Origin of the sequence: Helicobacter pylori (assembly GCF_009689985.1) — a bacterium.
GTDB lineage: Bacteria > Campylobacterota > Campylobacteria > Campylobacterales > Helicobacteraceae > Helicobacter > Helicobacter pylori_CG.
On record NZ_QBAW01000006.1, the window covers coordinates 1 to 95001 of the forward strand.

The 95001-nt window shown below is 39.4% G+C and carries 87 protein-coding genes and 2 tRNA genes; 25 read left to right on the forward strand and 64 right to left on the reverse strand.

Going from position 1 to position 95001, the window contains the following annotated elements:
* Positions 1-941: 941 nt before the first annotated feature.
* The 3 genes from DBU79_RS05425 to DBU79_RS05435 all read left to right on the forward strand — a co-directional run bounded on the left by DBU79_RS05425 (position 942) and on the right by DBU79_RS05435 (position 3097).
* Positions 942-1307 carry a hypothetical protein gene (locus tag DBU79_RS05425; RefSeq protein WP_134890263.1) on the forward strand — a complete coding sequence of 122 codons (366 nt, stop codon included), beginning with the start codon at positions 942-944 and terminating at the stop codon, positions 1305-1307.
* Positions 1288-1593, forward strand: coding sequence for a type II toxin-antitoxin system RelE/ParE family toxin (locus tag DBU79_RS05430; protein WP_154411788.1), 306 nt, complete (start codon positions 1288-1290; stop codon positions 1591-1593). Before DBU79_RS05425 ends, DBU79_RS05430 begins: the two co-directional genes overlap by 20 nt.
* Before the next feature lie 358 nt (positions 1594-1951).
* Complete coding sequence (locus tag DBU79_RS05435) at positions 1952-3097, forward strand: YbfB/YjiJ family MFS transporter (protein WP_154411789.1); 1146 nt, start codon at positions 1952-1954, stop codon at positions 3095-3097.
* A 5-nt stretch (positions 3098-3102) separates the two neighbouring features.
* Here the strand turns inward: DBU79_RS05435 and DBU79_RS05440 are convergent, their stop codons facing one another.
* The 17 genes from DBU79_RS05440 to rplU all read right to left on the reverse strand — a co-directional run bounded on the left by DBU79_RS05440 (position 3103) and on the right by rplU (position 17172).
* Entirely contained in the window at positions 3103-4068 is a 966-nt protein-coding gene (locus tag DBU79_RS05440; RefSeq protein WP_134890260.1) for a CobW family GTP-binding protein, read from the reverse strand.
* A complete protein-coding gene (locus DBU79_RS05445) occupies positions 4068-4439 on the reverse strand; it encodes a hypothetical protein (RefSeq protein WP_134890259.1) in 372 nt (123 codons plus the stop codon). Before DBU79_RS05445 ends, DBU79_RS05440 begins: the two co-directional genes overlap by 1 nt.
* Positions 4440-4484: 45 nt before the next feature.
* A complete protein-coding gene (locus DBU79_RS05450) occupies positions 4485-5366 on the reverse strand; it encodes a polysaccharide deacetylase family protein (protein WP_154411790.1) in 882 nt (293 codons plus the stop codon).
* 12 nt (positions 5367-5378) lie between these two features.
* Positions 5379-6257, reverse strand: coding sequence for a carbon-nitrogen hydrolase family protein (locus DBU79_RS05455; RefSeq protein ID WP_154411791.1), 879 nt, complete (start codon positions 6255-6257; stop codon positions 5379-5381).
* 83 nt (positions 6258-6340) lie between these two features.
* Complete coding sequence (locus tag DBU79_RS05460; protein ID WP_134890257.1) at positions 6341-6742, reverse strand: hypothetical protein; 402 nt, start codon at positions 6740-6742, stop codon at positions 6341-6343.
* 15 nt (positions 6743-6757) lie between these two features.
* The gene (locus DBU79_RS05465) at positions 6758-7021 is read right to left on the reverse strand and encodes an AtpZ/AtpI family protein (protein WP_025451585.1); all 264 of its coding nucleotides are present in this window, start codon (positions 7019-7021) and stop codon (positions 6758-6760) included.
* Between the two features lie 5 nt (positions 7022-7026).
* Positions 7027-8319 (reverse strand): glutamate-1-semialdehyde 2,1-aminomutase, encoded by a 1293-nt coding sequence (gene hemL, locus DBU79_RS05470; protein WP_154411792.1) that lies wholly within the window; start codon positions 8317-8319, stop codon positions 7027-7029.
* 9 nt (positions 8320-8328) lie between these two features.
* The gene (locus tag DBU79_RS05475) at positions 8329-8883 is read right to left on the reverse strand and encodes a YceI family protein (RefSeq protein WP_000738960.1); all 555 of its coding nucleotides are present in this window, start codon (positions 8881-8883) and stop codon (positions 8329-8331) included.
* A 239-nt stretch (positions 8884-9122) separates the two neighbouring features.
* On the reverse strand, positions 9123-10118 hold the full coding sequence (locus DBU79_RS05480) for an alginate lyase family protein (RefSeq protein ID WP_154411793.1): 996 nt from the start codon (positions 10116-10118) through the stop codon (positions 9123-9125).
* Positions 10119-10159: 41 nt separating this feature from the next.
* Complete coding sequence (gene obgE / locus DBU79_RS05485) at positions 10160-11242, reverse strand: GTPase ObgE (protein WP_134890252.1); 1083 nt, start codon at positions 11240-11242, stop codon at positions 10160-10162.
* Between the two features lie 18 nt (positions 11243-11260).
* Entirely contained in the window at positions 11261-12067 is an 807-nt protein-coding gene (locus tag DBU79_RS05490) for an ABC transporter ATP-binding protein (protein WP_000770446.1), read from the reverse strand.
* Entirely contained in the window at positions 12064-12927 is an 864-nt protein-coding gene (locus tag DBU79_RS05495) for an ABC transporter ATP-binding protein (RefSeq protein WP_000599855.1), read from the reverse strand. Before DBU79_RS05495 ends, DBU79_RS05490 begins: the two co-directional genes overlap by 4 nt.
* An 11-nt stretch (positions 12928-12938) precedes the next feature.
* Positions 12939-13796, reverse strand: a complete 858-nt coding sequence (locus DBU79_RS05500; protein ID WP_154411794.1) for an ABC transporter permease — start codon at positions 13794-13796, stop codon at positions 12939-12941.
* Complete coding sequence (locus tag DBU79_RS05505) at positions 13796-14800, reverse strand: ABC transporter permease (protein ID WP_021308310.1); 1005 nt, start codon at positions 14798-14800, stop codon at positions 13796-13798. Before DBU79_RS05505 ends, DBU79_RS05500 begins: the two co-directional genes overlap by 1 nt.
* Positions 14801-14810: 10 nt before the next feature.
* Positions 14811-16460: an ABC transporter substrate-binding protein gene (locus DBU79_RS05510; RefSeq protein ID WP_021308311.1), complete on the reverse strand. Its 1650-nt coding sequence runs from the start codon at positions 16458-16460 to the stop codon at positions 14811-14813.
* Between the two features lie 116 nt (positions 16461-16576).
* Entirely contained in the window at positions 16577-16843 is a 267-nt protein-coding gene (gene rpmA, locus DBU79_RS05515) for a 50S ribosomal protein L27 (RefSeq protein WP_000940618.1), read from the reverse strand.
* 14 nt (positions 16844-16857) lie between these two features.
* Positions 16858-17172 carry a 50S ribosomal protein L21 gene (rplU, locus tag DBU79_RS05520; RefSeq protein WP_000119326.1) on the reverse strand — a complete coding sequence of 105 codons (315 nt, stop codon included), beginning with the start codon at positions 17170-17172 and terminating at the stop codon, positions 16858-16860.
* Positions 17173-17416: 244 nt separating this feature from the next.
* Between rplU and flgL the strand changes: the two genes are divergently transcribed.
* Positions 17417-19903 (forward strand): flagellar hook-associated protein FlgL, encoded by a 2487-nt coding sequence (flgL, locus tag DBU79_RS05525; RefSeq protein ID WP_154411795.1) that lies wholly within the window; start codon positions 17417-17419, stop codon positions 19901-19903.
* An 81-nt stretch (positions 19904-19984) separates the two neighbouring features.
* Here flgL and DBU79_RS05530 read toward each other — a convergent pair whose 3' ends face one another.
* The 13 genes from DBU79_RS05530 to DBU79_RS05590 form a co-directional block, all read right to left on the reverse strand.
* The gene (locus DBU79_RS05530; RefSeq protein ID WP_308438137.1) at positions 19985-20968 is read right to left on the reverse strand and encodes an aliphatic amidase; all 984 of its coding nucleotides are present in this window, start codon (positions 20966-20968) and stop codon (positions 19985-19987) included.
* A 229-nt stretch (positions 20969-21197) separates the two neighbouring features.
* Positions 21198-22877, reverse strand: a complete 1680-nt coding sequence (locus tag DBU79_RS05535; protein WP_154411796.1) for a bifunctional chorismate-binding protein/class IV aminotransferase — start codon at positions 22875-22877, stop codon at positions 21198-21200.
* Complete coding sequence (locus DBU79_RS05540) at positions 22878-23750, reverse strand: DUF2156 domain-containing protein (RefSeq protein ID WP_134890246.1); 873 nt, start codon at positions 23748-23750, stop codon at positions 22878-22880.
* A gap of 12 nt (positions 23751-23762) precedes the next feature.
* The gene (locus tag DBU79_RS05545) at positions 23763-24053 is read right to left on the reverse strand and encodes a chorismate mutase (protein ID WP_108540218.1); all 291 of its coding nucleotides are present in this window, start codon (positions 24051-24053) and stop codon (positions 23763-23765) included.
* A 4-nt stretch (positions 24054-24057) separates the two neighbouring features.
* Positions 24058-25275 (reverse strand): diaminopimelate decarboxylase, encoded by a 1218-nt coding sequence (gene lysA, locus DBU79_RS05550; RefSeq protein WP_134890245.1) that lies wholly within the window; start codon positions 25273-25275, stop codon positions 24058-24060.
* Between the two features lie 47 nt (positions 25276-25322).
* Positions 25323-34043, reverse strand: coding sequence for an immunomodulatory autotransporter protein ImaA (gene imaA, locus DBU79_RS05555; protein ID WP_154411797.1), 8721 nt, complete (start codon positions 34041-34043; stop codon positions 25323-25325).
* 52 nt (positions 34044-34095) lie between these two features.
* On the reverse strand, positions 34096-34569 hold the full coding sequence (locus DBU79_RS05560; protein ID WP_154411798.1) for a DUF4149 domain-containing protein: 474 nt from the start codon (positions 34567-34569) through the stop codon (positions 34096-34098).
* A gap of 12 nt (positions 34570-34581) precedes the next feature.
* A complete protein-coding gene (bioV, locus tag DBU79_RS05565) occupies positions 34582-35100 on the reverse strand; it encodes a pimelyl-ACP methyl ester esterase BioV (RefSeq protein WP_154411799.1) in 519 nt (172 codons plus the stop codon).
* Between the two features lie 2 nt (positions 35101-35102).
* The gene (locus tag DBU79_RS05570; protein WP_154411800.1) at positions 35103-36755 is read right to left on the reverse strand and encodes an AAA family ATPase; all 1653 of its coding nucleotides are present in this window, start codon (positions 36753-36755) and stop codon (positions 35103-35105) included.
* A complete protein-coding gene (mtaB, locus tag DBU79_RS05575; protein ID WP_154411801.1) occupies positions 36742-37998 on the reverse strand; it encodes a tRNA (N(6)-L-threonylcarbamoyladenosine(37)-C(2))-methylthiotransferase MtaB in 1257 nt (418 codons plus the stop codon). Before mtaB ends, DBU79_RS05570 begins: the two co-directional genes overlap by 14 nt.
* The gene (locus DBU79_RS05580; protein WP_001218151.1) at positions 37995-39566 is read right to left on the reverse strand and encodes a mechanosensitive ion channel family protein; all 1572 of its coding nucleotides are present in this window, start codon (positions 39564-39566) and stop codon (positions 37995-37997) included. The genes mtaB and DBU79_RS05580 overlap by 4 nt, the downstream gene beginning before the upstream one ends.
* A complete protein-coding gene (gene aroB, locus DBU79_RS05585; protein ID WP_154411802.1) occupies positions 39557-40588 on the reverse strand; it encodes a 3-dehydroquinate synthase in 1032 nt (343 codons plus the stop codon). Before aroB ends, DBU79_RS05580 begins: the two co-directional genes overlap by 10 nt.
* 4 nt (positions 40589-40592) lie before the next feature.
* Positions 40593-42029 carry a COG3400 family protein gene (locus tag DBU79_RS05590; protein WP_195834237.1) on the reverse strand — a complete coding sequence of 479 codons (1437 nt, stop codon included), beginning with the start codon at positions 42027-42029 and terminating at the stop codon, positions 40593-40595.
* 56 nt (positions 42030-42085) lie between these two features.
* Here DBU79_RS05590 and tgt point away from each other — a divergent pair, with 56 nt between their 5' ends.
* The gene (tgt, locus tag DBU79_RS05595) at positions 42086-43201 is read left to right on the forward strand and encodes a tRNA guanosine(34) transglycosylase Tgt (RefSeq protein WP_154411804.1); all 1116 of its coding nucleotides are present in this window, start codon (positions 42086-42088) and stop codon (positions 43199-43201) included.
* Between the two features lie 257 nt (positions 43202-43458).
* On the opposite strand, the gene DBU79_RS05600 is transcribed toward tgt, so the two are convergent.
* The 19 genes from DBU79_RS05600 to DBU79_RS05690 all read right to left on the reverse strand — a co-directional run bounded on the left by DBU79_RS05600 (position 43459) and on the right by DBU79_RS05690 (position 61092).
* Positions 43459-44445 carry a lipid A biosynthesis lauroyl acyltransferase gene (locus DBU79_RS05600; RefSeq protein ID WP_154411805.1) on the reverse strand — a complete coding sequence of 329 codons (987 nt, stop codon included), beginning with the start codon at positions 44443-44445 and terminating at the stop codon, positions 43459-43461.
* Positions 44442-45452, reverse strand: a complete 1011-nt coding sequence (gene waaC / locus DBU79_RS05605; RefSeq protein WP_154411806.1) for a lipopolysaccharide heptosyltransferase I — start codon at positions 45450-45452, stop codon at positions 44442-44444. The genes DBU79_RS05600 and waaC overlap by 4 nt, the downstream gene beginning before the upstream one ends.
* Complete coding sequence (locus DBU79_RS05610) at positions 45449-46903, reverse strand: Ppx/GppA family phosphatase (protein ID WP_154411807.1); 1455 nt, start codon at positions 46901-46903, stop codon at positions 45449-45451. Before DBU79_RS05610 ends, waaC begins: the two co-directional genes overlap by 4 nt.
* A gap of 9 nt (positions 46904-46912) precedes the next feature.
* Positions 46913-47167 carry a YfhL family 4Fe-4S dicluster ferredoxin gene (locus DBU79_RS05615; protein ID WP_000055463.1) on the reverse strand — a complete coding sequence of 85 codons (255 nt, stop codon included), beginning with the start codon at positions 47165-47167 and terminating at the stop codon, positions 46913-46915.
* A 55-nt stretch (positions 47168-47222) separates the two neighbouring features.
* Positions 47223-47780 (reverse strand): beta/alpha barrel domain-containing protein, encoded by a 558-nt coding sequence (locus tag DBU79_RS05620; protein WP_154411808.1) that lies wholly within the window; start codon positions 47778-47780, stop codon positions 47223-47225.
* Positions 47768-49063 carry a tetratricopeptide repeat protein gene (locus tag DBU79_RS05625; protein ID WP_154411809.1) on the reverse strand — a complete coding sequence of 432 codons (1296 nt, stop codon included), beginning with the start codon at positions 49061-49063 and terminating at the stop codon, positions 47768-47770. The genes DBU79_RS05620 and DBU79_RS05625 overlap by 13 nt, the downstream gene beginning before the upstream one ends.
* Before the next feature lie 36 nt (positions 49064-49099).
* Positions 49100-49498: a YkgJ family cysteine cluster protein gene (locus DBU79_RS05630; RefSeq protein ID WP_001150505.1), complete on the reverse strand. Its 399-nt coding sequence runs from the start codon at positions 49496-49498 to the stop codon at positions 49100-49102.
* Between the two features lie 16 nt (positions 49499-49514).
* The gene (locus DBU79_RS05635; protein WP_154411810.1) at positions 49515-50054 is read right to left on the reverse strand and encodes a hypothetical protein; all 540 of its coding nucleotides are present in this window, start codon (positions 50052-50054) and stop codon (positions 49515-49517) included.
* Complete coding sequence (locus DBU79_RS05640) at positions 50051-50584, reverse strand: hypothetical protein (protein ID WP_001860438.1); 534 nt, start codon at positions 50582-50584, stop codon at positions 50051-50053. The genes DBU79_RS05635 and DBU79_RS05640 overlap by 4 nt, the downstream gene beginning before the upstream one ends.
* Positions 50574-51554 (reverse strand): hypothetical protein, encoded by a 981-nt coding sequence (locus tag DBU79_RS05645; RefSeq protein WP_154411811.1) that lies wholly within the window; start codon positions 51552-51554, stop codon positions 50574-50576. The genes DBU79_RS05640 and DBU79_RS05645 overlap by 11 nt, the downstream gene beginning before the upstream one ends.
* Complete coding sequence (locus DBU79_RS05650; protein ID WP_000053527.1) at positions 51547-52200, reverse strand: lysophospholipid acyltransferase family protein; 654 nt, start codon at positions 52198-52200, stop codon at positions 51547-51549. Before DBU79_RS05650 ends, DBU79_RS05645 begins: the two co-directional genes overlap by 8 nt.
* 38 nt (positions 52201-52238) lie before the next feature.
* Positions 52239-53552 (reverse strand): tRNA (N6-isopentenyl adenosine(37)-C2)-methylthiotransferase MiaB, encoded by a 1314-nt coding sequence (gene miaB, locus DBU79_RS05655; protein WP_154411812.1) that lies wholly within the window; start codon positions 53550-53552, stop codon positions 52239-52241.
* Positions 53553-53561: 9 nt separating this feature from the next.
* On the reverse strand, positions 53562-53804 hold the full coding sequence (locus tag DBU79_RS05660; RefSeq protein WP_154411813.1) for a nuclease: 243 nt from the start codon (positions 53802-53804) through the stop codon (positions 53562-53564).
* Positions 53805-53864: 60 nt separating this feature from the next.
* A complete protein-coding gene (gene mqnF / locus DBU79_RS05665; RefSeq protein ID WP_154411814.1) occupies positions 53865-55094 on the reverse strand; it encodes an aminofutalosine deaminase family hydrolase in 1230 nt (409 codons plus the stop codon).
* On the reverse strand, positions 55079-56215 hold the full coding sequence (locus DBU79_RS05670) for an amidohydrolase family protein (RefSeq protein WP_154411815.1): 1137 nt from the start codon (positions 56213-56215) through the stop codon (positions 55079-55081). The genes mqnF and DBU79_RS05670 overlap by 16 nt, the downstream gene beginning before the upstream one ends.
* Positions 56216-56224: 9 nt before the next feature.
* The gene (locus DBU79_RS05675; protein WP_017179856.1) at positions 56225-56944 is read right to left on the reverse strand and encodes a cytochrome c biogenesis protein CcdA; all 720 of its coding nucleotides are present in this window, start codon (positions 56942-56944) and stop codon (positions 56225-56227) included.
* Between the two features lie 56 nt (positions 56945-57000).
* Complete coding sequence (locus DBU79_RS05680) at positions 57001-59571, reverse strand: ATP-dependent Clp protease ATP-binding subunit (protein ID WP_154411816.1); 2571 nt, start codon at positions 59569-59571, stop codon at positions 57001-57003.
* A 70-nt stretch (positions 59572-59641) separates the two neighbouring features.
* Positions 59642-60400: a DNA-methyltransferase gene (locus DBU79_RS05685; protein ID WP_154411817.1), complete on the reverse strand. Its 759-nt coding sequence runs from the start codon at positions 60398-60400 to the stop codon at positions 59642-59644.
* Positions 60397-61092, reverse strand: coding sequence for a BsaWI family type II restriction enzyme (locus DBU79_RS05690; RefSeq protein WP_154411818.1), 696 nt, complete (start codon positions 61090-61092; stop codon positions 60397-60399). The genes DBU79_RS05685 and DBU79_RS05690 overlap by 4 nt, the downstream gene beginning before the upstream one ends.
* Before the next feature lie 85 nt (positions 61093-61177).
* Between DBU79_RS05690 and DBU79_RS05695 the strand changes: the two genes are divergently transcribed.
* The gene (locus DBU79_RS05695; protein ID WP_134890023.1) at positions 61178-61420 is read left to right on the forward strand and encodes a hypothetical protein; all 243 of its coding nucleotides are present in this window, start codon (positions 61178-61180) and stop codon (positions 61418-61420) included.
* 10 nt (positions 61421-61430) lie between these two features.
* Positions 61431-62585 carry a DNA methyltransferase gene (locus DBU79_RS05700; RefSeq protein WP_180395346.1) on the forward strand — a complete coding sequence of 385 codons (1155 nt, stop codon included), beginning with the start codon at positions 61431-61433 and terminating at the stop codon, positions 62583-62585.
* An 18-nt stretch (positions 62586-62603) separates the two neighbouring features.
* Here DBU79_RS05700 and xseA read toward each other — a convergent pair whose 3' ends face one another.
* The 7 genes from xseA to hopF all read right to left on the reverse strand — a co-directional run bounded on the left by xseA (position 62604) and on the right by hopF (position 70216).
* Positions 62604-63866, reverse strand: a complete 1263-nt coding sequence (xseA, locus tag DBU79_RS05705) for an exodeoxyribonuclease VII large subunit (RefSeq protein WP_154411820.1) — start codon at positions 63864-63866, stop codon at positions 62604-62606.
* Positions 63867-63878: 12 nt separating this feature from the next.
* A complete protein-coding gene (gene rseP / locus DBU79_RS05710; RefSeq protein ID WP_154411821.1) occupies positions 63879-64931 on the reverse strand; it encodes an RIP metalloprotease RseP in 1053 nt (350 codons plus the stop codon).
* Positions 64931-65590, reverse strand: a complete 660-nt coding sequence (locus DBU79_RS05715; RefSeq protein ID WP_154411822.1) for a MotE family protein — start codon at positions 65588-65590, stop codon at positions 64931-64933. Before DBU79_RS05715 ends, rseP begins: the two co-directional genes overlap by 1 nt.
* A complete protein-coding gene (locus tag DBU79_RS05720; RefSeq protein ID WP_140445899.1) occupies positions 65583-66011 on the reverse strand; it encodes a flagellar export protein FliJ in 429 nt (142 codons plus the stop codon). Before DBU79_RS05720 ends, DBU79_RS05715 begins: the two co-directional genes overlap by 8 nt.
* Positions 66008-67243: an adenylosuccinate synthase gene (gene purA, locus DBU79_RS05725; protein WP_154411823.1), complete on the reverse strand. Its 1236-nt coding sequence runs from the start codon at positions 67241-67243 to the stop codon at positions 66008-66010. Before purA ends, DBU79_RS05720 begins: the two co-directional genes overlap by 4 nt.
* Before the next feature lie 99 nt (positions 67244-67342).
* Positions 67343-68761: a Hop family outer membrane protein HopG gene (gene hopG, locus DBU79_RS05730; RefSeq protein ID WP_154411824.1), complete on the reverse strand. Its 1419-nt coding sequence runs from the start codon at positions 68759-68761 to the stop codon at positions 67343-67345.
* A gap of 12 nt (positions 68762-68773) precedes the next feature.
* Positions 68774-70216, reverse strand: a complete 1443-nt coding sequence (hopF, locus tag DBU79_RS05735) for a Hop family outer membrane protein HopF (protein WP_154411825.1) — start codon at positions 70214-70216, stop codon at positions 68774-68776.
* A gap of 163 nt (positions 70217-70379) precedes the next feature.
* Here hopF and DBU79_RS05740 point away from each other — a divergent pair.
* The 3 genes from DBU79_RS05740 to DBU79_RS05750 all read left to right on the forward strand — a co-directional run bounded on the left by DBU79_RS05740 (position 70380) and on the right by DBU79_RS05750 (position 73142).
* Positions 70380-70455: transfer RNA gene (locus DBU79_RS05740), tRNA-Ala, on the forward strand.
* Between the two features lie 104 nt (positions 70456-70559).
* On the forward strand, positions 70560-71582 hold the full coding sequence (locus tag DBU79_RS05745; RefSeq protein ID WP_000116861.1) for an ABC transporter permease: 1023 nt from the start codon (positions 70560-70562) through the stop codon (positions 71580-71582).
* A gap of 9 nt (positions 71583-71591) precedes the next feature.
* Complete coding sequence (locus DBU79_RS05750) at positions 71592-73142, forward strand: dipeptide ABC transporter ATP-binding protein (RefSeq protein ID WP_154411826.1); 1551 nt, start codon at positions 71592-71594, stop codon at positions 73140-73142.
* 82 nt (positions 73143-73224) lie between these two features.
* Here the strand turns inward: DBU79_RS05750 and DBU79_RS05755 are convergent, their stop codons facing one another.
* Genes DBU79_RS05755 through DBU79_RS05765 form a run of 3 tightly spaced genes read right to left on the reverse strand, consistent with a single transcriptional unit; the run spans position 73225 to position 76358 of the window.
* The gene (locus tag DBU79_RS05755) at positions 73225-73764 is read right to left on the reverse strand and encodes a DUF2393 domain-containing protein (protein ID WP_154411827.1); all 540 of its coding nucleotides are present in this window, start codon (positions 73762-73764) and stop codon (positions 73225-73227) included.
* A gap of 6 nt (positions 73765-73770) precedes the next feature.
* The gene (locus DBU79_RS05760; protein ID WP_001121057.1) at positions 73771-74859 is read right to left on the reverse strand and encodes a prohibitin family protein; all 1089 of its coding nucleotides are present in this window, start codon (positions 74857-74859) and stop codon (positions 73771-73773) included.
* A gap of 20 nt (positions 74860-74879) precedes the next feature.
* Positions 74880-76358 carry a DEAD/DEAH box helicase gene (locus tag DBU79_RS05765; protein ID WP_154411828.1) on the reverse strand — a complete coding sequence of 493 codons (1479 nt, stop codon included), beginning with the start codon at positions 76356-76358 and terminating at the stop codon, positions 74880-74882.
* A gap of 188 nt (positions 76359-76546) precedes the next feature.
* Here DBU79_RS05765 and DBU79_RS05770 point away from each other — a divergent pair, with 188 nt between their 5' ends.
* From DBU79_RS05770 to hcpE, 12 genes are all read left to right on the forward strand, one after another.
* Positions 76547-77575: a flagellar basal body P-ring protein FlgI gene (locus DBU79_RS05770; protein WP_154411829.1), complete on the forward strand. Its 1029-nt coding sequence runs from the start codon at positions 76547-76549 to the stop codon at positions 77573-77575.
* Positions 77572-77889, forward strand: coding sequence for a hypothetical protein (locus DBU79_RS05775; RefSeq protein ID WP_001919476.1), 318 nt, complete (start codon positions 77572-77574; stop codon positions 77887-77889). Before DBU79_RS05770 ends, DBU79_RS05775 begins: the two co-directional genes overlap by 4 nt.
* Positions 77886-79031 carry an acid survival sensor histidine kinase gene (gene flgS / locus DBU79_RS05780; RefSeq protein ID WP_000748841.1) on the forward strand — a complete coding sequence of 382 codons (1146 nt, stop codon included), beginning with the start codon at positions 77886-77888 and terminating at the stop codon, positions 79029-79031. Before DBU79_RS05775 ends, flgS begins: the two co-directional genes overlap by 4 nt.
* Before the next feature lie 204 nt (positions 79032-79235).
* Positions 79236-79670, forward strand: a complete 435-nt coding sequence (dps, locus tag DBU79_RS05785; RefSeq protein WP_021302152.1) for a DNA starvation/stationary phase protection protein — start codon at positions 79236-79238, stop codon at positions 79668-79670.
* Between the two features lie 20 nt (positions 79671-79690).
* Positions 79691-79975: a DUF2018 family protein gene (locus DBU79_RS05790; RefSeq protein ID WP_001206044.1), complete on the forward strand. Its 285-nt coding sequence runs from the start codon at positions 79691-79693 to the stop codon at positions 79973-79975.
* Complete coding sequence (locus DBU79_RS05795; RefSeq protein WP_015645428.1) at positions 79968-80363, forward strand: hypothetical protein; 396 nt, start codon at positions 79968-79970, stop codon at positions 80361-80363. The genes DBU79_RS05790 and DBU79_RS05795 overlap by 8 nt, the downstream gene beginning before the upstream one ends.
* Positions 80364-80372: 9 nt before the next feature.
* Complete coding sequence (locus DBU79_RS05800; RefSeq protein WP_154411830.1) at positions 80373-81296, forward strand: polyprenyl synthetase family protein; 924 nt, start codon at positions 80373-80375, stop codon at positions 81294-81296.
* Positions 81296-82645, forward strand: a complete 1350-nt coding sequence (gene hemA, locus DBU79_RS05805; protein WP_154411831.1) for a glutamyl-tRNA reductase — start codon at positions 81296-81298, stop codon at positions 82643-82645. The genes DBU79_RS05800 and hemA overlap by 1 nt, the downstream gene beginning before the upstream one ends.
* Positions 82646-82648: 3 nt before the next feature.
* Complete coding sequence (gene proS / locus DBU79_RS05810; protein ID WP_154411832.1) at positions 82649-84382, forward strand: proline--tRNA ligase; 1734 nt, start codon at positions 82649-82651, stop codon at positions 84380-84382.
* Between the two features lie 10 nt (positions 84383-84392).
* Positions 84393-85313, forward strand: a complete 921-nt coding sequence (gene hemC, locus DBU79_RS05815) for a hydroxymethylbilane synthase (RefSeq protein ID WP_154411833.1) — start codon at positions 84393-84395, stop codon at positions 85311-85313.
* Positions 85313-85684, forward strand: coding sequence for a c-type cytochrome (locus DBU79_RS05820; protein ID WP_154411834.1), 372 nt, complete (start codon positions 85313-85315; stop codon positions 85682-85684). Before hemC ends, DBU79_RS05820 begins: the two co-directional genes overlap by 1 nt.
* A gap of 94 nt (positions 85685-85778) precedes the next feature.
* Positions 85779-86846 carry a Sel1-like repeat protein HcpE gene (gene hcpE / locus DBU79_RS05825; protein ID WP_154411835.1) on the forward strand — a complete coding sequence of 356 codons (1068 nt, stop codon included), beginning with the start codon at positions 85779-85781 and terminating at the stop codon, positions 86844-86846.
* A 772-nt stretch (positions 86847-87618) separates the two neighbouring features.
* Here hcpE and DBU79_RS05830 read toward each other — a convergent pair.
* Genes DBU79_RS05830 through dsbK form a run of 4 tightly spaced genes read right to left on the reverse strand, consistent with a single transcriptional unit; the run spans position 87619 to position 90810 of the window.
* Positions 87619-88149 carry a membrane protein gene (locus DBU79_RS05830; RefSeq protein WP_021307453.1) on the reverse strand — a complete coding sequence of 177 codons (531 nt, stop codon included), beginning with the start codon at positions 88147-88149 and terminating at the stop codon, positions 87619-87621.
* Positions 88149-89321: a glutathionylspermidine synthase family protein gene (locus DBU79_RS05835; protein WP_154411836.1), complete on the reverse strand. Its 1173-nt coding sequence runs from the start codon at positions 89319-89321 to the stop codon at positions 88149-88151. Before DBU79_RS05835 ends, DBU79_RS05830 begins: the two co-directional genes overlap by 1 nt.
* Positions 89322-89346: 25 nt before the next feature.
* On the reverse strand, positions 89347-89997 hold the full coding sequence (locus tag DBU79_RS05840; protein ID WP_058060406.1) for a UPF0323 family lipoprotein: 651 nt from the start codon (positions 89995-89997) through the stop codon (positions 89347-89349).
* Between the two features lie 15 nt (positions 89998-90012).
* Entirely contained in the window at positions 90013-90810 is a 798-nt protein-coding gene (gene dsbK, locus DBU79_RS05845) for a protein disulfide-isomerase DsbK (RefSeq protein ID WP_000603217.1), read from the reverse strand.
* A 111-nt stretch (positions 90811-90921) separates the two neighbouring features.
* Here dsbK and kdsB point away from each other — a divergent pair, with 111 nt between their 5' ends.
* The 3 genes from kdsB to DBU79_RS05860 all read left to right on the forward strand — a co-directional run bounded on the left by kdsB (position 90922) and on the right by DBU79_RS05860 (position 93504).
* Positions 90922-91647, forward strand: coding sequence for a 3-deoxy-manno-octulosonate cytidylyltransferase (kdsB, locus tag DBU79_RS05850; protein ID WP_154411837.1), 726 nt, complete (start codon positions 90922-90924; stop codon positions 91645-91647).
* A 189-nt stretch (positions 91648-91836) separates the two neighbouring features.
* Positions 91837-93300 carry a porin HopA gene (gene hopA, locus DBU79_RS05855; RefSeq protein WP_154411838.1) on the forward strand — a complete coding sequence of 488 codons (1464 nt, stop codon included), beginning with the start codon at positions 91837-91839 and terminating at the stop codon, positions 93298-93300.
* A 129-nt stretch (positions 93301-93429) separates the two neighbouring features.
* Positions 93430-93504: transfer RNA gene (locus DBU79_RS05860), tRNA-Asn, on the forward strand.
* A gap of 34 nt (positions 93505-93538) precedes the next feature.
* Here the strand turns inward: DBU79_RS05860 and DBU79_RS05865 are convergent.
* Positions 93539-94696 (reverse strand): SulP family inorganic anion transporter, encoded by a 1158-nt coding sequence (locus DBU79_RS05865; RefSeq protein ID WP_195834238.1) that lies wholly within the window; start codon positions 94694-94696, stop codon positions 93539-93541.
* Positions 94697-95001 lie beyond the last annotated feature (305 nt).

The window sequence follows — 95001 nt, forward strand, 5'->3', positions numbered from 1 at the left end:
AATCTTTGTTTTAAATCTTTGTTTTAAATCTTTGTTTTAAATCTTTGTTTTAAATCTTTGTTTTAAATCTTTGTTTTAAATCTTTGTTTTTGAACTCTTTGTTTTAAATTATCTTTTTTTGGGGGTTTCTTTTTAAGAGATTTCTTTTTTGAACCCTTTGTTTTAAAGGGGTTTCTTTTTTAAACTCCCTTGTTAAGGGATTTGTTTTTAAATTCTTTGTTTTTGAACTCTTTATTTTAGGGTGGTTTAATGAAAAATCTTTTTTCTTTTGAACCCTCTTTTTTTGAGCTCTTTCTTTTAAAGTCTTTTTTTTGGGGGGGTTTGATCTTTTTCTTTTTGCCAATCCCCACTGCTTTCGCTTTTTAATCTTTAAGTTTTTATTTTTGGGGTGGTTTGATGAAAAATCCTTTTAGTATTTTTTATAACCAATGATAAAAGAGCTTGCCAAAAGCAAACAATAGTTTTAAAAATGAAAAATCTTTTTTAGCGTTTTTGGTATTATTTAGTGGGAAACTTGACGCTACTTTAAGCGGTAGTTTTTAAAAAGCGCTTCTTTAATATAGGGGGGTTTAAGTTGGAGATTAAAAGGGGGAGAATGGTTTCAAATACTTCCTATCTTTTTAAGAAAATAAAATAAAACTCAATAAAATGCATTTTATTATAAAATCAAATCTAAAACGATTATTTTTCACTCACAGAACTTTTAAATTTTTAATTTTTTAATTTTTTAATTTTTTAATTTTTTCACTGATTTTTCAATCCGCTTCTTTTTAATCTTTTGATCGTTTAATCTTTTGATCTTTAATTTTTTCACTGATTTTTCATCTGTTTTTTTAAGTTTTTTCACAAAACAAAGTTTTTAATTTTCTAACTTTTTAATCCCACTCTATCGCTTGCACTATGCTATAATGAACTGATCTTATATTTTAAAAGGAATAAATATGCCAAACACCACCAACAAAGATTACACAAAATACAGCCAAAGACAGCTTTTTAATCTCATGAATAAAAAAGAACAAGAAATAGAAAAGCTAAAAAGGGATAGGGCGTATCTTGAAAAGAAAATGGCTAAAGAGCTGGAGAAAAAAGATAAAGGTTTTAAAAATAAGTCAGAAGAATTGAATAAAATCTTACAAGAGATCAACAAAAGAGCTAATGATTGCTGTTTTGGGCATGAGATCCCAAATATTGAAACGCAACAAGCCATGAGAGAAGCAGATAACAAAGAAACAGATTTGTTCGTTGAGGATTTTTCTAGTTATAGCAATGAAAGAAAAAAGGCTTTAGGTGTTGAAGCTCAATCTTAAAAAATCTTTTCAAAAAGATTTTGATAAATTGCTTTTGAATGGGTTTGATGATAGCGTTTTGAATGAAGTCATTCTAAGAAAGAAAGAACCGCTACCCCCACCATTTAAAGATCACGCTTTAAAGGGGGTTTGGAAGCCTTATAGAGAATGCCACATTAAGCCTGATGTTTTGCTTGTGTATTTAGTGAAAGATGATGAGCTGATTTTGTTAAGGTTAGGCAGTCATAGCGAGTTGTTTTATAAACTACCCATAACGCTTAAAAAGAACGCAACAATCGCATGTTAACTCTAAACCGCTATAAAAAATAACTTAAGCGTTCAACTCTACTTTTAGTGATGCTCTCCTTTAAGCCTAACCCATAGTTATTAGTCTTTATTTCATCAATTGAAAACCACCGCAAAGAAGCCTTATTCTAGTAGAAGCTTTGTTTTTTTATGAAGCGCTTTAGACACAAGCTCTATAACGCTAATAACCAACTCTTTTTCATTCAATCGTGGGGTCTCTTTAATGATACGCGCGCTCACTAAATAGCATGAACGCTCCTTAAATTTATTCTCATCTTGCTCCCATTATGCGCTATCAATTAACAAGTTTCAATATAATACAAGATCTTTTTATAACTTGTCATGTGTTAAGGATCAAAATGCGCGTGTTTGTTTGCTTTTTAGGGGTTTTTGTGTCTAACGGCTTGGCTCGTTTTGGCTATGTGGTTTTAATCCCCCTACTCATTTTATCAGGGAGTTTAACCCCACACCAAAGCTTCCAACTGGGTATTGCGGTGCTAATGGGCTATGTTTTTGGGAGTTTTTTAATCCAATTTTTAAGCCCGTTAATGTCATTAGAAAGCATCGCTAAAATCAGTTTTTTCTTGATCGCTTTGAGTTTTTTAATCTGTTATTTTGATAGTATCCCTTTCTTTTGGCTTTGGGTCTGGCGTTTTATCGCCGGTGTGGCTAGCAGCGCGTTAATGATTTTAGTCGCTCCTCTCTCTTTGCCCTATGTCAAAGAACATAAAAAAGCCTTAGTGGGAGGGCTTATTTTCAGCGCTGTAGGCATTGGATCTGTCTTTAGCGGGTTTGTTCTGCCTTGGATCAGCTCTTATAATATCAAATGGGCATGGATTTTTTTAGGGGGCAGTTGTTTGATAGCCTTTATCCTTTCCTTAGTGGGGTTAAAAACCCGTTCTTTAAGGAAAAAATCCGTTAAAAAAGAAGAAAGCGCGTTTAAAATCCCCTTTCATTTGTGGTTATTGCTCATTTCTTGCGCGCTCAATGCGATTGGTTTTTTACCGCACACGCTTTTTTGGGTGGATTATTTGATCCGTCATTTAAATATCTCCCCCACTATCGCTGGAACCTCATGGGCGTTTTTTGGCTTTGGAGCCACGCTTGGCTCTTTAATCAGCGGCCCCATGGCTCAAAAGCTAGGAGCTAAAAACACCAACATCTTTATCCTCATTTTAAAATCTATCGCATGCTTTTTGCCCATTTTTTTCCACCAAATCTCTTTACTCAATTTAAGCATCTTTATAATGGGAGCGGCCACAACCGCCAATATCAATTTATTCAGCATGATGGCTTTAAAAATTGCAGGCGCGAAGCATTTCGCTCAAGCGTCTTCGTGGGTGGTGTTTTCTTTTGGCATTTTCCAAGCGCTTTTTTCGTATCTTTTTACGATCTTTTTAGGGGATTTGGGCTATGTTTTGATTTTTATTATTTGTGGGGTGTGTTTGGTTTTAAGTTTCATCGTTCTTTTCCCCATTAAAATACAAACGGCTACCAATAAATAGAAAAATTATGGGGTTTCAAAACCCTTGATGCCGAGAAAATCCTTAAAACCCTTTAAGGAATTTAAGATTTTTTCACGCTCTAAATGACGCATGATAAAAACGAGGTTAGAGCCGTTTTGATCCTTTAAAATATGCTTAGGCGGGTAAATGACATGCATCACGCCATTAATACTCACCAAAAGATCGCTTCCAACATCAATAATCCCCTTTATGCGTAAAATCTGTGTGCCGTATTGATGCAACAACAAACTCAGCCAAATCCCAAACGCACTCCACTCCATCGCGCCTTCAAACCTGATGCTTAAAGTCTCAAAGCCTTGCGAGTGCGAATCTTTTGGCATTCTTGGCATAAAATTTCGTGCCCTATTGTTGCGTGAAAAAAAGCTTTCGTAATCTATATTTTTCTTGTCAAAAATTTCTGCGCTAGGGTTAAGGGATTGTATCCGCTCTTTTAATTTCATTAAAGCCCCGCTGTTATTTTGCAAATCCGTTTTGGTCAATAAAACGCTATCAGCAAAAACGATTTGCTCTTTAGCTTCATTGTTTGTTAAATGCGTTTTAGCATTCAATGCATCCACGCAAGCCACCACGCTTTGAATCTCAAAATGCGCCCCTAAAAAAGTGTCGCTCAAAATCGTCCATAAAATCGGTGCCGGGTTGGCTAAACCGGTGGTTTCAATGATGATGCGCCTTAAAATTTCGCCACGCCATTCATAATTGTTGAGCGTGGCTTTTAGAGACTCCACTAAATCTAAGCGTTTGTTGCAACACACGCACCCTGCGTTAAGATAGAGCATTTTTTCACCGCAATATTGAACGCTTAAGATGCGCTGATCCAAAGCGGCTTGACCGATTTCATTGATAATAAGGGCAACGCCTTGGTGATCTATTTGGTTTAAATATTCGCTTAAAAAACTCGTTTTACCGCTGCCTAAAAAACCTGTGATGAGCGTGATAGGGATTTTGGGCATCAGTGAGTGGCTTGTGTCTGTTGGTTTAAAAACGCTAACAGATTAGAATCTAGAGCGTCCATCTCTTTTTTGGCTAAATTTTGCGCCTTATCCCACAAATCGCCTAAATCATTCACGATCACGCTCTGCCCTTTTTTATCGCACAGCACAAATTTCGCGCCTTGCCAATCATTAATTTTTAGCCCATAAAACGCTAGGATTTGATTGAGTAATCTTACTCGTTTGAGCCGTGCTCTTTTGCGTTCTCTGGCGTTTTCATTCGCGCTAATAAGCACATTTGGCTCTTTCAAATTTTCATCGCTCCCATAATTTTCATCGCTCCCATCGGTCCAATGAAAAGAACTGATAAGCTCCCCGCATAAAACGCACATCTTTCAACCTTTTAATCAAACGCCAAAAACCCTTTGGCGTTATCGCTATTTTTTTCTAGGGTTTCGTTTTAAGAAATCATCAGCGATTTCATTGAATGTTACCCAACGCACGCCCTTATGCTTGTTGATATGCTCAATGATTTTTTCATGCATGAGCAACACTTGCGGACGCCCGCTCACATCAGGGTGGATTGTCATGCTAAACACCGCATAATCCATCTCACGATAAACCCAATCAAATTGATCGATCCACATTTGCCCTATATCGTGCGGGCTTACAAAACCAAAGCTATTGGGGGATTTTTTGATAAACATCATCGGCGGTAAATCGTCTAAATACCAGTTCGCAGGGATTTCCACTAAATTTGTTTCCACCCCACGGATTAAAGGCTTCATCCAATCCTTAGCCTCCAAACTATAATCAATCTTGCTCCAACTATCCCCCACACGCACGAAATAGGGCGTGAAATCATTGTGCATGAGCGAGTGGTCGTATTTGAAGCCGTGTTTTAAAAGCAATTCATTAGTGATATTAGAAAACTCCCACCACGGCGCCACATAGCCTGTGGGGGCTTTGCCGGTGAGATCTTTAATCAATTCAACGCTTTTTAACAAAACGTCTTCTTCTTGCTTGGCCGTCATAGCGATAGGGTTTTCATGCGAATACCCATGTGCACCCACTTCATGCCCTGCATCCACGATCATTTTCATTTGTTCAGGAAAAGTTTCAATAGAATGCCCAGGCACAAACCAAGTCGCAGGGAGATGGTATTTTTGAAACAATTTCAAAAGCCGTGGAATCCCCACTTCACCCGCAAAAAGCCCGCGCGAAATATCATCAGGCGAATCCTCCCCACCATAGCTCCCTAACCAACCAGCCACCGCATCAATATCCACACCATAAGCCACTAAAATTTCTTTTGCCATAATCGCTCCTTTTTAAGTGAGTTTTCCAAACCCCTTTTTGGTGAGTTTGGTGTCAAAATCTTGTAAATAAGGGATTTTTTGGCGTTGCAACGCCACTTCGTTCAAATCCATTTCAGCGATAATGACTTCATTGAGTTTAGTGGCTTGCACGATGATTTTCCCATTGGGTGCGATGATTCTTGAATCACCGGCAAATTCTAGCGTTTGTTTTAATTTAGCGTTAGTTTCTTCCCCACTATGATTGCACGCGCACACAAAACAGCCATTCTCTAACGCTCTAGCTTTGCTCAATAAATCCCAATTATAAGCCCTAGCTTTACCAAACGCACTAGGATAAATTAAAACCTCCGCTCCTTGTAACGCTAACAGATTCGCACCCACGCCAAAGCCGATTTCATAGCAAATTTGCAAACCCACTTTCGCGCTAAAATCCCCAAAATCCAGCGTAAAAACCTCGTATTTTTTACCCCTTTTGAAGCGCGATTTTTCATCGCCCCACAAATAGATTTTACGGTGTTTGCCAACGATTTTACCTTTTGGTGAAACAATATAAGCGCTGTCGTAGAGTTTTTGATTGGTTTTTTCAATGCTACACGCCACCAAATGTGCTTTATTAGATTTTGCAAAATTACTTAACGCTCTCAACGACTCGCTTTTTAGCTCACCATGCTCTATCGCTTTAAGATTTATCCCAAACTCTGCATCCTTATCATTCGTGCAATAACCGCTATCAAACAATTCCGGTAAAACAATGAGATTCGCGCCTTTGTTGTGGGCTTCTTTGGCTAGGTTGAGTGCTAATTGCAGGTTTTCATTTAAGGCGTAGGGTTTGGATTGCATTTGGATCACGGCGGTTTTTAGGATTCTTTTGGCGGGATTTTTTGTTTTCAAGATCCACTCCCATTTTTGTTTTTATTGTATAGGATTAAAAATTAAAAGAAAATTAAAGGGGTTAAAATCCGCATGCGTTTGTGTCAGAACTTACCATTATTGTTTAAGAATCGTAATAACGCGCTAGAGAGTGAGCTCACAAACACGCCGATAAGAAACGACAATCCGTTAAAAAGATGCAAGAATAAAAGCGTTCCTAAAATGCCTAGTAAAACCCCATACCCCCCTAAACGCCACACATTGAAAGACATTTCCAAACCTAGGGTGAATTTTTGGAATCTTTGCTTTTCTTCTTTTTCTCCATTTTGTTTCCTTAAATCCAAACGCTTTTTAACGCCGTAATACGAAGACAACGCCACGATAAAAAACCCTAAAAACCCTCCTTCAAAATTCAAAACCCCTTGAAACGCTTGGAAAAAATAAACGATAATCGCGCTAACTATATTGATAAAAAGTAAAATAAGCAAGCATTGGATTTGGCACATGGGATTTGATTGGATTTATTTTGTTTTATTTTGTGTGTATTTAGGGTCTTTGGCTAGTTCTTCATAGTCTTTTTGCATGTTTTTATAAGCTTTATAGACATTGAGAAAGCTCGCTAACACGCCCCAAACAACCCCAAGCCAAAAAAGCCACGAAATGTGAGTGAGCTTTTTAAGCCCATAGCCTATAGCCACGCCCATAAGGATCGCTACTACCATAGAAAGCCCCAAGCTCAAATAATTCGCCCCCTCTATGAATTTATAATACTTTGGCTTTTTCAAAAAATTCACACACCTTTTATGATTTCATCAAAACTTTCATCGGCTTTTGCGATCGCTAAATCAATCATTTCTTCAGTCATAGGCTCACAAATAAAGCCGGTTTCAAAGCTTGAGCACGCCAAATACACGCCCTTAAAGAGCATTTTTTGGTGGAATTTTGCAAACATTTCTGTATCGCTTTTTAAAGCGTCATCAAAATCACGCACCGCATTTTCGTTAAAGAAAAAGCCAAACATACTCCCCATGTTGAGCGTCTCTAAAGCGATATTATAGCTTTGAGCGCTCTTTTTTAAACCTTGAGTCAAACGAACAGCTAAAGCGTTTAAGCGAGTATAAAGGGTTTTGTCTCTTTTGATTTTATAAAGCGCGCTCAACCCCGCGCACACCGCTAGGGGGTTACCGCTTAAAGTGCCTGCTTGATACACCCCTCCAATAGGTGAAAGCAAGTCCATAATTTCCGCACGCCCCCCAAAACACGCCAAAGGAAGCCCAGCGCCTATCACCTTACCAAAGGTTACCAAATCCGGCACAACACCATAAAATTCTTGCGAACCGCTCAAACTCGCTCTAAACCCGCTCATCACTTCATCTAAGATCAGCACCGCTTGGTATTTTTCACACAAAGCCTTTAAGCCTAGTAAAAACTCTTTTTGAGCCGGCACTAACCCCATATTCCCAGCAATGGGTTCAATGATAACACAACCCACATCGCCTTTTTTAAAGCATTCTTCTGTGGAGTTTAGATCGTTATAACGGGCCACTAGAGTGTGTTGGCTAAAATCGTTCGGCACGCCTAAAGAAGAAGGAGAGCCAAAAGTGGCGCACCCGCTACCCGCTTTCACTAATAACGAATCGCTATGCCCATGGTAGCACCCTTCAAACTTGATCAAATCGTCTTTTTGGCTATAAGCTCTAGCGAGTCGTATCGTGCTCATGGTCGCTTCCGTGCCGCTACTCACTAAACGCACCTTATCTAAGCCTTCATAACAAGAAATGATTTCCTTAGCTAAAGTGGTTTCTAACTCTGTGGGAGCGCCAAAAGAAGTGCCTTTTTTTAATGTATTAATAATATTCTCTTCAATCTCTTCATCAGCATGCCCAAAAATCAAAGGCCCCCAGCTTTGCACAAAATCTATATAATGGTTGTTATCCACATCATAAAGATACGCCCCCTTACCCTTTAAAATAAAGGGGGGAGTGCCTTTAACGCTCTTAAACGCCCTCACAGGTGAATTGACCCCCCCAGCGATCACCTGCTTAGCTTCATTAAAATCATTAATGCTGTGCAACAACTCCATGATTTTACATTATCCCTTAATCATGCTTTCAAATTGGATTTCCACTTGCGACCAAGTCAAGCCCTCATGAAAACTCTCGCATCGTTTGGCCAAGCTCGCTAATTCGTTTTTCAAGCCAAAATTCAACAAATCCAAGACCCCTTTAACCACGAGCTTATCACCAGCAATCGTGTATTGCATAGGCACTTTCACCAGCTTTTCATTCATTCTCACATAAGCCGTAAGAGAACCTTCATGATCGCCTTCTATCACATTTCTAAAAGTTACTTTGATGTTAGTGTTTTTAAAAAGAGCGAAAAAAGCTTCTTTAACGTTTTTGTTTTTAGTGTCATCGCCTAAATTGACTTTCAGGCTATCCATGCTCGCGCTCGCTCCCTCTAAAAGGGTTTTTAAACTATCTTGAGATTTGCCTAGTTTATAAGTGATGCTTTCAAAACTCCCATTTACTGGCGTTTTAGCCTTAGTTTTAAAGGCCGTCCATGTTAGCTTAGCCGAAGATAAATCCAAATTCACCGCTTGCAAAAACCCTGCTAGTAAAACCGATACCAAAACCATTTTTTTCATTCATTATCCTTTAATGTGGTCTTATCAATAACGCTTACTATTTTAGTGTAAACAAGCTTGCTTACAACTAAAACGATTCATTTTGATAATCATTTGCACTCTAAAGACGACTCAAGAGATACAATTGCGTTTATTTTAAACTCTTTTTGTAAATAATGCTGACTGAACCAAACTTTCTGAACCATTCATGAAAAGATTAAAGCGCATGGCTATCGCTATCATCTTGAATGCAGAAAAATTCATGGTGATCGGAGTTTCAGCCTGAAACCATCTTCATGCAAATCACCTTGCTTTAAAAGCTCATCCGCACTAGGGCTAGAATAATGCTTGGCTAAAATAATGAAATAGGCGTTGTTATGCACCCCAATAAGGTTAGGCTGGAAATAAGGGAAAGTTTCAGGGTTTAAAATCCATGTTGCGGCTTTGTTATACGCTATAGAGAGCCTTTGTCCGGCTCCACTATCCCACAAATCATACCCGTTCTCAAAAAGCAATTCGCCTGATATAGTTATCGCAAGAAGCGCGAAATTGGTATAAGCTATCCCCTTAATGCCCTTTGTAGGGCCGCCATGATAATCGCTCGTATCGCTCCTAGTGATCGCGCTAGCAATAACCCCATTCTCATCTATGGCTTTAAATATCCAATCCTGCCACCGATTAGCGCTATTGTGTAAAAGAGCATGATCATCTAACGCTAGCGCAGAACTCACATCAAAGAGAATGCCCCACGCCCCATGGTTAGTGTTAAGAGCGGATTGAGAATACTGGCGCATCCGCTTAACGAAGTCTTCGTATTCTGGACTAGGGAATACCTTTTTGACAAACCAATAAGCCATGTTCATATAAGGCATGTAAAAATTGATATTATCCTCGCTCTGATAAGTATCCACGCTTTGAAGCTCTTTAGCCCAAGCGTTTAAAATTTCTATAGCTTTTAAGCCGTATGGTTTGTTTTGGCTCACTAAATAACCTAGCGCTAAGTCATAGGACATGATAGCAGATTTTTTAAAACTCTTTGTGCAGGCATCAGGCTCTCTAACCCCGGTAGAAGTGTAGTGTTTTGATGCGTTAAGTTGCACGCATGGCTGTATTGTTTGGGAGAGCTTTTTATCAAGATGGAGTTTTTGGGGCAAATCTGTGGATTTAAAATCCCTAAAAAAGTAATCTTGATCGGCGTAAGCTTGAACGCAAACGCAAACACCCATGAGTGATAAAAACAAAACAAATCTTTTCATTTCTCGCCTTTATTTTAATGGATTGGTTTAAAAATAGCGTTTTAGGGTAACGCTTTTAACAACACAAATTTAAGCGCATGCGTATTAAGAGCGCTAATTGCTGAAAGGGGCAAGACAAAAAGCGCTGATTTTTCATTAAGGTTATTTTCAAAATCGCTGGTTAAATTGGGGTGTAAAAACCCCAAATACGGCTCTAAATCAAACGCGTTTAATTTTTGCGCTTCCAAGTTTAAAAAGGCGCAAAAATCCTTAGTCATCTTATCAATGTTTTCTACAACATCGCATTTATTGAGCAACACTCCAAAAGGCTTATTGGCCAAAGCGGGTGAAAATTTTTCCAACTCCAACCTCAAGCGTTGGTATTGCTCTTTAATGCCCAAATCCAGCCTGGAAGCGTCTAAAACAAAGGCTAAAACTTTGGTGCGTTCAATATGCTTTAAAAAACTAATCCCTAAGCCTTTTCCTTGACTAGCCCCTTCAATAATGCCAGGAATATCAGCCATTAGAAATTCGCTTTTCTCATCTACGCTCACAACCCCTAAATTAGGCACTAGAGTCGTGAATTCGTAATTAGCGATTTTAGGCTTAGCGTTAGAGATGGTGGAAATGAGCGTGGATTTACCCGCATTAGGGAAGCCCACCAACCCTATATCAGCGATGAGCTTTAATTCCAAACGCACGCATTTTTCAACCCCCTCTAAGCCTTTTTGCGCGTAAGTGGGTTGTTGCTTGGTTGCGCTTTTAAAATGCGCATTCCCTAACCCTCCCTTGCCTCCTTTTAAGGCTAACACCCTTTCTTTAGGTTCCACTAAATCAAGCCACAACTTATCACCTACAAAAACTTGCGTTCCTGGCGGCACAACAATGATCTTGTCTTCGCCCTTTTTGCCCGCGCAATTTCGTGTGCCTCCTGGAGCCCCGTTTTTAGCCTTATGGTGTTTGGTGCCTCTAAAACTCGCTAAAGTGTCGGTATTGTTATCCACTTCAAAATACACATCGCCCCCATCGCCTCCATCGCCTCCATCAGGGCCTCCTTTGATGACAAACTTTTCTCGCCTAAAACTCACCATTCCAGGCCCCCCCTTACCCGAAGCGATAATGATTTCCACGCTATCTACAAACACAGCTTAATACCCTTTCTTTTATTCAGCAAATCTTTGCATGGATTTTTCCAAATGCGGCACCGCATTGAGTAATTTCTGCGTATAAGGGTGCTTTGGAGCGCTTATCACGCTATCCACATCCCCGGTTTCTACGATTTGCCCTTGATTCATTACGATGATTTTATCGCTAATATGCTCCACCACCCCTAAATCATGGCTGATAAAAATATAAGTCAGCCCCATTTCTTTTTGCAAATCCAAGAGCAAATTCAACACTTGCGCTTGAATGGACACATCTAACGCAGACACAGGCTCATCGCAAATCACCACGCTAGGGTGCAAAATAAGCGCCCTAGCAATGCCGATTCGTTGCCTTTGACCGCCTGAAAATTGGTGAGGGTAACGATCGATCCATTCTAATTTCAAGCCCACTTTTTGCATGATCTCTAGCACTTTGGCTTTGATTTCTTTTTTTGAAAAGTGAGAATTTAACAGCAAGGGTTCAGCGATGATCTCGCCCACTTTCCACCGAGGGTTTAGGCTAGAATAAGGATCTTGAAAAATCATTTGCACCTTTTTGCGGTAATCAAACCAATCCTGTTTGCTAAAATGCAAATGGCGCTTGCCATTGAAATAAATCGCCCCGCTATCTTGCCTTTCAATCCCGGCTAAAATTTTGGCTGTCGTGCTTTTCCCGCAACCGCTCTCCCCCACGATGCTTAAAACTTCATTTTGTTCCACTTCAAAACTAATCCCGTTGAGCGCATGGATGATCCTCTTGGGTTTGAATAACCCCCTGTCTATCGCATAGGATTTTTTCAGTTCTTTAATTTCTAAGAGCTTCATCGTAACTCCTTTTGAAAACTCAAATAATCTATATTTTCATCCACGGTTTCTAAGCGTTTTTTGCGGTATTCTTTGCCCGGTTTAGGGATCGCGCTTAAAAGAGCTTTGGTATAGGGGTGTCTTGGATCAGCAAAAAGCTCTTTGGCACTCGCTTGCTCCACCACATGCCCTTTATACATCACCACCACTTCATCAGCGATTTGTGCCACCACGCCTAAATCATGGGTGATAAACAAAATAGAAGTGCCTTTTTTTTGCTGCAACTCTTTCATCAATTCTAAAATCTGCGCTTGAATGGTTACATCTAACGCTGTCGTAGGCTCATCAGCGATCAAGATTTCAGGCTCACACACCATAGCCATAGCGATCATCACCCTTTGGCGCTGCCCTCCGCTGAGATTGAAAGGGTATTCATGGTATTTATCCCCTGCATGGGGAATGCCCACGCGCTCTAATTCATAGACCACCCTTTCTAAGCGTTCTTTTTTATTGAGGTTAGGGTGGTGGATTTTTAGCACTTCATTGATTTGAAACCCCACCGTGTAGGAAGGGTTTAGGCTCGTCATAGGCTCTTGAAAGATCATGCCAATTTTCTTGCCCCTGATTTCTTTTTGCATCTGCTTTTCTTTGAGTTGCAACAAATCCTGCCCTAAAAATTGAATGCTCCCCCCTACAATTTTCCCGGGTTTTTCAATCAACCCTAGAATAGAAAGCGAAGTGATGCTTTTCCCGCTCCCGCTCTCCCCTACAATGCAGAGCGTTTGAGACTTTTTCAAGCCAAAACTCACGCCATCTACTGCTTTATTCACGCCCTTATCGGTGAAAAAATAAGTTTTTAAATCTTTAACTTCTAAAATCATGCAAGCTCCTTTTAAGAGGCCCGTTTAGGATCTAAAGCGTCCATGATGCCATCGCCTACCAGATTAAAACTCATGACCGTTAAAAAAATCATCAACCCAGGGAAAACAAGCATCCAAGGAGCGGTAGCGATGTATTGCATGGAATTCATCAGCATCGCTCCCCATTCAGGTTTGGGAGGTTGGGCCCCAAGACCTAAGAAGCTCAGCGCGGCCGCTTCTAAAACCGTGGAAGCAAAACCCATTGTCGTTTGCACGATTAAAGGGATAATGCAATTAGGGAAGATCACCTTACACATCAAACGAAGATGCGAAGAACCATTGATTTTAGAAGCGATCACATATTCTTTTTCTTTTTCGCCCAGCACAGAACTGCGCACCAATCTTGCAAATCCAGGAATCCCCACAAACCCAATAGCGAGCATGGCATTAGTGAGTGAAGGTCCTAACACAGCGACCACAATCACGATCAATAAAATAGAGGGCAAAGCGAACATAATGTCCATGATGCGCATGATAACCGCATCGGTTTTCCCTCCAAAATACCCCGCTATTAGCCCTAATATCGTGCCAAAAAAGACCGCAATCCCCATAGAAACAATCCCTATGGTTAAAGAAATCCTAGCCCCATAGATCAAGCGGCTCAAAATATCGCGCCCCAAATCATCGGTGCCTAAAAGGTATTTAACATTCCCCCCATGCTCCCATATAGGCTTTAAAAGACGATCTTGCACATTTTGCACATAAGGATCATGCGGGGCCAAAAGGGGTGCAAAAATCGCACAAACCACCAATAAAAGCACAATCCATGCACCAACTACTGCCGCCTTATTTTTTTTGAATTGTTGGATAAATTCTCTAAAAGACTCCATTATGACAACCTTATTCTAGGATCAATAAAAGCGTATAAAATATCCACTAAGAGATTAGCCCCAATATACATCATGGCAATAATCAAAGACATGGACTGGATAATCGGAAAATCGCGCTGGTTGAGCGCATTAACGATCCACTTACCAATCCCAGGCCATGAGAAAACCGTTTCAGTTATCATGCTCCCCCCTAAAAGCCCGGCCAACATCAAGCCTGCGATAGTCGTTACAGGGATTAAAGCGTTACGCAAAGTGTGCACAAAAATCACCCTAAAAGAGCTGCACCCCTTAGCTTTAGCGGTGCGCACATAATCTTCTTTAGACACTTCTGCCATGCTCGCGCGAGTCATTCTCGCAATAACAGCGGTAGAAACCGTGGCTAACACAATGCTAGGCAAAATCAAGTGCTTGATTGTATCCACAAACGCCCCATAATCCCTTGCGATCAAGCTGTCTATCAAATAAAGACCTGTGGGACCATCTAAATAATACACATCGCTCAAACGCCCAAAAACAGGCAACCACCCCAATTGCACGCTAAAGATATAAATCAGCATAAGCCCTAGCCAAAACACGGGCATAGAAATCCCGGCTAAAGCGAAAGTCATACTGGAATAATCAAACACGCTATAGCGTTTGATTGCGGCTAACACGCCAACGCTAATACCCAAAGCAAGAGCCATAAACAAAGCGATCAAAGCCAATTCCACCGTAGCCGGGAAGCGTTGCCAAAACTCATGCATCACAGGCTCACCAGTCATGATAGAAGTGCCAAAATTGCCATGCAACACATTATTGATAAAGAAAAAATACTGCTCTATCAAGGGCTTATTCAATCCAAATTGCTCCCTTAAAGCGTCAATAGCGGCTTGATTGGCCTTTTCGCCTAAAATCACTAACGCCGGATCTCCTGGCACTAAATGCACCATCATAAACACGATAATGCTCACTCCAAACAGCGTGGGGATCGCCCACAAAATACGCTTGATGATAAAACTCAGCATGCAACCCCTTTCATTTTTCTAAATACACCTTAAAGAAGCGATTCACATTCACTCCAGTCGTCTTATAACCCTTAACTTTAGACAAGTGCGGCACCACCGAATAAGGATAAGCTAAAGGCACATAGGGCGCATCTTTATGGATAATTTCTTGAGCCTTTAAATAAAGGGCTTCTCTCTCCTTTTGATCTGAAACCCGTTTAGCCTTTATGAGCAGATCGGAAAAGGCATCGCTCTTATAAAAAGAACCATTTTGAGTGGGTATGGCTGAAGCGGCTTGCTTGCTCCATAAGGTGTATAAGAAATTATCCGGATCCGCAATGTCTGCCATCCAGCCTGCAAACGCCATTTCATGTTCGCCCAGACCCGTTCTTTTCAAATAAGCCCCCCACTCATACACTTCAATTTTCACATCAATGCCAATTTTAGCCAGGCTCGCTTGTATGAACACCGCTCCTTTTGGGTTACGAGTGGAAGTGGTAAAAATGGTGGTTTTAAAGCCGTTAGGATAACCCGCCTGTTTTAGTAACTCTTTAGCCTTTTTCAAATCGTATTCATAGGGTTTGATGTTGTAGTTATAACCCCATATGGTGGGCGGGAAAGGATTGACCATTTTTTGGGCAAAGCCTTCATAAATCACCTTAATGTAATCATCCACATTAATCGCATGATTGATAGCCAAACGCACCAAAGGGTTGTTAAAATACTTTTTTTGCGTGTTCAATGAAAGCCAATTGGCGATCAATCCGGGGCTTTTATCCACCACGATATTAGGAAGTTTTTCTAATTGCTCCACTTCATTGAGGTTAGGCCCGGTCATGAGCATGATTTCGCCGGTTCTTAACGCCAAGGCGCGAGTGGAAGAATTAGGAATGGTGCGCACTACCACTTTGTCTAAATAAGCTTTAGGCCCCCAATAATCCTGATTTTTTAAAAGGATGATTTTTTCATCTTTATTCCACAAAAAGAATTTGAAAGGCCCCGTCCCAATAGGCTTTTTAGCCAACTCGTCTTTTTTATTATTTTGAGCCAAATAATCAGCGTAATCCTTACTCAAAATGCTTAAAAAGTCCATGCCTAAATTGGCTAAAAACGGGGCTTCTGGCCCATTAAGCGTGAATCTAACGGTATAGTCATCTAAAGCTTCAATGCTCTTAATTATATGAGACATGCCCATGCCTTCCCAATACTTATAGCTTTTAGCCCCCGGACTATAGTATCGTTTAGCCTTATCCATTTGGCGCTCAAACGAAAACAGCACGTCTTTAGCACCAAACTCCACTTTTTTATTCCAATACTTCGTCTGGTGGAAATAAACCCCTTTGCGTAAATGAAAGGTATATACAAGACCATCTGGGGATATTTCCCAACTTGTCGCTAAGGCGGGTTCAATTTCTGTGGTGCCGTATTTGAATTGCACGAGCGTGTCATAAATATTGCCTGTTGCTACATAGCTTTCGCCATCAGTCACTAAAGCCGGATCCATGCTCGAGCCATCAGCGCCTCTAGCAAAAACCAAAACGCCTCCAAAACGCTTTTGCTCTTCAACAGAAATATTTTCTTTAGATGGATTAAGAGTAGCGTTTGGGTTTTCTGAAGCTTTCAAAAAAAACTCAAACAATAAAAGAAAAAAAAACAAACCCTTAACAAAAACATTATTCATAAGCCAGTCTCCACAACAAATTCTATAAAGGATAGAGATCTAAATTATAAATATTTTATAGCATTTATAGGTGTTTCACAAACACCTAAAGGTTTAATTGACCCTTAAAGGTTACCCTATTCCCCAAAATTTTGACTAACCACAGAAACTTTTTTGCGGTTTCTGTCTTTATGCTCAAACTTCACAACGCCATCTATGAGTGCGTATAAGGTATGGTCTTTCCCCATGCCTACATTATTACCGGGGTGCATTTTAGTGCCTCTTTGGCGCACGATGATATTCCCTGCTCTCACAAATTCTGAGCCAAATTTTTTCACGCCTAAGCGTCTTCCTGCAGAATCTCTGTTATTCTGCGTGCTCCCTTGACCTTTCTTGTGTGCCATTGCTTAATACTCCTTTATGCTACAATTTTAGTGATTCTCACACGAGTGAAATCTCTTCTAAAACCACGCTTGGTTTTGCTGTCTTTTCGGCGGCGTTTTTTGAAAGTGATGACTTTTTTGCCGCGCCCTTCATTGATCACTTCCGCTTCAATTTTAGCCCCATTCACAAAGGGTTTCCCACAAGAGAGCTTGCCCTCTTTGGATACGGCTAACACTTCCACTAATTCCACTAAAGCCTTAGGCTCTTTATTCATTTTATCCAGTAAAACAATATCGCCTTCAACGACTTTATATTGCTTACCGCCATGCTTGAATATTGCGTATGACATTTCTATTCCTTAAAAATTGAACGCTCTTTTTAAAATAAACGCTTATTATAGTGAGTATTTGCTAAAATGTAACTTTAAATTGAGATTAAATTCACATTAAAAGAATTTTTTTACTCAAAAACACCCCATTTAACCCGCCATTATTACCCCACAATGGCCCCATTCAAACCATTCATAAATTGTTATTAAGCTTGTTTTGGAATACTTTTAGCTTGTTTGTTAAAAAACCAATAAGGATTTGATCATGCGCGTTACCTTTGGCTCAAAATACAACCAAATGAATCACTACCAAAACGCTTTACAAAATAAAATCAACGACGCTAACACGCAGATCGCTTCAGGGCTAAAAATCCGTTATGGTTATCAAAACAGCGACATTAACAACCAGAATTTAAAATTCCAATACGAAGAAAGCACCTTGGATCAAGGCATTGATGTGGCTCAAAACGCTTACACTTCAACGCTCAATACAGACAAAGCCTTGCAAGAATTTTCTAAAACGATGGAGGCGTTTAAAACCAAACTCATCCAATCCGCTAACGATGTGCATTCAGAAACTTCTCGCGCCGCTATCGCTAACGATTTAGAACGCTTAAAAGAGCATATGATAAATGTCGCTAACACCTCTATAGGGGGGGAATTTTTATTTGGGGGCAGTAAAGTGGATAGACCCCCCATTGATAGTAATGGGAAATACCATGGCAATGGCGAAGATTTAAACGCGCTTATTAGCTCTGATAACCTTGTGCCTTATAATATCAGCGGGCAAGATTTGTTTTTAGGCACGGATAAAGACAAACACAAACTCATTACCACCAACATTAAATTACTCAATCAAAACAAGCTCCACCCTGATGTGATGGACGCTTTAGAGCATTCTTCATTGCCTGAAGAAGTTTTTATTAAACCTAGCGATACCTTGCGAGAACTCATCGGCGATAACGATAAAGACCCCACCAATGACCCTAAAGAGTTTTTTTATTTACAGGGCGTTAGGCCTGATGGCTCTAGTTTTAAAGAAAAATTCGCACTGGATAAAGCCTATCAAAACAAAGAGAGTGCCTCTAAAGTGAGCGATTTGTTGGATAAAATCGGTCATGCTTACGGGAACACTTCGCAAAATAAAGTCGTGGATGTGAGTTTGAACAATTGGGGGCAAATTGAGATTAAAAACCTAACCCCCGGCAGTGAAAATTTGGATTTTCATTTGATTTCTAGCGATGGGGATTTTGATGATTTAGACGCCTTGCGTTCGAGCGGAAAAAGGGTTACTGAATACGTCAAAAGTGCGTTTGTAACGGATAGGAGTTTGAGCCAAGTTAAAGCGGTGCCTAACATGTATAATCCCAAGGTGCTTGAAATCCCTAGCGTGTTTGTCACTAAAGATAATGTTTTAGCCAACAAAAACACTAAATTGAGCGAGATTTTTGGCGATAGCGTGGAAACTTTAGAAATCAATGCCAGCCGTTTGGACGATACAAGCGCTATTAAAATCCCAAATCTCCCTATTGGTTTGGATATTCCCATTCTTTTAGATGTGAAAAATTCTACGATTAAAGATTTGAAAGACGCGATTAAAGAACGCTTTAATAATGAAGTGGGTGTGGAAATTGAAACAAACGGGCGTTTGAGGATTATTGACAATTCTTCTAATCAATCGCCTATTTCTTTTGTTTTAAGCACCCTAGATCAAAAAGGGCTAGAAGTGGCCGGTATCCCTACTAATAATGCGAGCGAATACCAAAAAACCTATTTCAATAAAGAAGGGGCAAAATTAGAAAGCAATGTGGCTCAAATCGCTCAAAATGGTGCGGCTAATGGCTCTACTAAATTGAGTGAAGTGGCTAATGGGAGTTTAGAAAATAGCGTTTTCAACATGAAATTAAACGATGTGAATGGTTCGTTTTTAGAAGCGCAAATGATCTTGGATAATGATGGGGCTTTTTTAAGTTTGCCTAATGGCATTAAAATCCCGCTTTATGACCCCACAAGCGCTGATATTCGAGCTTCTAAACCCAATGAAGTAACTTACAGGCAACTTATGGATGCGATGAGTATCGCGCTCAATTACAGCAATACTGACCCCGCCATCTACCAACAAATCAGCGATAACCCTACTTCAAAAGAAAGCAAGGAGCGCTTTATTGAATTGTTAAAACAAGCTAAAGGCAACCTTTCTGTTAATTTGAATGAAGAAGGAAAAGTCATTATCCAAGACAACATGCATTCAAACACCAAAATGCAGTTCATGCTTTTTGATAAAGACGCGAATGATTTTTCTCAAAACGCCTTGCACAGCGACAAGCCCAGCCTTAAGTTAAACGCTAATAACGCTCTAATTATTGACAAGCCAAGCGTGAATTTTTTTGATCAATTAGAAAATACCATCACTTCGGTAAGAAAAGGGATTTATCGCCCGGACGCTTTAGGGGATACTTATTCTAGTGATATGCGTAATTTAGGTATTCAAAACGGCATCACTCTTATAGATCACTTGAGCGATCACATAGAAAAAATGATCGCTAAAAACGGCGCTCATGGTAAGGCGTTTGAAAACATTATCAGGCGTAATGAAGTTTTAAAAACGCAAGTTCAAAGCATTCGTGGGGAAACGACCGGTGCTGATATGGCAGAAACTTACAATAAATTTTCCAATCTCACTAACAACTATAACGCCGTTCTGGCTTCCACGAACAAAATCAACAATCTGTCTTTAACGAAATATTTGTAGTCTTTTGGTGGTTTTTAAGCGTTCTAAAAAGAGATATTAAAATGCTTTTAAGCTTCTATGAAGCCCCCCTCCTTTTGCCCTTTATTTCGTGGGCAAATCGCCTACAGGACAAGCGGCCACACCCACGCTTGGGCGAGTGAATTTTTCTACATTTTCTTGAGCTTTTTTGGGGTCATTCACCCAAGTTTTATAGAACTCAAAAGGGCATTCCGCCACACCCTTATCCCCATCGCCACTAGCAAAAACCCCACTATAACCTCTGTGTAAGAGTTTGAAGAGTTGGTTTTGGCTTTGGTCGTATTTCCTCGCATCACGGATTTGTTGCACAGAAAGTTGAGCGTATTGAATACCATTTTCTTCTTCCCCACATTCGCCCAAAGTATGCCCGTCAAAACCAATGATGCTAGAATGCCCAAAATAGGAATACACCCCATCAAAGCCGGTCGCATTCGCTACCGCTACATAACACTGATTAGCCCACGCCATAGCTTTCACGATCGCAATTTGTTGCTCCTTAGCCGGATACATGTAACCTTGACAGCGCACAATGAGTTCTGCCCCACGCATCGCGCAATCGCGCCAAATTTCAGGGTAGTTACCATCATCGCAAATAATCAAAGAAACTTTCAAGCCCTTAGGCCCATCAACCACATAAGTTTTATCCCCAGGATACCAGCATTCAATAGGACACCAAGGCAAGATTTTGCGGTATTTTTGCACGATCTCACCCTTATCATTGACAAGAATCAAAGTGTTATAGGGATTCTTTTTAGCTTGCTCGTGTTTTTCCCCCGTCAAAGAGAACACTCCCCAAACCTTGTTTTTCTTACAAGCCTCAGCAAGGATTGCGGTTTCTTCTCCAGGAACGCTTGCAGCTGTGTCAAACATTTCTTGTCTGTCATACATAATCCCATGCGTGCTGTATTCGGGGAAAATAATCAGATCCAACCCGGGCAAACCCTGTTTAACCCCACCAATCACCTTAGCAATATTGCGACAATTTTCCAACACCTCATTCTTAGTGTGGAGTCTGGGCATCTTATAATTAACTACCGCTACACCCACAGTATCTGGGCTGCTACTAATATCTCCATGTCTCATGTTATGTTCCTTGTTTTTTGATTGAGAGTTCCTACAAACCCTCTATTTGAATTTATAAAATAGTTGTGTAAATGGATCTATAATGAATATGAAAACTTTAATCATTATGATTATTCTGGGCGAGTTTTAACTTTTTTGTTCTATTTAGTAGCCTATTTCTAAAAAATGAGGTTTTAGCCGCTCTATTTTATGGTTATTTGATTTTCACCTCCACTAAGCCATATAGCGCATTGATGCAATAGATTTTAGCCGCTCTTTGCAAGTCTTGTAATTTTAAAGGGGCATGCCCAACAAGACCCTTTTTTAACAACCCCATCACACCCGTCCCATTTAACGCACCCGCACTAAAATAAGGGGTTAAAAGCCTGTTGTGGATTTCTAAAATGAGATTGCTCCTAGCGCCTTCAGTGAGTTCTAAATCCTGGTTATAAAAGATTTCATCAAAAATAACGCCTTTTTTAATGAGTGCTCGGGCGTTTTGATAAAAAGGGGCATAAGTGGTCTTATGGTATAAAAAATCATTATGCTTATCAATGGGAGCTTCACTCAAACGAATTTCTAGGCTTTTTAAAGGCTCTAAGGCTTTGTATTCTTTAATGAGCTTGCCCTTTTTATTGAGTAAAACCCTTAAAACCCCTTCTTTTTCTAATTCAAAGTCTAAAAGATTTTCATCATGTTTGAAATTGAAATATTGGGCGCTATTCATTAAGCGTTCTTTATGGGCGTTTTTATTATTAATCTCTAATTTTTGATCCTTTTTGATAATTTTCATCGTCTCCACGATCTCAAATTCTATTTTGGGCATCACAAAAAAGGATTTTAAAAAGCTCTCTTCATATTCTTTTAGCGCTTTACTTTGATAAGTTACCCCACTCCCTACCCCCAAATGCAAAAAATCTTCATGCGTTCTTTTTTCTAAAGTGCGGATAGGCACGCTAAAAAGGGCTTTTTTTCCTCCAACCATGCCTATCGCCCCGCAATACACCCCCCTAGGGCGTTTTTCTAATTCTTCAATGATTTGCATGGTTTTGATTTTAGGGCATCCGGTCACCGATCCGCAAGGGAACAACGCCTTAAAAATCTCAAACAAGCTTGTTTTTAGGGGCAATTGAGCTTCAATCTCGCTTATCATTTGATACACGCTCGGCAAGCTGATGATTTCAAACAATTGATTGACTTTCACGCTATTTTTTAAAGCTAAACGGCTCAAATCGTTACGCAATAAATCCACAATCATCACATTTTCGCTTCTGTTTTTGTCATCATTTTGCAAAAACAATCGGTTTTTTTCATCTATCAAGGGGTTATTTGAGCGAGCGATCGTGCCTTTCATGGGTTTTGTAATAATCTTAATCGCTGTGTCCAAAAACTCTAATTCAAAAAACAATTCCGGCGAAAAGCTTAAAACACTCCCAAACTCATTTTCTATCAAAGCCTTAAAAGGCGTGTTTTGGTTGTGTACCACTTCCTTAAAAACGCGCTTTGGTTTGGCTTTAGTGTCTAAAAATAAATCCATCGTGAGATTCACCTGATAGGTATCGCCGTTTTTTAAATGTTCTTTAACGGCTTTAAACTGCTTGAAATAAGTTTTTTGATCTAAAGAGCTGTGGATTTTAGGGTAAAACGCATGCTCTTTTAAAGGCTCTAAAGAGTATTTTTTTCTTTCTAAAAATTGTTCAAAATACAAAAAAGGGGTTTGGCTTTGAAAAGTTTCATCTAAAAACGCTAAACGCGCTTCATACAAAAGATACCCCACAAAATACCCATTCCCCCTATTTTGAGAGATGAAATCCAGGGCGTTTTTAAGCTCATTAAGATTAGTGGCTGTGAGTTTTTTAACGCTTTTTTGATATTTAAAATCCCCAAAAATCATTTAATTTCTAGCAACCGCTTCGTATTTGTCTATCAAAAACACCGGATTATAGCTCATTTTAGACCTTCTCAAGCCCTCTAACCCTAGATCTTCTTCTCTGTTAGCGTAAGTTAGATGGCTAAATTCATTCAAAAGCAATTGCTGGTTGATGATTTGATACGCGCCTGCAATATCTGTACGGGCTTTTTCAATGTGGATGAGCGCGCTCTCTTCGTTTAAAACTTCTCCAAAACTAAACGAGACTATTTCCCCATTAACCCTAACAAGCCCCCCTTTCACATCCAAGCTTTCATAATTTTCTAACACGCTTTGAATGCCCTTATTTTCGTTGATTAACCCTATATCATCGGTTTGGCTTTCTAAAAACCATGTTTTGGAGGCTTCTAAAACTTCCTTTTTATTTTGAGGAGAAATTTTTTCATAAACAAAATTCGCATAATTGGTTAGAAACTGGTTTAAGTGGTTTTTTTTCTTATGGTATTTTTTCCCTTTGAGCGCGATCAATTCTTCAATAGAATAAATATAATCGCTCCTGTCTCTGTTGTAAGTGAAATCAAACACCCCTACAAAATTGTCTTTCAAATCGTCTTTTTGCTCTAAAGTCAGGGAGTGGAATCTTAAGTTTTTTTCTAATTTCAAAAGCTCTTTTACGCATTCAAACGCATTCTTACCGATAGGATAGAAATAAAAGGGTTTTTGGTTTTCATAAGTGGTTTGAATCACCAAGCAATCCCTAATCACAGCCACTTGAATAAGCCTTGCGTGCTGCCATAAAAAGCAATTGGTAAAACTCACATCCGATAAAACGATTTTTTGAGCGCTTAAAAACCTTGAAAACAAGTCCTTATGCGCTAGGGTAATTTTTTCAAACATAACAACTCTCTTTTATTTTTTTAACTCTTTGAGGGCGTTTTCTTGAAATTTTCTAGAAATCTTAAAAACCTCTGTATAAAAACCCGTAAGAATTTCTCCATTCAAATGTTTGAAATCCCTTTGGCCGAGTCGTTTTAAAATTTCTCGCTCTCTTTTAGGGCAATAAATGGGGCTTTCTTGTTTGATGAGAGCGATTTTTAAAGCGATTTCTAAGCGTTTGTCTAAAAGATCGCTTAATTCATTATCCAACGCATCAATTTCAGCCCTTAAATTTTCTAAAAGACTATCCAAATTCTTTTGCATCTAATCAAACCCCTTTTAAGCCTTCTTCTTCTAGCCGCCATAAATCTTCTAAAGCCTCTCTTTTTCTTATCACTCTGATTTTGTGATCTTCTAGGGCTAACTCTAAGAGTTTGGGGCGCGAATTGTATTGACTGGCCATGCTAGAGCCATAAGCCCCAACCTTTTCTATGACTAATTTATCGCCTGGCTCTAATTCTGGCAAATTGACATCTTTTAAAAAAGTGTCGCTGCTCTCGCACACAGGCCCTACCACATCGCAAGGCAAGATCTCACGCCCTTTAGAGGGCGTTATAACCCTTATGGCATGCTTAGCATGATACAAACTGGGGCGTAAAAAATCATTCATGCCCGCATCCACAATCACAAAGCGCTTGTTTTGAGCCTTTTTTTCATACAAAACCTGCGTGATCAATTCCCCACTCTCAGCCACAATCGAGCGGCCCGGCTCACAAATAATGGTCAAATCCAAGCCTTGAAGCGCGTTTAAAATCCCTTGCGCGTAATCATAAAGCTTAATCGTTTCTTCATTTTCATAGCTCACGCCAATGCCTCCGCCCACATCAAAAAAACGCAAATCTATCCCTAGCGCGATCAAAGATTTAGCGATTTTAGCCACCTTTTGGCTCGCTTCTATAATCGGATCTAAATCTAAGAGCTGTGAGCCGATATGAAAATGCACGCTAACAGGCTCTAAAAACGCGCTTTTTTTAGCCCAAAGAAACATTTCTAAAGCTTCTTTTTCTCCCACGCCAAACTTATTTTCTTTCAAGCCGGTAGAAATATAGGGGTGCGTTTTAGCGTCAATGTTCGGGTTGATTCGAATGGAAATCCTAGCCTTTATCCCTAAAGATTGAGCGATTGTTTCAATCGTTTTTAATTCCATAAAACTTTCTACATTCAAAAATAAAATGTTGAGTTTTAGGGCTTGTTCTATTTCAAACGCGCTCTTACCCACCCCGCTAAACACGATCCTATAAGGCTTGATCCCAGCTTTTAAAGCCCTATATATCTCGCCTATGGAAACGCAATCCGCCCCGCTCTCTAAATGCGCCAATAAAGAGAGGATACTCAAATTAGAATTCGCCTTTAAAGCGTAGCAGATCAAAGATTTACGCCCTTTAAACGCTTCTTTATAATTCAAAAAAGCCTGTTTGATTTTGTCAAAATCATAGAGGTAAAAAGGGGTTTTATAAGTTTGAAACAGCTCTTCATAATTAAACATGGAAAAACCTAACCATAAAATTTGAACGAAGCATTATAGCAAAAAAGCTAAAACGCCACTCGCATGCCCACATTCCCGGTTATATTAATGTCCTGGTATTGCAAGCCCATCTTAAGCCCCACCCCCGCATTCACATACATCAAACGCCACAAATGCATTTCACCTCCTGTAATCACGCTCGCAAAAGTGTTGAAAACTTCCCCCTTGCGATACAATAAAGTGTTCCCGCCCACAAAACGCACCACATTATCGCCTTTAGAGTTGATCAAAAGATCCCTACCCAATCTCGCCGTTACAAAATAATAGGAATTTTGACCAAAATACTTACGACTCTCTAGCCCCATGTTGAGCGTTAAAACCGATTCGTTAGAGGGGTTTGAATGCATGAGAAATTGTTTGTAAGCGGCATCATTCATTTTGCCTTTCATCCCGCTCAAGCCTATAAAATGATAGCTCACGCCCACTTGAGGTTTTAGCACCACGCTTTTTTGTTTGAACATGAAATCATAGCCGTAATTCCCGTTCACGCTCGTTGTCCAGGTGTTGTAGTTGTAGCGTTGGTTCAACACAGAGAGCAAAGGATTAGAAGAATTGATACTAGTTGCATTGCCTCCATAAGTTTCATTCGCGCTCAAAGTGAATTCGTTTCTTTTTAAAAAAGCCCTCGTATACATCCCCACATCCACATTATTACCCAAAGAATGCATGATATTCCCATTAAAGCCGCTATAGCCATAAGCCACATAACCCCCAAGGATCACATTTTTAACTAACCTGTCATAGCCCACATTCAAGCCATAAAGCGTGCCATTGCCTCCAGAAATAAAGCTCGCTCCCCCCACCCCTTGAACCCAAAGGTTATTGGGGTGTTTGCTCAGTTGAGAGTATTTGACAAAGACCTCGCTAGGGTTAGGATCGCTAAAACGCTTGTTTTTAAGCTCTAACAAGCGATTAGAAAAATCAGACTCTCCCTCTCTAGCCCTAAAATCAGAGAGTTTTGTCAAACGGCTGGTTTGTTGGGTGTAACCCGCCAATTCTAAAAGGTTGGTAGCGTTATCCCTAAAATTAGGGTTAGAAATCAAGCTTGCGGTGTTTTGAAGATCTTTTGTTACGCCTAAGATTTCATTCAATGAGTGGTTTTCTAAATAAATCGGTGCAAAAAGCGGGTTTTCTTTAGTTTCCATCATCAATATTGAAAGCCACTTGATAGCGTTATTCCCCCCTATAGCTTCAATTTGATTCAATGCGCTTTGCCCTTGAATGCCCGCAATGTAATCTTGTAAGGTAGGGGGGGTAAAGTCCATGATCTTATTGCCGTAAGACATTTTAATCTGGTCATGAAGAACAGAAAGGCTTAAAATGTTGTTTTGAGAAGCGTTGTTTGAGTTAGGCAACGCTACGCTTAATAATAACCCCTTATCTTGCAATAAAACCCGTTGGCCCAAATAAGTCAATACGCCGTTTTTTTCCTCTATGTGGTTTCCGTTGATATTGATTAAGGTATAGAGCTTCAAATACGATTGCAAGCTGTTAGGGTTGATATTGTAATCAATGTAACGGCTGCTTTTTAATAAAGTGTAAGTCGTATTATCCGCCATGCTGTTATTGACATTTATAAAAGGCGTTTGGGTGGTGTTGAGGTTGATGATCCCCTCTGCTTGAATGAGCGGATTTACAGGCGTTTGAGAATTTTCTAAATTAAAATGGATCGTTCCCAAATTATTCAAAGCCCCCCCTACTTCTAACCCATAAATCCCGGTGCTTAAAGAAGCGTTTGAAGCAATTACTAAATTTTGAAGCACCTCTATTTTTTGCGTGGCGTTGTTGTTAAACGCCCCTTGAATGTTTAAGTTATTCGTTACAAAGCTGGCGTTTTTCTCTAACACCGCTTGGTTGGAAATCGTGAGGTTGTTGGCTTGGAATTGAGCGTTATTGTAAAGATACAGGTTTTTAACATTTGTAGAACCTTTAATTTTTGAAAAATCAACCACCCCGTTAGCGTAAATATTGCCTGAAAAATTGAAATCATTCGCCGTAACCATCAAGCTCTCATCGTTATTATTCAAGGCGATTGGCGCGTTATTTGACGCATTATTAGAAGAAGCACCATTCGCGCTTTGGGTGCTAAGCGCGCAAGGGTTTGTAGCGTTAGCTGTAGTTGGATCGCTTTGTTGCGCGCAACTAGCGTTGATAAACAGATCGCCTTGAGATACAGAAACATTGTTACTACCGGCATTAATCTTAAGACCGTTGCTGGCATCAAGCGTGGTGATGTTAATATTAGAAACTTGATTAGACAATAAATTGAGCGTTCCAAAATGGTTAGTGAAAGCGATATGATTGTTTCCGGCAAAAATGAGCGAATTTCCTGCGTTAAAAGAGAGCGTGCCTCCATTAGCGTTAGAGAAAGTGGAATTTTGCACAAAAACATTGCCTTGTGCGTTGAAATTAAAATCCCCTTTTTGCCACACTTGACTCAAACCATAGGGAGCGAAAAGCCCCTTTTTACCAAGACTAGGGATCAAATCCCCCAAACCTTGTTCATAAATAGACCCTAAGCCTTTAGCCGCTAGGACTTTGTCTAAAACGCTTTTAATCTGCTGGTTTTGCAACAAGCTTTCTAAAGAATTGAGCGTGTCTTGGCCTAAAAATTCGCCAATCATTTGCTTGCCTAAAGCCACTACATCGTTTTGTAAAGCCTCGCTCGGTTTGACAATATCTTGCAACACCACGCTTATGACTTGCCCTATATCGTTAGCGGAAATAAAGCCGGTGATCTGATTGAACAACCCTTTTTTACTCAATAAATCATTGATGGACATGCTCCCTATAAGCTTTTCAGGGTTTTGCAAATCAATGCCCCCTAGTCCGGCTAATCCCCCCACTAGCCCGGTCCAAAAGCCTAATTTTTGCCTGATCAAATCCTTAATCGCCGTGTTCAAACCGCTATCGTTCATGAGATTATCAAAGTTATTCTGCCCCAAAAGCTGGCTTAGGGTTTGATTTTTTTGCTCAGGCGTTAAATACCCCCCAATCACACTACCACTCCCTAGCGTATTTACTATCAAATTCCCTAATCCCCCGGCTTTATTAATGGATTGCACCGCCACTTCGCCCAAAATATTAGCGAGCCCGGCTTGATTGAAAACCTTATTGATGCCCTCTTGGCCTAGCATGCTAAAAATCCCATCGGTTTGCGAGCTTACGATATTAGCCTGGTTGAGAATGAGCGAAGTTTGGCTGTTAAAAGTTACGCTAGCGCTCCCCCCAGTCCCCCATGCGTTCCCACTCCCTAAAGTGCCGGTAAGATAAATTTCTTTAGCGTTAAAAGTCGTGTCAATATAGCCCAAATCAGCCGAGCTGGACTCCAAAAGCTGCCCTAAATAAGTGCCTCTGAATTTTTGGCACACAATATCAGTATAATCGCAAGGTGTTTGATAGCCCAAGCCCCCAAAAACCACCGCACTATTGGTGTCTGTTTGCCCTATTTTAGTCGCTCCTATAATCAAAGCGCCGTTATTGAAATTTTGCACCACCGAATTGTTTGCGTTATCAATAAACTCGTTAATGTTTTTCCAATCGCTAGGCGTGATGAGTTTGGTAAGCTGGTTTAGCGCATCGCCTTTTAAATCGCTCAAACTTGAAAGCGAAAAATCATTCCCTAATATCTTTTTGATTTCAGGGTAGAGTTTGAGCGCCATTTGGCCTAACGCTTTGATATTATTGAAATTATAGCCCTTGTTATAGATATGTAACGCGCTGATAGGGTTGCCTTGCGCGTTATAGGTTTGCGAGATGACAGAATATTCAGAGCTTAGATTGTTATTTTTCGTGGTGTTGTTACTGCCACTGGCTTGATAGGATTGGTTGGGGTTATAATAGCCTTTCACGCTGCTCGTGAGATAAAACACGCCTTGTGCGTCATCGCTATAAGAATACACGCCATTAGCGTTGTTATAGACTTTTTGGTAATTAAAGATTTCAGAGCCAATGTTATAGAGCGTGTTTTTAATGCCTGGGATTTGAGAGAGCGTAACGCTTAGTTGGTTGTCTTTAAAGCTCTCGGTGATTTTTAGGGCGTTATTAAGGGGGTTAGTGAAACTATAAGTTTGGTTTTTAGCGTCATAAATCCCGTCATTGATACGCATGCCAAAGAAGCTGATACGCTCATACCAATTACTATTCATGCCCGCTTGAATGATGTTATACACACGATTTTTATTATCGTTTAGATCGCTTAGTAAATCAATGTTAGCGATATTCAAACTCCCTTGATCGCCAAAAACAAGCTCGCTGTTTTTCAAATTCAGCACGCTACTGTTGTTAGGGTTTAAGAGGTTGCCTCCCAAACTTAAGGGCGCTTTAACATCAAGGGCTTGATGGAAAGTGATGGGGCTTTGAGAAAAAGCGTTATCATAGAAATTAAACGCCGTGTTAGAGGTGATAGCACTAGAGCCTTGAAAATCTAAAGAAGAGTTATTGCTTAAATTAAACTGCCCTCCTAAAGAGACCGCCCCCTTAAACACGATAGAGGAATTACTCAAACTCGTAGTAATATTCGCTGAATTGAAATTAACCGCTCCGTTAAAATTAAGGTGAGAGCCATTACTCGCAATCAAGCTCGCATAATCGTTGATCGTGGCGTTGTTGGAAACATTAATGGCGCTTTGGTTGAGGTTGAGCGAGCTGGTGTCGTTCACATTCAAATCGCCTTGAAGTTCTAAGGTTGAATGGTTGCTCGCATTGATAGAGGCGTTTTGAGAAAGATTGATCGCATTGGCTTGAATACTGCTTGTCCCCACTGAAACGCTTAAATTGGAATTGTCAAACGACACGCTATTAGCTGAAATTTGATACAAACCAGAGCTTAAATTCGTGCTGTTGGTGAAACTGATCGCATTAACGGCATTGAATTTAAAAACAGATTGCGTTGTCCCCACATAGCCTCTAAAAGAGCTGTTAGAAAAATCCAGATTCAAAGCGTTGAAACTAAAATTGGGGTTGCCTTTATTTTGCGCGGTATCGTCTATAAAATAGGAGTTTTGAGCCTGAATGTTCGCGCTGTTAGAGATAAAATTCATAGACGAGCTTTGCGTGCCAGCGGCGCGGTTATACAAAGTCGCGTTCGTTAAAAGAATGCCTTGAAGCCCGTTAAAATTAAGGCTCGCGCCCCCACCGCTAGAAATGCGGTTCCCGCTTTCAATGCTGCCGGTGATGTAAATCTTTTGCGCTTCATAATGCCCTGTGATAAAGCCTATGCATTGCAAATTCCAGCAATGCCCGCTCGCATCATTACTCCCTGCTCCCTTATTGTCCCCAAAGCGAATGATGGTGTTAGATTGCGGCGCATCGCTCGCATTTGTCCATATGCTTTTAGCCCCAAAAACGATCGCGCTGTTTTGCCCGGTGAATGTTTGAGAAAATTCCGCCTTAGTGAATAGAGTTTTCCCGCTCGCATAAAAATCAATGCTGTTGTCATAATAGTAAATGGTGTTGTTTGCATTCCCTAAATTATTGTTATAGCTATTAGGCATGTAGGTCATAAAACCGAGAGCGTTTTGATAATATAAGTGATCCGATTTTTCCATATCCACATAATCAAACACCATGCCAACGCCCAAACGCCGGATAGAAATGCTGTTTTGTGAAAAAATCTCTTGGAAATTGTAGGTTTGGTTATTGAAAGAATACACCACATCATAGACGCCATTACCCGCGCTAGAGACGAGTTTTTCACTGCTAGCCCCATGCCCTTGGTAGTTGATGAGCTGCCATAGATTTTTAGCAAAAGCGTTGTTGTATTCAATTTCTTTAGAAGAGCTTACAAGGGTGATAGGGTTGCCATTTGTGATAGCTTCACCAATATTAATCACCGAATGAGCGTTAAAAGTAATTTTCCCATCGCCAAAAGACAAAGGAGCGTTCAGGTTTTTTAAAGTGATGTTGTTTAAAGTAACCTGCCCTTTCACGCTCGTATTCGTAGGGCTATTAAAAACCACATTATCAAAGGTTGCATTCCCTGAAATATTAACAGAGCCGGTATTATTAAAATTAGCGGTATTTTGAGAGCCATCACTAGAGTTCCCAAAAACAGCGTTCCCGGCGATTTGCAAATTTGAATTAGCGTTAGTGAAATCCCCCACAAACGAAGTGGTTGCGTTAGAATTATTGAAATTAAAAGAAGCACTGTTGTTAAAGTTAGCGTTATTGAACGAAGCGTTTTTTGCGCTAATCTCAAACGAACCGCTATTGAACTGGTTGTTATTTGAAAAATTCAAGCTATCGCCACTGAATTGGTAACTCCCTCCATTAAAGTTGGTGTTTTCAAAAGTCGCTTGCCCTGCATTGAAAATGAATTTCCCGTCTTTGGCTTGGTTAGTGAAAGTTGCGCCATACACGGAAAGTTTGCCGTTAGAATTTAAACCCTTCAAATTCTGCGAATTGTCCATGCTTTGCGTGGAAAAAGTCATAGAGCTTGAATAAATCCCGGCGTTATGTTGCGTGATAGTAGCGTTAGCGATATTGATGCTATCTACCCCATTAAAGACCAGATTGGCTGCCCCACCGGTGCCTATACGATTACCAGAACGCAGATTCGCTGTGATATATACATGATAGGCGCTATAAGTGCCATTAGTCGTGCCTGTGCATTGGTAATAGGGCCAAGGCCCGCAATGCCCATTAAGAGCGCTCCCTGAAGTATCCCCAAAAGACACCGTGCCGCTAGAAGAAACGCTATTTCCAGTCCATGTTGAGTTATACCCAATCACCAAATTACTACCACTAGCGCTAAAAGTTTGTTTAAACGAGTTAGTGTAGCTCCCCCATATTTGAACGCTCGGCAAGTAATAAGTCCCGCTCTCTGTAAAATTTTGGGATTTAGGGATGTAATATTTATGGTCATACCAAGGCATGTTAGAATTAATATAATTTGAAGCGGATAAGTCAAATTTGGAGCCGTTAATGACAGGGGGTGGCGTGTAAGTCCCGCTCTCTAAAGCTTGGATAATAATGGAATTAGGGCCAAAAGTTTCTTGCAGTTTGTAGATAGTATCCCCTATTTTGTAGCCCACTTGATAGACTTGCGTAGAGTTTGTAGAGGATTTAGGGGGCGAAGAGTCAGTATTTTTAGATGTTGCAGCACTTTCACTCAAAAGCTGTCCGGTAACCCCATTGTAAGTGATCATATCCCACAAACCTTGAACGAAACTTTGCGGTTTTGAAGAGCTTTCGTTCGTTTTTAAGGCGTTTGTCAAACCATTGATTGCATGGTTTAAAAGACCGCTATAAGTGATCCCACCGCTAGAATTTAAAATCGTTACACTCTTCTCACTGCCTAAACTTGTGAGGTTGAAAGTCGTCCCTTGAGTGAGAGTGATTGTAGAACTCCCAAAATCAAGGGTTGATCCATTGTTCAAATCATTTTTACCGCTTAAAGTAACGCTACCACTAATGGTCATGTTGTTTGTATTAATAGAAGTATTGAATGTCGTGTTGTTAAAACTCGCACCCTCATTAATGGTGATTTTACCGGTATTGTTAAAATTAGCGTTATCAAAGGAAGCGTTTTGGATCGTTAGTTGGTGGTTTGAATTGTTAAAGGCTTGCTGAAAGTTCACAAAGCCCTTAAGAGTGGTAGTGCTGCCGCTAAAAGAGCTGTTTTGAATTTGGGGGTGCTGAGCGTTATTCGTTGGATTAGTTTGGTTATTAAAAGTAAAAGTCCCCCCATTAAAGGAGCTGTTTTGGAAAGTGGCTTGATTGTTAAAAATATAAGTAGCGTTGTTGAAATTCGCGCCATTAAAAGAGCTTGTGCCTTTAAAATTAAAACTACCGCTATTAAAGGCGGTGTTATTAGTAGCGCTAAATCCTTTATTAAAAGTGAATGCCCCCCCATTCCATTTCGCCCCGCTAAAAGTAGCGTTCTCTTCAAAAGTGAAACTGCCGCTTGCATTGCTAAAGGTCGTGTTAGTAGCGTTAGTCGTCCCTTTAAAAGAATAGCTAGGCCCAGAAGTGGAGCAATTAGCCCCACTGCCAACTTTAGCTAAAGAACTGCAAGTATCCCCACTTAAAGAAACCGAATTAATGGTAATGGTGCTGTTGGCATTGCCTATATTCACTTGCGAAGTTTTATACGCGCTGATATTGGAATTGATAGTAACCTTATTGGCGTTCAAGTTTAAAGTGGCTATTCCCGTGTGCGTGCCAGCTCCCGATCCCACACGATTGCCCACTTCTACGCTGTTATTCACATTGATAGTCCCAGCGCTAAAAGTAACATTAGTATGCCCATTAGGATACCAAGAAGTGAAGCTATTCCCACTACTCGCACCTAGATTAAAGGTAGCGTTACTGCCTAATTCAATATTTAAATTCCCCCCATTATATTCCCCTCCGGTGTAGTTATACAGACCGCTTAAAAAATAAGTGCCGTTATCATTTTTTAAATTGGCTGTGATGTCTTGGTTGTTTTGAGTGTGGTAGTAATTAGCCGCATTACCCCCTGCCCAAGTTTTTGTGATGAGTTGGTTTCCTGTGTATTGTTGTGTTTTTTCCTCCCATTTGTCGCAACTCCATAGAGCATACCATGGATGATGCACGCATACCCTTTGGCTTTTTTCCCCCCAACTAAGCCCCAAAATATCCGTTCCATCTGCATACACCCCACTAGCAAACCCACCGATGAGTAAAGGCATAAGCCATAAAGGACGCTTTAAGATTGTTTTTTGCTTGCGTGTTATCTTTTTTGGTTTCTTTTTAAACTTTTTCATTAAATGCTACTTTCTTTTTCTCTAAATAGTAACTAAAAACTCTCTCCTTTAATCAAACCGCATTTTTTCCAAGCAAACGCCAAAAAAACAAAGCGCACACCAGCACAAACAATTCCTTAAACAGCCATTCGCTTTGAGCGTGCGAGCGGGCAAATTCAGCGCTTTGAAGCGCGGCTTCACCCACTTTTTGAGCGTTTAAAATATAAGGCGTGTAATAAAAAACAAAGAGCAAACACAACGCTCCTATCGCCACGCCAAGGATCAAATACACTAACGATCTTTTATAATAAATAAACGAAATGATTTCATAAAGTAACACCACAAAACCGATCGCGCCTAAAAGATAATTGAAACGCACAAAGATTTGCGCCATGAGTTTCCCGCTTTCAAAGGGAGTTAGATTCAATTCAGGTAAAATGCTTGAAGCTTTGAAAACAATGGGTGCGACTATCGCTCCTAGAATGATCAAAGAGCCGCCCAAAATACCTAAAAGAAGCAAATACACCCCTAAACCAAATTTTTTCATCTTCCACCTTTTTTAAGATTTTTGCAACAAATGGTTGCAATCCTTAAACTGCCACACTTGAACTAAAGGCATAAAAAATTCTAAAAGGGCTTGAATGTCAGTGATCCTATCTTTTAAACCGATAAACACTTCAATCTTCACGCCTTTTTCTAATAAAAATCTAATTATACGATCACTATACTTGTAATCCAATAAAAATTCTAATTCTTCTAAAGAACCCATTTTTTTAAAACGCTCCAATTGGGCGTTCAAGCCCACGGCTTGATAAAAGTTGTCCATGTAATTTTGCGGATCTTTTTGAAATGAAGAAAGTTGTAAGCGTTTGAACGCCAAACTCTTATGCGCTAGCATGCAAGGCGAAAACAATAACAAAGAATTGATGCGCCGCTGTTGTAAGATTTCATTATAGGCGTATTCTATCGCTTTAATCGCTCCCATAGAAAAGCCTGACACATCATAAGCCCCTTTTAAAAGCCACTCTTCAAACAAAACGCTTTCATTAACAAACCCAAAACCACTAAAAAAACGCATTTTCACCCGTTCAATAAATCATACAAATGAGAATGTTCTAAATATTCTTGCTCTAATAACAGAGTGCTCAACCGCTTACAAGCTGCAATTTGAGGCTTTAAAAACTCCAATTGCTCTTCATAAAGAACGCTTAAAGACTCTTTTGTGGGGGTTAAAAGAAGCTCACTAGCCATAAATTCATTCAAAAATTTCGCTTTTTGCAAGTCTTGTTTAGACAAACTATAACGCTCCTTATAGAGCAACTCTAAAACAATCGTCCCGCTCAAATACACTTTAATGCAATTTTTAATCTCGCTCTCGCTATGGATTTTATTTTCATTAAAAGCGATAAATTCCCCTAATAATGGCACTTTATCAAATTCAATTTCTAACCAATACGCGCTTAAGGCTTTCGCGCTTTGATAGAGAGCGACTAATTCTTTTTGGTTTTCGTCTAAGGTTTGGGGCTTTTTCTTGCCGTAAGCGATCTTGTCTTTCACTTCTAAAATGTCGCTCTCAGTGATTTCGTTTCGTTGGTGTTTTAGGGCGTTTAGAGCGCTTTCGTTGACTAAAGTCGCTAACATCGCCCCGCTAAAACCCACGCAAATTTTAGCAATCTTAAGATAGTCTAGTGCATGCTTTTTATTTTCTAAAAGCTTTTCTAAAATGCTCTGCCTTTCTAGTAAATCCGGTAAAGAAATGAAAATACGCCGATCAAATCGTTTGCTCCTTAATAGCGCTTCATCCATCACCTCCATTTGGTTAGTCGCTCCTATCACCACCACCTCATCGTTTTGCAAAAACCCATCCATTTCGGTTAAAAGCTGATTGAGCGTGGCCTCTCTTTCATCGCTCCTATGCCCTCCCCTAGCCTTACCCAAAGCGTCAATTTCATCAATAAAAATAATAGAGGGGGCATGCCTTTTAGCATGCATGAAAAGTTCATGCACTTTTTTAGCCCCAGCCCCTACATAAATTTGAGAAAACGCGCTCCCGCTTTCATAAAAAAACGGCACTCTGGCTTCACTCGCTAAAGCTTTAGCGATCATGGTTTTCCCCACTCCAGGAGGCCCGATTAAAAGCACGCCTTTAGGGAGAAAAATCCCTAAATCCTGGTATTTTTTAGGGTTTTTTAAATAATCTATCACTTCTAGTAATTCTTCTTTGACTTCATCCACCCCTGCAATGTCTTCAAAACGCACCCCTAGTGCATCGTATCGTTGGAATGCATTTTCTAATTCGTTTTTAGTCGCGCTCTCTAAACTCATTTTAGTATCCAATCGTTTAGGCAAGCGCCAAAAGATCCCAAAAAGCATGCTAGAAATGAAAAAAAGCAACGCTAAATTCATTTTAGAACCCTTGCTTAAATTTTCTCGTCTTTCTATGGGCATGCTTTCTGGGATTTTATAGGCTCTTAAAAAGGCTTCTTTGTTGGTTTTATAAAGACCCTTGTTAGCATAAAAATAATTTTCATCTTCTGTTAGAGTTTGCTTCGGGTGAGATTGGATCACATAAAAAAAGTCCTTACTGGATATGAGCCTAGAAACATCGCTCAAGACTAAAAAAAGAAGCAAGCAAAAAGTAAGGATCAAAAACCCTAACGCCAAAACAAGCGAGCGGTTTTTGATGCGTTTAAAGGGAGCGATGAGGTTTTCTAAATTTTTAGAAAACGGCATAATTTTCCCTCTCCTTAATTTCATACTCTTTGATTTCTAAAAAACTAGCCCTTAAAGGCTTATCGCTTTTGATTTTAATGGGGTTGAAGAATTGATCTAAGGCTTTAAATTCGCCGTCTTTTTGCGTTTCCACTAAAGCTTTTAGGGGCGTATTAAGCTTGAGTTGCAATTGCCTGAACGCCTTATTTTTATGCAAAATCAAATCTTTAATCGCATTCAAACGCTTTTTAGAATCTTCCAAACTCACGCTATCAGTCATCAAGCTAGAGGGGGTGTCTTTTCGTTTGCTGTAAATAAAAGGGTGGATGTGCGTTAAGGGCAAGCTTTCTAAATTTTTAAACGCTTCTTCAAAAACGCTTCCGCTCTCGCCCGGATGCCCCACAATAAAATCCGTGCCAATAGCAAAATTCTTAGAAGCGATTGTTTCTAATAATTCCCTATCGCTTTTAGTGCGGTTTCTTCTATTCATCCTCTCTAGCATGAGATCATGGCTGTGCTGTAAAGCGATATGCAAATGTTTTTCTAAAAAATCCTCTTTTAAAAGCTCTAAAAATTCATCGTTGATTTGATTAGGTTCTAAGCTCCCAATCCTTATGCGCTTTAACCCAGCAATCTGGCTTAATTTTTTAATCAATCTTGCGATATTACTCCCTTTATCTTTCCCATAGCTCCCCACATTGGTGCCGGTTAAAACCACTTCTTGAACCCCTTTAGAGCATAAAAGGCCCACTTGCTCTAAAATTTTCCTCTCTTCAAAACTCCTAGCTCTCCCTCTCACGCTTGGGATAATGCAATAATTGCAATCAAAATCACAGCCCTCTTGGATCTTGATAAACGCCCTAGTTTTTCCCACAAACTCGCTCACCATCGTGGTGTCTAAGTGCTTGTTTTCTAAATTGTCGTCTATAAAAAAACGCTTTTTTTCTTGCAAAAGCGCGTTAATCTTTTCTTTATTGTCATGCCCAAAAACGCCCTTTAAAAACCCTTTTTCAAAAAGCTCCTTGCCTTGGGTTTTCACCCCACAGCCAGTAAATAGCACTTCCTTATTTAATCGCGCCATTTTTTTAGCGTAACTCCTTACTGTGCTATCGGCCCCATTGGTTACGGTGCAAGAATTGATGATAATAATATCGGCTTCTTGTTCTTCTAAAGTCGCCCTAAAATCCTTCAAATTCTCGCCCATCACTTGCGTGTCAAAAAGATTCGTCCTGCACCCAAAAGTTTTGAAATAGACTTTTTTCATTTTTGTTCCCTTTTATTCCCAAAACCATCGCCTAGAAAATCAGCATCCACTTTAAGCAGCTTGCTGGTCGTATAAGCGATATGGATATTTTCTTCTTTCAAAAAAGCTTCAACAATTTCAGCCACAATCTTGCTCCTTAAAGACAGGGTCGCATACGAATTGGTTTGATACCACACCGAGATCTTTATCCCGTTACTTTCAGGCATCAAAAAGCATCGAGGCTTCACGCTCAAACTCCTTAAAGAATACCGGTCGCGCATTTTATTGAGCTGTTTATAGGTAATATCCGTGTATTCTTTAGACAATTCCGTAGCGATATTGAGCGCAATTTTAGAAGCTTTTTTAAAATCAGAATCAAATGTAACGCAAAAATCCACGCCATCCCAAACCGTTTTCATCCCAAAATGGCTGTAATTAGCAAACATGGTGGTGAAAATATAATTATTAGGCACAAAAATAATCCGGCCCGCTCTCCTGTTGTTCGTATAAGTGGTAAAGGTTACATCTTCTAAAATCGTAATGTGCAACATAGAAATATCCAACACATCGCCAATAAAAATATCCGTCCCCTTAGCGATACGCACCCTATCGCCCACATGCACGCTCCCCCCAATCAAAATAATAAACCACCCAAGCAAGCTCATGAACAAATCTTTCATCGCAATCGCTAAGCCCGCGCTCGCAAAGCCTAAAACCGTGACCAAGTAAGTAACATTTTCTAAATACGAAAAAAGAAAGATTAAAACGATCACGCTCACATTCACGAAGTTAATGGCTTTATTCACGGTATAGACGCGCTCATTATTTTCAATGTATTTACTAGAAATGATTTTTAAAATCCAAGCAAACACCACGCTCAAAAGGGCTGCTAAAAACACATAAACCAATTTAAAAAGCTGGTTTTTAACTTGAGATTTAACAATGCTTATAGCCTCATCGCTGTCTTTTTGGAAAATCCCAATCGTGGTTTTTAGAATGTTTTGAGCCCCTTGCAATTCCAGGCGTTTGGCTTGAGTTTGATAAATCTCATCGCTTAATTTCGCGCTTTTATCCAAAGCGTGCCACTGATTTAAAAGCTGGTGTTTTTGATCTAAAAGCCTTAAAACTTCTTCTAAAGAAGTCTGGTTGTTTTTAAGACTTTCATGCTTTAAATGCATGCTTTTAATGAAAGAAATGCCATCAATGATCGCAATAGGGTTAGCGATATTAGGGATATTGGGGATATTAGGGCGCTCTATCAAATCCTTAAAAGGATTGACCCCATAGCTTTCAAACATTTTTTGCTGGGATTCTAAAGCCTTTAAGGTGTGCTCTAAGGTGCTAATCTTTAATAAATCCTTGCTTTTTTTGTTTTTTAAACGCCTTAATTCCTGCCTCACGCTCTCTTTTTCGGTATAAATTTGATTGTAGATCTTATAGTTTTCAAATTTTTTCAACCACACATTATCGTCTTTGGCGAGTTTTTTATCCACCAAAGCCATTTGTTTTTGTATGGACAATAGCTCTTGGCTTTTATCTTCTGCTTGTAAAAACAAAAAACAAAAGAATAATAATACCCTTAATGCCATTTTTCTAACACCTTTATGATCGTTTCTTTAGGGATATGAGAGGCAATTTCAAACGCTCCAACGCCTTTAGGCAGAATGAATTTGATTGTCTTATTCTCGCTTTTTTTGTCTAAAAACAAGCGTTCGTAAAATTTTTGAATATCTGTGATTTGGTAATTAAATATCAAATCAAATTTTTTCAATAAATCTTCTATGCGTTCGTATTCTTTTAAAGTGAGCATGCCTAAAGAAAGGGCTAAATCATTAGCCATGCGTATGCCAATAGCGATCGCTTCGCCATGCAAAAACCGCTCATAATCAGTCTCTTTTTCTATCGCATGCCCAAAGGTATGCCCGTAATTGAGCCCAGCCCTGATATTTTGCTCCTTTTCATCTCGCGTAACGACTTGAGCTTTGATGCTAACGCTTTGAAAAACCACTTCTTCTAAACAATCTTTTAAATCCTTTGTTTCTAATATTTCTACCAGGTTTTTATCAAAACACACCGCCATTTTAATGATTTCAGCAACCCCTGCTTGAAATTCCCTTTTCTCAAGGGTTTTTAAAAAAGCCAGATCAACATAAACCGCTTTAGGCTGATAAAACGATCCGATTAAGTTCTTACCATAAGGCGTATTGATCCCTGTTTTCCCCCCCACGCTCGCATCCACTTGAGCGAGTAAAGTCGTAGGGATATTAATAAAATCAATCCCCCTAAAATAAATACTGCTCGCAAACCCCACCATATCGCTTATCACTCCCCCACCAAGGGCTATCATTAAAGAATGGCGGTTTAATTGCATTTCAAAGGCGTTGTTTAAAATGCGCTCTAATGAATTAAAATTCTTGTATTTTTCTCCGGACTCTATCACGCACACTCTCACTTCTAAAGCTTTCAAGCGCTTTAATAAATACGATAAATGCAACCCGGCCACGATGCTATCGCTAACGATGAGGGCTTTTTGTTTCAATTCAATTTCAGGCAGTTCCCCCAAAAACACTTTATAGCTTTTTTCTTTTAAAGGGATTAAAATTTCTTGCATTCTTTCACTCCGCTATGGGGATAAAAATTTGAGGGTTATCATCGTTTAAAAACGCTAATTTTTCCACTTTAGTGGATAAAAACCACCAAAAGCGCGTGTGCGTGATACACTCTTCAAAAGGCATGAAATGCAAAATGGGGTTTCTTAAAGAATTGAGATACATGATAGGATTTCTAATATCGGTTTGAAAAATCTCAATCTTGCGGTTGAGCGTGTTGGCTAAATTTTCATAATGATTGACAATCTCGTTTTTATAGCGCTTGTTAGGGTCAAAATCATAGAGCAACAAGCCCAAATCCATTTGCATAGACACGTCAAAAATCACTGAAGACATGTCTTCATTAATGCTTAAACTTTCATTCAAAACCACAATGCTTTGAGTGGTTTTAGACAAGCCAGAAGTGTTGGTTTTATAAACCGGGGTGGCTGTTTTGTGCAAGGCTCTTCGGTGTTTTTTCAAGAAAAAAAGCTCTCTGCCTACCACAATCAAACCCATTTTTTTTTGGTGGTCTTCATGGAGTTTTTGGATAAAACTTTTCCCATAAAAATCAAAATTCACTTCAATGCTTTCGGTTTCTAGCGATAAAAATTTATGGTAAAACTTAGGGCTAGTGGGGTGTAAAACCTGAATGTAGAGCTTGTAGCTCTTTAAATGTTTGTGCAAAAACAAGGCTTGATACACATCGCGCATCATCGCTTTTCGGCTTTGTAAGCGCATATCAATGTATAAATAAATGCTCTTGCCAAAGGGGGCTGGAAACTGCCCCACATTGCTTTTGACTTGATGATACACCGCGTTTAAGATTTCCGGATTGCCCGCCACTAAAAGAATGTCTCGTGGTTGGATAACCAAAGATTTAGTGGAGAGCAACAAAACATCGTTGCGATAAAGCCCTACAATCCTGTATTCTTTTTGCCTGATAGAGCCAATATGCCTGTAAGCAAAAATACTCCCAAAAGGCACATCAATCTCCATGATCTCGCCCTTGCCTAACCCAAACTCTCTAGGGGTGCTAGGGATATTAGGCAAACGAGAAATGAATTTATTGGCTAAAACTTCAAATTCATCAATCAAAATAAGCTTTTCATCTTTATTTTCTCCATTATTTTCTAAAGTTTTTTCACCATCTCTTTTCACGCTCAAAACCACGCGCATGCGTTTGAAATGGGTTTGAATGATTTTATGAATGATGCGCTGTTCTTTAAAATCTTGTATGATTAAAAACGCATCGCTCACCTCATCGTTTAACACTTGCAAAAGCCTGAAACTAGAAGTCGCATCAAAACAATGAAAAGCGAAAGTGCTCGGGTAATTTTTAGGGATAAGGCTCTCCTCTTTGACAACCACTATATAAAAATTATGATTAGAATAATGCCTTAGCACCAAGTCTAAAAAATTTTTTGCTACAATGCCATCTAAAATAAGGGCGATTTTTTTCAATTCCAAACTTCCTAAAAAATGATTACGCCATTATATCCAAGATTAAGGCTTAAACGATGGATTTTCAACTCCAAGCTACTGATGATAACGCGCGAGCTGGTCTTTTAAATTTGGCCCATTCTCAAGTAGAGACACCCGTTTTTATGCCTGTAGGCACGCAAGGCTGCATCAAATCTTTAGACGCTATGGATATGCAAGAAATTTTAGGCGCTAAACTCATTTTAGCCAACACCTATCACATGTATTTAAGACCGGGTGAGAAAGTGGTTGAACAATTAGGGGGTTTGCATCGTTTCGCTCAATTTCATGGGAGTTTTTTAACCGATAGTGGAGGGTTTCAAGCCTTTAGTTTGAGCGATAATGTCAAATTGCAAGAAGACGGGATCGTTTTTAAATCCCATATTGATGGGAGCAAGCATCTATTCACGCCCACTAAAGTTTTAGACATTCAATATTCTTTGAATAGCGATATTATGATGGTTTTAGACGATTTAGTAGGCTTGCCCGCTCCACTAAAGCGCCTTGAAGCATCCATTAAAAGAAGCGCTAAATGGGCGAATCTTAGCCTAGAATACCACAAAGAAAAAAACCGCCCCAACAACAACCTTTTTGCCATTATCCAGGGCGGCACGCATTTGAAAATGCGTAGTCTTAGCGTGGGATTAACGCATGGGGGTTTTGATGGCTACGCTATAGGCGGTTTAGCGGTGGGGGAAAGCGTAGATGAAATGCTAGAAACGATCGCGCACACCGCCCCCTTACTCCCCAAAGACAAGCCTCGCTACTTAATGGGCGTAGGCACGCCTGAAAATATCCTAGACGCTATCAGTTTAGGGGTGGACATGTTTGATTGCGTGATGCCCACCAGAAACGCCAGAAACGCCACCCTTTTCACGCATTCTGGAAAAATTTCTATCAAAAACGCGCCCTATAAATTGGATGATACCCCTATTGAAGAAAATTGTGCTTGTTATGCTTGCAAACGCTATTCTAAAGCCTATTTGCACCATCTCTTTAGGGCTAAAGAACTCACTTACGCTCGTTTAGCCAGCTTGCACAATTTGCATTTTTATTTAAAGCTGGTGAAGAACGCCAGAAACGCTATTTTAGAAAAGCAGTTTTTGAGTTTTAAAAAAGAATTTTTAGAGAAATACCACTCTTGTTCGCATTGAGTGGTAAAATGTAAAAATACTAAAAAGCATTTTTTACAATCAATGACAAAGAGCTTGCGTGAGCAAGCGATAACTTTTTAAAAAAGCGGTCTTGGGGGTTAGGGGGTTTCTTAAGGGGGTTAAGGGGGTATTATCGCAAAATACCCACTATCCCCTTAAGGAAGTGAGTTTTTGCTATAAAAATTAAATTTAAAAACCCTATTTTTTGAAAAAATGTAAGGTAAGTTTTTGAGTATCCATTCAAGGATAACAAAACCCTATCTTTGATAAATCTCAGGGTGGGTGCTTTTAAAACGCCTGTGGAACCAAAAATAACTTTCCGGGTGGTTTCTAATCACCTCTTCGCACAAACTCGCTTGGGCTTGCGTGCATTCTAAAATATCGTTTTCAGCGTTATCGGTGATTTGAGAGCGGATACTTTTATAATAAGTCGCTGTATAATGCGAATAATCGTCATTAAAATCAATGAATACCGGCTGGATGTCTATATTGTAGCGGCGCGATAAAATAGAAGCGATCGTGGTGTGCGTAGCGTCTTTATTAAAGAATTTCACCACCACCCCATCTTTAGGCGCAACATTTTGATCCACTAAAATCCCCACAAGGCCATTGCCTTGATTATACATTTTAATGAGTTCTTTCATCGCTCCCACTTTATTGACAAAACGCACCCCAAACGCCTCTCGCCTGCTCATGATCATGTGATTGATAGGGGCAAATTTAGTCAAACGCCCCAAACACCCCCTACCATAATCCTCATAATATTGCGCCAAAGTCGTGCCTACCGCTTCCCAATAGCCAAAATGCATGCATAAAGTGATCGCTTGGCCTTCCTTGTTTAAGGACTTCCACACATTCTCTTCATTGATGAGCGTGAAACGAGCGTCGTATTCATCTTTAGGGATAAAGATCACTCTAATGGTTTCTAAAATGATGAAAGCAAAATTTTCATAACCCTTTTTAATGATCCTTTTTTTCTCTTCTTCGCTTTTAGAATCCCCAAACACAAAATCCAAATTGGCTTTAGCGTCAAAATAACGGTGCCTATCAAAGGTTCTCATCAGCCACGCCACAGCTTTAATGCACCTTAAAAACCACGAATGGGGCATTTTAGCCAACATAAACCCCAGAATATTCACTAAAGATTCCACAATAAAAATACTCAAAATACGCAGTTCTGTTTTAAAACCCTTGTCGTCTTTGTTTAATATTTTTTCGTGTATGAGTCGTTCTTTGTAAGTCATTCTTTTTCCTTTAAAAGGTTTAAAACGCATTCTTTAATTTTTTTAGGATCTATGTTTTGGATAGAAAAATCCTTTTTATGATAGCTAGCGTTTGAATTACCGGTGAGCGAAACATTGATCGGGCTTTCTAATTTAAAACGCTCCATGGGCGTGTTGCCATAAAGGGTGATGCTGGGTTTTTGCAACGCCCATGCTAAATGCGTGATACCCGTATCGCCCCCAATGATCAAATCCATTTTAAAGAGCAACGCCTTAATCTCGTTTAAAGTGAGTTTAGGGAGCAATAACACATCGCGCTGGTTTTTTAAAGCGCCATAAAGCGCATTAGCCTTATCTTCATCAGCATGCCATAGCAAGCAAATTTGAAAATTTTCTAACGCTAACGCCAGCTCTTTAAAACGCTCTATGGGGTAAGTTTTATTGATTTTAGAAGTTTCTAAAACAAAAAGGATTTTTGGCTTATTTTTATTCAAATTTAACGCATCAATTTTTGGAGAATCTTGGTAAGAAAACACTTTAGATCTAGAGCTTAAGCCCTCTGAAATTTCTTTTTTGGGCAAGTTTAGGGCATGAGAAAGGAGTGTGAAATTGCGCTTTAAAATAGGCTCATTATAAGCGATAGAAACTTTTTGCAAGTAAAAAAACGCGCTCAAACCCTCCCTAGCCGAAGCGTAATCAAAGCCGACTTTTTTAGGGGCTTTTAACATTTGAGTGATGAGAGCGGATTTGATTAGGCCTTGCATGTCAATGACTATATCGTATTCATAAGCCCTTAAAGATTTAAAAAGTTTGAAAATCTTCAAAGGGTTAAAGGTCGTAAGCGTGCTTTTTAAAGCGATGGGGTGTAATTTATCAATATAAGGGGAATGCTCTAAAATCGCACTGAATCTTTCATCCACAAACCATTCTATTTGAGCGTTAGTAAAACGCTCTTTAATCAGCGCTAAAAACACCGCGCTCACGATAATATCCCCAAGCGCTGAAAGCCTGACAATCGCTATCTTCAAGCAAACTCTATCATCAAAGGAATGGGCTTAACGAGTTTAGGGAGCATCTCTTTAGCCAAGTAAAGCGTGTCATTAGAATGGATCACAAGCTTGTTTTTTTCTAGCGTGTATTTTAGATGGTGGTTGTCTGTCAGGCACAGATTTTCGGCTAAAGAAAGGATGAAACTCAGCCATTGTAAGGTTAAAAGGCTTGGCATCATCGCGCTCATGTGGGCGATAGCGTTATCTTTAGGGATTTTTTTATGGCTGAATTGCGCCAATAAGCAAATGATCGCTCTATCCTGGTGGCTAAAGCCATAACTCAAAGCGTTTAAAATAAAATACGCGCTGTGCTTGTGGGCTAAATAGACGCTTAAAATCTTACCCATGCTCGCTAATTCCCCCGCAATCTTTAAATGGAAAAGGTATTTTTCATCTATTTTATGCAAAGGCGATAAGGCTTCAAACAATTTCACGCATTCTTTTTTGACCTTTTGGCTGTGCTTTTCATGGGGTAAAAAGCGATCTTTTAAAGAGATTAGAGAGGGGTTGATATTGGGGGGGAATTTGTGGTAATGGTGGCGCAATAAATCGCTTAAAAACACGCCTTCTCTCACCCCTACGCCGCTGGTGATCATCAAAGAAGTTTTTAAATGCTCCAAAACGACTAGTAAAATCAACGCCCCGCTCCTGATACTATCCAAACGCTCTTCATTCACCCCTAAAAGCCGTAATTGATCTTCTTTGAGCGTAACAATCTTTTCAATGAACGCTAAATTTTTATGCACATCTATTTCATAACCATGCAAAGAATCAATAGGGTAATCAAAGCGTTTCATCAATACCTTACTCAACGCCCTGATCGTCCCTCCCACCCCAAAGGCGTTTTTATGCTTAAAGGGCAGTTTAGAAACCTCTTTTTGGATAAAGGCTTTAGCGGTTTTGACATCTAAGTCTTTGTCTAAAAACATTTCTTTAATGCGAATCGTGCCAACATCAAGCGAGATGAGATCCTTAATCTTGCCCTTTTCAATCAACGCGCACTCCGTGCTACCCCCTCCAATATCTATCGTGATCCCTGAATTTTTATGCAACAAATTCGCGCACGCAATCCCGCCATAGAGCGCTTCTTTTTGCCCGTCAATGATTTTGATTTGCAAACCGCAAGCCTTTTTCACCCTCGCTACAAACTCCAGCCGATTAGGGGCATCGCGCACCGCTGAGGTCGCTACGCATAAGATTTTTTTGCTTTTGTATTTAAGGGCGATTTCCTTAAATTCGCTCAAGGCTTTAATGGCTCTTTGCATGGGAATTTCTTGTAAAACCCCATTAAACGCATAACAGCCCTCTGAAATCCTAACCCTAGATTTGGTCTCAAAAAGCAAGTAAAACCCAAACTGGCTCGTCTTTTTAAAGATAGCCAAACGCACCGAATTAGATCCTATATCAATCACGGTTGTGATTTTAGCCATTGCTAGCCTTTAATCTTGCTCTTTTAAGCTTTCGTATTTGTATTTCAATTCCTCTTTGCTCTCTGCATTGTTAGGATCCGGTAAAATCGCATCTACAGGGCATACGCTCACGCAACGAGGCTCATCATCATCATACCCGTAACACTCTGTGCATCTGTCTGGATCAATATTATAAATGGGATCGCCCTCTTCAATCGCCTCACTAGGGCATTCTTCTCTGCAAGCATCGCACGCAATGCATTCATCATTCACCAATAATGACATGACTAACTCCTTTTAAAAGTTTGAATACGATTTTTACTCTAAATTAGCTTAAAATTCAATCTAAAAAAACTATTTTTTTTTGATTTTGAGAATGGGGGACTTTTTCTAGCACGCCTAAAACCCCTAAATCTTTTAAATGGGTGTAGTCTTTTTTGTGGGTTTCTACAAACACGCTTAAGCCCAAACGCCAAGCGAATCCTACCATGCCCTTTAAATCTTCTTTCAAAAGCTCTTCATCTAAAATGACCCCATCAGAGCCTTGAACAAGCGATTCTAAAAGCTGGTAATGGCTGATGAAAAGATCCTGATGGACAATCAAAGAGCTCGCATGGCGGCGCAATAACCCTAAAACTTCTAAATCAAACACGCTTGGTGCGCCTATTTCGTATAATCCTTTGAAATTGACAATGACGCATTCTGTGCGGGTGTTTTCTTCCAAAAGCTTTCCTAAAACCTCATCAGGGGTTACAAAAACACAATCTTTAATTTGAGAAATGACTCTAGGCAAGTAAGGGTTATACGACAGGCTTTTACCTAACATTTCATAAGAAAGCATGCCCTCTTTTAAGGCTAAGCTTTTTTGTAAATTTTCTAAAATCCCTATTTCTTGCATTCTTGAATGATCTTATTGTGCTCTTTTAATTCGGGTTCGGCTTGGATAGACTCTTTAGCGATGCTAGAAAAGATTTTTTTAGCCTCCAAACAATTCCCCAATTTGTAATAACCCCATGCTAAAGAATCCAAATAAAGCACTGATCCAGAATCCAACGCTAAGGCTTTCCTCACAAAATCCATGCCCCTTTTAATATCCATGTCATAATCTATTAAGGAATACCCTAAAAAATTATAAAAGAAAGCGTCTTGTGCGTCTTCTTTATCTTTAGTTTTAGCAAGCCAAGCTTGGCGCTCTTTGGTGGCTTGCTCTAATTTTTGAATGATAGGCAGCATCTCTTCTTTGGTGAGTTTTTTATTTTTCGCGCTCAAGCTTTCATAATGATAAATCGCCTCTAATCCTAAGAATTTAGGGTCTTTTTTTTCTTGATAGATCAAAGAAGCTTGTTTGGAAGCTTGAGCGAATTTTTTTTGCGCGGTGTATAAATCCAACAACAAACGCCTGTCAAAAGGGAATAATTCTGCGATTTTCTGGGCCTTATCAAACTCTTTTAACAAGATTAATACCCCTATGTAAAATTGGGCGTTTTGAACAATAGGGTTTTTTTCATACAAACGAGCGAAAGTCGTTTTAGCCAAATCAAGCTCGTTAAATTGCGTGAAAGTGTTGAGCGCTTTTTGGCACAATTGCTCTGAGCAACCATACCTGTCTATATGAGATTGCAACAAATCCAAGCCCTCTTTTTTACGATTTTGCAAAAAATAGATTGTAATGAGTTTTTCTAGGCTGTCTTCATCATGCACTTGGTTATAAAACTTATTCAATAGCGGGAAAGCCTTATCCAAACGCTTTTGAGTCAAATACAAAGTCCCTAACACATTGTCTGTGGCTATGGTCTTTTCTTCTTTACGGATTTTGTGCAGCAGTTCAATCGCCTTATCAATCTGCCCCATTTGCGCATAGCCATCCACTAAAATCTTATTGATAGAAACATCATTACGATTATTGGTGATTTTTTGATAGAGCATGGCTAAATGCATAGCGGTTTTAATATCCCCTAAACTCGCCGCTGAAATGGCCGCTTCTTTAGCATACACCACCTTATTGGTTTGCTTATAGAGATTCATATAGCCTTTTTGAGCGCTAGCAAAATCCCCTCTGTGGAAAGCGTCTGAACTCAATAGGATTTGATGATCTTCTGAAAGGGTTTCAGCGTTAAGACAAGAAAATAGGCTAAAAAGCAATAAACTTGCTAAAAATCTTTTCTTTATTTGAATATCCATTATTTTATTTCCTTTTTTGTATCACTGAAGTGAATTTTAGTGCACTTTAGTTTCTTTGGTTTTTTGTGTAATGCCCGGACAGCTTTGACAAAAAGCTTCTTTTTGCTCTTTAGAGAAAGTTTTCACGCCCTCCCAAAAAGGAAAAGTTTGGCATTGTTTAGGGCGCACGCTATAAATCTGGCATTTTTTGGTTTCTAAATCCAAAAACACGCACGCCAAACCCAACTCTTTAGCGTCTTTTTCTAATAAAGAGAACTTATACCCTACCTTTTTAACATATTTTTGACTAAATTCTTCTAATTCTAATTTTAAAAAAGCGCTAATTTTTTGCATTTCTTGGATATTTAAAAAAATATACCCGCTTTCCCCCACGCAACACTTTGCCCCACAACCCTCGCATGCCTTATGATTAAAACTAAAATCAAAATCTTGCATTAAACTACCCCTAATCCTATTGGAGATCAATACTCACGCTAAATTGCACCAACAACCCTTCATCATCTTTAGAGATTTTTAAAGGCAATTGGCTTTGAGCACTCGGTAAATACTTGTTGATTAAGGTGAAAAAAAGATAGGTCTTTTCTAATTCGCTCGCTCTGGCCATGATAAAAAATTGGGTTTTTTGAAAGGGGTTTTGAGAGAGCAAGGGTTTGATTTTATAGGCGTCAAAACATTTTTTTAAAATCTTTTCTAAAATCCGCCTGGACTCTTCATCGTTAAAAATCTTTAATAAGGATTCGCCTGTTTCTTTTTGATTGCGGTAATTGGTTAGAGCTGTTTCAAAATGCCTTTGCGCGTATTCTAAAACGCTTTTTTTACGATTTTCTTCTAAAAGGATTTTTTTCAATTCTAGCATGCTAGGCCATAGAAAATACTCGGTATTCAACCAACCCAATAAGGAAAAAACCCCTAAAAAAACGAGGTTTTTAATGATAAACCCCACATCGCCTGATTGCTCTCTGTCTAGGTGTGAAAAATGCAATGGCTTCATTTAATAGACTCCGGGTTTTTTATCAGTAAGGAATTAGAAAAGTTGGTGGAAACAAAATTAAACCACCCATCGCTTAAGGGGAAAAATTCCGCCCTAGAATAATCAAAAATGGGGTTTAGTTTGTTTTGAAACAAAAAATAAAAGGCTTCTTTAGAAGGGGTTTTACCACTAACCACCACGCTTTGCTGGTCTATTTCAATGCTATTAATAGTAATGAGATCTGGCACAATATTTAAAAGCCCTTGCAAAACATCTCGTATATCATCATTGTAATTCAAACGCTTTTTGGCTTCTTTAATGAGTTTTAAGGTTTCATCAGTCTTAACCTGCAAGCGGCTGATTTCATGGCGATAAAGCCTTTCTTGGATCGTCAAATCAGACGCATTGTTTTGAGTGTTTTTAATAGCGTTATGCATAAACCACACTAACCCCCCTATTACTACAAAAGATAAAAAAATGTAAAAAACCCAAATTTTAGAAAGCTTGCTGATAAGGTGTTTCGCTCTTGGCTCAATGTAGCTAAAACGCATGCTTTTCATTCTCCATGCACGCTAAAACATTCAAGCGCTCCACTAAAGAAAAATCAAGCCTATCCACTTCTATCATCAAAGTTTCTTGCAAATGCATTAAGGCTTTTTGGTGGATTTGACAGCTGTCTAAAACAACCACTTTTTCTACAAAGTCTATATCTCTAGAATGATAGACGCTGCGCAATCCCTCTTGCAAAACGCCTGCAATTAGGGGGATATTCGTCATGCCTTCAATCAAACTATAAGCGTCTTCATTTTTTTCGCTATTATCCTTACTGCTATCTAGGCCTATCGCTTCTTCAAGGCTGTCAATATCTTCTTGGATTTCACTCAAAAACAAATTCACAGCCTCATTATCCATCTCCATAGAATCCTCTTCCTTGCTCTCTATAAACTCTTCAGGTTGTTCTTCTAAAAACACGGATTTGGCTAAAAAAATCTCTTTTTTATCCGCAATCAAAAAATAAAATCTTGAACGCTCCAAAAGCAAATACAACAACGGCTTTTCTTCTAATCTATCGTGCACAAAATCATAAATAAGGCTAAAAGGCGAAAACAAAAAATCCACATCCTGGATTTTAAAACGCTTGAAATCTTTTAAAAAATCCTTAGATTCCACATAAACGCAATACTTTTGATTGACTTCACAAGCCTGATAATCTTGATTTTCTCGTTTGATTTGTTCAAACGCCTGCTTTTCGCATAAAACCTCTTTAGCTTTACTCATCGCGCTAAAATAAGTGTAGGGGTATTTTTGGCTATAAGTTCTGGCGATTTTTAAGGCTTGAATGGGGACTTCACCATTTTTAGTCTCCACTTTAGTTTCAAAAGTTTTAAAAAATTTCTCTTTAATGCGGTGGTTTTTGATCCTTAAAATTTGAGCGGATAAAAGATTGTGATCCACATTAAAAGAAATATACACTTGAGAGCAAAACCTCTCTTTGAACGCTTTTTTTAACCCTTTAAGCACCCAAACCCCTTTGAGATTCTTCAAATCCAACAGAATCCATGCGCGTCTTTAAATATTCTTTAGCCTTTGAAAGCTCCCATTCTTTAGGGATAATCACAGATTCTAGCATGTGATAATGCACTTCGCTAAAAGGCTTAGGGATTTCAAATTGATCCCAAGTGTTCAATCGCCATGCGTTTTTACAAACCACCCGACAAGCGCTAATCCCCACGCCTGATTTTTGAGCCAAAGCGATCACCCCATCCGCTATGCTGTGTCGTGGGCCTTTGGGGCCATCAGGAGTGATAGCGACATCGCAACCTTCTTTCAAACGCTTAAGCCCTTCTATCAAAACCTTAACCCCCCCTTTTTTGCTAGAACCTCTAATGTTTTTAAAACCAAAGCTTTCAAACAAACCCGCCGCAATAGAGCCGTCAAAATGCTGGCTTGCGATCACATAAACAGAAGGTTTTTGAAGCCTTAAATACGCAAACCCGATCATGCCAAGCTCCCCATGCCAACAGCTTACAATAAAGGGTTTTTCTTTTAAATTTTGAGCTAAAAAATAGCGGTTTTTACAAGTTTTATGCAACAACCAAAGGACTCCAAACGCCAAGCGTGGGACAACCTTTAAAACGATATTTTTCCTGAAAAATTTTAAGCTCAATTCTCGCCTTTAAACCCGCTCTTCATTGGTTATCTTTATTAGTTGCCTTTAGCGGTCGCTATCAAGCGCCCTTTGGAGTGAGAAACAATCTCCACTCTTACAAGCTCGCCCGGATTTCTTTTTTCCTTACAAGTTACTTCAATGAATTTCCCCGTATCGCTACGCCCTTCAAAACCCACGATTTGATTATCCATTTCACGCCTATTTTCCACCAACACCACATGCGTTTTACCCACTTCCAACTTGGCTTTTTCCTCTAAAATTTCTTTGTGCCTGTTTTGCAACCTCTCTAACCTTGAAGATGAAACCTCTAATGGCACTCTTTCTTTCCAAGCTCCCGCTTCAGTGAAAGGGCGCGGGGAGTAAATAAAACTATAGAGCGTGTCAAAGCGCACTTTTTCTAGCACCTCCATCGTGTCTTCAAAATCCTTATCGCTCTCATTAGGAAAGCCCACGATAATATCCGTGCTGATACCCACTTCAGGCACTAAGGCTTTTAACCTCTCCACCCTATTTAAAAACCACTCTTTACTATAACCTCTTCGCATCATCTTTAACACCGCGCTAGATCCGCTCTGTAAGGGCATGTGGATACTCTTGCACACCTTAGGGTTTTTGGCAAAGCGTTCTAAAAATGCATCATTCATGTGCAAGGGGTGAGGCGAAGTGAATCGTATCCTTTCAATGCCTTGGATTTCGCTCAATTTATCCAACAAATCGCTAAAATCCACTTTCGCATGCTCGCTACTGAAACGAACGCCGTAATTATTCACATTCTGCCCTAAAAGCATGAGCTCTTTAGTGCCGTTATTCGCCAATTTCTCAGCTTCTTTTAAAATCAAATCCATAGGGATAGAAATTTCTTTGCCTCTAGTGTGCGGGACAATGCAATAAGCACATTTCTTATCGCAACCTATAGAGATGTTGAGTAACGATCGGATTTGAGCCTTTTTTTCAAAAAATTCAAACGCATACGCGCTTTCATCGTAATCAATCGCCACTTCAACCGCTTTTTCTTTATGGATCACTTGAGAGATTTTAGACACATTCCTAGCCCCTAACACAAAGCTCACGCTTGGGGCTTTTTTCAAAATATCCGCTCCCATGTGGCTTGCAGTGCACCCGCAAACCCCGATTTTGGCGTTGGGTTTTTTGATTTTAGCGAATTGGCCGATTTCTGAAAACAATTTCCTTTCGGGTTTTTCGCGTACGCTGCAAGTGTTGATTAAGATCAAATCCGCTGTTTTAGGGTCGCTAGTCTCTTTATAATCCAGTTTGGATAGTTCGCTTAGTAGATGCTCGCTATCCCTAGAATTCATGGCACAACCCATGGTTTCAATATAAACTTTCAATACAAGCCTTTAAATAATGTGCAATTCATAAAGAAAATCTTTTTCATCAGTGCTGACCCTCACCTCATCTAAATAAGCCGTATGGCCTTTTTCTTTGAAAAAATCCACCGCTTTGAGCATGTCTTTATAGGCGTTTGTGGGGGCAAAATAGAAAATAGAACGCTTATCTTCACTAAATTTGTGATACAAATCCTCTAATTCCACGCTCTTAGCGTCTGATTTTCTCGTATTCTTGGCTAAAACTAATTTCATTGACTCTTTCCTTAATTGATTTAGATTTCCCATTTTAACGCATTCTGTCTTTAAAACAAATTAGATCACTCTTTTCCCCCCTAAAAACAAGCGCTCCACTTCTTTAGCATGCAATAAAAATTGCAAAATCGCTTGCTCTTTAATGAATTTTTCATTAAAACCAAACACGCTCAAATCCGCCCTTTTGTTGGCCTCTATCTCGCCATTATTTAAAGCTAAAGCTTTAGCCCCATGCCTAGTCGCTCCTAAAAGAGCGATCTTAGTTAATTCTAATAACGGCATGTTATGGGTGAGCAAGAACGCCCTTAATTCGTCTAAAAGGCTCAGCGAAATGTTAGAACTCAAGCCATCAGTGGCCACACTCACGCTCAAACCGGCTTCTTTAGCTCTCTCTAAATCCAACGCTTTCCCACTCAACAAGCGGTTAGAAAAGGGGCATGTGATTAAAAAAGCGTTTTTGACTTGAGATTTAATCCTTTTTAACGCTTCCAAAGAAGCGAACTGGTTATGCACAAATAAAGTGTGCGTGTCTTTAAACATGTCAATGTAATCGTTCGCGCCCTCATAGAGCGATTTGAAATTAGACTCCTTTAAAAAATGCTGGTAAAAATTTTCAAACCACCCTTTAGAATTTTCTACCCATTCTAACTCTTCAAACGATTCTAAAAAATGCGTAGAAAGCAGGCTTTGTGAATCTTTGGCTAATTGGATGACGCTTAAAGCCATGTCTTTTTGGACCGAATAAGGGGCATGCACAGCCAGAGCCGCTTTAAGCTTTTTGTCTTCCAAATCTTTTAATTCCTTAAATTTGGCCTCAAACGCTTTTAGTTTTTCTAAAGAATAGCTACTCCCTAAAAACTCTAAAAACACGACAGCACTCAAGGGGCTTTCTTTTAATAAATTAACTTCTATCAGGTGGTTAGAAATCGCTCCCACGCTCCCCACCCCGCTTTTTAATTGCGTAATGATGGCGTTTTGAATAGCCCCTTGGCAATTTTCTAAAATCGCCCCCCCATTGTTTAACACGCTCCCTAACCAGCCAGAAAAACTCCCGTAATCAAAACTCGCTTTATTGTTGGAAAATTCAAAATGGGTGTGTGCGTTGATAAAAGCGGGCAACAGAACGGAATTTTCAAAAAACTGCGCCTTTAAGTGGGGGTATTTAAGCGTTAAACTTTTGTAATCGCCCACTTCAACAATCTTTTCATCAAAGACCACGCCATAATCTTCTAACACTTCGCATTTTTCATTGCATAAAAAAACTAAAGACGCTCCTATGATTTCTTGCATGCATTCTCCTTAATCAATGTGGTTTGCCCTTTTAAGATCATTCTTTGAACTTCGCCATATAATTCTAAACCATAAAAGGGTGAATTTTGATTATTAACTCTTGTTTGGGCGTTCAAATCCACAATCATGAGATTGGCTAATTGTTTTTCTTTAACCTCGCCTGCATTGAGTTTTAAAAATCTCGCTTGATTAGTCGCCATGACTTTAATGAGCTGTTGGAAGCTGATAACCTTTTTTTGAACTAAAAAAGTATAAGCCACGCTAAAAGCGTCCTCTATGCTCTCACACCCAAAAGCGCTTTCTTCAAAAAGCTCTGCGTTAGAGTTTTTAAAAACATGAAGGTTTGTGAGCATGGCGATTTCATCATTCTTTAGAGCCTCTTTTAGGGCGTTTTGGCTTTCTTTATCCCTTAAAGGAGGGGCGATTTTAAATCTGGGTTCATAATCTTCATACACGCTCTCATCTAAAATTAAATGGCTTAAGGGCGTTTGGGCCTGCAGGTGCGCTCCTAAATTGTTAAAGGCTTTGATGAGTTTGAGCGTGGCGGTGCTATTCACTTTATCCAAAAGCATAGGGGTTTGTAACGCTCTAGAAACTTCCATAAAACGCACCAAGCACGTGTTTTCAAACGCATTTTCTACAAAATTCTGCCCCAATTCATAGGCTAATGCCCCACTATTTAGGGCTTCAAAAGAATTTTCTAAAGAGATTAAAAGAGGCAAGTTGTAGGATTTAGCGTAATGGCTGATGAGTTCTAAAAAAGCGTCAGATTGCACGATTAAAATTTCCCCTCCTTTATTTTTAAGCGTAGCGATGTCGGCTAGTTGGTTGTTTTTAACCGCCATAATATTTTTAATGCCGCTTTGATCGCAATTAAAAACATTGAGTAACCCTACCCCCCCTTTAAAAGCCTTTTGTTTTAAATTTTCATAACCCTCCAAACCAGTAACGCTCAAATCAATGAAGCTTGGTAGCACGAATAAATCCGCGCACTCAATCACTTCTTCATTTTTAATAGGGCTTAAGTTTTCTTTAATCTCTGCGATGAGGGAATCTTTTAAGCGAATATCCGCTCTTTTTAAAACCTCACCATCATAAAACGAAGCGTTTTTTAACAGCATCAAACCCTCCTATTTTTGCAAGAAATTTGTCAGGCTTTCTAAAGAGTTTGTCATGATCAATATCCCCATTAAAATAAGCACCAACCCTGAAACAATTTCAATCGCGCGGTTGTATTTCTTTAAGGATTTTAAAAACAAAAGCGCTCTTTCTAGCATTAAAGCCACTAATAAAAAAGGGATCGCCAAGCCCACCACAAACACCACCATAAGCATTAAGCCATAAGCGTCCTTACTCGCGCTCATGATCACAATAGAAGTGAATATCGGCCCGATGCATGGCGTCCAGCCCAAAGCGAAACTCATGCCCAAAAGAAAGGGGTAAAAGCGTTGCATGCTGTTAGATTTGCTCGCTAAACGAACGCTTTGGGTTTTATACAAAAATGCAAAACGAAACACGCCTAAAAAATGCAAACCAAAAAGGATCACAATCCCCCCAGCAATATAATTCACCCAGGAAAACGAAAAGCTATGGATAAGCTTGGCCATAGACATGCCCACGCCCAAAAACACGAGCGAAAACCCCACCACAAACATCAAGGATTTTAAAAAAACCGAAACCCTTTTAGCCTTGCCATCTTTAATATCCTCTAAAGAAATTTGAGAAATATAAGACATATACGCCGGGATTAAAGGCAACACACAAGGGCTTAAAAAAGTTAAAATCCCGGCTAAAAGCGAAGTTAAAAGAGGCGCTGTGTCAAAGAGATTAACAAGCGTGTTATCAAACATCATTCAATCCTTTTTTAAAAATAACCATTTCTTATCTTTTTTAGGATAACAAAACCTCACTTAATCTTAGGCACAATTTCGTTATTTTCTACCACAAACGCTACGCTGTCATTCTCTTTAATTTTATCCTCTAAAATGAGTTCAGCGAGCTTGTCTTCTACCATTTCATAGAGCGCGCGCTTTAAGGGTCTAGCGCCATAAAATCTGTCAAATCCCACTTCAGCGATCAATTCTTTTGCCTCTTCGTCTAGGGTTATATTAATGCCCCTTTCAAGTGCTTTTTTTTGAATGTTTTCAAAGAGAATCCCCACGATATTAGCGATAGCATGGCTATCTAGGGCGTTAAAGGAGATGATTTCATCTAAGCGGTTTAAAAATTCCGGCTTGAAGAATTGCCTCAAGCCCTCTTTGATCGCTTTTTGTTTGTCGGCTTCACTCAAATTCTCTTCCAAAAGTGCGCCGCTAGCCACATTACTGGTTAAAATCAAAATCGTGTTTTTGAAATCCACTCTCACGCCCTTACTATCGGTTAAATGCCCTTCATCTAAAACCTGCAACAAAAGATTAAACACATCCGGATGGGCTTTTTCCACTTCATCTAACAGCACCACGCTATAGGGTTTTCTGCGCACCGCTTCGGTCAGTTGCCCGCCTTCTTCATAGCCCACATACCCAGGAGCAGCCCCAATAAGACGGCTTATGGCATGTTTTTCCATGTATTCGCTCATGTCAATTCTTATAAGATTTTTATCGCTATCAAACAAGAATTGCGCCAAAGCTTTAGTGCTCTCGGTTTTACCCACGCCCGTTGGCCCTAAAAAGAGAAAGCTCCCTATGGGTTTATTGCTATCGCTAAGCCCAGCCTTATTCCTTTTAATCGCTTTAGCGATCGCTTTGATTGCTTTTTCTTGCCCCACCACTCTTTTTTGCAATTCGCTTTCAATGTTTAAAACCCTATTTTTTTCGCTCTGGAGCATTTTTTGGACCGGGATATGCGTCCATTGGCTAACGATCTCAGCGATGTTGTTTTCGGTTAAAGCGTTTTGCAACAACGCCCCGTTTTGTTGCATCGCTTCCCATTTGCGCTGCAATTCTTCTTCTTTCTTTTTATTTTCAGGGATTTTAGAGTATTCAATTTCACCCGCTTGCTGGTAATCCCCATTGCGCTTAAACCTCTCAGCCTCTTTTTTCAAGCTTTCCGCTTCCATTTTCAAGCGTGAAATTTCTCTAAACACTTCTTTTTCGTTTTCAAATTGCGCTTCTAATTGGATTTTTTCTTCTTTCAGATCGCTCAATTCTTTAAGGATTTCTTGCATGCGTTTGTGATTGCTCTCTTTTTTTTCCATTTCAAGGGCTTGTTTTTCCATTTCTAATCTTTGAATGGAGCGCTTAACGCTAGAGAGTTTTGCCGGCTCGGATTCCATTTGCATTTTTAATTGGGCCGCCCCCTCATCAATCAAATCAATCGCTTTATCGGGTAAAAACCTATCGGTGATATAACGGCTAGAGAGTTTAGCACTCGCTATGAGCGCGGAGTCATTGATAGTGATATTATGGTGCGTTTCTAAAGTTTCTTTTAACCCCCTTAAAATCTGTAAAGCCTCATTGATGCTAGGCTCATTGAGTAAAATGGGTTGGAAACGCCTTTGTAACGCCATGTCTTTTTCAAAATACTTGCGGTATTCTTTCAAAGTGGTCGCTCCAATCGTGTGCAATTCCCCCCTAGCGAGCGCGGGTTTTAAAATATTAGCCGCATCCATGCCCCCCTCACTAGCTCCAGCCCCTACGATCGTGTGGATTTCATCAATGAATAAAATCACATTCGCGCTTTTTTTCACTTCTTCAATCACCTTTTTCAAGCGCTCTTCAAACTCGCCTCTGTATTTCGCTCCAGCCACCAATAAGCTTAGATCTAAAGCGACGACTCGTTTGTTTAAAAGCGTTTTAGGCACTTCCTTATTCACAATGCGTTGGGCTAAACCCTCCACAACCGCCGTTTTCCCCACTCCAGGCTCACCCAGTAAAATAGGGTTATTTTTTGTTTTTCTTATCAAAATTTGCATCATGCGAATGATTTCTTCATCCCTCCCAATCACCGGATCGAGCTTATTTTCTAAGGCTTTTTGCGTCAAATCAATGCCAAATTTTTCCAAACTTTCCAAATTAGAATCATCGTTTTTACCTTGAATAGTCGCACCCTTCCTCAAAGCCTCTAAAGTTTTTTGCAATTCCTTAGTGTCTAAATAAGGTTTTAGAACGCTTTCAAAAAGGCTCATGTTCGCCAAAAGATACACATCTGTAGCGATGAAAGAATCGCCCGTTTTAGCCATCAAGCCTTGAGCGTTTTCTAAACTTTGGATTAGAGCTTGGTTTAACTGGATATTTTGCTTGTTGATTTGTGAAACTTTAGCCAACTTATTCAACTCGCTTTGAACGCTAAGCCTTAAGGCTTGAATATCCACAGACATTTTTTGTAAGGCTTGAATGAGGATGCCTTGGGAGTTATTGAGCATGACAAAAAGCATGTGCAAGGGCGTTACTTCAGCGTTTTTATGGTGTAAAGCTAGAGCGAGCGCGCTGTCTAAAGTCTCATGCAATTGGTCGGTCATTTTTTCAAATAAATTCATTATCAATCCTTTTTGAGTTTTAAAATCTACTATTTTACACTATTTTAACCCTTAAAGGTTTTTAAAACGCTCACACTAATGATAAACTCTCTAAAATACGCTTTTTAGACAACTCGCAATATTCTTTTTCAATCTCTAAACCCACGCTAAAACGCCCTAAAGCGTTTGCCTCTAAAATGGTCGTGCCAGATCCGCTAAAAGGATCAAAAATCGTGTCTTCCAAAAAAGAAAACAATTTAATGCAACGCCTAGGTAATTCCCTTGGGAATGGGGCTGGGTGTTTTAAGCGCTTTTTAGATTCGCCGCTAAAACTCCATAACCCATTCGTATAGAGCAAAAACTCCTCTTTACTGATTGTAGAAGTTTGCTTTTGGCGTTTGTATGCGTTTTTATAAAAAACAACGATCAACTCCACAGGAGCGATCGCATAAGGCGCGCTAGCTTCCAGCCAACTCCCCCAAGCCGTGCGTCTTGAAATATTGCTTTCATTCCAAATAATCGTATTTTGGTATTTCCAACCGCATTCTTTAGCTAGTGCAATCATATCAGCCCCTAAACTTTGCTTGCCATGTTTATTCGTGTCTAAAGGGACATTCAAGCACAATCTCGCCTGCTCCTTGCCCCAAAAATAACAATTTTTAAGCCAATTCTTGCACCAATTTAAATAGTCATCATAAGCCCTAAAATCATTACTCCCTTGATATTCAACGCTCAAATTATAGGGCGGTGAAGTGATGCACAAATCATAAAAACCTTTTTCAAAAGTCTCTAAAACGCTGGCATCGCCATGGTATAAATCCAATTTTTCCAAACTGAAATAAGGTTTCATAAAAGCCTTCTTAAATCTTCTAACAAATTTTCTATACCCTTAATCTTAGAGCTTTGATCAAAGTGGCTTTTGGCCAAATAGAGGCCGTCTAATTCATGCTCCATGACGATCCTGGCTTTTTTAGGCCTGTCTTTAAAACTGATCTCATCATCGTTATCCGGCGTTATCATAAAGACTTTAATGTGAGAAGTTACGGGCGATTGCAAAAGCTTTAATTTCCAGTAAGGCGTTTCTGTGAAACGCTCTCTGAACGAATTTTTTACCGACAAGATCGCTAGGATTTTGACATTATCCTTGCTAGCTTGATAAAGAACAATATCTCCATCGGGCAAAACGCTATATCCTCCAAAATGCACCAATAAAGCCCGTTTGACTTTATCTAATTCGCCATTAATGCGCTTAGCCCTTAAGATTTTATCGTTTGTCATTTTTACATTGTTTTTAATACAAAAATCTTTTAATAAAAGTTCTATAATTTTTTCTAACACCCTTCCTATGGCGCTCACAAAGCCTTGTCTGGCCAAAATAATGGCTTCTTCCTTGCTTTTATTTTGCTTAATGTAATCGTTCATTTTATGATTCAAAAAGCGTTCTTTTTCTTGTGCGTAAAAAACCTGTAAAGACTTGTAAGGCTCAGGTTGTTCTCTCATAAAATCTTTAAAACGCTCTAAAATAATATCCGCTAAACTCAATCCAAACACCTTAATCCATAGAAATCTATCAAATTATAATACAAAACTTTTTCATAATGGCTGGTGTTTGAAACAAGCTATAATATTGAAAGAATTTAATCAAAGGGCTAGATATGCAATTTTTAAATCAGTCTTTAGGATTTTTGGCCTTGATGCTAAAAGAAGTTCAAGCGATGAATTTTTAGAAATCAAACAAGTATCCTTTCAAAGTCAATTAATCAAAGAATTTAAATTTAAAATGAAACCCATTGATTCAAAAAAACAAGAGCTTATCAATCTTTTTAATCTCAAATTCGGTCGTTTTTCTTGGGAAAATCATCTTGCATAAAGTTTTTATCATGGAAGCTTTGGAGTGTTTGAAAAGGATAGAAAAAGAAAGCATCCAAACGATCTATATAGACCCCCCTTATAACACCAAGAGTTCTAACTTTGAATACGAAGACGCTCATGCTGACTATGAAAAATGGATTAAAGAACATTTGATTTTAGCAAAGGCTGTGTTAAAACAAAGTGGTTGTATTTTTATTTCTATAGATGACAATAAAATGGCTGAAGTTAAAATCATTGCCAATGAAATTTTTGGAACGCGCAATTTTTTAGGTACTTTTATCACTAAACAAGCCACAAGATCTAACGCTAAACACATCAATATTACCCATGAGTATGTTTTAAGCTACGCCAAAAATAAAGCGTTCGCTCCGGGTTTTAAGATCTTACGAACGCTTTTGCCCATTTATGCTAAACCATTGAAAGATTTAATGCGAACGATTAAGAATGTTTTCAAACAAAAAGGACAAGCTCAAGCCCAACTTATCTTAAAAGAACAAATCAAAGAATTATCTAAAAAAGAACATTTTAATTTTTTAAAAAATTATAATTTGGTGGATGAAAAAGGTGAAATTTATTTCGCTAAAGATTTATCCACGCCTTCACACCCACGCAGCGTAGCGATAGAAGAAATCAGTCTTTTTTTAGAACCCTTAAAAAGCAGAGGGTGGAGTAGCGATAAAAAGCTTAAGGAGTTGTATTATCAAAACAGACTTATTTTTAAAAATAATCGCCCTTATGAAAAATATTACCTAAAAGAATCGCAAGATAATTGTTTGAGCGTGTTGGATTTTTATAGCCGACAAGGCACAAAAGATTTGGAAAAATTAGGCTTAAAAGGGCTTTTTAAGACGCCAAAACCGGTAGAATTGATTAAATATTTATTGCTATGCTCCACCCCTAAAGATTCTATTGTTTTAGATTTTTTTGCAGGCAGCGGGACAACAGGGCAAGCGGTTATAGAAGTTAATAGGGATTATGATTTGAATTGGTCTTTTTATTTGTGTCAAAAAGAAGAAAAAATTAAAAATAACCCGCAAGCTGTTAGCATTTTAAAAAACAAAGGGTATCAAAACACGATTCCAAACATCATGCTATTGCGTTTAGAAAAGATCATCAAAAGAAGTGAATACAAGATTTTAAAAACAAAATCTATTTTATTTTAAATATTATTTTTCAAACCCCTACGCTTTACTCACGCTCAAAATTTCAGCGCTCGCTTTGGCTTTTTCATTACTCAATTCAATTTTATCGCCCCTTTTTAATGCCTCTAATTCTACCGCTTGATTATTTTTGCTCACAAACGCCCCAAATTGGGGCAATTTCAAATGTGCATGAGCGAGTTTGAGGGCGTTTTCTAGTGCGTTTAAGCGCTCTGTTTTAGTTTGTAAAAAAGGGCTTGTCAATGCTTGAATAGAGATTTTTTCTAAAAGCGTTTTTTTAAAGCGTAAAAATTCTAAGGTTTTATTTTCTAAAGCGATTGTTAGTTTCTCTAGCTTTAAAGCGTTTAAATGGTGCTTGTTTTCAAAACTCAATCGTTTCAAAGAAGCCTCTAAATGCTCTAAATGCGCCTTTTTTTGATGGAGCAAAATTTTAAAAGAGCGGCACAATTTCACATTAAACCCATCAAGTCTTTGCAACCATTCATCGCTACTAGGGAGCAAAATCTCCATCGCGTTTGAAGGCGTAGAAGCCCTTAAATCCGCCACTAAATCGCTCAATAAAAAATCGCTCTCATGCCCAATAGCTGACATGCTGAAGGTTTTAGCCAAATACAGAGCATCAGCGATTTTTTCATCATTGAAAGAATACAAATCCTCCATGCTCCCCCCACCCCTAGCCATTACAATCGCATCAAAAGCGTTTTTTGTGTCATGAAAACTATCCGCATAAGCGATGCTCTCCACCACGCTTTGAACGCACCCCTCCCCTTGCATTAAAGTGTTGATGCAGACTAATTCGCATATCGGCCATCGTTTGGAAGCGATCTTTTGCATGTCCGCCCAAGCGGCTGAATTTTGAGAAGTGATGACTGCCACTCGTTTAGGAAAATGCGGTTTGGGTAATTTATTTTCTTTATCAAAATAGCCTTTAAGGCGTAATTTTTCTTTCAATTGCTCTAAAGCTAAAGTTAATGAACCTATATCTTTAGGCTCTATTTCAAAGCAATTGATTTGATAATCCCCCCTTGGAACATACACGCTAATGCCCCCAAAAACAACCACTTCCTGCCCTTCTTTTAAAGCGAATTTAAGCCTGTTAGCGTTCCCTTTAAACAGCACGCATTTAATGACTGACTGGCTGTCTTTGAGCGAAAAATACGCATGGCCGCTCACCTTATGGATCGTCAAATTACTCACTTCCCCTTGAACCCTAACTTGCAAAAAAGTCGCTTCTAAAAGGGCTTTGATTTGCGCATTGATTTCGCTCACGCTCAATACATCCACCAACTCCCCCTTTTATAGCAAACGAGTGATGTCATTGAAAAGCCCTAAAAACATGATAAAAACCAACAACCCCACACCCGCTAGCCACAACGCATTTTGCATAAACGCTGGCAAAGTGATCTTAAAAATATTTTTAAAAACAACCCCTAACATTTGCGCCCCATCTAGCGCTGGAATGGGTAATAAATTTAAGATCCCTAAATTGATAGACAAAAACGCCCCAAACAACAAAAGCATGCTCAAACTACTCGCATGGCTTAACGCTCCCACAATGCCTACCACCCCGCTCAATTCCTTAACTGAAGCGCTCCCCATAATCAAACGCCTTAAAGAATCCACAATCAAAACAACACCCTCTTTAAACCGACTCAAGGCCTTTTCAAACGCTTGAAACAAGGAATAAGAGACAACGGCTGTTTTTTGCATGTCCGGTTTAATGCCTATTACTTTATATTGGATGATTTCATTAGGATCGTTAGAATCGCTTATCACCGCCACGATTTTGGGGGTCAGTCGTTTTTCTAAAATCTGATGGTTGCGCTCTATTTCTAAAACCAACTCGCCTCTAGCATGCGCCACTACGCTTCTAATCTCTCTAAAACTCGCTATTTTTTTGTGGTTGATAGAAAGGATTTTATCCCCCTTTAATAGCCCGGCTTCTAGCGCGTTTTTTTCTAAATCGCCAATGACAGGCAGTAAGACTTTTTCCCCACCCAATGCCAGAAAAAAATACACTAAAATCGCAAAAAGAAAATTAAAAAACGCCCCCCCAAATAGTATCCATAGCTTTTTAAAAGGGCTTTTTTGCGCATAGCTATCATGTGCTTGATTGGTTTCATTCGTTTCATTTTCTTCTTTATCCATGCCCTTTAATTTCACATAGCCCCCAAGCGGGATCAAAGACAAAGCGAACTGCGTGCCAAAAAGCTTAAAAAAACAGAGTTTTTTACCAAAACCAATGCTAAACACTTCTACTTTCACCCCACAAATCCTAGCGATAGCAAAATGCCCTAATTCATGGACAAAGATTAAAAACGCCAGCATTAAAACCGCTACAATGAACATCATACCCCTGCAGGCTCTTTGGTGTTAGGATCTTTTATCATCGGCTCTTTTAAAGGCGTGGGCGCTATAGGGGGCGTGGGTGGTGTGGTTTTTGGGATTTCTTTATTTTCTCGTGGGGGTTTTTGCCACAACTCCGTCAAAGCCGCCGCTTTTTTAGGATCCATTTTGGCTAAAATTTTACCTAATTCTTGGGGTTTTAGCGCCATTAAAATTTCTAAGGCGTTTTGAGTGGGTAGATTTTCTAAAATCAAGGCGGACTTAGAATCTTTCATTTTAGAGTAAGTCTCGCCAATCTTGCTATCCTTAGCCTGCTTGATTTCTCTTAAAATGCCTTCGTTTTCCTCTATCAAATTTTTAAGGCGTTTTTTTTCTTCCGTTTGTAAGGTTTTAAAGGCTTCTTCTTTAGCGGCTAAATTTTTCAGTTTTTCTTCCACTTCTTTTTCTTTTTTGTTTAACAGATCGTTTTTTTCATCTAAAAGGCGGGCGTTTTCGGTTTGCAAGATCCTTAAAGACTGCTCTTTTTCGCTCAATCGGCGCAAATCGTCTTTCAATTCGGCTTTTTTGGATTCAAAAATTGCAGAGCATTGCAACAATTCTTGCACGGCTTCTTCGCTAAAGAGCGCTTGTAAAATCAAGCCCATTAACAAGATTTTACGCATGCAAACCCTCTTTTTGCCAGTGTAAAATCATGGCGTTTTCGTCTAAAAGAGCCTGCTCTTTTTTTTCCAAAATTTCCTTTTCTTTTCGCTTTTCATTTTCTAAAATGATTTTAGCTTTTTCTAATTCCTGGTTAGCCAAAAAATAATCTTTTTCTAAAATTTTTAAATCCTTAATTAAATTCTCGCCCTGTTGTTGGTAATATTCTATCTCCATTCTTAAAGCGCTTTTTAATTGCTGGGTTTGTAAAAAAAGGCTCATTCCCCCCAATTCAGGGTTTTTAAACGCGCTCAGTTGGGCTTGTTTGTCTAAAATTTCTCGCTCATTTTGCCGCCATTCTAAACGCTTGCTTTCAAGCTTTTGCTCTATTTTTTCTAACGCAAGGGTTTTTAATTGCACCAATACAGAAGCGAATTTTTTCATAGAAAAATCGTGTCTTCTCTTTCAGGGCTTGTAGAAATAAGGCGGATTTTCACCCCCACTTCTTTTTCAATAAAGCGGATATACTCTCTAGCGTTTGGCTCTAAATCGTCTAATTTTCTCACGCCCGCACTTTTTTCCCAGCCCTTAAAAGTTTGATAGATCGGTGCACAATCTTTCAGATCGCTAGGGAAAGCCTCTAATCTTTCGCCCTTTCTTTCATAAGCTACGCACACCTTAATCGCATCAATCCCGTCTAAAACATCTAATTTCATTAAAGCTAATTGCGTGCAACCATTCAAAGCGCAAGCGTATTTTAAAGCCACCAAATCCAGCCACCCGCAACGCCGTGGGCGTTTGGTTGTCGTGCCAAATTCCGCACCCTTAGTCCTTAAATGATCGCCCATGGGTGTAGCGTCTTCGCTAGGGAAAGGCCCATTACCCACACGAGTACAATAGGCTTTCGTGATGCCTATCACTTCATTGATCGCTTTAGGGTTTAAGCCGGTGCTCACGCAAGCGCTAGCGCTCGTGGTGTTAGAGCTTGTTACAAAAGGGTAAGTCCCTAAATCAATGTCTAAAAGCGTGCCTTGCGCCCCTTCTAGCAGGATTTTTTCACCCTTTTGGTTCGCTTCTATTAGCATGCTTGCCGTGTCTTTGATAAAGGGGCAGATTTTTGGAGCGTAAGTTTTAAAATACTCCCTCAAATCTTTTTCGTAATTCCTGCTCAAATCATACGCTTCCTTAAAAGGCTCAATGGCTTTGAAATGAGCGTTTAGCCTTTCTTCTAAGATCTTATCGTCTAATAAATCCCCCATTCTTATCCCGCTCCTGGCCATTTTATCCTCATAGCAAGGGCCTATGCCTTTTTTAGTCGTGCCGATGTTTTGAGATTTTTCTTTAAAAGCGTCTTTTTTGGCATGGTAAGGCAAGATCACATGGGCTCTGTCGCTAATGAACAAACGATTTTCTAAATCCTCAAACGCGCTGATTTCTTCGCACAAATCCTTAATGCTCACGACCACCGCGCTAGAAATGATGTTCTTGCATTTGGGGTATAAAACCCCTGAGGGCATTAAATGCAACGAATGCTTAACCCCCTTATGCACAATGGTATGCCCGGCATTATGCCCGCCTTGATAGCGCACCACAAAGTCATAATCTTTAGCGATCCTATCAACAATTTTTCCTTTCCCCTCATCTCCCCACTGAATCCCCACAACGACATCTGCCATAAAATATTATCCTTAAAACAAAGTAGATTGGATGGTTTAAAAGCTTGTTAGAATACCAAAAAAAAGTAAAGAGCCTCTTTAATAAGCCCTAAAAAGAGCCTAAAAACCTATCGTGTAATTGATATAGAACGCATACAAACGCCTGTAATCCACATCAGCCCCATTCGCTCTCAAATACCTTTGATTGATAGCCGGGATTTTCACGCCAAATTCCATACCATGCTGAATGCTTTGAGACGCGCTCAAAAACCGGCGGTGCATGGTGCTAGCAAAATGGGCCCTTAAGCCCAAATTGAATAAAAATTGGAAATTCGTGGGAGTGGGGTATTCTTTAAACGAGTTTTCAATTTGACCTCTTAAAGAGCTATCCCAAGTGTTGCCCGCTATTTGAATGCCCCCAAACACCCCCACATTCAAGGACTGATCGCTAAAAACCCTCCTGAAGATATTCCATAAAAAGTCTGTGCCAGCGCCATAAGTAAAGATATTCGCTTTAACAGCACTACTAAGACTGCCCAATTGCGTAAAGCCATAATCAAAGAAAGCGTAATATCGTAAGCCTATATTCCTCTTTCTCCCAAAAAATTGCTTATAGCCCATTTGAATGCCAAAGCCATTAATAACCCCATGTTGAGAGCTTTTGCCTGGCCCAAATTGGGGCAAGTAGGGCTCATCGTAATGATTCAGCATCCCTCCTAGCTGTTTTAGATTCTCTTGGTAAGTAGCGATTCGATCCGAGATGGTTTTCACATCCTTTTGGAGCATTGATCCTGCACCACCGCTCTTATTCAAGCTTTCTGCGATCTGGCCTAGTTTTGCTGAAGAAGTGTCATTAAAAAGCTGCATTTGGGCTAAGAGCCCTTTTAAAAACACCGAATTACTATCCAGATTCACCCTTGCAAGCGCGTTTAAAAGCGCCACGCTCTCCGTGGCTAAAAGACTGAATTCATTTTGAGAACCATAGAGAACTTTTATAATCCCTACATATTCAGGAACTACTCCATTAATACTGCCATTATTACTATTATTAACCAAGTTATAAAGCACATTACTCAAATACACTTGCAAGGCTTGAACGCTATAAGCGTTTTTATTCGCTTCAAAGCGTTGCTCAATTTGGGGGAGTATTTTTTTAAACTGGGTTAATTCTGCGTTGTTATTGTCAACAGCTGTATTAGTATTGATAATTTGATTGCCTATCCCTAAAAGAGCGTCCATGGTCGTGTTTGTCGCTAAGGCTAAAAGCCCATTACCCCCTGCCATACCCACGCCCACTTGGCGGAAATCATCAATGACATTATTCCTTAGGGTGCTGCCTTTGTTATTGATGTTTTGTTGCGCGCCGCCGATTTGATAGCCCACTCCCATATAAAAGCCATCGTCTTCAGCTAACGCCATGCTTAAAGGAAGGCTAAAAAGCAGAGCGGTTTTTAAAAGCCCTTTTTTGAGTGCGTGGTATTGACTATAACCTTTTTTCATTTTTGTATTCTTTATCTCTTTTGTATTGGTATTTTTCATCAAGAGCCTTCCTTAAAAACCGACTGAATAGCCCACATAGAAGCTAAAATTCCTCATATAGCTCGCGCTTGAGCCTTGGGTTGCGAAATATTTATGAGCGATAACAGGGATTTTCACCCCAAATTCTATCCCTTGGTCTAGCTTGTGCTTATTGAAATTGGTTTTTGCAAAGTTGGTGCGCACGCCCAAATCAAACAAGAATTGGAACGAACTGGACTTGACATCAGGCCTTTGCCCGCTCAATAAGTTCGTTACATTAGTGCTCCAAGTTTGCCCTGCAATTTGAGCGCCAAAGAAAAGACCGATTGTAGTCCTTTCCCTCCTTCTAGAGCGTTCATACACATTGTATAAAAAATCCGTTCCTACCCCATAAGTAACAAGATTCGCTCCCACTTTTAAATTCGTATCACCAAAATTCGCATAGCCATAATCCAAAAACCCGTAATACCTTAAGCCAATATTTTTCTTATGGGTGAAAAATTGTTTATAACCCATCTTAGCCCCAAAGCCGTTCATGCTCGCTGACTGGTAATCTCTGAGCGAAAAGAGGTTAGGGATATAAGAAATCTTATAAAGAGAACTAGCCGAAGATTCAAACTGATTCAAGCTCGTATTGATGATGCCTATGACTCTGTCTAGCCCTTTCTTATAGACAAGCTGACTCCCGCTAAAACAAGACGATGCACTGCTACAGATATTTTTTTCAATAAAACTCCCTAACCCCAAAGTCTCACGATCTAAAGAAATCCCGCTCTTAATCAAAGCGTTGATCTCGCTCACCGTAGAATTAGCCCCTATCAAGCCCGTTTGCGAAGAAAAATTTTGCATGCCTGTGGCAATATCGCCCACGCTCACGCCATTATACGCTCCATTAGTCCCGCCTGCGCCTAAAAGCATGACTTTCATGATGTTTTCGTATAGCTGTTGGTTATTATTTTGTTGGATTTTGCTCAAATCCACTTGCCCTAAAGCTAAAACGATGTTTTGAGCTACTGAGAGCATGCTGTCAGTGATACCGATTTGTTGTTTCCCTACATCCACCACCAAAGGCTTAATGACACCCTGACTGGCGTATTGTTGGGATAGATCCAATAGTTTTCCTAAAATCCCTAGAGATTGCTCTAAATTGACTAAGGCTTGGTGTGATTGTCCGTTTTGCTGTGATGCTTGCGCATTGTTTTTCATGCTTTCACTCAAAAGAGTTTTTGTTTTATTCCCTAAAATATCCAAGTAGTAGGATAAGGGAATGGCAGAAGTTTGCAACCTCACAGCCCCATCTCTAATCAACTGCTTTAATTCTTGCGCTTGAGTGAAGCCTGGATTTTTCAATTCCTGTCTGGCCAAACTCGTTTGATAATCTATGACAAAAAACGCCCCATCTTCTTCAGCGTTACACAAAGACATGCTCGCTAGTAAGGAAAGAGCGATCGTTTTTTTAAAGGAGTGGTTTTTCAAAAATATCCTTTTTGCTTTGGCTTTGATAAGTGATTTTACTTAATCCATAAAAGAAATTTTCTAATTTTAAGATAATCATTCTTAATTTGCTATTAAGCGTTTCAAAAAAGCATCAAATTGACATCTTTTAAGCAAAATGTTATAATGCTCGCTTAATTTTAGTGGGGTGTTAGCTCAGTTGGGAGAGCACAACGCTGGCAGCGTTGAGGTCAGGGGTTCGAACCCCCTACACTCCACCATTATTATTACGCTTATTCTCTTTCTTTATGGATCAAACCCATTTTCTTGCTAGTATTACCCATAATTAATTATAATCTTAGGAATTGTTTTTCATCAAGGGAGTTTGAGCGTGAGCAGTTTGTTTAAAATGCGCATTCTTAGTTTTAAAAAGAATAAGCGGGCGGTGTTTTCGCTCTATCTTTTTATCGCTTTATTAGCGCTTTCTCTTTTAGCCCCCTTGTGGGTCAATGATCGCCCCTTATTCATCTATAAAGACAATAAGGCGTATTTCCCCATGTTCAAAAACTATGCGGAAGTGGAGTTTGGAGGCGATTTTTTCACCCCCACGGACTATAACGATCCTTATGTGAAAAACACGCTTTTAAAAGACGCTTTCATCATCCATGCACTCATCCCCTATAGCTACGATACGATCATTATGGATTTAGACTCGCCTGCCCCCACCCCCCCAAGCTTCAAACACCTTTTAGGTACAGACGATCAAGCCAGAGATGTGTTAGCCAGACTGGTTTATGGCTATCGTGTTTCGTTAGTGTTTGGGATTTTACTCACCCTTTTTAGCGTTCTTATTGGCGTGAGTTTGGGAGCGTTTCAGGGGTATTATGGAGGATTGATTGATTTAGTGGGGCAAAGGTTGAGCGAGATCTGGAGCGCGATCCCTATGCTTTTTTTACTCATTGTGATTTCTAGCGCGTTTAATTCTAATTTCTGGATCATTTTATTTTTAGTCTTGCTCTTTAGCTGGATGGGGCTTTCTCAAGTCGTGCGCACGGAGTTTTTAAAAGCAAGGAACATGGACTACACCAAGGCCGCTAGAGCGCTTGGGGTGAATGATTTAAAAATCATTTTCTACCATGTTTTACCCAACGCTTTAGTGGCGACGATCACTTATGTGCCGTTTTTAATGGCGGCCAGTATTTCTACTTTAGTGTCTTTGGATTTCTTGGGTTTTGGCATGCCTATAGGGAGCGCGAGTTTGGGAGAATTGGTCAATCAAGGCAAGGATAACCTCACCACGCCCCATTTAGCCATCGTTGCGTTTGTGGCCATTAGCTTGTTGCTTTCTGTTTTGGTGTTCATTGGCGAAGGGGTGCGCGATGCTTTCAACGCTAACATGCTCAAATAAGGGGGTTACATGCTAGAAATCAAAAACTTGAACTGCGTTTTAAACGCGCATTTTTCGCTCCAAAACATCAATATTTCGTTAAATCCTAGCGAAAGGGTGGCGATCGTGGGCGAGAGCGGGAGCGGGAAAAGCTCTATCGCTAATATCATCATGCGTTTAAACCCTAGATTCAAGCCCCATAATGGGGAGGTGTTGTTTGAAACAACCAACCTTTTAAAAGAAAGCGAAGAATTTATGCAGCATTTAAGGGGTAATGCGATCGCTTACATCGCTCAAGACCCCCTATCCAGCCTAAACCCCTTGCATAAAATCGGCAAACAAATGAGTGAAGCCTATTTTTTACACCATAAAAACGCTTCTAAAACGCTCCTTAAAGAAAAAGTTTTAAACGCCATGCAACAAGTCCAATTAGATGAAGAATTTTTAAATCGTTACCCTTATGAATTGAGCGGAGGGCAGCGCCAAAGGGTGTGTATCGCTATGAGCATTATTAATGTGCCCAAACTGCTCATTTGCGATGAGCCTACCACCGCATTAGATGTGCAAATCCAAAACCAGATTTTAGACTTGCTCAAGCAATTGAGTGCGGAAAAAAACATCGCCCTTTTATTCATTAGCCATGATTTAAAAGCGGTCAAACGCTTGGCTGATAGGGTTTATGTGCTAAAAAAAGGCGAGATAGTAGAAACCAATTCCACTAAAGAGCTTTTTAATGACCCCAAGCACGAATATTCAAAACTCTTGATTCAAGCTTCAAACTTGCCCGCTAAAAATTTAAAAGCGCTAGATGAGACGCTTTTAGAAGTGGAAGATTTTAGCGTTTATTACTTGCAAAAACGCTTTTTTAGACCTTCTTTAAAAAAGCCCCTTATCGCATCAGTCAATTTTTCCCTCAAAGCCAAAGAAAACATCGGCATCATTGGCGAAAGCGGGAGCGGGAAAAGCTCTTTGGCGTTGGGGCTTTTAAAACTCGCTTTAAATAGCGGGGAAGAAAAGATTTTAGGCCAAAGCGTGGGGCTTTTAAATTCTAAGGCGTTCAAACCCTACCGCAAGATTTTGCAAATGGTGTTTCAAGACCCTTACGCTTCATTAAACCCTCGCTTAAGCATTCAAAGCATTTTAACAGAAGCTTTGCGCTTTGCTTACCCTAAAGCTTCCAAAAAAGAATGGCACCATCTCGCAAAACTTTGTTTAGAAGAAGTGTGTTTAAACCCTGAATTGCTTAACTTTTACGCTTATGAACTCAGCGGTGGGGAGCGCCAAAGAGTGGCGATTGCTAGAGCGATTGCCTTAAAACCTAAAATCATTCTTTTAGATGAGCCCACTTCTGCTTTAGATAAAAGCATTCAAAAAAGCGTGTTGGAACTGCTGTTGGATTTACAAGAAAAGCAGGATTTGAGCTATTTGTTTATCAGCCATGATTTAGATGTGATCAAAGCGTTTTGCGATAAGGTGTTAGTAATAAGTGAAGGGAAAGTCGTAGAAATGGGCGCTATTAAAGAAGTGTTTGACAACCCTAAGCACGCTTATACGAAGCGTTTGTTGGAATCTAGGCTTTAAGCTTTATTTAAAAATTCATGCCTTTAAGCGTTTTTAATCGCTTTTTTAATGGGTGTTATCTTGGGTATTATCTTTTAGTTTTCTACAAACAAAACAAAGAAACTTGATAGGGGGCTGTTTTTGAATAAGGGTAGTTGTCAATGAAGAATGAAAAGACCTTGGATTCTTCAGGCAAAATCTTTTCTTTAAAGGTTTTTTCATAGCTTTTTTTGACAAACAATTTAAACGCATGCTCTTCTACAAAATTGTGAGGGTTTTTAAGGACTTCTAGGCGTAAAACGCATTTGTTTAAACTAAATTTGGAATTGTTTTTGACTCCCACTTGCAAAGAAAAGGCGTTGCTATAACTTAAAGGGTTAGCGTGTAAGATGCGTGTTTCTATGGGGTAAATCGCCTGAGTGAGTAAAACATTCAAAACAAAAGGCATGCTTAAAAACGCGCCCAAAAAAGCTGTTGCCGCTATATAACTAGCCAAGCGGTTTCTTAAAAGCAAAGCCAAAAGGAGCAAAATCGCGCAAAAAAGGATTAAAACGCTTGCTATTAAAACGCTAATTAAAGTCGCTTGACTTAAAAAGCCCTTAAAAGACTCCAAAAAAGCTTGGATAAAGGCAAGAGACGCCATGCGTTTTTAAGGCTCTTTAGTCTCGGCAATACTAGATTTAACCTTGCTTTTAGTGTCAATCCAAATATTAGGCACAGCCCCACCTGGAGTGAGCATGATTTGAGCGTTATTGTTGGTTTTTAACGCTTCATTAAACTGGCCTTGAACTTCAATTTGGCGCAGTCTTAAAAGCTTGTCGCTCAAGCTTTGTGAAATGCTTAAATTAGCTTGAGATTTTGCCTTAGCCTCAATCACGATCGCATCAGCCACGCCCTGAGCCTTAATCCTGTTAGCATCCGCTTCCCCTTTAGCCAGAGCGGCTTGTTTTTGAGCTTCTTGCTTGGAGCGCTCCACCTCGTATTTCACCCTTTCTGATTCTTGGCGCGCGATTTGGACTTTTTCAATTTGCTCTTTAATCTTAGCGGGCAAGACGATCTCTCGTAACTGGATAGAGCTTAATTCCACAGGGGTGTTGGGGAGCTTAGAAACTTCTTTATTGATACCGCTATTGATAAGAGCGGCGATTTCATTGCGCTTAATGGGCAAATCTTCAGCCGGGTAGCGCCCCACGACAGAGCGCACCACATCGCGCACCACAGGGTTGATGATTTTTTGCTCCCAAGATAAGCCATAAGTAGCGATCGTTTGGGGGGTGGTTTGGGGGTTTAAGCGGTATTGCACGGTGAGTTCAATAGAAACGGTCAAGCCCCTACTATCCATCACATTAATAGCGTCGTTTCTAAAAATCCCTTGGTTTTTACCCGCCACGCCCATGTCTTCGGTGCGTGAAAAATTGATATTTCTAATCCTTGTATCCACAATGAGAATGTCTTGAATGATAGGCACAAAGAAGTGGATTCCTGGCTGTAAGGGGGTGGGTTCGTATTTCCCAGCGGTGATTTTAATGCCAATTTCTCCTGAGCTAATCACTTCAAAAGGCTTGGCCAAAAAAGCGATAACGCCTAAAAGGACAATGACAATTAAAACCGATAGTTTTTTAGAATTAAAAGAGTTAGACGGCGGAATGAAACGCCCCCCATTATTAGGCGTATTAGGCGTGGGGGTTTCTTTTTGAGAATTTTTCTTTTTTAAATGTTCGTTCAAATCAATGGGCATGAATTTCCTTTTTAAATATTTTAACGGCGTTTGGGTTTTTTAGAATGGTGGTTTGTTTTAGGGTGTCTGTCTTTGTGTTGACCCTTTTTGAAAGAATGCGCTTGCTCATGCTGGTGCGTTTTTTTGTTAGAGAGTTTTGGCGTTTTTTCTTTAGGGTTTTGAATCGCATCAATTTCTTGCTGGTTTAAGCCAATTTTGCTGGTTTCAAACTGCAAACTCAAAAGTTTTAAAACCAATTGAGACGGCTCAAAAATTTCGGTAAGCTGTTCATAAAGGCTGATGATCCCTTCAGACACTTTAGCGTCATGTAAGGTTTTGATGATCTGGTTTTCGTTAATGGTGGGGATCTCAAAAAGTTCAATCTCTGAATCAATTTCTTTTTGCATGCGTAAAAGCTCTTTGTATTCTAAGGGAGTTACTAAAGTGATCGCCATGCCTTTTTTGCCCGCACGCCCGGTTCTCCCGATGCGATGGATATAGCTCTCGGTATTTAGGGGCAAGTGGTAATTAAACACATGGCTTACACCGCTAATGTCTAGCCCACGGCTCGCCACATCTGTAGCCACCAACACATCAGCGTCATTTTTTTTAAACGCCATGATAGAAGCGCGCCGATCCCTTTGATCCATATCCCCATGCAAGGCGGTGCTTTTGTAATTTTTAGAAGCAAGGAATTGGTGCAATTCATCGGCTTCTTTTTTGGTGCGCGTGAAAACAATGCTCTTTTTGGGCACTTGGGTGTCTAAAAGGCGCATGATCGCTTCAGCCCTCTCATGCTCATTGATCACATAAAAGCGTTGGGTGATGTCAGTGTTAGTGATATTAGAGGGGGCGATATGGATTTTAATAGGGTTTTCTAAAATCTTATCCGCCAATCTTTTAATCGGCTCTGGCATCGTGGCTGAAAAAAGCAAAATCTGTGCTTCGCTAGGGAGGTAGTCAAAAATCTCTTCAATATCGTCTAAAAACCCCATATCCAGCATTTCATCGCTTTCATCTAAAACGACCACTTTAGGCACAAATTTATGGATGCGCTCGTTTTTTAAATGATCCAACAGCCTTCCTGGTGTAGCGATCATCACTTGGGGGTTTTTCTTAATAAATTCGCATTGTTTTTTAACGCTCTGGCCTCCATACACGCACACGGTTTTAGTCCTGGTGTGTTTGCCCAATTTAAAAATCTCATCGCTAATTTGCATGGCTAATTCTCTGGTGGGCGTGATCACTAAAGCCTCTATGGTGTGGTTGTTTTTAAGGTTGTTGATAATGGGCAGAGCGAAAGCGGCGGTTTTTCCTGTGCCTGTTTGGGCTTGCGCAATGACATCTCGGCCTTGTAAAACAGCCGGAATGGCCTTTTCTTGAATGGGGCTTGGGGAAGTGAAACCGGCTTCATAAACGGATTTTAAAACCGATTCTTTTAAGCCCAAATCATTAAAACTAGGCTTATGGTAAGCGTCATCATCAATTTCTGTAGGGAGTAGTGGTTGATTAAATTCCATGGGAGATTCATACCTCAATTTAATTTGAAACTTTATAAAAAGCTAATAAAAGGCTAAAATTAAAATCTTTGATTTAAAGTTTATAAGATTTTTGAGTATAGCATAAAAATACGCTCAATTAGGTTTAAAGTTTTTATAAAAGGCTTATGCTAAAATAATTAGAATTTAAGGAATAAGAAAGGGTTTGATTGAAACGGGTGTTTTTGTGGCTTATTTTTGTATTAGCCTTTCACAAGCTTTTGGCCGAAAAAATAGGCGATATAGCGAGCGTGGTGGGCGTAAGGGATAACCAGCTGATTGGTTATGGGCTTGTGATTGGCCTAAATGGCACAGGGGATAAATCCGGCTCAAAATTCACCATGCAATCCATTTCTAACATGCTAGAGAGCGTGAATGTCAAAATCTCTGCAGACGATATTAAATCTAAAAATGTCGCTGCAGTGATGATTACAGCCTCCTTACCCCCCTTTGCAAGACAGGGCGATAAAATTGATATTCAAATTTCTTCTATTGGGGATGCAAAATCCATTCAAGGAGGGACTTTGGTGATGACCCCTTTAAATGCGGTAGATGGGAATATTTACGCCCTAGCTCAAGGGGCTATCACTTCGGGTAATTCTAATAACTTGCTCTCAGCCCATATCATCAATGGGGCGACTATTGAAAGGGAAGTTTCGTATGATTTGTTCCACAAAAACGCCATGGTTTTAAGCCTAAAAAACCCCAATTTTAAAAACGCTATCCAAGTGCAAAACACTTTAAATAAGGTATTTGGCAATAAAGTAGCGATAGCGCTAGATCCAAAAACCATTCAAATCACTCGCCCAGAGCGTTTTTCTATGGTGGAGTTTTTAGCCTTAGTGCAAGAAATCCCTATCAATTACAGCGCGAAAAATAAGATCATTGTAGATGAAAAATCAGGCACGATCGTTTCAGGAGTAGATATAATGGTGCATCCTATAGTGGTTACAAGCCAAGACATCACGCTTAAAATCACTAAAGATCCCTTAGACAATTCTAAAAACGCGCAGGATTTAGACAACAACATGTCCTTAGACACCGTTCATAACACGCTGAGTTCTAATGGGAAAAACATCACCATTGCCGGGGTGGTAAAAGCCTTACAAAAAATTGGCGTGAGCGCTAAGGGGATGGTTTCAATCTTGCAAGCCCTAAAAAAAAGCGGCGCGATTAGCGCTGAAATGGAGATACTATGATAAACAACAATAAAGCCATGTTAGAGCAATACAATATTTCTAAATTAGCGAGCGAAGAGAAATTAAAAGCGCTAGCTCAAAATAAAAACGACAAGCTCCTCAAAGAACAAACCGATTCTTTTGAAGCGTTGCTTTTAAAATTCATGCTAGATAGCGCTATGAAAATGGATAACCCTTTGTATCCTAAAGCCCCAGGCGATGAGATTTACACTTCCATGTATAAGGACACCCTTTCTAAAGAATTGAGCGGGAATTTTGGCTATAGCGAAATGCTGTTTAATTTCTTAAAAGAGCAAGAAAAACAAAAACCATGAAAAAATCCAAGCGCTTAAAACGCCCTTATTTAAAGCGTTCCCATTTGAAACACTCTTATAAGGCTTCTTCTTTCAAGGGGTTGTTAAAAAAAGAGGATAATGTGATTTCATTAGAAAATTTTAAACCCAAAGAGAGCGAAGATTTATTAGAAAATTTTTCCAACAAAAAAGACATGCAAGAATTACTAGGGCTTTTAAACCAATTTATTTTACAAAGCTACAAGGTAGAAAAGGAATTTAAGGATTATAAAGCCCTTTATGAATGGGTCATAGAGATTTTACCGCAAGCCATTTGGGTGGTGAATGAAAACGGGAGCTTTTTTTATAAAAATTCTTTAGCCAATCAAAGCCATGAGGTGTTCAATAAGGCTAAATTAGAAAATTTTAACACTGAAATTGAACATGAAAATAAAAGCTATTTAGTCCAGCAAAACAGCATCCAAGGCAAGCAAATCATCACCGCAACCGATATTAGCGCTCAAAAACGCCAAGAGCGGCTCGCTTCTATGGGGAAAATCTCAGCGCATTTAGCCCATGAGATCAGAAACCCTGTAGGCTCTATCTCTCTTTTAGCTTCGGTGTTATTAAAGCATGCGAACGAAAAGACTAAGCCCATTGTTGTAGAATTGCAAAAAGCTTTATGGCGCGTGGAAAGAATCATTAAAGCCACCTTGCTTTTTTCTAAAGGCATTCAAGCCAACCGCACCAAGCAAAGTTTAAAAACGCTAGAGAGCGATCTCAAAGAAGCCCTAAATTGCTACACTTATTCTAAAGACATTGATTTTCTTTTTAATTTTAGCGATGAAGAAGGGTTTTTTGACTTTGATTTAATGGGGATTGTGTTGCAAAATTTCTTGTATAACGCCATTGATGCGATTGAAGCTTTAGAAGAGAGCGAACAGGGTCAAGTGAAGATTGAAGCGTTCATTCAAAACGAATTTATTGTCTTCACCATTATTGATAATGGCAAGGAAGTGGAAAACAAAAGCGCTTTATTTGAGCCTTTTGAAACCACTAAATTAAAGGGTAATGGTTTAGGGTTAGCCCTGTCTTTACAAGTGGTTAAAGCCCATGAAGGGAGCATTGCGCTATTGGAAAATCAAGAAAAAACCTTTGAAATTAAGATTCTTAACGCTTCTTAACTTTGATAACTATCTCCCTTAAAAATGAGTTTTACTATAAAACAAAATTTTAAAAAGATTAAATAATATTAAATTGAATAGGGTTTATCAATATTTGACAAAAATAAGATCAAAAAAATTTTTCATTAACTCTTTTGGTGTAGGATAGCGATCAAGGTTTTTATGAAAATAAAAGCCTAAAACAATTTTAAAAAAGGATTTTTGATGAAAACATTTGAAATTTTAAAACATTTGCAAGCGGATGCGATCGTGTTGTTTATGAAAGTGCATAACTTCCATTGGAATGTGAAAGGCACGGATTTTTTCAATGTGCATAAAGCCACTGAAGAAATTTATGAAGGGTTTGCGGATATGTTTGATGATCTCGCTGAAAGGATCGTTCAATTGGGACACCATCCCTTAGTCACTTTATCCGAAGCGCTCAAACTCACTCGTATTAAAGAAGAAACTAAAACGAGCTTCCACTCTAAAGACATCTTTAAAGAAATTCTAGAGGACTACAAACACCTAGAAAAAGAATTTAAAGAGCTCTCTAACACCGCTGAAAAAGAAGGCGATAAAGTAACCGTAACTTATGCGGACGATCAATTAGCCAAGTTGCAAAAATCCATTTGGATGTTGCAAGCCCATTTGGCTTAAGCTCCCAAAAAGAATCCAGCATGAGAGATTACAGCGAGCTTGAAATTTTTGAGGGAAACCCCTTAGACAAGTGGAATGACATTATTTTTCATGCGAGTAAAAAGCTTTCTAAAAAAGAGTTAGAAAGGCTTTTAGAGCTTCTGGCTCTCTTGGAAACTTTTATAGAAAAAGAAGACTTAGAAGAAAAGTTTGAATCTTTCGCTAAAGCTTTAAGAATTGATGAAGAGTTGCAACAAAAAATAGAGAGCAGAAAAACAGACATTGTGATCCAATCCATGGCGAATATTCTTAGCGGGAATGAATGAGCTTATCCGCTATGGCTTGGTATTTCTCTTTTTTTTAAAGGCGTTTGGGCTTGATTATGGGATAGATAAAACGCTAGAATTAAAAAAAGATGAAGTGTTTAAAGCGATAATCAAAGACACTTCAAACGAACAAACCAAAGAAATCACGCTCTATTGGACGCTATATGCAAATAAAGGTTTAGTCATCAACATGCGTTTTAACCATTTCCCTTACCAGTTTATTTTATACACCGATCATGCGAGAAACACCTATAACCTCAAAGTTTTTGAAGAAAAATTTTCTTCTAACAGCGTTCTGTCGCTTGTGTTTAAAGACTTTAAAGAAGATAAAGCCACTTTAAGGCTTTTAGCCCTTATGCCCCTTGTTTTTTCTCCTAAAGAGCCTTAAGGAATTTGCATGCAAGAAAAACAACTCAAAGCCATTCAAAATAAGATCGCTTCTTGGATTAGAGAAATAGAAAGTGGCTTTATAGATGAATTGTTTTCTAAAATTGGCCCTTCAAAAATGCTGCGCTCCAAACTCATGCTCGCTTTATTAAATGAAAAAACAGACGCTGTTTTATTAGATAAAGCGCTCAATTTGTGTGCGATTGTAGAAATGATACAGACCGCTTCTTTATTGCATGATGATGTGATTGACAAGGCGACCATGCGCCGAAAGCTCCCCAGCATTAACGCTCTTTTTGGTAATTTTAACGCCGTGATGCTTGGGGATGTGTTTTATTCTAAAGCCTTTTTTGAACTCTCCAAAATGGGTGAATTAATCGCTCAAGCTCTCTCTAATGCGGTTTTAAGGCTCTCTAGAGGCGAGATTGAAGATGTGTTTGTGGGGGAATGTTTCAATAGCGACAAACAAAAATACTGGCGTATTTTAGAAGACAAGACCGCTCATTTCATAGAAGCGAGCCTAAAAAGCATGGCGATTCTTTTAAATAAAGACGCAAAAATGTATGCGGATTTTGGATTAAATTTTGGCATGGCGTTTCAAATCATTGATGATTTATTAGACATCACTCAAGACGCCAAAACTTTAGGTAAGCCCAATTTTAGCGATTTTAAAGAAGGCAAGACCACTTTACCCTACTTGCTTTTATATGAAAAATTAAATCAGCATGAACAAGGGCTTTTAATTTCTTATTTCAAACAAGATAGCCACGAAATCATAGAATGGACTAAGGAAAAATTCAAGCAATATGGTATCATAGAAGAAACCCTTAAAACCGCTCAAGTTTATTCTAAAAAGGCCCTTGAAGCCATTAAAGGGGAAAACAATTTGATTTTAGAAAAACTAGCGCAAGATGTCATTTACAGGACTTTTTAATGGAGTTAGAAACTCATTTGTCAAAATATTTCACCCTAGCCTTCACGCATAAAAGCATGAGCTTAGAAATGCGAGAAAAACTCGCTATCAATTCGAGCGCAACGCTTAAAGAATTTTTACAAACCATTAAAAACCATTGCCCTAACATCAAAGAGTGCATGGTGTTATCCACATGCAATCGCTTTGAAATTTATGCAAGTCTAAAGCACGGTGCTCACGCTAATGAACAAAAAAGCGCATTATTAAAAATTTTGGCTCAAAATAAAAAAATGAGCGTGTCTGATTTAGAAAAATGCGCTCTAATGAGCGTTGATGAAAGCGCAGTCCATCATGTCTTTAGCGTGTGCAGCAGTTTGGATAGCCTAGTAGTGGGGGAAACTCAAATCACAGGGCAGATGAAAAACGCCTATAAATTCGCTTTTGAAGAGAAATTTTGCTCCAAAGATTTAACCCGATTGCTCCATTTTGCTTTCAAATGCGCCGCTAAAGTGCGCAATTTAACCGGCATTTCCAAGCAAGGGGTCTCCATCTCTTCAGTGGCGGTCAAAGAAGCGCTTAATATTTTTGAAAAAGAAAGGATTAAGGATAAAAAAGCCCTTGTGATAGGGCTTGGCGAGATGGCTCAATTAGTCATCAAGCACCTTTTAAACAAGCAATTTGAAGCGCTTATCTTAGGGCGTAATGCGGCTAAATTTGAAGATTTTATCAAAGAATTAGAAGAACCTAAAAAAGTGAGCTTTCAAAATATAGAAAATTTAAACGCTTATATTAATGAATACCAACTGCTTTTTTGCGCCACTTCTTCGCCGCATTTTATCGTGCAAAATTGCATGTTAAAAGAAACGATTTTCAGGCGCTTTTGGTTTGATTTAGCCGTGCCACGGAATATTGAAAAGCCGGTATTGGATAATATTTTCTTATACAGCGTGGATGATTTAGAGCCTATGGTTAAAGAAAATGTGGAAAACAGGCAAGAGAGCAGAACGAAAGCTTATGAGATTGTAGGGCTTGCCACAATGGAGTTTTACCAATGGATCCAAAGCTTGGAAGTAGAGCCTTTGATTAAGGATTTAAGGGAATTAGCTAGGATTTCAGCCCAAAAGGAATTGCAAAAAGCGCTTAAAAAACGCTATGTGCCTAAAGAATACGAAAGCAACATTGAAAAGATCTTGCACAACGCTTTCAATACCTTTTTGCACCACCCTACCATCGCTTTAAAAAAGAACGCTCAAAAAGAAGAATCCGATGTGCTTGTGGGCGCGATTAAAAACCTGTTTAATTTAGACAAATCTAGCGCTAATCATGCCCAGAATTTGAATCTCTATAAATGCGAATATTACGAGGAATAATGCATGCTATTTTCAAAACTCTTTGCCCCCACTCTCAAAGAACCCCCTAAAGATGCCGTGTTAAAAAGCCATAAACACTTAGCTCAAGCAGGATACATTTATCAAGTAGGTAGCGGGATTTATAATTTTTTGCCCTTAGCTAAAAAAGTGCTAGACAAAATAGAAAACATCACGCACAAACGCATGCAAGAGCATGGGGCGCAAAATATTTTAATGAGTTTTGTCGTTTTGGCGAGTTTGTGGGAAAAATCAGGCCGTTTGGATAAATACGGCAAGGAATTATTGGTTTTTAAAGACCGAAAGGACAATGATTTTGTTTTAAGCCCCACTTTAGAAGAAAATATCACCGAAATTGCCGCTAATTTCATTAAAAGCTACAAGCAATTACCCGTCCATCTCTATCAAATCCACACGAAATTCCGTGATGAAATCCGCCCACGATTCGGGTTAGTGAGAGCGAGGGAATTTATCATGAAAGATGGTTATAGCTTTCATGAAGACGCTGAGAGCTTGGATAAGGAATTTTTAAACACGCAAAGTGCTTATAAAGAGATTTTAAGCGATTTGGGTTTGGATTTTCGCATTGTGGAAGCGGATAGCGGGGCGATTGGAGGGAGTAAAAGTAAGGAATTTGTCGTTTTAACAGAATGCGGGGAAGACACGATCGTGGTGTGTAAAAATTGCGATTATGCCGCCAATATTGAAATCGCTAAACGCTCTAAAAGGCTTGAGCCTTTAAATGTCCCAAAAGCGCAATTAGCGAAATTCCCTACCCCTAATACCACCAGTGCGCAAAGCGTGGCAGAGTTTTTTAAAACAGAGCCTTATTTTGTTTTAAAAGCACTTGTTAGAAAAGTGATCCATAAAGATAAAGAAACCCTAGCGTGCTTTTTTGTTAGGGGCGATGACAATTTGGAGGAAGTTAAAGCCCTAAACGCCTTGAATCTTTTGGGAGCGAACGCTTTAGAATTAAGAGAGGCCAGTAAAGAAGATTTAAACAACGCGGGGTTAATAGCGGGCTTTATAGGGCCTTATGGCTTAAAAAAGCATGTTTCTTACATTATTTTTGATGAAGATTTAAAAGAGGGCGATTGCTTGATCGTTGGGGCTAATGAAAAGGATTTTCATGCGGTGGGCGTGGATTTAAAAGGGTTTGAAAATCTTGTTTATGCGGATATTGTCCAGGTTAAAGAGAGCGATCATTGCCCTAATTGTCAAGGAGAATTGAAATACCATAAGAGTTTGGAAGTGGGGCATATTTTCAAACTCGGGCAAGGCTATGCTAAAAGCTTGAAGGCTAGTTTCTTAGATAAGAATGGTAAGGAGCGATTTTTTGAAATGGGGTGCTATGGGATAGGTATTAGCCGATTGCTCAGTGCGATTTTAGAGCAAAAAAGCGATGATCTAGGCTGTGTATGGACAAAAAATACCGCCCCTTTTGATGTGGTGATCGTGGTTTCTAATTGGAAAGATGAAGTGCAAAAAAAACTCGCTTTTGAAGTGTATGAAAGGCTATATCAAAAGGGCGTTGATGCACTGTTAGATGACAGAGAGGCGCGTTTTGGGGCAAAGATGAGGGATTTTGAACTGATTGGGGAACGATTGGCGCTCATTGTTGGGAAGCAAACTTTAGAGAGTAAAGAGTTTGAGTGCATCAAACGCGCTAATTTAGAAAAACAAACGCTTAAAGACACAGAATTAGAAGAAAAAATTTTAGAAATGTTAGAAAGCGAATAAGGGGGAGAGAGTGGGAAATTTGGTGATTGGCTCTAGGGGGAGCGAATTAGCCTTATGGCAAGCGAATCACATTAAAGAACGCCTGAAAAAAGAATGCCTTATAGAAAGCGAAATTCAAATCGTTAAGACTAGGGGCGATAAAATCTTAGACACCCCTTTAAATAAGATTGGCGGTAAGGGGCTATTCACTAAGGAATTAGAAGAATTGCTTTTAAAAGGCGAAATTGATTTGGCGGTGCATTCTTTAAAAGATGTGCCGGTCGTGTTTGAAAAGGGGTTAGACTTGGCATGCATCACCAAAAGGGCTGATGTGAGGGACACTTTTTTAAGCATGAAATTCCCTGATTTGATAAGCTTGCCTAAAGGGGCAAAGGTTGGCACGACTTCTTTAAGGCGCTCCATGCAGCTCAAACTAAAACGCCAGGATTTGGACACAGAAAGCTTAAGGGGGAATGTCCAAACCCGTTTGAAAAAGCTTGAATGCGGAGAATTTGACGCTATCATTTTAGCTGAAGCCGGGCTATGCCGCCTAGAAATTCAAGGAGCGAAATACCGCAAGGCTTTTAGCGTGGAAGAAATGATTCCTAGCATGGGTCAGGGGGCTTTAGGGGTGGAAATGCTCAAAAGCCACAAGCATTTTGCCACGCTTCAAAAACTCAACAACGAAGAAAGCGCGTTTTGCTGCCATTTAGAAAGGGAGTTTATTAAGGGGCTTAATGGAGGGTGTCAAATCCCTATTGGCGTGCATGCGAGTTTAATGGGCGATAGGGTTAAAATCCAGGCGGTTTTAGGCTTGCCTAACGGGAAAGAAGTCATCACTAAAGAAAAGCAAGGGGATAAAACTAAGGCGCTTGATTTAGTTCAAGAGCTTTTAGAAGCGTTTTTGCAAAGCGGGGCTAAAGAAATTTTAGAAAAGGCGCAGTTGTTTTAATGCGTTTGTTTATCGCGCTGGTTTTGTTGGGGTGGTGGTTAAGTTTGAGCGCCAAAGAAGCGGATTTTATTTCTGATTTGGAATACGGGATGGCTCTTTATAAAAACCCTAGGGGCGTTGCGTGCACGAAATGCCATGGCATTAAAGGCGAAAAACAAGAAATCACCTTTTATTATGAAAAAGGCGAAAAAAAAATCCTCTACGCCCCTAAAATCAACCATTTAGATTTTAAAACCTTTAAGGACGCCTTGAGTTTAGGCAAAGGCATGATGCCTAAATACAATCTCAATTTGGAAGAAATCCAAGCGATCTATCTCTACATCACCTCTTTAGAGCATAAAGAAGAGCGTAAGGAACCTTTTAAGCCTTAATCAAAGCGCTTGATTTATGTTAAAATGGAGCGTTGCATTTTTTTGTTTTGATTGAAGAGGGTTCTAAAGATCAGAATTTATAAAGAAGGTAAGAATGAGTGTCAAAATTTTAAAAATATTAGTTTGTGGGTTATTTTTTTGGTGCTTGCAAGCTCATTTATGGGGGAAACGAGACAATAGCTTTTTAGGGGTTGCTGAAAAAGCCTATAAAAGCGGGAATTATTCTAAAGCTGCATCTTATTTTAAAAAAGCATGCAACGATGGGGTGAGTGAGGGTTGCACGCAATTAGGAATCATTTATGAAAACGGGCAAGGCACTAGAATAGATTATAAAAAAGCCCTAGAATACTACCAAAGCGCATGCCAGGCTGATGATAGGGAAGGGTGTTTTGGTTTAGGGGGGCTTTATGATGAGGGGTTGGGCACGGCTCAAAATTATCAAGAAGCCATTGACGCTTACGCTAAGGCGTGCGTTTTAAAACACCCTGAGAGTTGCTACAATTTAGGCATTATTTATGACCGAAAAATCAAAGGCAATGCCGCTCAAGCGGTTACCTACTATCAAAAAAGCTGTAATTTTGATATGGCTAAGGGGTGTTATGTTTTGGGCGTGGCTTATGAAAAAGGCTTTTTAGAAGTCAAACAAAGCAACCATAAAGCCGTGATTTATTATTTGAAAGCGTGCCGATTAGATGATGGGCAGGCTTGCCGCGCGTTAGGGAGTTTGTTTGAAAATGGCGATGCAGGGCTTGATGAAGATTTTGAAGTGGCGTTTGATTATTTGCAAAAAGCTTGCAGATTAAATAATTCTGGTGGTTGCGCGAGTTTGGGCTCTATGTATATGCTAGGCAGGTATGTCAAAAAAGATCCCCAAAAGGCTTTTAATTTTTTCAAACAAGCATGCGATATGGGGAGCGCGGTGAGTTGCTCTAGGATGGGTTTTATGTATTCCCAAGGGGACGCTGTTCCAAAAGACTTGAGGAAAGCCCTTGATAATTATGAAAGGGGTTGCGATATGGGTGATGAAGTGGGTTGCTTCGCTCTAGCGGGCATGTATTACAACATGAAAGATAAAGAAAACGCCATAATGATTTATGACAAGGGCTGTAAGCTAGGCATGAAACAAGCATGCGAAAACCTCACTAAACTTAGGGGGTATTGAAAATTTAACCAATCCCCTAATTATCATCGTGTTTGACTCAAAACTTTTCAAAGATTTGGCTCTGTTTTAAGAGCTAAAGCAGAAACCCACCCTATTAATTTTTGATCTTTAGTGTTTTTAGGGATTTGTCTATTTTCAAAAAGAAAACTTTTTGAATGTTTTTTGTGGTTGTTTGGTTGTGTTTGTTAGTGTGTTTTTATAGTATAAACTTTTGTTAGGTTAGCTTGAAGTGGGTTTTAGGTTTAAAAGTCCTACAAAAATGTTTTAGCGTGTTTTTGCGCTATGAATAGATATGCGTTTGGTTGTGTTTTTCAATGGTTTTAATTTATGGCTTTGCGTGGTTATTATTATAAGCACGCTATAAATACGAATCACACGATAACAGAGCGGTATGCACACGCTATAAAAAGACTTGATAAAAATAACGAAAAATAGTTAAATTTCAAGCGTTCTTTTAAAAATTGTTGTCAGATGAGACAGATAAAAACGCTTTTAGTTTAAAGATAGAGTTTTAGGGGTTTTTTGTGTTGGTTTAGTTATTCTTTATTTTTTTAAAAAATGGGGTTTTTAAAACTCATAAAAGGATAAGGGGTATTTTGAAATTATTCCCCTACAACCCCCTTTTTTAAAATCCCCCTAACCCCCTAAGAGCGCGTTATGAGAAATTATCGCTCGCTTTTCGCAAGCTTTTTTATTTTGGTTGTCAAAACACCCAAAGGTATTTTTTAGATTTCATAACCAATATCCAAAACAAAGCTGATATTTTAAAACCCTACAAAGACCAATAGATCGCTCCAAAGAACACCAAAAACCCTATTAAAACGCTTATAAACATGCGTTTAGTGTCCTTAAAAGCCACCATTAAAAACGCGCTCAAATAAAACAACAATAAAAACACGCAAAAAATCCCCAAAAGCGCCTTAAACACAACGCCCACCTTAGCCTTATGCAGCATGATGAGCGCGCCTAAAAAGCCCCTTTCAATGGTTTTGATTTTTGTTTGAGCGCCTTTAGTTTCAAGGTTGATTTCATACAAAGGCGTGCCAATAACCAACGCTCCCCTATGCTCTCTAGGCTCTATCTTTTTAGGCATAGCGATATGGTTTTCTTTTAGAAAGTCTTTTAAAAAATCCAATCGTTCTTCTTTTTTTAAGGGTTTTTCTAAAACCCACTCTTTGATCTTAGCGCCAGTGTCTTGGCGCACCCCAAGGAGCAATGAAAACCCGCTAATCGCAAAAAGAAGCGCCAAAGGGAAGAAAAAAGTGGTCGCATAGATGTGAAAATAACGCATCATTGCACTCATTATTGCAACATGTGGCTCACGAATTTAGAAAAATTATCCAAGATCAACCCCCCTTTTCTAAACCCTAGCGCGCAAGATTCATAAGCAAAAAACACATTAGGCTGATAATACAACCCATTATGCGAATTGAGCTCGTAAAACTCTTGATAAACGGGTTTGTGGTTAGAATAAACGCCATCCGTTTTCACAAGCGATTGCATGGAAGCTTCAAAGATTTCACTATTCGCCCCTTCCCTACCAAAAGCCACTTTTTTGATTTGCTTTTTATTGGATAATGGCTCATAGCTCGTTTCTAACAATAAGGGGTGGTTGGGGTATCTGTCCCATAAAAGTTTTAAAAAGCGCTTGGATTGGAAAAGGATCGTGTAAGCGGGGTTTAAAAAAATCGTGTTTTTATTTTCCATCATGCCTTGCATCAAAAGGGCTAATTCTGGCTCATCAATAGCGATGTTTTCCCATGGGATTAGTTTGAATAAAAACTCATAATTCAAGCCGTTTTTAAACACGCCCTCTTCTATATTAAATTCCACCTCATCAATGTAAGAAAAATCCGTTTCAAAACCCACGCTCTGGGCAGCGTCTTGCAAAAAACGCATGGTGCGCTCTTCTTCAATATTCCCCCTAACGCTTGAAAAAAGGATTTTCCACCCCTCATACATTTCCTCAAAACGGCTCGTGTCTTCGCCTAAAGTTACCATGCGTTTAAAATTCTCGCCAAGCACTTCATAAAGGTTATTGAATTGCTTGTTTTCATCATAGCCATTCGCTTTGAGCAACGCCCATTGAATTACCGCCGTTTCATAAAGCATGGTGGGGGTATCAGCGTTAAATTCTAATAATTTAATAGGCTTGCCATCAAGCCCCCCAGCTAAATCAAAACGCCCATAAATATGCCAATGCACTTCTTCTTCAAAACTCTGTTTGATCATAGGAATGAGCGCGTTAGGAATATCCAATTCAAAAAAGCGATCGTTTTGAATGGCCTCTTCAGCCGTCTCTACAAACATGTCATAAAGCTCATTACAAGCGTCATAATAAGCGTCTGCTTCTTTTTGAGAAACAACCACCATTTCATCAGCGATATAAGATGACATGTCGTCATTCGTGTGCCAATCTAAGCCGATTTCTTCTAAGGTCTTATTGTCTAAAGGTTTTAAAGGAATCACTTGCATTTTTTAGCCTTAAAATTAGATTAAATTATGAGTTAAAGCCCCTTGTCCCAGAGCTTACCGCAGGCGAACTAGTAGGCCTACTAGAGCCAAAAAACCCACTCTGTCCCTTACTCGCTGTGCCCATGCTTGAAGCGCTAGGCGTGCTTTTAGAAAAGGAATTTTGAGAGCGTTGGTAAGCTTGTGGGGATTTGTAGGTCCGTTGGGCGTTTTGCTGATAATTAGGGTTATTGAAAAGCTTATTGCCAATATAACTCCCTAAAATCGCCCCCGCCGCGCTCCCTAAAATCGCGCTCCCCAAGCCAAAGCCTGAGCTTTCATTGCTCCCACCTCCATTATTAGGCTGGATAAGCTTGCTCGTGCCGTTATCAATTTTGGCTTCTTCTTCTTTGATGAGCTTTTGAATCTCTTCATTGCTTAACACGCGTTCATTGCCTTGCAAATCGCGCACTATAATGTGGGTTCTTGAACTGGGGTATTCTTCAACCACCTTGTAAGATTTATCCTTTTGCTCTTCTAAAATCACAAACGCACCTTTTTGAACGCTTTGACTCAGAGAGCTTTGTTCTTTTGGTTTGTCATCGGCATTGCTCTTACACCCCACAATGCTTACCATCACTAACGCGCTCAAACCACCCACGATCGCATAATCAGAAATCTTTCTGTAGGGTTTTTTCATGAGAATAGCCTTATATCATGCCTTATAATGGTATAAGAAAGGTACACCCTTAATCATGCCAGATTCAAAAATCTTTTTAGTGGTATTTTCCACTTTAGTGCGTAAATCTTCAGGCTCTTTTTGAGCATTAATATCGTATTGGGTGGAATAAATCTTTTCAAGGATAGAGATTTTATCTTCCACGCTCGCTCCCCTAGCTCTAGCTTTCGCCATTTCTTCTTGAATCAAAGCCGCTTTTTTAGCTGAATTGACTCCAAGCCACCCCACCACAACCATTCTCACGGTGTTTTCTTTCAAGTGATCCCTGAGTTTAGTGAGCTCTTTTTGGCAATGCGGGCACATGGGATCAGAAACAATATAAAGGATTTTATCCTTATTTTTAGCGTTAGTAGAGGGCAACTCTATCGCATAATCAGCCGGTATTTCATTAAAAATAGCGTTCAATTTCGCGCTATTTTGCTGGGTAGCATTAAGGGCTTGGACTTTTTGATTGGTTTCTGCGACCAATTGCACATCATCGCTTTTATTGCTAAAAAAGATATTGCTAAGCCCTATGACTAAATTGCCATCCTTACTCACTACAAGCGGAATATTGTATTTAGTGTCCGGATCTTCAATAACGACCATTTTTAAATCCTGGCTGGATTTTAAAGGTTTGATTTCTAAAATACGCACCTTTTTATTGGTTTGTTTTTCAATCACGCTCACTAAATTATCCTGCATCCGTTTATCATTAGCTGAAACTGAATGTTTAGGGGCTGCCCCTAAGCCTACAAGAAGTAACGCACTCAACACACTCGCTCTTAATATCATTAAAACTCCTAAAGTTTAATAGCCCAAACCCTTACAATAAAAGGAATAAGCTTTTAATGGGTATAATACCATAAAAATCCCCTATTTTCATAAGGCTTAAAAAGGTTTAAGATGATTATCATTCCTGCTAGATTAAAATCCAGTCGTTTTGAAAATAAAGTGCTAGAAGATATTTTTGGCTTGCCTATGGTAGTGCGTTGCGCTAAAAATGCAAATCTGGTAGATGAATGCGTAGTCGCTTGCGATGATGAAAGCATCATGCAAACATGCCAAAAATTCCACATTAAAGCGGTGCTAACCTCCAAACACCATAATAGCGGCACAGAACGCTGTTTGGAAGCGGCGCAAATTTTAGGGCTAAAAAACGATGAAAGGGTTTTAAATTTGCAAGGCGATGAGCCTTTTTTAGAAAAAGAAGTCATTTTAGCGTTATTAGAAGCCACCAAAAACGCCCCTTTCATGGCGACTTGCGCTAAAGTCATTGATGAAGAGCAAGCCAAAAGCCCTAATTTAGTCAAGGTGGTTTTAGATAGCCAAAATAACGCCTTGTATTTTTCGCGCTCCCTTATCCCTTTTTTACGAGACGCTGGTGCGAAACGCCAAACCCCCCTTTTAGGGCATATCGGTATTTATGGCTTCCACAATAAAGAAATATTAGAAGAATTGTGCGCTTTAAAACCTTGCGTTTTAGAGGAATTAGAAAAATTAGAGCAATTAAGGGCTTTGTATTATCAAAAAAAGATTGCAGTGAAAATCGTTCAAAGTGAAAGCGTGGGCATTGACACCAAAGAGGATTTGCAAAACGCTTTGAAAATTTTTAGCCCCAATCCCCTTTGAGCGCTAAAATTTACAGCATTTTCACCATCAAAAACCTCTTTTTAAATCCAAAAAAAAAGCAAAATTTCTTAATTTTTGCTCAATTTTATTAAAAATTCAATAAATTTATGGCACAATTTAAACGCATTGTAAATAAAGTTTCAATTTGATACAATTTTACAAATAAGACATTACCTTAAGGAACATTTTATGAAAAAAACGATTTTACTTTCTCTTATGGTTTCATCGCTCCTTGCTGAAGATGACGGCGTTTTTATGAGCGTGGGCTATCAAATCGGCGAAGCCGCTCAAATGGTGAAAAACACCGGTGAAATCCAAAAAGTCTCCAACGCTTACGAAAATTTGAACAATCTTTTAACCCGCTATAACGAACTCAAGCAAACGGCCTCTAACACCGATTCAAGCACCGCTCAAGCGATTAATAATCTAAAAGAGAGCGCTAACCGATTAAAAACGACCCCCAATAGCGCCAATCAAGCCGTGTCTTCAGCGCTCAGCTCTGCGGTAGCCATGTGGCAAGTGATAGTCTCTAATTTAGCCAATAATTCGCTACCCACTAGTGAATACGAAAAACTCAAAGCAACTTCTCAATTGCTCCAAAATACCCTAGAGAATAAAAATACAGCCAACAATAATACCACGATTGACAATGACGCTTCAAAGCTTTTAGATGACGCTAAAACCATTATTAGCACCCTTCAAAGCCAATGCCCAAAGATAGATGGGGGCAATGGCAAACCATGGGGCATTAATGCAAGCGGGAACGCATGCAATATTTTTGGCAACACATTCAACGCCATCACTAACATGATTGATAGCGCTAAAAAAGCCGCCGAGCAATTTAGAAGAACCGACCCAAGCCAAGGCACAAACCAACCAAACACTTTTACCGACGCTGATTTTAATAAAAACCTTAATGAAGTATCAAGCGTTATTAACGATACGATCTCTTACCTCAAAGGGGAGAATTTAGCAACCATCTATAACACCCTTCAAAAAACGCCCGGTTCTAAAGGGTTTCAAAGTTTGGTGAGCAAGTCTAGCTATAGTTATTCTCTCAACGAAACCCAATATTCTGAATTCCAAACTACCACCAAAGAGTTTGGCAACAACCCTTTTAGAAGCGTGGGATTGATTAATTCTCAAAGCAATAACGGGGCGATGAATGGCGTGGGCGTGCAATTAGGCTATAAGCAATTCTTTGGGAAAAATAAATTTTTTGGGATCCGGTATTATGCCTTTTTTGATTACAACCATGCCTATATCAAATCCAACTTTTTTAACTCCGCTTCTAATGTTTTCACTTATGGCGCAGGCAGTGATCTTTTATTGAATTTCATCAATGGCGGATCCGATAAAAACCGCAAAATCTCTTTTGGCATTTTTGGAGGCATCGCACTAGCAGGCACAACATGGCTTAATTCGCAATTTGTGAATTTAAAAACCACCACTAGCATCTACAACGCTAAAATCAACAACACCAATTTCCAATTCTTATTCAATACCGGTTTAAGGCTTCAAGGGATTCACCATGGCGTGGAATTGGGCGTGAAAATCCCCACCATCAACACGAATTACTATTCTTTCATGGGCGCTAAATTAGCATTCCGAAGGCTTTATAGCGTGTATTTCAATTATGTTTTGGCTTATTGATACTAAATCGGTTCTCATTAATAATGAGGACAAAGCCAACTTTTTGGCTCTCCAATGAATAATGGCATCATTTTACTTGACTTTTTACAAAAAACACACTAGAATTTCTCTTTATCTTTTGAGCGAAATTCCAGATTAGCTCAGCGGTAGAGTAGGCGGCTGTTAACCGCTTGGTCGTAGGTTCGAATCCTACATCTGGAGCCATACTTTTAACTCATCTTTTTTTTATAGCAAAATTTCACGCAATCCCTTTTGATCTGATCCATAACGCATTGACTAAAACCCCCACCACAACCCCTATCGCTAAATTATGCGTGTATAAAACCACCGCCACGACTAAGAGCATGTTCAGCGTGTCATAGAGCTTGATTTTTTTAATGTTCATAACGGACTGGAAATTAAAAGTGGTGAAAGAAATCATCACCATCACCGCCACAACCGCTACAATGGGGATCTTAACCACATATTCATTAAACACTAATATTAGCACCATTAAAGAAAAGCCGGCAAAAAAAGTAGAAAGCCTTGTTTTGGCCCCGGATTTTGCGTTAATGATAGACTGCCCCACTAAAGCGCACCCTGTCATTCCCCCCAAGAGCCCTGAGATGATATTCCCCAAGCCTTGCGCTTTAGTTTCTTTATTTTTATCGCTCACGCCGTCTTTTAAAATGACATCTAAAGTTTTAGCGGTCAATAAGCTTTCTATCGTGCCCACTAGCGCTAAAGAAAGAGCGTAAGGCAACAATCCTACCACCATTTTAAAATCCAAATTTTTGGGGATAATGATGAAATGAAAGCCTGAAACCCCTTGCTCAATGCTCCCCAAATTCGGTGCATGCGTATCAAAAATTAAAGCGATCGCACTCACTATAAGGATACAAATCAGATTAGAGGGGATTTTTTTAGTGATTAAAGGGAAAAGATAAATAATCAATATCCCAATAGCAAGCAAGATAAACACCCCTAAATTTTGGTTTTGAAGGAATTTGAATTGCTCCATTAAAAGCAAAATGCCTAGCGCGTTCACAAAGCCATACATCACTGATTGGGGGATAAATCTCAAAAGATTCCCTATTTTCAAATAGCCTAAAAGAATTTGCAACATTCCTGCCATAAGAGTCGCCACGCCTGCGTATTCAAGCCCGTAGTTTTTAACCACGCCCACCAAAATGAGCGCCACTGATCCAGCCGCTGCGCTAATCATCGCCTTTCTAGCCCCAAAAAGAGACAACACAAAAGCCATATAAAAGGTCGTATAAAACGCCACGCCCACATCTAAACCCACCATGATCGCAAAACCGGCCGTCTCTGGGATCACAGAAAGCCCCACCACAAAACCAGACAACAAATCTTTTTGAATGTTACTCAACCATTCTTTTTGTATCTTTTCCAACATGCCTTTCTTTCTCATTAGAATGGCTTGATTATAAGATTTAAAAACCAATTTCAAACCAATAAAATTTTTCTTAGCGTTAAGCTTTCTTAAATATTTTATGGTAAAAAATACTTAAAATCGTTTTTTTTTTTTTTTCAAAATATAAAATTTAAGTTAAGAATAAGCATTTTATAGTAAAATGGCGAACTTTCATAAACATGACTATCATGGGAATGTCATGGGGATGTGAAGAAAAATCTATCAAAAGGAGAAAACATGAAAATCAAAAAATCCCTCTTGCTCTCTCTTTCTCTCATGGCTTCATT

Excerpts from the sequence above, each read along its gene's own strand:
- DBU79_RS05425 (WP_134890263.1), top strand. The coding sequence starts at position 942 with ATGCCAAACACCACCAACAAAGATTACACAAAATACAGCCAAAGACAG.
- DBU79_RS05435 (WP_154411789.1), top strand. The coding sequence starts at position 1,952 with ATGCGCGTGTTTGTTTGCTTTTTAGGGGTTTTTGTGTCTAACGGCTTG.
- DBU79_RS05440 (WP_134890260.1), bottom strand. The coding sequence starts at position 4,068 with ATGCCCAAAATCCCTATCACGCTCATCACAGGTTTTTTAGGCAGCGGT.
- DBU79_RS05445 (WP_134890259.1), bottom strand. The coding sequence starts at position 4,439 with ATGTGCGTTTTATGCGGGGAGCTTATCAGTTCTTTTCATTGGACCGAT.
- DBU79_RS05450 (WP_154411790.1), bottom strand. The coding sequence starts at position 5,366 with ATGGCAAAAGAAATTTTAGTGGCTTATGGTGTGGATATTGATGCGGTG.
- DBU79_RS05460 (WP_134890257.1), bottom strand. The coding sequence starts at position 6,742 with ATGTGCCAAATCCAATGCTTGCTTATTTTACTTTTTATCAATATAGTT.
- hemL (WP_154411792.1), bottom strand. The coding sequence starts at position 8,319 with ATGGAGTTGTTGCACAGCATTAATGATTTTAATGAAGCTAAGCAGGTG.
- DBU79_RS05475 (WP_000738960.1), bottom strand. The coding sequence starts at position 8,883 with ATGAAAAAAATGGTTTTGGTATCGGTTTTACTAGCAGGGTTTTTGCAA.
- DBU79_RS05480 (WP_154411793.1), bottom strand. The coding sequence starts at position 10,118 with ATGAAAAGATTTGTTTTGTTTTTATCACTCATGGGTGTTTGCGTTTGC.
- DBU79_RS05490 (WP_000770446.1), bottom strand. The coding sequence starts at position 12,067 with ATGAAGCTCTTAGAAATTAAAGAACTGAAAAAATCCTATGCGATAGAC.
- DBU79_RS05495 (WP_000599855.1), bottom strand. The coding sequence starts at position 12,927 with ATGATTTTAGAAGTTAAAGATTTAAAAACTTATTTTTTCACCGATAAG.
- DBU79_RS05500 (WP_154411794.1), bottom strand. The coding sequence starts at position 13,796 with ATGGAGTCTTTTAGAGAATTTATCCAACAATTCAAAAAAAATAAGGCG.
- DBU79_RS05505 (WP_021308310.1), bottom strand. The coding sequence starts at position 14,800 with ATGCTGAGTTTTATCATCAAGCGTATTTTGTGGGCGATCCCCACGCTG.
- DBU79_RS05510 (WP_021308311.1), bottom strand. The coding sequence starts at position 16,460 with ATGAATAATGTTTTTGTTAAGGGTTTGTTTTTTTTTCTTTTATTGTTT.
- rpmA (WP_000940618.1), bottom strand. The coding sequence starts at position 16,843 with ATGGCACACAAGAAAGGTCAAGGGAGCACGCAGAATAACAGAGATTCT.
- rplU (WP_000119326.1), bottom strand. The coding sequence starts at position 17,172 with ATGTCATACGCAATATTCAAGCATGGCGGTAAGCAATATAAAGTCGTT.
- flgL (WP_154411795.1), top strand. The coding sequence starts at position 17,417 with ATGCGCGTTACCTTTGGCTCAAAATACAACCAAATGAATCACTACCAA.
- DBU79_RS05535 (WP_154411796.1), bottom strand. The coding sequence starts at position 22,877 with ATGATTTTTGGGGATTTTAAATATCAAAAAAGCGTTAAAAAACTCACA.
- DBU79_RS05540 (WP_134890246.1), bottom strand. The coding sequence starts at position 23,750 with ATGTTTGAAAAAATTACCCTAGCGCATAAGGACTTGTTTTCAAGGTTT.
- DBU79_RS05545 (WP_108540218.1), bottom strand. The coding sequence starts at position 24,053 with ATGCAAAAGAATTTGGATAGTCTTTTAGAAAATTTAAGGGCTGAAATT.
- lysA (WP_134890245.1), bottom strand. The coding sequence starts at position 25,275 with ATGTTTAATTATGAAGAGCTGTTTCAAACTTATAAAACCCCTTTTTAC.
- imaA (WP_154411797.1), bottom strand. The coding sequence starts at position 34,043 with ATGAAAAAGTTTAAAAAGAAACCAAAAAAGATAACACGCAAGCAAAAA.
- DBU79_RS05560 (WP_154411798.1), bottom strand. The coding sequence starts at position 34,569 with ATGAAAAAATTTGGTTTAGGGGTGTATTTGCTTCTTTTAGGTATTTTG.
- bioV (WP_154411799.1), bottom strand. The coding sequence starts at position 35,100 with ATGCGTTTTTTTAGTGGTTTTGGGTTTGTTAATGAAAGCGTTTTGTTT.
- DBU79_RS05570 (WP_154411800.1), bottom strand. The coding sequence starts at position 36,755 with ATGCCGTTTTCTAAAAATTTAGAAAACCTCATCGCTCCCTTTAAACGC.
- mtaB (WP_154411801.1), bottom strand. The coding sequence starts at position 37,998 with ATGAAAAAAGTCTATTTCAAAACTTTTGGGTGCAGGACGAATCTTTTT.
- DBU79_RS05580 (WP_001218151.1), bottom strand. The coding sequence starts at position 39,566 with ATGGCATTAAGGGTATTATTATTCTTTTGTTTTTTGTTTTTACAAGCA.
- aroB (WP_154411802.1), bottom strand. The coding sequence starts at position 40,588 with ATGCAAGAAATTTTAATCCCTTTAAAAGAAAAAAGCTATAAAGTGTTT.
- tgt (WP_154411804.1), top strand. The coding sequence starts at position 42,086 with ATGGATTTTCAACTCCAAGCTACTGATGATAACGCGCGAGCTGGTCTT.
- DBU79_RS05600 (WP_154411805.1), bottom strand. The coding sequence starts at position 44,445 with ATGACTTACAAAGAACGACTCATACACGAAAAAATATTAAACAAAGAC.
- DBU79_RS05610 (WP_154411807.1), bottom strand. The coding sequence starts at position 46,903 with ATGGCTAAAATCACAACCGTGATTGATATAGGATCTAATTCGGTGCGT.
- DBU79_RS05615 (WP_000055463.1), bottom strand. The coding sequence starts at position 47,167 with ATGTCATTATTGGTGAATGATGAATGCATTGCGTGCGATGCTTGCAGA.
- DBU79_RS05620 (WP_154411808.1), bottom strand. The coding sequence starts at position 47,780 with ATGCAAGAAATAGGGATTTTAGAAAATTTACAAAAAAGCTTAGCCTTA.
- DBU79_RS05625 (WP_154411809.1), bottom strand. The coding sequence starts at position 49,063 with ATGGATATTCAAATAAAGAAAAGATTTTTAGCAAGTTTATTGCTTTTT.
- DBU79_RS05630 (WP_001150505.1), bottom strand. The coding sequence starts at position 49,498 with ATGCAAGATTTTGATTTTAGTTTTAATCATAAGGCATGCGAGGGTTGT.
- DBU79_RS05635 (WP_154411810.1), bottom strand. The coding sequence starts at position 50,054 with ATGAAGCCATTGCATTTTTCACACCTAGACAGAGAGCAATCAGGCGAT.
- DBU79_RS05640 (WP_001860438.1), bottom strand. The coding sequence starts at position 50,584 with ATGCGTTTTAGCTACATTGAGCCAAGAGCGAAACACCTTATCAGCAAG.
- DBU79_RS05660 (WP_154411813.1), bottom strand. The coding sequence starts at position 53,804 with ATGAAATTAGTTTTAGCCAAGAATACGAGAAAATCAGACGCTAAGAGC.
- mqnF (WP_154411814.1), bottom strand. The coding sequence starts at position 55,094 with ATGCAAGAAATCATAGGAGCGTCTTTAGTTTTTTTATGCAATGAAAAA.
- DBU79_RS05670 (WP_154411815.1), bottom strand. The coding sequence starts at position 56,215 with ATGCTGTTAAAAAACGCTTCGTTTTATGATGGTGAGGTTTTAAAAAGA.
- DBU79_RS05675 (WP_017179856.1), bottom strand. The coding sequence starts at position 56,944 with ATGTTTGATAACACGCTTGTTAATCTCTTTGACACAGCGCCTCTTTTA.
- DBU79_RS05680 (WP_154411816.1), bottom strand. The coding sequence starts at position 59,571 with ATGAATTTATTTGAAAAAATGACCGACCAATTGCATGAGACTTTAGAC.
- DBU79_RS05685 (WP_154411817.1), bottom strand. The coding sequence starts at position 60,400 with ATGAAACCTTATTTCAGTTTGGAAAAATTGGATTTATACCATGGCGAT.
- DBU79_RS05700 (WP_180395346.1), top strand. The coding sequence starts at position 61,431 with ATGGAAGCTTTGGAGTGTTTGAAAAGGATAGAAAAAGAAAGCATCCAA.
- rseP (WP_154411821.1), bottom strand. The coding sequence starts at position 64,931 with ATGTTCATTGTAGCGGTTTTAATGCTGGCGTTTTTAATCTTTGTCCAT.
- DBU79_RS05715 (WP_154411822.1), bottom strand. The coding sequence starts at position 65,590 with ATGCGTAAAATCTTGTTAATGGGCTTGATTTTACAAGCGCTCTTTAGC.
- DBU79_RS05720 (WP_140445899.1), bottom strand. The coding sequence starts at position 66,011 with ATGAAAAAATTCGCTTCTGTATTGGTGCAATTAAAAACCCTTGCGTTA.
- purA (WP_154411823.1), bottom strand. The coding sequence starts at position 67,243 with ATGGCAGATGTCGTTGTGGGGATTCAGTGGGGAGATGAGGGGAAAGGA.
- hopG (WP_154411824.1), bottom strand. The coding sequence starts at position 68,761 with ATGAAAAATACCAATACAAAAGAGATAAAGAATACAAAAATGAAAAAA.
- DBU79_RS05750 (WP_154411826.1), top strand. The coding sequence starts at position 71,592 with ATGCTAGAAATCAAAAACTTGAACTGCGTTTTAAACGCGCATTTTTCG.
- DBU79_RS05755 (WP_154411827.1), bottom strand. The coding sequence starts at position 73,764 with ATGGCGTCTCTTGCCTTTATCCAAGCTTTTTTGGAGTCTTTTAAGGGC.
- DBU79_RS05760 (WP_001121057.1), bottom strand. The coding sequence starts at position 74,859 with ATGCCCATTGATTTGAACGAACATTTAAAAAAGAAAAATTCTCAAAAA.
- DBU79_RS05765 (WP_154411828.1), bottom strand. The coding sequence starts at position 76,358 with ATGGAATTTAATCAACCACTACTCCCTACAGAAATTGATGATGACGCT.
- DBU79_RS05775 (WP_001919476.1), top strand. The coding sequence starts at position 77,572 with ATGATAAACAACAATAAAGCCATGTTAGAGCAATACAATATTTCTAAA.
- flgS (WP_000748841.1), top strand. The coding sequence starts at position 77,886 with ATGAAAAAATCCAAGCGCTTAAAACGCCCTTATTTAAAGCGTTCCCAT.
- dps (WP_021302152.1), top strand. The coding sequence starts at position 79,236 with ATGAAAACATTTGAAATTTTAAAACATTTGCAAGCGGATGCGATCGTG.
- DBU79_RS05790 (WP_001206044.1), top strand. The coding sequence starts at position 79,691 with ATGAGAGATTACAGCGAGCTTGAAATTTTTGAGGGAAACCCCTTAGAC.
- DBU79_RS05795 (WP_015645428.1), top strand. The coding sequence starts at position 79,968 with ATGAATGAGCTTATCCGCTATGGCTTGGTATTTCTCTTTTTTTTAAAG.
- DBU79_RS05800 (WP_154411830.1), top strand. The coding sequence starts at position 80,373 with ATGCAAGAAAAACAACTCAAAGCCATTCAAAATAAGATCGCTTCTTGG.
- hemA (WP_154411831.1), top strand. The coding sequence starts at position 81,296 with ATGGAGTTAGAAACTCATTTGTCAAAATATTTCACCCTAGCCTTCACG.
- proS (WP_154411832.1), top strand. The coding sequence starts at position 82,649 with ATGCTATTTTCAAAACTCTTTGCCCCCACTCTCAAAGAACCCCCTAAA.
- DBU79_RS05820 (WP_154411834.1), top strand. The coding sequence starts at position 85,313 with ATGCGTTTGTTTATCGCGCTGGTTTTGTTGGGGTGGTGGTTAAGTTTG.
- hcpE (WP_154411835.1), top strand. The coding sequence starts at position 85,779 with ATGAGTGTCAAAATTTTAAAAATATTAGTTTGTGGGTTATTTTTTTGG.
- DBU79_RS05830 (WP_021307453.1), bottom strand. The coding sequence starts at position 88,149 with ATGAGTGCAATGATGCGTTATTTTCACATCTATGCGACCACTTTTTTC.
- DBU79_RS05835 (WP_154411836.1), bottom strand. The coding sequence starts at position 89,321 with ATGCAAGTGATTCCTTTAAAACCTTTAGACAATAAGACCTTAGAAGAA.
- DBU79_RS05840 (WP_058060406.1), bottom strand. The coding sequence starts at position 89,997 with ATGAAAAAACCCTACAGAAAGATTTCTGATTATGCGATCGTGGGTGGT.
- dsbK (WP_000603217.1), bottom strand. The coding sequence starts at position 90,810 with ATGATATTAAGAGCGAGTGTGTTGAGTGCGTTACTTCTTGTAGGCTTA.
- kdsB (WP_154411837.1), top strand. The coding sequence starts at position 90,922 with ATGATTATCATTCCTGCTAGATTAAAATCCAGTCGTTTTGAAAATAAA.
- hopA (WP_154411838.1), top strand. The coding sequence starts at position 91,837 with ATGAAAAAAACGATTTTACTTTCTCTTATGGTTTCATCGCTCCTTGCT.
- DBU79_RS05865 (WP_195834238.1), bottom strand. The coding sequence starts at position 94,696 with ATGTTGGAAAAGATACAAAAAGAATGGTTGAGTAACATTCAAAAAGAT.